The sequence below is a fragment of the Streptomyces sp. YKOK-I1 genome, assembly GCF_054660435.1.
Map to the genome: position 1 here is coordinate 1,773,172 of NZ_BAAGDR010000001.1, position 111,090 is coordinate 1,884,261.

102 protein-coding genes and 4 pseudogenes (2 of these 106 cut by a window edge) are annotated in these 111,090 nt (G+C 71.3%); 40 read left to right on the plus strand and 66 right to left on the minus strand.

Annotated features, from left to right (window positions below; genetic code table 11):
- The 3 genes from ACYQ8Q_RS07290 to ACYQ8Q_RS07300 all read right to left on the minus strand — a co-directional run.
- Positions 1 to 1,008 carry the 5' portion of an NAD(P)/FAD-dependent oxidoreductase gene (locus ACYQ8Q_RS07290; protein ID WP_460062903.1) on the minus strand. Its footprint begins 198 nt before the window's first position, so the window shows 1,008 of its 1,206 coding nt (coding positions 1–1,008); it begins with the start codon at positions 1,006 to 1,008; the stop codon falls past the left edge of the window.
- A 53-nt stretch (positions 1,009 to 1,061) separates the two neighbouring features.
- Positions 1,062 to 1,802: an SDR family NAD(P)-dependent oxidoreductase gene (locus ACYQ8Q_RS07295; RefSeq protein WP_460062904.1), complete on the minus strand. Its 741-nt coding sequence runs from the start codon at positions 1,800 to 1,802 to the stop codon at positions 1,062 to 1,064.
- Between the two features lie 66 nt (positions 1,803 to 1,868).
- Positions 1,869 to 2,261 carry a carboxymuconolactone decarboxylase family protein gene (locus tag ACYQ8Q_RS07300; RefSeq protein WP_460062905.1) on the minus strand — a complete coding sequence of 131 codons (393 nt, stop codon included), beginning with the start codon at positions 2,259 to 2,261 and terminating at the stop codon, positions 1,869 to 1,871.
- A 178-nt stretch (positions 2,262 to 2,439) separates the two neighbouring features.
- Between ACYQ8Q_RS07300 and ACYQ8Q_RS07305 the strand changes: the two genes are divergently transcribed.
- Positions 2,440 to 4,077: a flavin-containing monooxygenase gene (locus tag ACYQ8Q_RS07305; protein WP_460062906.1), complete on the plus strand. Its 1,638-nt coding sequence runs from the start codon at positions 2,440 to 2,442 to the stop codon at positions 4,075 to 4,077.
- Between the two features lie 64 nt (positions 4,078 to 4,141).
- On the opposite strand, the gene ACYQ8Q_RS07310 is transcribed toward ACYQ8Q_RS07305, so the two are convergent.
- Positions 4,142 to 4,537: a nuclear transport factor 2 family protein gene (locus ACYQ8Q_RS07310; protein ID WP_460062907.1), complete on the minus strand. Its 396-nt coding sequence runs from the start codon at positions 4,535 to 4,537 to the stop codon at positions 4,142 to 4,144.
- A 28-nt stretch (positions 4,538 to 4,565) separates the two neighbouring features.
- Complete coding sequence (locus ACYQ8Q_RS07315; RefSeq protein WP_460062908.1) at positions 4,566 to 4,964, minus strand: nuclear transport factor 2 family protein; 399 nt, start codon at positions 4,962 to 4,964, stop codon at positions 4,566 to 4,568.
- A 164-nt stretch (positions 4,965 to 5,128) separates the two neighbouring features.
- Between ACYQ8Q_RS07315 and ACYQ8Q_RS07320 the strand changes: the two genes are divergently transcribed.
- Entirely contained in the window at positions 5,129 to 6,175 is a 1,047-nt protein-coding gene (locus ACYQ8Q_RS07320) for a cyclase family protein (RefSeq protein ID WP_460062910.1), read from the plus strand.
- A gap of 162 nt (positions 6,176 to 6,337) precedes the next feature.
- Here the strand turns inward: ACYQ8Q_RS07320 and ACYQ8Q_RS07325 are convergent, their stop codons facing one another.
- Positions 6,338 to 8,332 (minus strand): alpha-ketoacid dehydrogenase subunit alpha/beta, encoded by a 1,995-nt coding sequence (locus tag ACYQ8Q_RS07325; protein ID WP_460062912.1) that lies wholly within the window; start codon positions 8,330 to 8,332, stop codon positions 6,338 to 6,340.
- A 205-nt stretch (positions 8,333 to 8,537) separates the two neighbouring features.
- Here ACYQ8Q_RS07325 and ACYQ8Q_RS07330 point away from each other — a divergent pair, with 205 nt between their 5' ends.
- Positions 8,538 to 9,245, plus strand: a complete 708-nt coding sequence (locus tag ACYQ8Q_RS07330) for a TetR family transcriptional regulator (RefSeq protein WP_460062913.1) — start codon at positions 8,538 to 8,540, stop codon at positions 9,243 to 9,245.
- Between the two features lie 39 nt (positions 9,246 to 9,284).
- On the opposite strand, the gene ACYQ8Q_RS07335 is transcribed toward ACYQ8Q_RS07330, so the two are convergent.
- Genes ACYQ8Q_RS07335 through ACYQ8Q_RS07345 form a run of 3 tightly spaced genes read right to left on the minus strand, consistent with a single transcriptional unit; the run spans position 9,285 to position 12,267 of the window.
- A complete protein-coding gene (locus ACYQ8Q_RS07335) occupies positions 9,285 to 10,439 on the minus strand; it encodes an acyl-CoA dehydrogenase family protein (RefSeq protein ID WP_460062914.1) in 1,155 nt (384 codons plus the stop codon).
- 5 nt (positions 10,440 to 10,444) lie between these two features.
- Positions 10,445 to 11,500, minus strand: coding sequence for an alcohol dehydrogenase catalytic domain-containing protein (locus tag ACYQ8Q_RS07340; protein ID WP_460062916.1), 1,056 nt, complete (start codon positions 11,498 to 11,500; stop codon positions 10,445 to 10,447).
- 14 nt (positions 11,501 to 11,514) lie between these two features.
- The gene (locus ACYQ8Q_RS07345) at positions 11,515 to 12,267 is read right to left on the minus strand and encodes an enoyl-CoA hydratase/isomerase family protein (RefSeq protein WP_460073207.1); all 753 of its coding nucleotides are present in this window, start codon (positions 12,265 to 12,267) and stop codon (positions 11,515 to 11,517) included.
- 278 nt (positions 12,268 to 12,545) lie between these two features.
- On the opposite strand from ACYQ8Q_RS07345, the gene ACYQ8Q_RS07350 reads away from it, so the two are divergent.
- Both ACYQ8Q_RS07350 and ACYQ8Q_RS07355 read left to right on the plus strand, forming a co-directional pair.
- Entirely contained in the window at positions 12,546 to 14,075 is a 1,530-nt protein-coding gene (locus ACYQ8Q_RS07350; RefSeq protein ID WP_460062918.1) for an acyl-CoA synthetase, read from the plus strand.
- A gap of 3 nt (positions 14,076 to 14,078) precedes the next feature.
- Positions 14,079 to 14,849, plus strand: a complete 771-nt coding sequence (locus ACYQ8Q_RS07355) for an SDR family NAD(P)-dependent oxidoreductase (RefSeq protein ID WP_460062919.1) — start codon at positions 14,079 to 14,081, stop codon at positions 14,847 to 14,849.
- A 97-nt stretch (positions 14,850 to 14,946) separates the two neighbouring features.
- Here the strand turns inward: ACYQ8Q_RS07355 and ACYQ8Q_RS07360 are convergent, their stop codons facing one another.
- The 4 genes from ACYQ8Q_RS07360 to ACYQ8Q_RS07375 form a co-directional block, all read right to left on the minus strand.
- A complete protein-coding gene (locus ACYQ8Q_RS07360) occupies positions 14,947 to 15,705 on the minus strand; it encodes an IclR family transcriptional regulator (protein ID WP_460062920.1) in 759 nt (252 codons plus the stop codon).
- Between the two features lie 256 nt (positions 15,706 to 15,961).
- On the minus strand, positions 15,962 to 16,975 hold the full coding sequence (dmpG, locus tag ACYQ8Q_RS07365) for a 4-hydroxy-2-oxovalerate aldolase (RefSeq protein WP_460062922.1): 1,014 nt from the start codon (positions 16,973 to 16,975) through the stop codon (positions 15,962 to 15,964).
- The gene (locus ACYQ8Q_RS07370) at positions 16,972 to 17,925 is read right to left on the minus strand and encodes an acetaldehyde dehydrogenase (acetylating) (RefSeq protein WP_460062923.1); all 954 of its coding nucleotides are present in this window, start codon (positions 17,923 to 17,925) and stop codon (positions 16,972 to 16,974) included. Before ACYQ8Q_RS07370 ends, dmpG begins: the two co-directional genes overlap by 4 nt.
- The gene (locus ACYQ8Q_RS07375; protein WP_460062924.1) at positions 17,922 to 18,755 is read right to left on the minus strand and encodes a 2-keto-4-pentenoate hydratase; all 834 of its coding nucleotides are present in this window, start codon (positions 18,753 to 18,755) and stop codon (positions 17,922 to 17,924) included. The genes ACYQ8Q_RS07370 and ACYQ8Q_RS07375 overlap by 4 nt, the downstream gene beginning before the upstream one ends.
- A 362-nt stretch (positions 18,756 to 19,117) precedes the next feature.
- Between ACYQ8Q_RS07375 and ACYQ8Q_RS07380 the strand changes: the two genes are divergently transcribed.
- Entirely contained in the window at positions 19,118 to 20,716 is a 1,599-nt protein-coding gene (locus ACYQ8Q_RS07380) for an FAD-binding protein (RefSeq protein WP_460062925.1), read from the plus strand.
- 55 nt (positions 20,717 to 20,771) lie between these two features.
- Here ACYQ8Q_RS07380 and ACYQ8Q_RS07385 read toward each other — a convergent pair whose 3' ends face one another.
- Positions 20,772 to 21,383: a TetR family transcriptional regulator gene (locus ACYQ8Q_RS07385; protein ID WP_460062926.1), complete on the minus strand. Its 612-nt coding sequence runs from the start codon at positions 21,381 to 21,383 to the stop codon at positions 20,772 to 20,774.
- Entirely contained in the window at positions 21,384 to 22,244 is an 861-nt protein-coding gene (locus tag ACYQ8Q_RS07390) for an alpha/beta fold hydrolase (protein WP_460062927.1), read from the minus strand.
- A 166-nt stretch (positions 22,245 to 22,410) separates the two neighbouring features.
- Between ACYQ8Q_RS07390 and ACYQ8Q_RS07395 the strand changes: the two genes are divergently transcribed.
- Positions 22,411 to 23,283 carry a VOC family protein gene (locus ACYQ8Q_RS07395; protein ID WP_460062928.1) on the plus strand — a complete coding sequence of 291 codons (873 nt, stop codon included), beginning with the start codon at positions 22,411 to 22,413 and terminating at the stop codon, positions 23,281 to 23,283.
- Between the two features lie 55 nt (positions 23,284 to 23,338).
- On the opposite strand, the gene ACYQ8Q_RS07400 is transcribed toward ACYQ8Q_RS07395, so the two are convergent.
- Genes ACYQ8Q_RS07400 through ACYQ8Q_RS07420 form a run of 5 tightly spaced genes read right to left on the minus strand, consistent with a single transcriptional unit; the run spans position 23,339 to position 26,546 of the window.
- Entirely contained in the window at positions 23,339 to 23,527 is a 189-nt protein-coding gene (locus ACYQ8Q_RS07400) for a ferredoxin (protein ID WP_460062929.1), read from the minus strand.
- On the minus strand, positions 23,511 to 24,353 hold the full coding sequence (locus ACYQ8Q_RS07405) for an NAD(P)-dependent oxidoreductase (RefSeq protein WP_460062930.1): 843 nt from the start codon (positions 24,351 to 24,353) through the stop codon (positions 23,511 to 23,513). Before ACYQ8Q_RS07405 ends, ACYQ8Q_RS07400 begins: the two co-directional genes overlap by 17 nt.
- Before the next feature lie 15 nt (positions 24,354 to 24,368).
- A complete protein-coding gene (locus ACYQ8Q_RS07410) occupies positions 24,369 to 25,181 on the minus strand; it encodes a mycofactocin-coupled SDR family oxidoreductase (protein ID WP_460062932.1) in 813 nt (270 codons plus the stop codon).
- Between the two features lies 1 nt (position 25,182).
- Complete coding sequence (locus ACYQ8Q_RS07415; RefSeq protein ID WP_460062934.1) at positions 25,183 to 25,404, minus strand: hypothetical protein; 222 nt, start codon at positions 25,402 to 25,404, stop codon at positions 25,183 to 25,185.
- A complete protein-coding gene (locus ACYQ8Q_RS07420; protein ID WP_460062936.1) occupies positions 25,401 to 26,546 on the minus strand; it encodes an amidohydrolase family protein in 1,146 nt (381 codons plus the stop codon). The genes ACYQ8Q_RS07415 and ACYQ8Q_RS07420 overlap by 4 nt, the downstream gene beginning before the upstream one ends.
- 177 nt (positions 26,547 to 26,723) lie before the next feature.
- Between ACYQ8Q_RS07420 and ACYQ8Q_RS07425 the strand changes: the two genes are divergently transcribed.
- A complete protein-coding gene (locus tag ACYQ8Q_RS07425; RefSeq protein WP_460062937.1) occupies positions 26,724 to 27,587 on the plus strand; it encodes a mycofactocin-coupled SDR family oxidoreductase in 864 nt (287 codons plus the stop codon).
- A gap of 7 nt (positions 27,588 to 27,594) precedes the next feature.
- Here ACYQ8Q_RS07425 and ACYQ8Q_RS07430 read toward each other — a convergent pair whose 3' ends face one another.
- The 5 genes from ACYQ8Q_RS07430 to ACYQ8Q_RS07450 all read right to left on the minus strand — a co-directional run bounded on the left by ACYQ8Q_RS07430 (position 27,595) and on the right by ACYQ8Q_RS07450 (position 33,274).
- Positions 27,595 to 28,578, minus strand: a complete 984-nt coding sequence (locus tag ACYQ8Q_RS07430) for an NADPH:quinone oxidoreductase family protein (RefSeq protein ID WP_460062939.1) — start codon at positions 28,576 to 28,578, stop codon at positions 27,595 to 27,597.
- Positions 28,575 to 29,753 carry an acyl-CoA dehydrogenase family protein gene (locus tag ACYQ8Q_RS07435; RefSeq protein WP_460062940.1) on the minus strand — a complete coding sequence of 393 codons (1,179 nt, stop codon included), beginning with the start codon at positions 29,751 to 29,753 and terminating at the stop codon, positions 28,575 to 28,577. The genes ACYQ8Q_RS07430 and ACYQ8Q_RS07435 overlap by 4 nt, the downstream gene beginning before the upstream one ends.
- Positions 29,750 to 30,517 (minus strand): SDR family NAD(P)-dependent oxidoreductase, encoded by a 768-nt coding sequence (locus tag ACYQ8Q_RS07440; RefSeq protein ID WP_460062941.1) that lies wholly within the window; start codon positions 30,515 to 30,517, stop codon positions 29,750 to 29,752. Before ACYQ8Q_RS07440 ends, ACYQ8Q_RS07435 begins: the two co-directional genes overlap by 4 nt.
- 10 nt (positions 30,518 to 30,527) lie before the next feature.
- On the minus strand, positions 30,528 to 31,676 hold the full coding sequence (locus ACYQ8Q_RS07445) for an acyl-CoA dehydrogenase family protein (protein ID WP_460062942.1): 1,149 nt from the start codon (positions 31,674 to 31,676) through the stop codon (positions 30,528 to 30,530).
- A 125-nt stretch (positions 31,677 to 31,801) separates the two neighbouring features.
- Entirely contained in the window at positions 31,802 to 33,274 is a 1,473-nt protein-coding gene (locus ACYQ8Q_RS07450) for a FadR/GntR family transcriptional regulator (RefSeq protein WP_460062943.1), read from the minus strand.
- Positions 33,275 to 33,426: 152 nt separating this feature from the next.
- Here ACYQ8Q_RS07450 and ACYQ8Q_RS07455 point away from each other — a divergent pair, with 152 nt between their 5' ends.
- Complete coding sequence (locus tag ACYQ8Q_RS07455; protein WP_460062945.1) at positions 33,427 to 34,602, plus strand: acyl-CoA dehydrogenase family protein; 1,176 nt, start codon at positions 33,427 to 33,429, stop codon at positions 34,600 to 34,602.
- A 96-nt stretch (positions 34,603 to 34,698) separates the two neighbouring features.
- Positions 34,699 to 35,928 (plus strand): cytochrome P450, encoded by a 1,230-nt coding sequence (locus ACYQ8Q_RS07460; protein WP_460062946.1) that lies wholly within the window; start codon positions 34,699 to 34,701, stop codon positions 35,926 to 35,928.
- A gap of 58 nt (positions 35,929 to 35,986) precedes the next feature.
- Here ACYQ8Q_RS07460 and ACYQ8Q_RS07465 read toward each other — a convergent pair whose 3' ends face one another.
- Genes ACYQ8Q_RS07465 through ACYQ8Q_RS07510 form a run of 10 tightly spaced genes read right to left on the minus strand, consistent with a single transcriptional unit; the run spans position 35,987 to position 47,555 of the window.
- On the minus strand, positions 35,987 to 37,630 hold the full coding sequence (locus tag ACYQ8Q_RS07465) for a thiolase C-terminal domain-containing protein (RefSeq protein ID WP_460062948.1): 1,644 nt from the start codon (positions 37,628 to 37,630) through the stop codon (positions 35,987 to 35,989).
- Entirely contained in the window at positions 37,627 to 38,769 is a 1,143-nt protein-coding gene (locus tag ACYQ8Q_RS07470) for a thiolase family protein (protein ID WP_460062950.1), read from the minus strand. Before ACYQ8Q_RS07470 ends, ACYQ8Q_RS07465 begins: the two co-directional genes overlap by 4 nt.
- Positions 38,770 to 38,784: 15 nt before the next feature.
- Positions 38,785 to 39,906, minus strand: a complete 1,122-nt coding sequence (locus ACYQ8Q_RS07475; protein WP_460062951.1) for a CaiB/BaiF CoA transferase family protein — start codon at positions 39,904 to 39,906, stop codon at positions 38,785 to 38,787.
- Positions 39,907 to 39,908: 2 nt separating this feature from the next.
- The gene (locus tag ACYQ8Q_RS07480) at positions 39,909 to 40,673 is read right to left on the minus strand and encodes a crotonase/enoyl-CoA hydratase family protein (protein ID WP_460062953.1); all 765 of its coding nucleotides are present in this window, start codon (positions 40,671 to 40,673) and stop codon (positions 39,909 to 39,911) included.
- A 2-nt stretch (positions 40,674 to 40,675) separates the two neighbouring features.
- Entirely contained in the window at positions 40,676 to 41,938 is a 1,263-nt protein-coding gene (locus ACYQ8Q_RS07485; RefSeq protein WP_460062954.1) for an FAS1-like dehydratase domain-containing protein, read from the minus strand.
- The gene (locus ACYQ8Q_RS07490; RefSeq protein ID WP_460062955.1) at positions 41,935 to 43,431 is read right to left on the minus strand and encodes a class I adenylate-forming enzyme family protein; all 1,497 of its coding nucleotides are present in this window, start codon (positions 43,429 to 43,431) and stop codon (positions 41,935 to 41,937) included. Before ACYQ8Q_RS07490 ends, ACYQ8Q_RS07485 begins: the two co-directional genes overlap by 4 nt.
- 1 nt (position 43,432) lies before the next feature.
- Positions 43,433 to 44,599, minus strand: coding sequence for an acyl-CoA dehydrogenase family protein (locus ACYQ8Q_RS07495; RefSeq protein ID WP_460062956.1), 1,167 nt, complete (start codon positions 44,597 to 44,599; stop codon positions 43,433 to 43,435).
- 20 nt (positions 44,600 to 44,619) lie between these two features.
- Positions 44,620 to 45,087 (minus strand): VOC family protein, encoded by a 468-nt coding sequence (locus ACYQ8Q_RS07500; RefSeq protein ID WP_460062958.1) that lies wholly within the window; start codon positions 45,085 to 45,087, stop codon positions 44,620 to 44,622.
- A gap of 10 nt (positions 45,088 to 45,097) precedes the next feature.
- On the minus strand, positions 45,098 to 46,297 hold the full coding sequence (locus tag ACYQ8Q_RS07505; RefSeq protein ID WP_460062959.1) for a cytochrome P450: 1,200 nt from the start codon (positions 46,295 to 46,297) through the stop codon (positions 45,098 to 45,100).
- A 25-nt stretch (positions 46,298 to 46,322) separates the two neighbouring features.
- Positions 46,323 to 47,555, minus strand: a complete 1,233-nt coding sequence (locus tag ACYQ8Q_RS07510; RefSeq protein ID WP_460062960.1) for a CaiB/BaiF CoA transferase family protein — start codon at positions 47,553 to 47,555, stop codon at positions 46,323 to 46,325.
- Between the two features lie 102 nt (positions 47,556 to 47,657).
- Here ACYQ8Q_RS07510 and ACYQ8Q_RS07515 point away from each other — a divergent pair, with 102 nt between their 5' ends.
- Both ACYQ8Q_RS07515 and ACYQ8Q_RS07520 read left to right on the plus strand, forming a co-directional pair.
- Positions 47,658 to 48,977, plus strand: a complete 1,320-nt coding sequence (locus tag ACYQ8Q_RS07515) for an acyl-CoA dehydrogenase family protein (RefSeq protein WP_460062962.1) — start codon at positions 47,658 to 47,660, stop codon at positions 48,975 to 48,977.
- Positions 48,974 to 49,765: an SDR family NAD(P)-dependent oxidoreductase gene (locus tag ACYQ8Q_RS07520; RefSeq protein ID WP_460062963.1), complete on the plus strand. Its 792-nt coding sequence runs from the start codon at positions 48,974 to 48,976 to the stop codon at positions 49,763 to 49,765. The genes ACYQ8Q_RS07515 and ACYQ8Q_RS07520 overlap by 4 nt, the downstream gene beginning before the upstream one ends.
- Positions 49,766 to 49,780: 15 nt before the next feature.
- Here the strand turns inward: ACYQ8Q_RS07520 and ACYQ8Q_RS07525 are convergent, their stop codons facing one another.
- From ACYQ8Q_RS07525 to ACYQ8Q_RS07535, 3 genes are read right to left on the minus strand one after another with little or no spacing between them, the layout of a single operon-like run.
- A complete protein-coding gene (locus tag ACYQ8Q_RS07525) occupies positions 49,781 to 50,815 on the minus strand; it encodes a phosphotransferase family protein (protein ID WP_460062964.1) in 1,035 nt (344 codons plus the stop codon).
- A 4-nt stretch (positions 50,816 to 50,819) separates the two neighbouring features.
- On the minus strand, positions 50,820 to 52,340 hold the full coding sequence (locus ACYQ8Q_RS07530) for a class I adenylate-forming enzyme family protein (protein WP_460062966.1): 1,521 nt from the start codon (positions 52,338 to 52,340) through the stop codon (positions 50,820 to 50,822).
- Positions 52,341 to 52,355: 15 nt separating this feature from the next.
- Entirely contained in the window at positions 52,356 to 52,664 is a 309-nt protein-coding gene (locus ACYQ8Q_RS07535) for a hypothetical protein (protein WP_460062967.1), read from the minus strand.
- Between the two features lie 102 nt (positions 52,665 to 52,766).
- Between ACYQ8Q_RS07535 and ACYQ8Q_RS07540 the strand changes: the two genes are divergently transcribed.
- Both ACYQ8Q_RS07540 and ACYQ8Q_RS07545 read left to right on the plus strand, forming a co-directional pair.
- Entirely contained in the window at positions 52,767 to 53,540 is a 774-nt protein-coding gene (locus ACYQ8Q_RS07540) for an enoyl-CoA hydratase/isomerase family protein (protein ID WP_460062968.1), read from the plus strand.
- A 79-nt stretch (positions 53,541 to 53,619) separates the two neighbouring features.
- The gene (locus ACYQ8Q_RS07545) at positions 53,620 to 54,636 is read left to right on the plus strand and encodes an LLM class flavin-dependent oxidoreductase (RefSeq protein WP_460062969.1); all 1,017 of its coding nucleotides are present in this window, start codon (positions 53,620 to 53,622) and stop codon (positions 54,634 to 54,636) included.
- A gap of 65 nt (positions 54,637 to 54,701) precedes the next feature.
- On the opposite strand, the gene ACYQ8Q_RS07550 is transcribed toward ACYQ8Q_RS07545, so the two are convergent.
- Positions 54,702 to 55,958, minus strand: coding sequence for an amidohydrolase family protein (locus ACYQ8Q_RS07550; RefSeq protein WP_460062971.1), 1,257 nt, complete (start codon positions 55,956 to 55,958; stop codon positions 54,702 to 54,704).
- A 252-nt stretch (positions 55,959 to 56,210) separates the two neighbouring features.
- On the opposite strand from ACYQ8Q_RS07550, the gene ACYQ8Q_RS07555 reads away from it, so the two are divergent.
- Together ACYQ8Q_RS07555 and ACYQ8Q_RS07560 are read left to right on the plus strand one after the other, a co-directional pair.
- A complete protein-coding gene (locus ACYQ8Q_RS07555) occupies positions 56,211 to 57,689 on the plus strand; it encodes an aldehyde dehydrogenase family protein (RefSeq protein WP_460062972.1) in 1,479 nt (492 codons plus the stop codon).
- A gap of 185 nt (positions 57,690 to 57,874) precedes the next feature.
- A complete protein-coding gene (locus ACYQ8Q_RS07560) occupies positions 57,875 to 58,216 on the plus strand; it encodes an ATP-binding cassette domain-containing protein (RefSeq protein WP_460073209.1) in 342 nt (113 codons plus the stop codon).
- A 488-nt stretch (positions 58,217 to 58,704) separates the two neighbouring features.
- Here ACYQ8Q_RS07560 and ACYQ8Q_RS07565 read toward each other — a convergent pair whose 3' ends face one another.
- Complete coding sequence (locus tag ACYQ8Q_RS07565; protein WP_460062974.1) at positions 58,705 to 59,877, minus strand: thiolase family protein; 1,173 nt, start codon at positions 59,875 to 59,877, stop codon at positions 58,705 to 58,707.
- A 99-nt stretch (positions 59,878 to 59,976) separates the two neighbouring features.
- Between ACYQ8Q_RS07565 and ACYQ8Q_RS07570 the strand changes: the two genes are divergently transcribed.
- The 3 genes from ACYQ8Q_RS07570 to ACYQ8Q_RS07580 are packed head-to-tail and all read left to right on the plus strand — an operon-like array spanning position 59,977 to position 62,696.
- Entirely contained in the window at positions 59,977 to 61,101 is a 1,125-nt protein-coding gene (locus tag ACYQ8Q_RS07570; protein WP_460062975.1) for an acyl-CoA dehydrogenase family protein, read from the plus strand.
- Between the two features lie 40 nt (positions 61,102 to 61,141).
- Positions 61,142 to 61,906, plus strand: coding sequence for an SDR family NAD(P)-dependent oxidoreductase (locus tag ACYQ8Q_RS07575; protein ID WP_460062977.1), 765 nt, complete (start codon positions 61,142 to 61,144; stop codon positions 61,904 to 61,906).
- 43 nt (positions 61,907 to 61,949) lie between these two features.
- Positions 61,950 to 62,696: an SDR family NAD(P)-dependent oxidoreductase gene (locus tag ACYQ8Q_RS07580; RefSeq protein WP_460062979.1), complete on the plus strand. Its 747-nt coding sequence runs from the start codon at positions 61,950 to 61,952 to the stop codon at positions 62,694 to 62,696.
- A gap of 71 nt (positions 62,697 to 62,767) precedes the next feature.
- Here ACYQ8Q_RS07580 and ACYQ8Q_RS07585 read toward each other — a convergent pair whose 3' ends face one another.
- The 9 genes from ACYQ8Q_RS07585 to mftA form a co-directional block, all read right to left on the minus strand.
- Positions 62,768 to 63,508 carry a hypothetical protein gene (locus ACYQ8Q_RS07585; RefSeq protein ID WP_460062981.1) on the minus strand — a complete coding sequence of 247 codons (741 nt, stop codon included), beginning with the start codon at positions 63,506 to 63,508 and terminating at the stop codon, positions 62,768 to 62,770.
- Between the two features lie 40 nt (positions 63,509 to 63,548).
- Positions 63,549 to 64,115: a flavin reductase family protein gene (locus ACYQ8Q_RS07590; protein ID WP_460062982.1), complete on the minus strand. Its 567-nt coding sequence runs from the start codon at positions 64,113 to 64,115 to the stop codon at positions 63,549 to 63,551.
- A complete protein-coding gene (locus ACYQ8Q_RS07595) occupies positions 64,112 to 65,293 on the minus strand; it encodes an acyl-CoA dehydrogenase family protein (protein WP_460073211.1) in 1,182 nt (393 codons plus the stop codon). The genes ACYQ8Q_RS07590 and ACYQ8Q_RS07595 overlap by 4 nt, the downstream gene beginning before the upstream one ends.
- A 63-nt stretch (positions 65,294 to 65,356) precedes the next feature.
- Positions 65,357 to 66,805: a mycofactocin biosynthesis glycosyltransferase MftF gene (gene mftF, locus ACYQ8Q_RS07600; RefSeq protein ID WP_460062983.1), complete on the minus strand. Its 1,449-nt coding sequence runs from the start codon at positions 66,803 to 66,805 to the stop codon at positions 65,357 to 65,359.
- A complete protein-coding gene (gene mftE / locus ACYQ8Q_RS07605) occupies positions 66,802 to 67,557 on the minus strand; it encodes a mycofactocin biosynthesis peptidyl-dipeptidase MftE (protein WP_460062985.1) in 756 nt (251 codons plus the stop codon). The genes mftF and mftE overlap by 4 nt, the downstream gene beginning before the upstream one ends.
- A 2-nt stretch (positions 67,558 to 67,559) precedes the next feature.
- Entirely contained in the window at positions 67,560 to 68,792 is a 1,233-nt protein-coding gene (gene mftD / locus ACYQ8Q_RS07610; protein ID WP_460062986.1) for a pre-mycofactocin synthase MftD, read from the minus strand.
- Positions 68,785 to 70,005, minus strand: coding sequence for a mycofactocin radical SAM maturase (gene mftC, locus ACYQ8Q_RS07615; RefSeq protein ID WP_460062987.1), 1,221 nt, complete (start codon positions 70,003 to 70,005; stop codon positions 68,785 to 68,787). Before mftC ends, mftD begins: the two co-directional genes overlap by 8 nt.
- A complete protein-coding gene (mftB, locus tag ACYQ8Q_RS07620) occupies positions 70,002 to 70,277 on the minus strand; it encodes a mycofactocin biosynthesis chaperone MftB (protein ID WP_460062988.1) in 276 nt (91 codons plus the stop codon). The genes mftC and mftB overlap by 4 nt, the downstream gene beginning before the upstream one ends.
- Positions 70,278 to 70,307: 30 nt before the next feature.
- Positions 70,308 to 70,478, minus strand: coding sequence for a mycofactocin precursor MftA (gene mftA / locus ACYQ8Q_RS07625; protein WP_460062990.1), 171 nt, complete (start codon positions 70,476 to 70,478; stop codon positions 70,308 to 70,310).
- A gap of 140 nt (positions 70,479 to 70,618) precedes the next feature.
- Here mftA and mftG point away from each other — a divergent pair, with 140 nt between their 5' ends.
- Entirely contained in the window at positions 70,619 to 72,190 is a 1,572-nt protein-coding gene (gene mftG / locus ACYQ8Q_RS07630; protein WP_460062991.1) for a mycofactocin dehydrogenase MftG, read from the plus strand.
- On the opposite strand, the gene ACYQ8Q_RS07635 is transcribed toward mftG, so the two are convergent.
- Positions 72,144 to 72,476 (minus strand): acyl-CoA-like ligand-binding transcription factor, encoded by a 333-nt coding sequence (locus ACYQ8Q_RS07635; protein WP_460062992.1) that lies wholly within the window; start codon positions 72,474 to 72,476, stop codon positions 72,144 to 72,146. The genes mftG and ACYQ8Q_RS07635 overlap by 47 nt on opposite strands.
- Positions 72,477 to 72,821: 345 nt before the next feature.
- A complete protein-coding gene (locus ACYQ8Q_RS07640; RefSeq protein WP_460062993.1) occupies positions 72,822 to 73,376 on the minus strand; it encodes a cysteine hydrolase family protein in 555 nt (184 codons plus the stop codon).
- A gap of 149 nt (positions 73,377 to 73,525) precedes the next feature.
- Between ACYQ8Q_RS07640 and ACYQ8Q_RS07645 the strand changes: the two genes are divergently transcribed.
- The 3 genes from ACYQ8Q_RS07645 (at position 73,526) to ACYQ8Q_RS07655 (ending at position 77,238) form a co-directional block, all read left to right on the plus strand.
- Positions 73,526 to 74,188 carry a TetR/AcrR family transcriptional regulator gene (locus ACYQ8Q_RS07645; RefSeq protein ID WP_460062996.1) on the plus strand — a complete coding sequence of 221 codons (663 nt, stop codon included), beginning with the start codon at positions 73,526 to 73,528 and terminating at the stop codon, positions 74,186 to 74,188.
- Positions 74,189 to 75,258: 1,070 nt separating this feature from the next.
- A complete protein-coding gene (locus ACYQ8Q_RS07650) occupies positions 75,259 to 75,966 on the plus strand; it encodes a TetR family transcriptional regulator (RefSeq protein WP_460062997.1) in 708 nt (235 codons plus the stop codon).
- A 447-nt stretch (positions 75,967 to 76,413) separates the two neighbouring features.
- A complete protein-coding gene (locus ACYQ8Q_RS07655; protein ID WP_460062999.1) occupies positions 76,414 to 77,238 on the plus strand; it encodes an SDR family oxidoreductase in 825 nt (274 codons plus the stop codon).
- Positions 77,239 to 77,385: 147 nt separating this feature from the next.
- On the opposite strand, the pseudogene ACYQ8Q_RS07660 reads toward ACYQ8Q_RS07655, so the two are convergent.
- The 9 genes and pseudogenes from ACYQ8Q_RS07660 to ACYQ8Q_RS07700 form a co-directional block, all read right to left on the minus strand.
- Positions 77,386 to 77,892, minus strand: a pseudogene (locus ACYQ8Q_RS07660) (SDR family NAD(P)-dependent oxidoreductase); the annotation flags it as partial.
- A 28-nt stretch (positions 77,893 to 77,920) separates the two neighbouring features.
- Positions 77,921 to 78,268, minus strand: a complete 348-nt coding sequence (locus ACYQ8Q_RS07665) for a cyclophilin-like fold protein (RefSeq protein ID WP_460063000.1) — start codon at positions 78,266 to 78,268, stop codon at positions 77,921 to 77,923.
- Positions 78,269 to 78,458: 190 nt separating this feature from the next.
- Positions 78,459 to 79,014 (minus strand): annotated as a pseudogene (locus ACYQ8Q_RS07670) (SDR family NAD(P)-dependent oxidoreductase).
- Positions 79,015 to 79,186: 172 nt separating this feature from the next.
- Entirely contained in the window at positions 79,187 to 80,053 is an 867-nt protein-coding gene (locus ACYQ8Q_RS07675) for a helix-turn-helix transcriptional regulator (protein ID WP_460063001.1), read from the minus strand.
- A 351-nt stretch (positions 80,054 to 80,404) separates the two neighbouring features.
- A complete protein-coding gene (locus ACYQ8Q_RS07680; protein ID WP_460063003.1) occupies positions 80,405 to 80,743 on the minus strand; it encodes a MoaF-related domain-containing protein in 339 nt (112 codons plus the stop codon).
- A gap of 34 nt (positions 80,744 to 80,777) precedes the next feature.
- On the minus strand, positions 80,778 to 81,479 hold the full coding sequence (locus ACYQ8Q_RS07685; protein ID WP_460063005.1) for a type 1 glutamine amidotransferase domain-containing protein: 702 nt from the start codon (positions 81,477 to 81,479) through the stop codon (positions 80,778 to 80,780).
- Positions 81,480 to 81,514: 35 nt separating this feature from the next.
- Complete coding sequence (locus ACYQ8Q_RS07690) at positions 81,515 to 81,907, minus strand: nuclear transport factor 2 family protein (protein ID WP_460063007.1); 393 nt, start codon at positions 81,905 to 81,907, stop codon at positions 81,515 to 81,517.
- Positions 81,908 to 81,945: 38 nt separating this feature from the next.
- Positions 81,946 to 82,545 (minus strand): flavodoxin family protein, encoded by a 600-nt coding sequence (locus tag ACYQ8Q_RS07695; protein WP_460063008.1) that lies wholly within the window; start codon positions 82,543 to 82,545, stop codon positions 81,946 to 81,948.
- Positions 82,546 to 82,736: 191 nt separating this feature from the next.
- Entirely contained in the window at positions 82,737 to 83,618 is an 882-nt protein-coding gene (locus ACYQ8Q_RS07700; RefSeq protein WP_460063009.1) for a helix-turn-helix domain-containing protein, read from the minus strand.
- Positions 83,619 to 83,968: 350 nt separating this feature from the next.
- On the opposite strand from ACYQ8Q_RS07700, the gene ACYQ8Q_RS07705 reads away from it, so the two are divergent.
- The 3 genes from ACYQ8Q_RS07705 to ACYQ8Q_RS07715 all read left to right on the plus strand — a co-directional run bounded on the left by ACYQ8Q_RS07705 (position 83,969) and on the right by ACYQ8Q_RS07715 (position 86,927).
- Entirely contained in the window at positions 83,969 to 84,985 is a 1,017-nt protein-coding gene (locus tag ACYQ8Q_RS07705; protein WP_460063011.1) for a zinc-dependent alcohol dehydrogenase family protein, read from the plus strand.
- Between the two features lie 97 nt (positions 84,986 to 85,082).
- A complete protein-coding gene (locus ACYQ8Q_RS07710; protein ID WP_460063013.1) occupies positions 85,083 to 85,307 on the plus strand; it encodes a DUF2255 family protein in 225 nt (74 codons plus the stop codon).
- A gap of 33 nt (positions 85,308 to 85,340) precedes the next feature.
- Positions 85,341 to 86,927, plus strand: a complete 1,587-nt coding sequence (locus ACYQ8Q_RS07715) for a Na+/H+ antiporter (RefSeq protein WP_460063015.1) — start codon at positions 85,341 to 85,343, stop codon at positions 86,925 to 86,927.
- Positions 86,928 to 87,317: 390 nt separating this feature from the next.
- Here the strand turns inward: ACYQ8Q_RS07715 and ACYQ8Q_RS07720 are convergent.
- A pseudogene (locus ACYQ8Q_RS07720) lies at positions 87,318 to 87,614 on the minus strand (MerR family transcriptional regulator); the annotation flags it as partial.
- 270 nt (positions 87,615 to 87,884) lie between these two features.
- On the opposite strand from ACYQ8Q_RS07720, the gene ACYQ8Q_RS07725 reads away from it, so the two are divergent.
- From ACYQ8Q_RS07725 to ACYQ8Q_RS07765, 9 genes are all read left to right on the plus strand, one after another.
- Positions 87,885 to 88,721 (plus strand): amidohydrolase family protein, encoded by an 837-nt coding sequence (locus tag ACYQ8Q_RS07725; RefSeq protein ID WP_460063016.1) that lies wholly within the window; start codon positions 87,885 to 87,887, stop codon positions 88,719 to 88,721.
- A gap of 67 nt (positions 88,722 to 88,788) precedes the next feature.
- A complete protein-coding gene (locus ACYQ8Q_RS07730; protein WP_460063017.1) occupies positions 88,789 to 89,052 on the plus strand; it encodes a hypothetical protein in 264 nt (87 codons plus the stop codon).
- Between the two features lie 38 nt (positions 89,053 to 89,090).
- Positions 89,091 to 90,170, plus strand: a complete 1,080-nt coding sequence (locus tag ACYQ8Q_RS07735) for an MBL fold metallo-hydrolase (RefSeq protein ID WP_460063018.1) — start codon at positions 89,091 to 89,093, stop codon at positions 90,168 to 90,170.
- A 91-nt stretch (positions 90,171 to 90,261) separates the two neighbouring features.
- Positions 90,262 to 91,071, plus strand: a complete 810-nt coding sequence (locus ACYQ8Q_RS07740) for an alpha/beta hydrolase (RefSeq protein WP_460063019.1) — start codon at positions 90,262 to 90,264, stop codon at positions 91,069 to 91,071.
- The gene (locus ACYQ8Q_RS07745) at positions 91,068 to 91,895 is read left to right on the plus strand and encodes an SDR family NAD(P)-dependent oxidoreductase (protein WP_460063021.1); all 828 of its coding nucleotides are present in this window, start codon (positions 91,068 to 91,070) and stop codon (positions 91,893 to 91,895) included. Before ACYQ8Q_RS07740 ends, ACYQ8Q_RS07745 begins: the two co-directional genes overlap by 4 nt.
- Positions 91,896 to 91,967: 72 nt before the next feature.
- On the plus strand, positions 91,968 to 92,957 hold the full coding sequence (locus ACYQ8Q_RS07750; protein WP_460063022.1) for an alpha/beta fold hydrolase: 990 nt from the start codon (positions 91,968 to 91,970) through the stop codon (positions 92,955 to 92,957).
- Positions 92,958 to 92,971: 14 nt separating this feature from the next.
- Positions 92,972 to 93,451: a cupin domain-containing protein gene (locus ACYQ8Q_RS07755; protein WP_460063023.1), complete on the plus strand. Its 480-nt coding sequence runs from the start codon at positions 92,972 to 92,974 to the stop codon at positions 93,449 to 93,451.
- A 39-nt stretch (positions 93,452 to 93,490) separates the two neighbouring features.
- Positions 93,491 to 94,363, plus strand: coding sequence for an alpha/beta fold hydrolase (locus tag ACYQ8Q_RS07760; RefSeq protein WP_460063024.1), 873 nt, complete (start codon positions 93,491 to 93,493; stop codon positions 94,361 to 94,363).
- A gap of 210 nt (positions 94,364 to 94,573) precedes the next feature.
- The gene (locus tag ACYQ8Q_RS07765; RefSeq protein ID WP_460063025.1) at positions 94,574 to 95,407 is read left to right on the plus strand and encodes an alpha/beta fold hydrolase; all 834 of its coding nucleotides are present in this window, start codon (positions 94,574 to 94,576) and stop codon (positions 95,405 to 95,407) included.
- Between the two features lie 84 nt (positions 95,408 to 95,491).
- Here ACYQ8Q_RS07765 and ACYQ8Q_RS07770 read toward each other — a convergent pair whose 3' ends face one another.
- Together ACYQ8Q_RS07770 and ACYQ8Q_RS07775 are read right to left on the minus strand one after the other, a co-directional pair.
- On the minus strand, positions 95,492 to 95,620 hold the full coding sequence (locus ACYQ8Q_RS07770; protein ID WP_460063026.1) for a hypothetical protein: 129 nt from the start codon (positions 95,618 to 95,620) through the stop codon (positions 95,492 to 95,494).
- A 175-nt stretch (positions 95,621 to 95,795) separates the two neighbouring features.
- Positions 95,796 to 96,770 carry an AraC-like ligand-binding domain-containing protein gene (locus ACYQ8Q_RS07775; RefSeq protein WP_460063027.1) on the minus strand — a complete coding sequence of 325 codons (975 nt, stop codon included), beginning with the start codon at positions 96,768 to 96,770 and terminating at the stop codon, positions 95,796 to 95,798.
- A gap of 237 nt (positions 96,771 to 97,007) precedes the next feature.
- On the opposite strand from ACYQ8Q_RS07775, the gene ACYQ8Q_RS07780 reads away from it, so the two are divergent.
- From ACYQ8Q_RS07780 to ACYQ8Q_RS07800, 5 genes are all read left to right on the plus strand, one after another.
- Positions 97,008 to 97,988 (plus strand): alpha/beta hydrolase, encoded by a 981-nt coding sequence (locus ACYQ8Q_RS07780; RefSeq protein ID WP_460063028.1) that lies wholly within the window; start codon positions 97,008 to 97,010, stop codon positions 97,986 to 97,988.
- Positions 97,989 to 98,317: 329 nt separating this feature from the next.
- Positions 98,318 to 101,086 carry a helix-turn-helix transcriptional regulator gene (locus ACYQ8Q_RS07785; RefSeq protein ID WP_460063029.1) on the plus strand — a complete coding sequence of 923 codons (2,769 nt, stop codon included), beginning with the start codon at positions 98,318 to 98,320 and terminating at the stop codon, positions 101,084 to 101,086.
- Between the two features lie 188 nt (positions 101,087 to 101,274).
- Positions 101,275 to 102,012 (plus strand): alpha/beta fold hydrolase, encoded by a 738-nt coding sequence (locus ACYQ8Q_RS07790; protein WP_460063030.1) that lies wholly within the window; start codon positions 101,275 to 101,277, stop codon positions 102,010 to 102,012.
- Positions 102,013 to 102,062: 50 nt separating this feature from the next.
- Positions 102,063 to 104,882: an AfsR/SARP family transcriptional regulator gene (locus ACYQ8Q_RS07795; RefSeq protein ID WP_460063031.1), complete on the plus strand. Its 2,820-nt coding sequence runs from the start codon at positions 102,063 to 102,065 to the stop codon at positions 104,880 to 104,882.
- A gap of 288 nt (positions 104,883 to 105,170) precedes the next feature.
- The gene (locus tag ACYQ8Q_RS07800) at positions 105,171 to 105,719 is read left to right on the plus strand and encodes a sigma-70 family RNA polymerase sigma factor (protein WP_460063032.1); all 549 of its coding nucleotides are present in this window, start codon (positions 105,171 to 105,173) and stop codon (positions 105,717 to 105,719) included.
- Positions 105,720 to 105,732: 13 nt separating this feature from the next.
- On the opposite strand, the gene ACYQ8Q_RS07805 is transcribed toward ACYQ8Q_RS07800, so the two are convergent.
- From ACYQ8Q_RS07805 to ACYQ8Q_RS07815, 3 genes and pseudogenes are all read right to left on the minus strand, one after another.
- The gene (locus tag ACYQ8Q_RS07805; protein ID WP_460063034.1) at positions 105,733 to 107,874 is read right to left on the minus strand and encodes a LuxR C-terminal-related transcriptional regulator; all 2,142 of its coding nucleotides are present in this window, start codon (positions 107,872 to 107,874) and stop codon (positions 105,733 to 105,735) included.
- Between the two features lie 199 nt (positions 107,875 to 108,073).
- Positions 108,074 to 108,592 (minus strand): annotated as a pseudogene (locus tag ACYQ8Q_RS07810) (ATP-binding protein); the annotation flags it as partial.
- 10 nt (positions 108,593 to 108,602) lie between these two features.
- Positions 108,603 to 111,090, minus strand: partial view of an ATP-binding protein gene (locus tag ACYQ8Q_RS07815; RefSeq protein WP_460063035.1) — the 3' portion only. Its footprint extends 227 nt past the window's final position; 2,488 of the gene's 2,715 nt are visible here — the last part of the coding sequence; its start codon lies off the right edge, out of view; it ends in the stop codon at positions 108,603 to 108,605.

Sequence of the window (111,090 nt, forward strand, 5' to 3'; positions counted from 1 at the left end):
CTTGGCGTCGAACTGGTCGGTCCAGAAGTAGGGCACCGGCGCGTACGCCTGGTCGGCGCCCAGGATGTTGGCCGCGACGACCGCCGCCTGCTCCGTGACGTTGGTCCGGTTCTCCAGGCGGAGGAGACGGCCGAGGTGCTCGTGGTGCCAGCGGGCCACGTCGCCCACGGCGTAGATCCCCTCCTCGGCACGGCAGCGGGAGTCGCAGACCACGCCGTTGTCGAGCTCCAGGCCGCTGTCCGCGAGCCACTCGGTGGCCGGGACGGCGCCGATGGCGACGACCACGACGTCGGCGGGCAGCTCCTCGCCGGTGGCCAGCCGCACGCCGGTGGCCCTCCCCCCGTCGGAGGTGAAGCCCTCGACGCCGGTGCCCAGCCGCAGCCGTACCCCGCGCTCGTTGTGCAGCTCCCCCAGCACACCGGAGACCAACGGGCCCACCTGGAGCGCCATCGGGGCCTGCAGCGGGCCGGTGAGGGTGACGTCCAGGCCCAGAGTGCGGGCGGTGGCGGCGATCTCGGAGCCGAGGACGCCCTCGCCGACGACCACGACGCGGGAGGCGTCGAGCAGTTCCTTGCGCAGGGCGAGGGAGTCGTCGAGGGTGCGCAGGACGTGCACCCCGGTCAGGTCCTGCCCGCCGGGCAGGGTACGTGGCCGCACACCGGTGGCGATCACGAGCGCGTCGGCCCGCAGCTCGCGCCCGGAGCCGGTCCGCACCGTCCGGGTCGCCGCGTCCAGGGAGACCGCCCGGTCACCGAGGACGAACTCGGCGTCCAGGCCGTCGAGCATGTCCTGGCTGCGCAGCGCGGCCCGCTCCGGCTCCCAAGCGCCGGAGAGCACCTGCTTGGACAGCGGCGGCCGGTCGTAGGGGGCGTGCGGCTCGTCGCCGAGCACGGTGATCCGGCCCTCGTAGCCCTTGCGGCGCAGGGCCTCCGCGGTGGTCAGTCCGGACGCGGAGGCGCCCACCACCAGGACGTGGGCAGGGGCCCTGACGTCGTCCTCGTTGCTCATTTCTCGGCTCCAGTACAGCGTTGGTGCGGTGGTCGGTGGGGAACGGGGACGGATCAGTAGACGTAGCGCCCGCCGTTGACGCCGAACGTCTGGCCGGTGACGTAGCCCGCCTCCTCCGAGGCGAGGTAGGCGACCGCGTGCGCCACGTCCTCGGGCGTGCCGGCCCGCTTCATCGGCATCGTGGCCGCGGCGGCCTCGACGTCGATGGGGCCCTGGCGCACCAGGGGCGTGTCGATGAACCCGGGCGGAACGTGGTTGACGGTGATCCCCTGCGCGATGTACTCGACGGCCAGCGCCCTGGTCAGGGCGATGACGCCGCCCTTGGAGGAGGCGTAGTGCGCCATGGCCGGCGCGCCGGTCTGGGCGGACGACGAGGAGATGTTGACGATGCGGCCCCAGCCCGCCTCGACCATGTCGGGGATCAGCGCCTGCGTGACCAGGAACGGGCCCTTGAGGTTGATCCCGATCATCCGGTCCCAGGCCGCCTCACTGATGCTCGTGAACGGCTCGTAGGCGGTGGTCCCCGCGTTGTTGACCAGGATGGCGACCGGACCGAGCTCCGCACGGGTGCGCGCCGCGGAGCGGGCGACGGCCTCGGCGTCGGCGGCGTCACCGCCCACCGCGACGGCCCTGCCGCCCGCGGCCTGGATCTCGGCGGCGGTCTTCTCGGCGCCCTCGGTGTTCAGGTCCCAGACCGCCACGGCGGCGCCCTTGGACGCGAGAACGGTCGCTATCCCGCGTCCGATTCCGCGCGCGCCGCCCGTGACGACCGCGACCTTTCCCTGCAGTGACATGTGTGCTCCTCTTGCGCTGTGGTGTGGAAGTGCCGGAGACTCTCGCCTCCCGGGCGGGTGGCGGTGTCAGCCCTCCAACGCCTCACGGGCGGCGGTGCGGGCGGCGACGGCCCGCGGGAAACCGGTGTAACCACTGGAGTGGTAGATGACCTCGGCGATCTCGTCCTCGGACAGACCGTTCGTCAGCGCGATGCGGACGTGGGTCCTGAGCTCGGTCTCCGCCCCGAGGGCGATGAGGATGCCGAGCGTGACCAGGCTGCGATCCCGGGGGGCGAGCCCCTCACGGCCCCACAGGGCTCCCCAGACGCTGGTCAGGCCGATGTCGACGAGTTCCTCCCCGAGGCGGCCGTCGCGCAGGTCGATGTCGCCCTCGGGGAACACGCCGGGCAGGGCGGCCCGCATGGCCTTCCAGCCGGCGGCTCGCAGGTCGGTGGTCTCTTCGACGTTCTTGTCACTCATGACTGACTCCCGTTGCGCTGCTTCGCGTCCCTGAGCGAAAGTTAGACCAGACGGTCGGTACAATCAATCTCCCAGGCGAGATTCACATCCATTGAACGAATCCGCCCCCTCCTCTAGTCTCACCTCAATATTCGACCGACCGGTCGCCATATGAATCAAGGCTCACGCGGGAGAGCACATGAGCGAAACGACGAAGACGAGCCCGGCGGACCTGGGCTTCGTGGACGTACTGGTCATCGGCGCCGGTGTCACCGGCATCTACCAGCTGTACCGGGCCCAGGACGCCGGATTCTCAGCGAAGCTGCTGGAGGCCGGCAGCGGTGTGGGCGGCACCTGGTACTGGAACCGCTACCCCGAGGCGCGGTTCGACTCCGAGAGCTACACCTACGGCTACCTCTTCTCGAAGGAGCTGTGGGAGGAGTGGGAGTGGTCGGAGCACTTCGCCGGCCAGCCGGAGATCGAGCGGTACTTCAACTACGTGGTCGACCGCTTCGACCTGCGCCGGCACATCTCCTTCGGCACGAAGGTGACCGCGGCCGTCTGGGACGAGACGTCCGGCACCTGGACGGTGCGTACCGACAACGGCGCCGAGCACCGGGCGCGCCACGTCGTCGCGGCGACCGGCATCCTGTCCGTGCCGTTCGTCCCCGGCATCGAGGGCCGCGAGGACTTCCGTGGTGAGCAGCACCACACCGGCCTCTGGCCCAAGACCCCGGTGGACTTCACCGGCAAGCGGGTGGCGCAGATCGGCACCGGCTCCAGCGGTGTGCAGATCGTGCCCGCGATCGCCGACGAGGTCGCACGGCTGACCGTGTACCAGAAGGTCGCCGACTGGCTCACCCCGCTGAACAACCGGCCGATCACAGCCGAGGAACAGGACGAGCTCAAGGGCGGCTTCGAGTCCATCCGGGACACCCTGAACACCTCGCCCAGCGGCTTCCTGCACCAGATCACCATGCGGTCGGGCCTGGAGGACACTCCGGAGCAACGCCAGGAGTTCTACGAGCAGAAGTGGAACAGCCCGGGCTTCACCAAGCTCTCCGAGCACTACTACGACATGACCACGAACGCCACGGTCAACGAGGAGTTCTGCGAGTTCATCGCAGACAAGATCCGCTCCATCGTCAAGGACCCGGCGACGGCCGAGAAGCTGATCCCCAAGGGGCACGGCTACGGCGGCCGCCGGCCCCCGTTCGGCACCGGCTACTACGAGGCGTACAACAAGCCGACCGTGGAGCTCGTCGACATCAACGAGACGCCGATCGTGCGCATCACCGAGACCGGGATCGAGACCTCCGAGGGGCACCAGGAGTTCGACATCATCATCTGGGCGACCGGCTACGACTTCGGCACCGGCGCCCTCAACCGCCTGGGCGTGGTCGGCCGAGCGGGCCTGCCGCTGAAGGAGTACTGGGCGGACGGTCCGTCCACCTACCTCGGCGTCACGACCGCCGGCTTCCCCAACTTCTACTTCCCCGGCGGCCCGCACGGCGCCCTCGGCAACAACCCGCGCTACTCCGGCGACCAGGTGGACTACGTGATGGACCTGCTCGTCCACGCGCGCGAGCACGGCCATGACGTCGTCGCGGTCACGGACGCCGCCGAGCAGGAGTGGACGGACCTGGTCAACGACAGCGCGGGCCAGTCGTCCTTCCTGAAGAGCAGCTACTTCTACGGCGCCAACATCCCCGGCAAGCCGGTCAAGCAGCTGCTGAACCCGACCGGACGCTGGAAGCTGCAGGAGCTGATCAGGGAGTCCGTCGCGGGCGACTTCCCGGCCTTCGCGTTCTCCAAGACGGCGGAATCGAAGGTCTGAACACGGGAAACGCCCGTGCCACCCGATCGGCAGGTGGCACGGGCGTCCGGGTTGCGGCGCAGCGCTAGGGCAGGAAGGTCGTGACCCGCTTGCTGAACTTCCACACACCGTCGACGTGGACCAGCGTGTCCTCGTAGCTGCCGACGAGCTGTACGGCCCAGCCCTCCTCGCCGCGCGCGAAGAACACCAGGTTGCTGCTGGCCGTCACCTTCTCGCCGGGCGGCGAGGTGAGGACGGTGTTGCCGACGAGGTGCAGCTGCGGCGCCTGCGGGACGAAGGCGCCGTAGGCCTTGGCGATCGCCTCCCGGCCCTCGAAGGTGCCCTGGCCGACGATCTCGGCGACGCCGTCCTCGGTGAACAGCTCGGGGATCACCTCGGTTCGGCCGGCGTCCAGTGCGTGGGTGTAGGCGGCGATGGTGTTCTGCACACCGGCCAGGGCTTCCGCGGCGGTTACGGTCATCGTTCCTTCTCCTTGGTGGGGGGGTGGATCAGGCCTGGTAGGTCGAAACGCGCCGCTGGAGCAGCCAGGCGCCGTCGACCCGGCGCAGCGTGTCGTCGTAGTGTCCGACGACCTGCACCGCCCAACCCGACTCACCGCGCTGCAGGAAGACCACGTCGCTCACCGCGGTCGCCTCGTCGGCTCCGGTGGAGGAGACGACCGTGTTGCTGACCAGGTGCAGCTGGGGCTGGGTCGGCTCCCAGCCCTTGAAGGCGGCGCGCAGCGCGTCGTGCCCCTGGAGGGGAGCCGTGCCGGGAAGCTCCAGGACGCCGTCGGGCGTGTACAGCGCGACGATCTCGTCGGTGCGGCCGGCGTCCTGGGCCTGCGTGTGCGCCCCGATCACGGCGCGCACACCCGCCGCGACCCACGCCTGTGTGGATTCGCTCATTACCCCTCCAAGGGATAGACGTTTCGACCAGTCAGTCTATTACTGCCACAGGAGCAATATGAACCCCCGGGAACAGGCAAATTCGCTTGTTGACCGAGCGGTCCAATGCAAATAGCATGCGGGTGGCTGTCAACGGGGACTGTCGCCTTGAGGAGGCATTTATCATGACGAAGCGCTGGAAGCAGCGGCCCCCCGGCTCGACGTGGGGCGACTTCGGCGACGACGACGAGCTGGGGCGTATCAACCTGCTCACCGCCGAGAAGGTCCTGCAGGGAGTCCGTGAGGTCGAGCACGGGGTCACGTTCAGTCTGAGCCTGCCGCTCGACTATCCCGGCGGCACGTCGCTGAACCAGCGCCGCTACCCGCCGATCCTGCGGCCCACGGAGGACCTCCAGCACAAGCAGGACGTCTTCTACAACATCAGGGCGAGCGAGCACTTCTCGCCCGACCTGATCGACGTGTGGTCGGACGACGTGGTCACCCTCTGGCTGCAGTACTCGACCCAGTGGGACGCCCTCGCCCACCAGGGTGCCGAGTTCGACGCCGACGGCGACGGGGTCGCCGAGCCGGTCTACTACAACGGCTACCGGCCGGACACCGACCTCGTCGGCCCCCGGGACGACGCCAAGGAGGACGGCAGCGGCAGCCTCAGCTTCGCGCGCCACCTCGGCCTGGAGCACATGGCGCGGCACGGCGTCCAGGGCCGCGGTGTCCTCGTCGACATCGCCCACCACCTGGGCACCGGATACCAGCCGGTCGGCTTCCAGCAGCTCCAGGAGATCATGGCGGCCGACAACGTCGTCGTCGAGCCCGGTGACATCCTGCTCCTGCACACGGGCTTCGCCACCCAGGTCCTGGCCTGGGAGAAGAACCCCGACCCGGTCGCCATCCACCGGACCGCGGCCTACCTCGACGCGGACGACCCCAAGCTGCTGGAGTGGGTCGCCGAGTCCCGGATCTCCGCGATCGCCTCGGACAACTACGCGATCGAAGGCGTGGGCGTCACCCAGGCCCAGGGTCCGCACACCCTGCTTCCGCTCCATCACCTGTGCCTGTTCAAGCTGGGCGTCCCGATGGGCGAGCTGTGGTACCTGCACGACCTCGCCGCCTGGCTGCGCGAGCACAACCGCAGCCGCTTCCTCCTCACCGCTCCCCCGCTCAACCTGCCCGGCACGCAGGGCAGCCCGCTGACTCCGGTCGCGACCGTCTGACACGGCCACGGCCGGATCCGCCGCCGGCCCTCGACCTGTCCTGCCGACTTGGCCGGGCCGGCGGCGGAGACAACGGACGAACGACGGACGGAACGCGACGACAAGGGGATGGCCCCGGGACCTCGTCCCGGGGCCATCCCCTTGTCGTCGCGTTCCCGCGGTTCACACCGCCGCGATGCGTCGCAGCGTGTCGGCGATGGTGTCCCGCGAGGGCAGCCACAGCCGCTCCAGCGACGGGGCGTACGGGGCCGGCAACGGAGGCGGCGCCACCCGGGTGACGGGCGCGTCCAGATGCCAGAAGCCCTCGTCCACCGCGAGCGCGGACAGTTCGGCACCGACCCCGAAGTCCCGTACCGCCTCGTGGGCGATGACCAGGCGGTTGGTCTTGGCCAGGGAGGCGAGGACCGTCCCACGGTCCAGCGGGGCGATGGTGCGCAGGTCGATGACCTCCACGCTCACGCCCTCCGCGGCCAGCGACTCCGCGGCGGCCAGGGCATCCTGGACCATGCGGGACCAGGAGACGAGCGTGATGTCGCTGCCCTCACGGACGACACGCGCCTTGCCCAACGGGATCAGGTGATCGGCCGGCGGCTTCGGGCCCTTGAGACCGTACTGGAGCCGGTTCTCGACGAACACCACCGGGTTGGGGTCCTGGATGGCCGCCCGCAGCAGGCCGTAGGTGTCGGCGGGATTGGACGGCATGACCACGGTCAGTCCGGGGATGTGCGCGAGCAGCGCCTCCAGGCTCTGCGAGTGCTGACTGCCGGAGGAGCGGCCGGCGCCGAACTGGGTGCGCACGACGAGGGGCATCGAGGCCCGGCCGCCGGTCATGAAGCGCAGCTTGGCGGCCTGGTTGAGCAGCATGTCCAGGCAGACCCCGATGAAGTCCATGTACATGATCTCCACGACCGGCTTCATGCCGGCCATGGCCGCGCCCACCGCCGTACCGAGGATCGCGCTCTCGCTGATCGGCGTGTCACGGACCCGGCCGGGGAACGCCTGGGCCAGTCCCCGGGTGAGCCCGAAGACGTTGCCGCCCGCGCCGACGTCGATACCGGCGACGAAGACGGCCGGATCGGCCGTCAGCTCGTGCTCCAGTGCCAGGCGTACGGCGTCCATGGACCGGAAGACCTCCCCCTGGGCCGGGGCGGGCTCCGGTATCGCCGTGCGGGGGGCCGAGACGAAGTCGTGCAGCGTCTCCGGAGCCGGCTGGGGCAGGCTCCTGGCCCACTCCACGGCCGCCTCGATCTCCTTGTCGATCTCCTCGTCGATGTCGTCCGCGAGGGCGGCCGGGACGCCCGCCGCGGCCAGATGCCGGCGGGCGATCAGCAGCGGGTCGCGCTCCCTGGCGGCGGCGACCTCCTCGGGGCTGCGGTACCGCTCGGGGTCGCCCTCGTAGTGGCCGTGCCAGCGGTAGGTCTCCGCCTCGACCAGGACCGGGCCGCCCCCGGCCCGCAGCCGTGCCACGACGTCGGTCATCATCCCGGCCACCGCGAGGACGTCGTTGCCGTCGACGTGCGCGTACCCGATCCCGTACCCCGCCGCGCGGGCGGAGAGCGGGGCGCGGTGCTGCTCGGCGGCCGGCGAGAACTCCGAGTAGTGGTTGTTCTCGCACAGGAAGACGACGGGCAGGTCCCATACGGCGGCCAGGTTGACGGCCTCGTGGAACATGCCCTGCGCGACCGCGCCGTCCCCGAAGAACGCCACCACCACGTCGCCGGACTCCCGCAGTTTGGCCGCGGTCGCCACCCCGGTGGCGATCGGGAGGCCCGCGCCGACGATGCCGTTGGCCCCGAAGATGCCGAGGCCGGGGTCGGCGATGTGCATCGAGCCGCCTCGGCCGCGGCAGGTGCCGGCGTCCTTGCCCATCAGCTCGGCCATCATCGACGCCGATTCCAGGCCCTTGGCCAGGACATGACCGTGGCCACGGTGCGTGGAGGTGATGCCGTCACTCGGGCGCAGCGGCCAGCAGGCCCCCACGGCGCCGGCCTCCTGGCCGATCGACAGATGCAGGAAGCCGGGAATCTCCGTCGCCTTGTACAGCTCGGACGCCCGTTCCTCGAAACGCCGGACACGGCGCATCCGGCGGTACATCTCCAGGAGCTGATCCGCGTGCGCGGATGTGGTCGAAGTCTGCTGCGGAGCCTCAGTCGTCATGCGCGTCCTCGCAATACTCGCCCCGGCGGCACGAGGCCGCACCGCCTGAGTCCTACTTTTAATGTACCGTCTGGTCTAGCAAACTACGTCAAGCGCATCAGATGCCCTGGGCCCCCTTCCCCCCGGATCCGCCGGAGGCCGTCCGGACGGGGGACCTGGGCATGTCGCACCGACACGTCGACCACATCAGGTGGGGAGAAGAGCAATGCCCAGACCACCGGGCCACGGACCGGGTTACGAGGTCAGACGACAGAAGATCATCGACACCGCCGCCGAGCTGTTCGCCCGGCAGGGCTACGCGGCGACCTCCGTCAACGACCTGGGCCGCGCGGTCGGGCTCGCCAAGGGCGCGCTGTACTACTACATCAACTCCAAGGAAAACCTGCTGATCGAGATCCAGTCCCGGGTGATGAACCCGCTGCTGGCCCGCGCCCGGCAGATCACGGGGCTCGACGCGGACCCGCTCGTGCGGCTGCGTCTGCTGTCCGAGTCGCTGCTCACGATCATCTTCCGCAGGCTCGACCACATCTGGGTCTACGAGCACGACTACCGATGCCTGACCGGCGACCATCTGGACACCCTGCTGAGCCAGCGCGCGGAGTTCGAGCGGCTGGTCGGAAGACTCCTCACGGAGGCCGTCGCGCAGGGGCGCTTCCGCGAGGTCGACCCGCGTCTGGCCACCCTGCAGTTCCTCAACCTGCACAACCACACCTACCAGTGGGCGAAGCCGGACGGCCGCTGGAACGCAGCGCGCCTGTCCGCCGAGTACTGCGACACCCTGCTGCGCGGGTTCGGCGCGCCCGGGGCCGCGCTGCCGGACGTGGAGGAGGCGGCGGAGGCGTTCAAACGCGACCGGCCCGATCTGCCGCTCGATCCCGAGGCCGAGTGGCAGACTCCCGCACTGGCGGGTTGATCCGGGGCCCGCGGCGCATACCGCGGGCCCCTTCGGTTCTCACGCCTGCTTCACCAGCGCCCGCGCGATGACATCGCGCTGGATCTCGTTCGTACCCTCGCCGATCTCGAGGATCTTGGCGTCGGCGTAGAAACGGGAGACCTCCGACTCCCGCACATAGCCGTACCCGCCGTGGATCTGTACCGCCTGCGACGCGGCCCGGTTGGCGACCTCGGAGGCGTACAGCTTCGCCATCGCGGCCTCCATGCTGTACGGCCGCCCCTGGTCGGCGAGCCAGGCGGCGCGGTAGACCATCCACCGGGCGGCCTCGAACTCGGTGCCGATGTCGGCGATCTTGTGCGCGACGGCCTGGAACGCGGACAGCGGCCGGCCGAACTGGTGCCGTTCCGTGGCGTGCCTGACCGCCAGCGCGAGCGCCGCCTTGGCCAGGGAGAGACCCAGCGCGGCGACGCTGATCCGGCCCTTGTCGAGGACGGAGAGGAACTGGCGCAGCCCGCCGCCCTCCTCACCGATGAGATGGCCGTCCGGGATCCAGCAGTCGTCGAAGACAAGTTCCCGGGTGTCCATGGCGTGCCAGCCGAGCTTCTTCAGCTTGGCGCCACAGGAGTAGCCCGGGGTGCCGGTCGGGACGTAGAAGGTGGCGAACCGTTTCCGACCGTCCTCGTCCCGGCCGGTGGTGGCCAGCAGGGTGACGCCCTGGCTGATGTCGGTGCCGGCGTTGGTGATGAACATCTTGGTGCCGTTGATCACCCAGCCGCCGTCCCTGCGCTGGGCGGTGGTGGTGATGCCGGCCGCGTCGGACCCGGCGCCGGGCTCGGTCAGGCCGAACGCGCCGATGGCCTCTCCCTTGGCCAGGGGGGCCAGCCAGCGCCGCTTCTGCTCCTCGGTGCCGTAGGCCAGCAGCGGCAGGGTGGCGATGGTGGAGTGCGCGTTCCAGGACGAGGCCACCGACTGGTCGGCGGCGCCGAGTTCCTCCATGACGGCGACATAGGAGACGGTGTCGGAGCCGGCGCCTCCGTACTCCTCCGGCACCAGCATGCCCATCAGGCCGAGTTCACCGAGCTTGGTGAAGACGTGCGTCGGGAACTGCTCGTTCTCCGACCACTCGGCCGCGTTCGGGGTGATCTCCTTGGCCGCGAACTCGCGCACCATGTCCTGAAGATCCCGCGTCTCCTCCGGCAGGTCGAAATCCATGTCACTCATCCCTTCGGGGTCAGCAGCACCTTCAGGTGCTGTGCACGGTCGGCGGCCAGGTCCGCGAAGACCCCGGCTCCTTCCGAGAGCGGGAAACGTCCGGTGATCAGGGGCGAGGCGTCCAGGCGCCCGGTGCTCATCAGGTCGATCACACGGGGGATGTCGAAGGCGTAGCCGAGCGTGCCGAGCACGGACCGTTCGTAGAAGACGAGTTGGCCCATGTCGAACTCGACGCTGCCGTGCCCGACGCCCGCGAGCACGACCTTGCCGCCGCGCCGCACGGTGGTCACGGCCTGCGCGGCGAGCGCGGGGACGCCGGTCGCGTCGATGACGACGTCCGGGCCGATGCGGCCGGTCTTCAGGAACAGCTCACGGCGTACGTCGGTCTCGCGCGGGTCGTAGGCCTCGGTGACCCCGAGGCCGAGCAGCTTCTCCCGGCGTTCCTTCAGCGGCTCGCTGACGTAGAGACCGGCGGCGCCCGCGAGCCGGGCTGCCAGGACGACGGCGAAGCCGATGGGGCCACCGCCGACGACCAGGACGTTGTCACCGGGCCGGACACCGGCCCGGGTGACGGCGTGCAGGCCCACCGCGAGCGGTTCGGCGACGGCCGCCATCTCGTCGCTCACGTTGTCGGGCAGCCGGGTGAGCCCGGCGATCGGGACGGTGACGCGATCGGCGAACGCGCCGGGCGAGGCGAGCCCGACCGAGCCGCTCCTGGGACAGATGTGGTATTCGCCGCGCACGCACCAGAAGCAGACCCCGCAGCGCCAGACGGGGTCGGCGGTCACCCGGTCACCGATCGCGATACCCGGCACCGCCCTGCCCAACGCGACCACGGTGCCGCTCAGTTCGTGACCGAGCGCGAGCGGCGGACTGGCCCCCGTGAAGGGGTGCGGACCATTGCGGATCATGTGCGGTCCTTCGAGGAACTCGTGCAGGTCGGTCCCGCACACTCCGCACCAGGCGACCTCCACCACGGCCTCGTGCGGCCCCGGTTCGGGCGGGGCCGGCACCTCTTCCAGCCGCAGATCGCGTGCGCCGTGCCAGCGCAGTGCCTTCATGCCCTCCACCCCTTTCATGTCGTACGACGCTCGCGGCGCGTCTGGTTGTCGCGCGCCGGCCCGTCGAAGTGCGCCTTGCCGGGACCGTGTTCCAGGAACGACTGGATGCCGGTGGCGGCGTCGGCCGTGCCGAACACGCTCGTGAACAGGGACCGTTCCAGGGCGAGGCCGGCGGACAGGCCGCTGTCGGCGCCGTGGTCCACCGCTTCCTTGACCGCCTCCAGGGCCGCGGCGGGGCCCTGGGCGAGCCGACGGGCGTAGTGCAGGGCGGTGCCGTACACCTCCGCCGCCGGGACGACCTCGTCCACGAGTCCGAGGCGCAGGGCCTCCTCCGCAGCGACGCGGCGGCCGGTCATCAGCAGGTTCTTGGCCCGTGACGGCCCGATCAGCCTGGTCAGCCGCTGGGTGCCGCCCGAGCCCGGAATGATCCCGAGCTGTACCTCCGGCTGGCCGAGGAGCGCGTCGTCGGCCGCCACCCGGTAGTCGGCGGCGAGGGCCAGTTCAAGGCCGCCACCGAGGGCGTATCCCGTGATCGCCGCGACGACGGGCACGGGCAGCCGGGCGACCTCGTCGAAGGTGCGCTGCAGGGCCCGGTTCCAGCCCCGCACCTCCTCGGGGTCCATCAGGGCCAGCGCCTTGACGTCCGCCCCGGCGGCGAACAGCCGCTCACCGCCGTAGAGCACCACGGCCCGCGCATCGCGGCTGTCGGCCAGCGCGCGCACATGGGCGGCCAGCTCCTCGCGCTGCGCGGTGTCGAAGGCGTTCATCGGCGGGTGGTCGAGACGGACCGTGACTACGGGTCCGTCGGTGTCGAGGCGGATGCATGGCGGCACGGGGGCCTCCTCGTCGGCGGAAGCGGCTCGAAACGCGGGCGCCGGGACGGTTGTCGCTGCGTACGCGTCGTCGTACAGTTCGGAGCACAAGTTTTATAGACCAAGAGGTACACTAAATCTTGGGAGCGGGCAACCGACCGGTCGGAATCCACCCCTCCCCCTGAGCCGTGGCGGGCCGCATTCGCCACACGGAAACAGAGCGAGAGAGAGCCGTGCACAATTTCTCGAGCATCCTCGATTACCACCTCACCCAGCGGCCCGACGCCGTGGCCGTGACGCAGGACGACGTCCGCCTGACGGTGCGCCGATTCCACGAGCGGGTCGAGCAGCTGGCCGTCGGTCTCACGGACCTGGGTGTCGGGCGCGGCGACGTCGTGGGCCTGCTCCTCTACAACCGGCCGGAATTCCTGGAACTGGTCTACGCGGCCAACCGGATCGGCGCGGTCTTCCTGCCGCTCAACTACCGCCTGTCCGAAGAGGAATGGGCCTACATCCTGGGCCACGCGCAGGCGAAGGTGATCGTGACCGAGGCGGAGTTCGTGCGCCCCGCGGAGCGCATCGCGGCGAAGGTCGCCGACCTGGAGCACCGCGTCCTGGTGGGCGACGGACCGGCGCCCGGGTGGACGGGCTACGAGTCACTGCTCGACGGGAACGAGGGGAAGCACTTCGCCCCCGTGGACGTCGGCCCGGACGACCTCCAGCGCCTGATGTACACCTCCGGGACCACCTCACGCCCCAAGGGCGTGCGCATCACCTACGGCAACCTCGAGGCCAAGAACCTGGCCCACATCGTCCACTTCGGCCTGACCGCGGCCGACATCACGCTGGTCTGCGGCCCGCTCTACCACGTGGGCGGACTGGACATGCCGGCCCTCGGAGTCCTGTACGCGGGCGGCGGCGTGGTCCTGCAGCGGAAGTTCGATCCCGAGGGCGCGCTGCGCGCGATCCAGGAACACGGGGTCACCAACGTGTGGCTGGCGCCGGCCATGGTCAACGCGGTCCTGGAGGTCCCGGACCGGGAGAAGTACGACACCAGCTCGGTCCGTTTCATCCTGGGCGGCGGTGAGAAGACCCCCGAGCCGGTGCTGCGGCGCATCATGAACGCCTTCCCCAACGCCTGGTTCGCCGACGCCTACGGACTGACCGAGACCGTCTCCGGCGACACCTTTCTCGACCGCGAGCACGCCCTGTCCAAACTGGGCTCGGTCGGCCGACCCGTGCCGCACACGCGCGTGCGGATCGTCGACGACTGCGGCGACGAGGTCCCGGCCGGCGAGCTGGGGGAGATCACCCTGCGCGGCCCGAAGGTCTTCGCCGGCTACTGGCGCGACGAGAAGGCCACGGCCGCGGCGCTCCGGGACGGCTGGTTCCACACCGGCGACATCGGGCACGTCGACGAGGACGGCTTCCTCTACATCGACGACCGCAAGAAGGACATGATCGTCTCCGGCGGCGAGAACATCGCCACCCCCGAGGTCGAACGCGTCCTGTACGAACACCCCGCCGTCCTGGAGGCCGCCGTGGTCGGCCTCACCCACCCCCGCTGGGGCGAGGTCCCCCGCGCCTTCGTGGTGTTCCGCCCCCACACGAACGCCGACGCGGAGGAACTGCGGGAGTTCTGCCGGGCCCGTCTGGCCAAGTTCAAGGTGCCGGTCCGCTTCGACGTCGTCGACGAGCTGCCGCGCACCCCTTCCGGCAAGGTCCTCAAGCGGACCCTGCGCGACCTCCCCACCAAGGACTGAGCCATGACCGACGTGAACACCGACCTGCGCCTCGACGGCAGGACCGCCTGGGTGACCGGCGCCGGAAAGGGCCTCGGCCGGGCCATGGCGATCGCCCTCTCGCAGGCGGGCGCCACGGTGGCGGTGACGGCGCGGACCGCCGCCGACCTGGAGAGCCTGGAGGCCGAACTCGCCCCGCACGGCGGCAAGGTGCTCGTGCTGCCGGCCTCCGTCGCAGACTCCGCCGCCGTGCGCACCACGGTCGAGCGGATCACCGGGACCACCGGACGGCTCGACGCCGTGGTCAACTGCGCGGGCATCAGCCCGCACTTCACCCGCAGCGAGTTCGTCACCGACGAGGACTGGCGGCGGGTGCTCGACATCAATCTCCAGGGCACTTTTTACTGTTGCCGCGAGGCCGGCAAGGTCATGCTGGACCAGGGCTCGGGCTCGATCGTCAACGTCTCCTCGGTGCACGCGAGCACCGGCTTCGAGCGGATCGCCGCCTATGCCGCGAGCAAGGGCGCCGTCGAGGCGCTCACCAAGGCGCTCGCCGTCGAGTGGGCACCCCGCGGTGTGCGCGTCAACGCCCTGGCGCCCGGTTACTTCCGCACCGACCTCAGCTCCGGCCTGCTGGACAGCAAGTGGGGGCAGCGGATCATCGGGGGCACGCCCCTGGGCCGGGTGGGCGACGCGGAGGAGCTGGGCGGCGCGGCGGTGTTCCTCGCCTCGGACGCGTCCCGCTTCGTCACGGGTACGACCGTCACGGTGGACGGAGGCTGGACGGCCTGGTGAGCAAGGCCGGGCCGGAAGGGGCCGTGCGCGGGTCGCCCGCACGCGGCCCCTCGCCGTTTCCCACGGCCGCCCTCGGAGAGCGGGTGCGGCGCGCCCCTCAGCCGACCGGGACCGGCACGTCCGGACGGTCCGCCCGGGGGATCCCGAAGAGTTCGTCCGAGACGGCCTGCACGGCGTTGACCACCAGGGGGGCCACCAGTTCCAGGGAGGAGCAGCCGTCGCCGACCACGGAGATCGCCGCCACCGGACCTTCCGGTCCGCGCAGCGCGAGGCCGACGCAGCCGAGGGCGGGGAAGCACTCCCCACGGTCGATCGCCAGTCCGCCCCGGCGGCGGACCAGGCCCAACTCGCGGTGCAGTTGGTCGAGACGGCCGATGCTGCAGTCGGTGCGGCGCTCGATGACCTGGGCGTACCGCGCGTCGATCTCCTCGGGGCTCAGCCAGGCGAGCATCGCCTTGCCGAGCCCGGTGCAGTGCGCGACCGCCCGGCCCCCGACTCTCGACGGGATGTGTGCCGCCGCCGAGCCGCCCACCTTGTCCAGGTAGTAGATCTCCGGCCCGTCCAGCACGGCGAGGTGGACGACCATCCTGGTCCGCACGGCCAGGTCCAGCAGGTGCGGCGCGGCGGCGGACCGCAGCGCGCCGTGTCCTGTCTCCCGTCCTCCCAGGCCGAGCGCCCGCCGCCCCAGTACATATCCGGCCACCGTGTGCCGCAGCCAGTCCAGCCGGACCAACTGGTCCAGTATCCGGTGGGTGGTCGAGCGGGGAAGACGGGTCCGGCGGGAGACCGTTTCAAGCGTCAGATGGGTCTGCGGTCGTTCGAACAGATCCATGATCAGCGTCACACGCTCCATCATCGACGGAGGCAACGCGTGCCCGTCGGCCTCGGAGGATCGCGAGCTCAGGCGAAGGACAGACGTCATCGTCGGTGCCTCTCTGATCAAACTGAAATCAATTCTAGTTCGGCGCCGGCGTCAAGGTACCAACGCCTCAGACGGAAAAGAAAGAGCCGTGCACCGGTTTATTGGGGCATACGGTCCATTCTTTTGGAACACAAAAGAGCGCACCGCTCCCCGGGAGATCCTTTCCGGAGAGCGGTACGTTGTGGCGGCGTCAGCCGCGGGTGAGATCCAGGGCGATGTCCACGATCATGTCCTCCTGCCCGCCGACCAGGCCACGTCTGCCGACCTCCTGCAGGATGGTGCGGGCGTCGAGGCCGTACTGCTCCGCCGCGGTCTCCGCATGGCGCAGGAAACTGGAGTAGGCGCCGGCGTAGCCGAGAGTGAGGGTCTCCCGGTCCACACGCACGGGCCGGTCCTGGAGCGGGCGGACCAGGTCCTCGGCGGCGTCCTGGAGCGCGAACAGGTCGCAGTCGTGCTTCCACCCGTACAGGTTGGCCACGGCGACGAACGGTTCGATCGGGCAGTTCCCGGCACCCGCGCCCTGCCCCGCGAGCGAGGCGTCCACCCGGGTCACGCCCTCCTCCACCGCCACCACCGAGTTGGCGACCGCGAGGGAGAGGTTCTCGTGTGCGTGGATGCCGATCTGGGTTTCCGGTTCGAGCACGTCCCGGTAGGCCCGGATGCGGTCGCGGACCCCGTCCATGGTCAGGCGGCCACCCGAGTCGGTGACGTAGACGCAGTGGGCGCCGTAGCTCTCCATCAGCCTGGCCTGCCGGGCGAGGGCCTCCGGGGGCGCCATGTGGGCCATCATCAGGAACCCGGAGACGTCCATGCCGAGTTCGCGGGCGATCGAGATGTGCTGGGCTGCGACATCGGCCTCGGTGCAGTGGGTGGCGATGCGCACCGAGCGGACACCGAGGGCGTAGGCCCGCTTGAGCTCCTCGACGGTGCCGATGCCCGGCAGGAGCAGGGAGGTCAGGACCGCGCGGTCGATGGCGTCCGCGGCCGCCTCGATCCACTCCCAGTCGGTGTTGCTGCCCGGCCCGTAGTTGAGGCTGCCGCCGGCCAGTCCGTCGCCGTGCGCGACCTCGATCGCGTCCACGCCGGCCTGGTCGAGCGCTGCGGAGATCCTGGACACGAACGCGGGGGTGATCCGGTGCCGGACGGCGTGCATGCCGTCCCGGAGGGTGACGTCCTGCACATAGAGCCTGGGAGTGGCGGTCACGTGGTCACCTCGGGGGAGATCCGCTGGGCGATGCGCTCGGCGACCCGCAGGGCGGCCGAGGTCATGATGTCGAGGTTGCCGGCGTAGGCGGGCAGGTAGTGCGCGGCGCCCTCCACTTCGAGGAAGACGGACACCTTGGTGGTCGCCGCGCAGGTGCCGCCGTCCGGCAGCAGGGTGTGGACCGGGTCGCCGGCGGGCACCGGGGTGAACTGGACGCGCTGCTTGAGCCGGTAGCCGGGCACGTACTCGGCGACCGCGGCCACCATCTCCTCCACGGAGGCCCGGATCGCGTCGTGGTCCGCGTCACCGATCAGGCAGTACACCGTGTCCCGCATGATCAGCGGCGGTTCGGCCGGGTTGAGGACGATGATCGCCTTGCCGCGCCGGGCGCCCCCCACCCTCTCGATGGCGCCGGAGGTGGTCTCCGTGAACTCGTCGATGTTGGCGCGGGTGCCCGGTCCCGCGGACTTCGAGGCGATCGAGGCGACGATCTCGGCGTAGGGCACCGGGGTGATCCGGCTGACCGCGTGGACGATCGGGATGGTCGCCTGGCCGCCGCAGGTGACCAGGTTGAGGTTGTCGGCGCCGCCCGCGAGGTGCTCGTCCAGGTTGACCGGGGGCACCACATACGGCCCGATGGCCGCGGGGGTGAGGTCGATCAGGCGCTTGCCGTGAGGGGCGAGCCGCCTGGCGTTCTCGACGTGGGCCTTCGCCGACGTGGCGTCGAAGACGACGGCGATGTCGTCGAAGCCGTCCATGCGGATCAGCCCCTCCACTCCCTCGTGGGTGGTGGGAACCTTCAGCCGGGCGGCGCGCGCCAGACCGTCGGAGTCCGGGTCGATGCCCACCATGGCGGCCATCTCCAGGGTGTCGGACAGGCGCAGAACCTTGATCATCAGGTCGGTGCCGATGTTGCCGGAGCCGATAACGGCCACTTTTGTCTTCTTCATCCTTCTTGTTCCTCGGGTGAGAAGGTCGCGGTCACCGATCCGAGGCCCGACATCTCGGCCCGAACGGTGATGCCTGGCGGGGTGGGGACGAGCGGACCCAGGGCGCCGGAGAGCACGACCTGCCCGGCGCGCAACGGATCGCCGAACTCCCGGGCCGTGCGCGCCAGCCACAGCAGCGCGGACAGCGGATCACCCAGGCAGGCGGCGCCGTCGCCCTCGGAGGCGAGCTCGCCGTCGGCGTACAGCCGCATGGTCACGTCGCGGGGGGTGAACTCCCCCAGCCCGACACGCTCCGGACCGAGTACGAACAGGCCGCTGGAGGCGTTGTCGGCGACCGTGTCCGTGATCGCGATGTCCCAGTCCGTGACCCGGCTGTCCACGATCTCCAGTGCGGCCACCGCATGTCCGACCGCCGACCGTACCCGTGCCAGATCGAGCGTCTCCTCGTCGAGGTCCTCGGCGAGCACGAACGCGATCTCCGCCTCCACCCTGGGCTGCAACAGGCGCCCGCTGGGCACGGCCGGCAGTCCGGTCACGTCCATGTCGTCCAACAGGACGCCGAAGTCGGGCCGGTCGACGCCCACTTGGCGCTGCACCGACTCGGACGTCAGCCCGATCTTGCGGCCGACGACGCGTGCTCCGGCGGCGATCCGCTCACCGATGACGCGTCGCTGGACGGCGTAGGCGAGGCTGACGTCCCGTGGCCCGAGCAGATCCCGTACGGGTGCGCAGGGCTGGTGGTCATGGGCGGCGCGGGTGAGCCGTGCCGTGGCCTCGGCCACGGCGGTCTCACGGTCCGCGACGACTGTCGGTTCCCAAACGTCCGTCATGCGCATCCTCTGCTCGTGCGTGTCCCCAAGCCTGAGCGGGTGCGAGGTACGGCGGCGTCGAGCGTTCCGCTCACCGGGACCGGAGCCGACCCGGGGCGGTCTCGCTGAGCGAGATGAACGGACGGCGCGGCGGGCGCCGCTCGTTACCTTCGTCGGGCGAACTGCTGAACGGCCGGTGGCGAGACGCCGTGGCCGGCGGGACCCGGGACGTCCCGACCGGCCAGTCACCGTGGCCGATGTGTGCCGCGCCGGAGCCGTGTCGGGCGAGCTCCGCGATGTCCGCCTCTGCCCGATGTCCCCCACCTGTGGCCGCGTCCCTCACACCCCCCACCCCATACGTCGGCACTCATGAGGAGGTTCGGATGGGCATCAACGAGGATGTCTACGACGTGATCGTCGTAGGGTCCGGCGGAGGTCTGGTCGGGGCGTACGTGGCGGCCTCGCGCGGCCTGCGCACGCTCGTCGTCGAGAAGACCGACCGGGTCGGCGGCACCGTGGCGTACTCCGGCGCGGGCCTGTGGTTCCCGGGCTCGGCCCCGCTGAGCCGGGCCGGTCTCGGGGACGACGTCGAGGACGCACGCGCGTATCTGCGCAGTGCCGTCGACGACCCGTCCCGGGAAGGGCTCCAGGACGCCTATCTGGCGGCCGGAATCCGGCTGATCGACGAGTTGGAGCAGAACCCCTGGTTCCAGTCCTTCGTCCACGGGCCGGTACCGGACTACTACCCGTCGTGCCCGGGCGCCTCGCCCACCGGGCACACCGTCTTTCCGCCCCCGCTGGAGGTCTCGGACCTCAAGGAGCGCCGGGCGCTGCTGCGGGACTCCCTTCCCACCGAACGGTTCGGCTTCGACGAGGGCCCGGTGCTGGTCGGCGGCCGTGCCCTCGTCGGCCGGGCGCTGTCGGCGTTCCTGGAGACGGGCAACGGCGAACTGCGGCTGAACACCGCGCTGGAGAGCCTGCTCGTCGAGGACGGCCGGGTCGTCGGCGTCGAGGTCGTCAGCGACGGCGAGCGGGTCCGGATCCGGGCCGCGCGGGGCGTGCTCCTCGCGGCCGGGGGCTTCGAACGCGACCGGGAGCTCCGGGAGGAGCACCAGGCCCCGCTGACCGGGGAGTGGTCCGAGGGAGCCCCGGCCAACACCGGTGACGCGCTGCGGGCGGGCATCGCGGTGGGCGCGGACACCGACCTGCTCGAGGAGGCCTGGTTCGTGCCGGGACTCGTCCACCCGGACGGGCTGCCGGTCTTCCACACCGGCACCCGGGGCGGGATCTGGGTCAACGGCGCGGGCGAACGCTTCGTCAACGAGACCCGGCCCTACGACCAGGCCGCGCACGAGATCGTGCGCCTGCACGCCACCACCGGCGTCAGCCACGTCCCGGCCCACTGGATCTTCGATCAGCGGCACCTGGACCGGGACGGCATCGGCTTCCCGCCGGCCACCCCGGGGCCCGAGGAGTGGCTGAAGTCCGGCGCGCTGCGCAAGGCCGACACCCTGGAGGAACTGGCGCGGCTGATCGACGTCCCGTTCGAGGCACTGAGGCGGACCGTGGAGGAGTTCAACGGGTACGCGCGAAGCGGCGTGGACGAGCGGTTCCACCGCGGTGAGACCCCGTGGGACCAGATGTTCCACCACTTCGTCCCGTTCCCGGCGGACCCCCGGCAGAACTTCCCGGCACAGCCGGAGACCGAGTACCCGAACCCGCTGCTCGCACCCATCGAGACCGGGCCGTTCTACGTGGCGACCATCGTCCCGTCCGACATCGGCACCAAGGGCGGGCTGCGCATCGACCCCCGGGCGCGTGTGCTGCGGGCGGACGGCCGGCCGATCGAGGGACTGTACGCGACCGGGAACACCGCGGCCGCCATGTCGGGCCGGGTGTATCCGGGTGCGGGCACCCCGATCGGGTCGAGCCTCGCGTTCGGGTACCTGGCGGTGCTGGACATGGCGGAGGCGAAGGACTGACCTGACGCGACGGTGCCCGGGACGGCGGTGGGTGTCCCGGGCACCGTGCCGTGCGCTACGACGCGGCGATCAGCCGCGCGGCCAGCCGCAGGTCCGCCTCGCCCTGCTCGGCCGGGATCTCCTCCGTCAGCACGGCCACGAACAGCCCCCACCAGCCGTAGACGAGCAGGCGCACCCTGCTGCGCTCGGTCTCCGCGTCCGCACGGCCCCCGAGCAGCCGCAGGAGCCTTTGTCCCAGGGCTGTCTCGACGATGTCGATCTCGGTCGGGACGGTGCTCGCGTACTCCGTGAACGACGACAGCGCGACGGCCGAGGCGAGCAGCGGACTGCCCAGCAGTTTCCCGCTCAGCGCGACGAGCGTCTCCGCCACCTCGGTCGCGGGGTCCGCCGTACCACCGTCGCGGCCGCCGAGGAACTGCTCGATGTGCCATTCCAGGACCGCGAGGAACAGGTAGGGCTTGGACGGGAAGTAGCGGTACAGGGTGGCGATCGCGACGTCGGCCTCCTTGGCCACGTCGAGCATCTGCACGTTCACCAGCCCTTCCCGCGCGCCGAGTTCGGATGCGGCACGCAGGATGCGGACCCGGCGGGCGGCCTGCCGGCTCGATGCCGGGGCGGCGGGGCGCCGGGGTTTCGCGGGCCCTGCCGCGGCGTGGCCCCTCGGCACTCAGCCGGTCTCAGGGCGGGTGAGGAAGGCCAGCACCGTGCTCTCCCAGGCCTCCTTCTGCTCGATCATCGCCCAGTGTCCGCAGTCGGGCAGCACATGCAGCTCGGCCCGGGGGATCGTCCGCAGGGGCAGCAGCGCGTTGTCCAGCGGGGTGACCCGGTCGTCCCGGCCCCAGGTGAGCAGCGTGGGCGCCGTGACCTTGTGGAGCGCGGCCCAGACGGGCTGGTCGGACTGGGACTGGGCGGCCTGGATCGCGGCCATCGCCTGTCGGCCGTAGATCCTGCGGGACGCCTGAAGCGTCTCCGGGTCGGTGGCGCTCGTCCAGCGGTCCTCGATCAGTTCCTCGGTGAGCAGGGCCGGGTCGTGGACCATCGAGCGCAGCCACTGGACGAGGTTGTCCCGGGTGGGGTTCTCGGCGAACTCCACGAGCAGGTTGAGGCCTTCGCTGGGCGCCGGGGAGAGGATGTTGCGGCCGACGCCGCCGATGGTCACGATCCGGCGGAACAGGTTCTGGTGGGCGACGGCGAGCCCGACGGCGACGAACCCGCCCATGGAGTTGCCGATGACGTCGACGCGGTCGAGGCCGAGGCCGTCGAGCAGGCGCAGGACGGCCTTGGGCGCCGCCGCCATCGGGCTCTCGGCGGTGGGGTCGCTCACCCCGAAGCCGGGGAACTCCAGGGCGAGGCAGCGGAAGTGCTTCGCGAACACGGGCAGGTTGCTCCGGTAGTTGCGCCAGCCGGTGACTCCCGGTCCCGATCCGTGCAGCAGGAGCAGTGGCGGTCCGTCGCCGGCCTCGTGGTAGCGCAGGGTGCCGTCGGGGGTGTCCAGTTCGCGCAGGGTGTCGTCGTGGCTGAGTGTCATGACGGTCACCGTGGCACCCGCGCGGGGGCCGTCGCCGCGCGTCTCCCGATCAGTGGGACGGTCCCGGCGGAGCGGGTGCGCGCCTGTCTACCGTCACGGACGTACCGATTGCCCGGGAGACCCGACGGTTCGCCCGGGACCTGACCAATTGTGAGGGGAGGGCCTGATGGGTGTTCGCTCACTCGGGTACCTGCGTCTGGAGTCCAACGACCTCGACAAGTGGAAGGCTTTCGGAGCCGACTTCCTCGGCCTGATGCCCGTCGGGGGCGACGACTCCGAGTCGTTGTCCTTCAGGATGGACGACTACCCGGCCCGGATCGTGGTCGCTCCGGGCGCCCAGCCCGCGATGACGGCGCTGGGCTTCGAGGTCCTCGACGAGCGGGAGCTGGCGCGGCTGGTCGCGGACGTCGAGAAGGCCGGCATCAAGGTGACCGCCGGCACCGAGGCCGAGGCCGCGGAGCGGAAGGTCACGGGCTTCGTCAAGTTCAACGACCCGGGCGGCAACCCGGTCGAGCTGTTCCACGGCACCGTCCTGGACCATGTGCCCGTGCACACCCCGCTGGTGTCCGGGTTCGTCACCGGCGACATGGGATTCGGGCACGCCATCATCTCCGCCGAGGACGCGCGGGCCACGTTCGACTTCTACGTCGACGTCCTCGGCTTCATCGAGCGGAACACCATGCGCTCGCCCGGCGGCACGACCTGGTTCATGGGCTGCAACCCCCGCCACCACACCCTCGGCGTCACGCCCATGCCGGGCCCCGGGCGGCTGCTGCACTTCATGGTCGAGGCGGCGACCCTGGACGACGTCGGCCGCGCCCTGGACCGGGCCGGCAGGTACGAGGTGCCGATGATGCACTCGCTCGGCAAGCACACCAACGACCACATGGTGTCGTTCTACGTGTGGTCGCCGGAGAACTACGCCGTGGAGTTCGGCTGGAACGGCCTGAAGGTGCCCGAGCCCGTCCCCGTCTACGAGATCACGGACGGCGCGTTCTGGGGCCACCACTTCACGCCGCCGCCGCAGCCGGCCGGCTGAACGAGTCCGACATGGCCGAGCCCCACGGCCCGATGCCGTGGGGCTCGGCCATGTGTCACTCGACGGTGATCGCCCGTTCAGGACAGGCCAGTTCCCCGTCGCGGGCCGCTCCTTCGAGGTCGTGCGGCACCTCTCCTTCGAAGGGCAGCGCGTAGCCGTCGTCGTCCAGCCGGAAGAGGTGCGGTGCCGCGGCCGCGCACCGTGCGTGGCCGGAGCAGGATGCCGTGTCAATGGTGATCTTCATGGAGAGGCTCCGTTTCCGAGGGTGACGGGCAATCGAGCCGTATCGGCCCGCCGCGGGCGACGGCCGGCAGCATCGACAGGTCGGCTCCGGCCTCCGCGGCGATGTCCTCGCAGGCCTGCACGTCCTTGCGCAGATACGGCGTGACCGTCGCCGTGAAGGAGTCGGCCCCGCCCCGGGCGGTGATGTACCGGCCGGCGGTCGAACCACCGCTGCTGACGGCGAGGACGTCCAGCAGGGCGCTCTCCTCGATGCCGAGCGCCCTGCCGGCTTCCACTGCGCCCAGGGTGAGCTGGGAGATCGCGGCGAACAGCAGGTTGTTGAGGAGCTTGACGCGCAGGGCGGATCCGCGCCCGCCCGTGGTGATCACGGGTGCGGCGTACGCGCCGACGACCCGGCGGGCCACGGCGACGTGCTCGGGTTCGCCTCCCAGGTAGACCACCAGCCGGCCGGCGCGCACCGCGTCGGCCGTTCCGCTGAAGGCCGCGTCCACGACGGCCGCCACGCCGCCGGGCGCGTGCGCGGCCAGGCGGTCGAGCGTGCCCGGTCTGCCGGTCGTGTGGGAGACGAGCACCGTGCCTGCGTCCATGGCCGCGACGACCCCGGGCAGTACGTCGAGCATCTGCGCGTCGTCGTAGAGGCAGCTGACGACCACGTCCGAGTCGGCCACCTCGACCGGATCCGCCACCAGGTGCGCGGCCGGGAGGCGCTCGCGCACCTGGGCCCGCCGTGCGTACAGGCGGACCGGGTGACCGGCCGCGAGCAGCCGCTCGACCATGGGAGCGCCGATCTGCCCGGCACCGATGAACCCGACCGTCGGCATCCTCATCCGGCCTCCTTGAGCCTACGGCTTGTTGGTCGATCCGGCGTCCACGGTGAACTGGAGTCCCGTGACGTACCGCGCCTCGTCGGAGGCGAGGAACAGAACCGCGTTCGACACGTCCCGCGGCTCGACGCAGGGGGCGAGCGGGTTCATCGCGGCGAGCGCGAACAGCGGCTCCCGCTCCGCCAGTTCCTCCACGGGCACGCCGACGGTGATGCCGGTGCCGCTCACTCCGGTCGGGTGGACGGTGTTGACCCGGATGCGGTGCGGGGCGAGTTCGTTGGACAGGGCCTTCATCAGCCCGACCACGCCGTGCTTGGCGGCCACGTAGTGGGCGTACGGCACATGCCCGCGGATGCCGGCGGCCGAGCTGGTGATGACGATCGAACCGCCCTCGCCCGCCTCGATCATCCAGGGGATCGCGGCCCGCGCCGTGTTCCAGGCGCCCTTGAGGTTGACGTCGACGACGACGTCCCATACCTCCTCGGACAGTTCCCAGGCGGCACCGGAGCTCATGACACCGGCGTTCGCCACGACCACGTCGAGGCGCCCGAACTCCGCTCGCGCCGCGTCCACCGCGGCCCGCATCTCGGCGACCGACCGCACGTCGGCCTGGACGGCGACACACCCCCGGCCCGTCGCCCGGACCAGTTCCGCTGTCTCCTGCAGCTGTTCCCCGGTCGCGAGCGAGTACGGCAGCTCGTCGCTGATGTCATGGCAGACGTCGGTGACGACCACGTCCGCGCCCTCCTCGGCCAGTCTCACCGCATGGGAGCGCCCCTGCCCGCGCGCCGCCCCCGTGATGAGCGCGACCTTGCCCTCCACACGCCCCATCTCAGTCCTTTCCCGAGTGATCGATCAGGTCCTCGGCGGCCTCACGGAGGGCGCGCAACCGGGACCGGAGGAGTTCACGCTCGGCCGCGTCGGCCTCACCGAGTCCGGCCAGGCGTACGTCCGTCTCGGCGATCTCCGTGAGAAGCCGGCCGTGGGCCTCCTCGCGGGTGAGCAGGTCCAGGTCGGTCCAGTCGGAGCGCTCGGACTCCGGGCGCCGGCTCATGCGGGGAGGTTGTAGAGGCGGCGGGTGTTCAGCTCGACGATCCGGTGGACCTCGTCGTCCGGCACGTCGGCCAGTACCTCCGCCGCGTAGGCGCGGGACTTGGGCCAGTAGGAGTCGGAGTGCGGGTAGTCGCACTCCCAGGTGATCTTGTCGATGCCGACGTGGTGGCGGACCTCGACGCCGAACCGGTCGTCGATGAAGCAGCCGTGGAAGTGCCTGTGGAACAGCTCCGAGGGCCGCACGCTCTGGTTGACGTTCTGGTAGAAGCGGTGCCGCTCCCAGGTGCCGTCGGCGCGTTCCAGCAGATACGGGATCCAGCCGATGCCGCCCTCGGACAGGCCGATCTTCAGCCCCGGGTGCTTGTGGAGCACCGGGGAGAAGAGCAGGTCGGCGGTGGCGAACATGGCGTTGCAGCCGAACAGGGTGATCGTCACGGCGAAGGGGGCTTCCTCTGCCGTTCTCGGCGGCTTGCCCGAGGTACCGAAGTGCAGGCACAGGGGCATGTCGGTTTCCTCGGCCGCCGAGAACATGGGGTCCCAGTAGTCGGTGTGGAAGGACGGCAGGCCACGCGGGGCCGGGTTCTCCGGGAAGGAGATCGCCTTGGCGCCCTTGGCGGCGGTCCGATGGATCTCGGCGACACAGGCGTCGACGTCCCACAGCGGCATGATGACCAGCGGGATGAGCCGGCCCGGCGCGGTGGCGCACCACTCGTCGAGGACGAAGTCGTTCCACGCCCGCACGCACAGCAGCGACAGTTCACGGTCCTTGCCGTCCAGGAAGACATGGCCGGAGAACCCGGGGAACGACGGGAAGCACAGCGCGCCCCAGACCCCGTCCAGGTCCATGTCGCGGATGCGGGCCTCGGGGTCGTAGCAGCCCGGGATCATCTCGTCGTAGCGCGTCGGTTCGAGGCCGAACTCCTCGGGCGACTTTCCCGCGACGGCGTTCAGGCCAATGTAGGGATGGACCCGGTCCTCGTAGACCCACACCTCGGCGGGCGCCCGTCCCTCGCCCCGGGGCCGTTCCACGATCCGCGGACCCGCCTCCCGGTACCTGGCGGGCAGACGGTCCGACCAGAGCCGGGGCGGCTCGATCAGATGGTCGTCGGTCGACAGCAACTTCATCCACGGCTGCAACGGCATCCTGGCGCTCCCTCGGTCTCGTGAACTCTCTACCAGCTGGCACATTGTGTGCACTGAACAGATCCCACTCAGCGGAAACCCTCATCAACAGTGCTTGTATTGCCGCGATCATTAGGAACCCGCCAGCTCCTGGCGTCAATATTCAGGCTACTCTTTTATCCGAGGGAAGGAGACCCCATGGGTCGAGTGCAGGACAAGGTCGTCTTCATCACCGGGGCCGCGCGCGGCCAGGGCCGGGCCCACGCGGTACGGCTCGCCGCGGAAGGGGCCGACATCATCGCCGTGGACCTGTGCGAGGACATCGCCACCAACGGCTACCCCCTGGCCACCGAGGCCGATCTCGACGAGACCGTCCGGGAGGTCGAGAAGTCCGGGCGGCGCATCGTCGCCCGCAAGGCCGACGTGCGTGATCCGGCCGCGCTCAAGGCCGCTGTCGCCGAGGGGGTCGCCGAGCTGGGGCGGCTCGACGCCGTCGTCGCCCAGGCCGGGATCTGCCCGCTGGGACCCGGGCAGACCGCGCAGGCCTTCCTCGACGCGATCACCGTCGACTTCAACGGCGTGGTGCACGCCGTCGACGCGGCCCTGCCCCACCTCCCCGACGGCGCCTCCATCGTGGCGACGGGATCGATCGCGGGGCTGATCCCGGCGACCGTCGACAACCCGGCCAACGGGCCCGGCGGGCTCGGCTATTCGTTCGCCAAACGTCAGGTGGCGTCCTTCGTGCACGACCTGGCGACCGTGCTGGCCCCACGGCAGATCAGGGTCAACGCCCTGCACCCCACGAACGTCAACACCGCCATGCTCAACAGCGACCTGATGTACCGGTCGTTCCGGCCCGACCTCAAGAACCCGACCCGCGAGGACGCGCTGCCCTCCTTCCCCGCGACCACCGGGTTCGGCGTCCCCTACGTCGAGCCGGAGAACATCGCCGACACGGTGCTGTTCCTGGTGTCGGACGAGTCCCGGTTCGTCACCGGCATGCAGATGCGGGTGGACGCCGGCGGCTACGTCAAGCGGCGTCCGCAACTGCCCACGTTCTGAACGGAGTTCACGCTCCGGCGGTCATGTCGATGACCACCTTGCCGGTGGTGCGCCGCTCCGCCACGTCGGTCAGGGCGGCCGCCACCCCGGCGAGGGGGTGGACACGGGAGACGAGCGGACGCATCCCGTCCCGGACCAACCCGGCGAGCGCCCGGTCACCCGCGGCCACCGCGTCCGGCGCGTACTGGCGGAGCATGCGGATCTCGAAGCCCCGTACGACCACGTCCTTGAGCAACACCAGGTTCAGCGGGATCCGGGGGATCTTCCCGTCGGCGTAGCCGACCGTGACGAACCGGCCGCCCCGCCGCAGGGCGCGCAGGGCCGCCTCCGCGTGGTCGCCGCCCACCGGGTCGACGACGAGGTGGACGCCGTCGCCGCCGGCCGCCGCACGGATCCGCGTCTTCAGGTCCTCGCGGACGTAGTCGACGCCTGCCGTCGCGCCGAGCTTGCGGGCGACGGCGAGCCGTTCCTCGCTCGACGCCGCCGCGACCACACGCAGCCCGAGCCGGGTCGCGATGTCCACGGCCGCCGAGCCGACCCCGCCCGCGGCACCGAGCACCGCCACCCACTCCCCCGCCGTGCCCTGCCCCACGGTGACCAGGGCGTGGTAGGCGGTCGCGTACGTGACGTGGAAGGCGGCCGCGTGGACCATGTCGAGCCCCTCGGGCACGGAACGCAGCCCCGCCACCGGCACCACGACCTGCTCGGCGAACGCGCCCGTCAGCACCGCCCCGGCCACGGGCGTGCCCACCGGCGGGCCGCACACCCCCGGGCCGAGCGCGGTCACGACGCCGGCGAACTCGCTGCCCGGTGTGAACGGCAGGGGCGCGGGCACCTGGTAGCGGTTCGCCACGAGCAGCACGTCCGGGAAGTTGACCGCAGCGGCGTACACCTGGACCAGGACCTCCCCCGGGCCGGGTTCGAGGTCGTCCAGCCGGACGACCTCCAGGCCGGCCGGTGGCCCGTACCGCGTACAGCGTGCGGCTCTCAAGGTGTCCTCCCGGTGGTCGGCATCGCCGGGTCCCGGGGCAGACCCAGGACCTGTTCGGCGATGGTGTTGCGCTGGATCTCGGCCGTGCCGGCCCCGATCGTGGAGGCCCGGGTGCGCAGGAAGCCCCACACCCAGCGGCCGCGCTGCACGGCGTGCGGATCGCGCCGGCCGAGGATGCCGTACGGTCCGAGCAACTCCAGCGCGAACTCGTGCAGTTCCTGCTCGAAGGTGACGATGAAGAGGCGCGAGGTCGAGGAGGCCGGGCCCGGCTCGCCCTTGGCCAGGATGTCGGCGATGGTCCGCATCCCGGTCAGGCGCATGATCGTCACCCGGATCTCGAAGTCCGCGAGCCGGTCGCGCACCAGCGGGTCGGCGGTCGCCCCGCGTTCGTGTGCCAGCTCGATCAGCTCGTCGAGGACGCGCCGGTACAGGGCCGCCTGGTTCATCGCCCCGGCGGCCCGCTCGTGGCCGAGGCTCGTGCGGACCAGCGGCCAGCCGCCGTTCTCCGGGCCGATCCGGTTCGCGACCGGCACGCGGACGTCGTCGAAGAAGATCTCGCAGAAGTGCGCGTCCCCGGTGAGGTCCCGCAGCGGGCGCACGGTCACGCCCGGGGCGTGGGCGTCGATCAGGAGGTAACTGATGCCGTCCTGGCGGGAGTCGGGGGGCCCGGTGCGGACGAGGGTGAAGAGGATGTCGGCGATGTCGGCCGCGCTGTTCCACACCTTCTGCCCGTTGACGACGTACTCCTCGCCCGCACGGCGTGCCGTCGTGCGCAGCGCGGGGAGGTCCGAGCCCGCCTCCGGTTCGGAGTAGCCCTGCGCCCAGACCCGGTCGCCGCGCAGCATGGGGCGCAGGAAGCGCTCCTTCTGCTCGGTCGTTCCGTACCTGATGAGGGTGGGCGCGGCGATGCCGGGTCCGGTGCCCAGCGGGCCGGGGACCCGGGCTCGCGCGTACTCCTCCTGGTAGACGACCTGGCGGGCGAAGGACAGCGCCATGCCGCCGTACTCGCGCGGCCAGCTCGGGCCGGCGTATCCGCCGTCGTACAGCGTGGCCAGCCACTTCTTCTGCCAGGCGAGGCGCTCGGCGGGGTCCTTGGGGCGACGGCCGGGGTGCCGCTCCGCCAGGAAGGCCCGCAGACGTGTGCGGAACTGCTCGTCGGTCTCCGCGTCCGTCATCGCGGTGCCATGCGGATGGCGCCGTCGAGACGGACGGTCTGGCCGTTGAGATAGGGGTTCTCCAGCATCTCCACGGCGAGGCGGCCGAAGTCGTCGGGTTCGCCGAGGCGCTTGGGGTGCGGCACGGTCGCGGCGAGGCCCTCACGGATGTCGGCGCGCAGCCGGCCGAGCATGGGGGTGTCCATGATGCCGGGGGCGATCGTGTTCACCCGGATCTGCCAGCTGGCCAGGTCCCGGGCGGCGACCAGGGTCATGCCGTGCACGCCCGCCTTGGCGGCGGTGTAGGAGGTCTGGCCGATCTGTCCGTCGAAGGCGGCGACCGAGGCGGTCAGGACGATGGCACCGCGGTCGCCGTCGACGACCTCGTTGCCGGAGAGGCGGGCGGCGGCCAGGCGCAGCACGTTGTAGGTGCCGACCAGGTTGACGCGTATCACCTCGGCGAAGGTGTCGAGTTCGCCGGGGCTGCGGTCGCGGTCGATGATGCGGGTGCGGTCGCCGCCGCGCCCGGCGCAGTGCACGACGAAGCGCAGCGGGCCGACTTGCCCGGCGGCGTCGAGAGCGGCCGTGACCGAGGCCTCGTCGGTGACGTCGGCGCGGACGAAGCGGGCCGCGTCGCCGAGGTCGGCGACCGCCTTGACGCCCTGCTCCTCGGAGACGTCGGCCAGGACGACCCGGCCGCCGCGGTCGACGATGCGGCGCGCGGTGGCGAGGCCCAGTCCGGAGGCGCCTCCCGTGACCAGTGCCGATGAACCGTCGATGTTCACTTCGGTCTCCTCACAGGCCCAGGGACTTGCCGATGATGGTCTTCAGGACCTCGCTGGTCCCGCCGTAGATGCGGGTCACCCGCGCGTCGGCGTACAGCCGGGCGATCGGGGACTCCGTGATGTAGCCGTAGCCGCCGTGCAGTTGCAGACAGCGGTCGACCACGCGGCCTTGCGTCTCGGTGCAGAACAGCTTGGTCTTCGCGGCGTCCGCCGGGCTCAGTCCGCCGTCGGCGAGCGCGATGACCGCCGTGTCCAGCAGGGTCTGGGCGGCCTCCAGTTCGGTGGCCATGGAAGCGAGTTCGAACTTCGTGTTCTGGAAGCCCGACAGGGGCTTGCCGAATATCCGGCGGTCACGGACGTGGGCGACGGTCAGGTCGATCGCCGCCCTGCTCTGGGCGACCGCGCCGACCGCGATGGCGAGCCGTTCCTGGGCCAGGTTGCGGCCGAGGTGCGTGAAGGCCGCACCCTCCTCGCCCAGGAGGTTGGCGGCCGGGACCCGCACGCCGTCGAAGGCGAGCTCCACCGTGTCCTGGACGGTGAGGCCGATCTTGTCCAGCGTGCGTCCCACGGTGAAGCCGGGCAGGTCCTTCTCCACCACGAGCAGGGACAGGCCGGCCCGCCGGTCGTCGGGGTCGGTTGCGGTGCGGGCCACGACGATCACCAGGTCGGCGTGGTGGCCGCCGGTGATGAAGGTCTTGGCACCGTCGAGGACGAAGTGGCCGCCGTCGCGCCGTGCCCGGGTGGTGACACCGGCCAGGTCGGAACCCGTACCCGGCTCGCTCATGGCGATCGCGGTGTACAGCTCACCCGAGGCCAGCCCCGGGAACCAGCGGGAGCGCTGCTCGGCGTTCGCCAGCCCGATGAAGTAGGGGACGACCACGTCCAGATGGGTCCGCAGACCCCCCAGGGTGACGCCCGCGCGGGCGCACTCCTCCTGGATGACGACGTTGAAACGGTAGTCGTCCTGGCCGCCCCCGCCGTACTCCTCGGGGACCGCCGTCCCAAGGATCCCGAGCTTGCCCATCGAGGTGAACAGTTCGCGGGGTACGAGTGCGGCGCGCCGCCAGTCCTCGTACACCGGGAGCACCTCGCGGGCGATGAAGTCACGGACCAGCAGACGGAAATCGTCATGGTCCTGTTCGAACAGGGTCCGGCGCATCGGATCTCCTTCGACTCGACGCTATTCAGTATACGTAATTACCACCTCCAAGACAGTAGTCACCACAGCAGAACGCCCCATAGTGCGGGAGCACCCATGGGGCGTCTGGAATGAGTGTCAGTAAATCAGTGCCACCAGGGGATGAGCGCGTCCAGGTGACGGCGCATCCGGTGACGGGCCACACCCGCGTCGCCCTGCACGACGGCGTCCAGGATGCGCTGGTGGACGTGCTGGACCTCGTCGGCCGCCGTGTCGCCGGGCAGCGGCCGGTCGTGCACGGAGGCGTGCCGCCGGAACAGCTCGGTGATGATGGAGAGGAACAGCGACAGCACCGGGTTGCCCGACAGGGCCGCCATCTCGGAGTGGAACAGGTCGGCCTTGCGCGCCTCGCCGGACGGACCCTCCGTCGTCCAGCGCACGGCCCTGGTGAGGCGTTCGGCGACCTCGGTGTCACCCGCGGTGTGCCGGGCGGTCACCCGGGCGACGACGCCGAGTTCAATGGCGTTGCGGACGATCCGCAGGTCGTCGGCCGTGACGCCCTGGTGCTCCAGGAACAGCGCCATCGTGTCGATGCTGGCCTGCGGTTCGGGCTCGGTGACGACCAGCCCGCCGCCGGGGCCACGCCGCATCCGGGCGACCGAGTGGTACTCCAGGAGCCGCACGGCCTCTCGCAGGACGGCCCGGCTGATCTCGTAGCGGGCCAGCAGGTCCGTCTCCGACCCGAGCACCATGCCGATCTGCCAGCCCCGTGCGGCGATGTCGTCGTGGATCCGGGCGGCCACCACCTCGGCGAGCTTGGCCCGCGGGCCTTCGACCAGCTCCGGCTCGACCACGCTCCCCGAGATCCGCTGCCCGCGGCGGACCCGGTGCTTCTCGATCCAGGCCGCCACCGACTCCAGATGAGCGGTCAGCTCGGTCTGCGCGCGGGCGCCGTCGTCGGCGATCACCGCCTCGACCACGGCGCGGTGCTCGCGGTGCGAGACCTCCTTCGCCGCGTGCATCTCCGCCCTGGAGATCCGGCGCGAGGTGTGCGCGTACCGGGCCGTGAGGCGGGTGAGGACGTCGATGAACAGGTGCAGCACCGGATTGCCGGACAACCGGCCGAGCACCGGGTGCAGCGGGTCCTGCGAGTGGACCGACGGGTCGTCCCAGTGACCGAGTTCGGATTCGAGCACGGCCCGGAGCGTGGCGATGCCCTCTTCGGTGATCCGCTCGGCGGCCAGGCCCGCCGCGATCGGTTCGAGGAGCTGACGGGCCTCCAGCAGGTCGGTGACGCTGGTTCCGACGTACTCCAGGTAGATCACCATGGCCCGGGTCGCCGGCCCGGCGTCGGGGGCGCAGACGATCAGGCCGCCGCCGGGGCCGCGCCGCATCCGGGCGACCTGGTGGTGCTCCACCAGCCGCACCGCCTCCCGCAGCACCGCACGGCTCACGCCCAGCCGCTCCCGCAGATCCGACTCGGAGCCCAGCGACTCGCCCACGGGCCAGCCCTGGCGGATCACGGACGTCTCGATGCGCTGCGCGGTCTGCGCGGCCAGCTTGCCGACCTGGGCGCCGGTCTCACCGTCGGCGGGCTCGCGGTCGACGGCAGTCGCCATGGTCCAACTCCTCTGAGGGGTCATTTCGGATCCCCAGTCTATTCATCGGGGATCCCTGGCACTGACGGACGGGCCAACCCCGAAGTTAAAGTATACTCATTTTCGCCACAGCCTTCTGCCCGCGGCCGTATGACGACAAGGAGCCGGCAGCGATGCGACTGGAGCCCGCACCCGAACTCGAAGCGTTCCGCAGGAAGGTGCGCGCCTTCGTCACGGAGCACGCGCCCGGCATCAGGACGCACTCCGGGGTACGCGCACCCGAGCCGGCACTGATGCCGGCGATCAGGGAATGGACGGCCAAACTGTACGAGGCCGGCCTCCTCGGCATCGACTGGCCGACCGAGTACGGCGGCCGGCCCGACGCCCATCCCCTGGAACCGTCCGTCGTCGCCGAGGAGATCGCCCGCGCCCGCACCTGGCCGCCCGTCGGCGCGGCCTCGCTGGCCGCGGGGGCCCTCCTCGACTTCGGCACCGACGAGCAGCGGGCCCGCTTCCTGCCCCGTATCCGCGGCTGCGCGGACGTGTGGTGCCAGCTGTTCAGCGAGCCGGAGGCGGGCAGTGACCTGGCGGCGCTGCGCACCCGGGCACGCCAGGAGGGCGAGGGGGACGACGCGGTGTTCGTCATCGACGGCCAGAAGGTGTGGACGACCAACGGCCAGCACGCCGACATGGGGTACCTCCTCGCACGCACCGACGCCGACGCCCCGAAGCACAGGGGCATCACGGCGTTCGCGCTGGACATGCGCAGCCCTGGGGTGGACGTGCGGCCACTGCGTGAGATCACCGGGACCGCCGACTTCAACGAGGTCTTCCTCGACGGCGTCCGCGTCCCCGCCGCGAACGTGATCGGCGAGGTGAACGGCGGATGGCGGGTGGCGATGAGCAGCCTCGGCCGGGAGCGTTCCGGCGTGGCCGCGCGCGGAGTGGAGCTTTTCGCCGTACTGGAGGATCTGCTGCGGCTGGCGGAGGAAACCCCGGGCACGCTCGAAGACTCCGCCGCCCGGCAGGCGATCGGCGAGCTGGCCGCACGGGTCCAGGTGAACGCCGCGATGATCGCCCTGGCCCAGTCCGGGATGCTGCACGGCTCGGAGCGGGCGGCCGACGCGCCCGTCGGCAAGATCTTCTTCAGTGAACTCAACCACGACCTGGTCGATTTCGGCCTGCGCCTGCAGGGCACGGACGGACTGTTCGTCGAGGAGGAGGCCACGGCGGGCGGCTGGTGGCAGGACGCCCATCTCTACTCGCGTGCCTACACGATCGCGGGCGGGGCGAACGAGGTGCTGCGCACACAGATCGCCGAGCGCGGTCTGGGGCTGCCGCGGGAGTGATCCCGACTCGCTCCTTCAGCGCCCACGCCCGGACCATTGATTGTACCGACCGGTCGGCGTAATCTTCCGCCGACGCTACGAGAAGGCGAGGAAGCCATGGCCGAGCACGTGTCTGCCCAGGAACTGCCGGAGTTCCCCTCCCCCCGGTCGAGCCAGTGCCCGTTCGCGCCGCCGCCGGGCCTGCTCGAACTGCACGCTGCGGACAAGCCGGTCATGCGGACCCGGACCTGGGACGGCACCACCCCGTGGCTCGTCACCTCCCATGCCGCCCAGCGTCAGCTGATGACCGACCCGCGGCTCAGCGCGAACATCGGCGCGCCCGGCTACCCGCACACCACCGAGGCCATGAAGGCCCACGCGGCCGGGATGAAGCCGATGATCAACAACACCGACGGGGCCGAGCACACCCGGTGGCGCCGGATGCTGACGAACTCCTTCACCCGGCGTCGGATGGAGTTGCTCCGCCCGGAGATCCAGCGGATCACCGACGACCTGATCGACCAGATGCTGGCGGGCCCCAACCCGGTCGACCTCAACGAGGCCTTCTCGCTGCCGCTGCCCTCGCTGATGATCTGCGCCCTGCTCGGGGTGCCGTACGAGGACCACGACTTCTTCCAGGAGCACGCGGGCGTCACCAACGCACGTTTCCACACGCCCGAGGAAGCCGCTCGGTCGAACGAGGAACTGCGCCGTTACATCACCGGTCTGATCGAGGCCAAGATGGCCGATCCCGGCGAGGACGTCCTCTCCGACCTCGGTGCCAAGATCCAGGAGGGCGTGCTCTCCATGCCCGACGCCGCCGCGCTCGGGCACATCCTGCTGGTGGCCGGCCACGACACCAGCGCCAACATGATCACGCTGGGCACCGCGCTGCTGCTGGAGAACCCCGCCCAGCTCGCGGAGCTGCGGACGCACGACGACGACCCGAAGTACGTGCAGAACTCTGTCGAGGAACTCCTGCGCTACCTCACCATCCCGCATCTGCTGGCCCGGCGGGCGGTGCTGGACGACATCGAGATCGAGGGGGAGACCATCCGCGCGGGCGAGGGGATCATCGCGTCGCTGCCGGCGGCCAACTGGGACCCGCAGGCCTTCCCCGAGCCCGAGAAGCTCGATCTGACCCGTGCCGCGGCGCACCACCACGCGTTCGGCTGGGGCCCGCACCAGTGCGTCGGACAGCAGCTGGCCCGCGTCGAACTGCACGTCGTCTTCAGCACCCTGTTCCGCCGGATACCGACCCTGCGGCTCGCGGCGGACCTCTCGGAGCTGAAGTTCAAGGAGGACTCACAGGCGTACGGCATCTACGAGCTGCCGGTCGCCTGGTAGCCGTCCCTCCAGGTCGCGGAGATCGAGCGCCCTCTTCGTCCGGTCTTCTGAGCGGCCGCTACCGCGCCCTTCTCAGCAGCATCGCCCCCGACGGCACTCCCCCGCCGGCGGTCACCACGGCCACCCGGGCGTCCCGCACCTGGCGCCCGGGGGCGTCGCCGCGCAGTTGCAGCATGGCCTCGCGGACGAACCCGTAGCCGTGCAGACGGCCCGCGGAGAGCTGGCCGCCGTGGGGGTTCAGGGGGAGGTCGCCGTCGAGGGCGATGGTCTTGCCGCCGGCGATGAAGTCGGTCGCCTCGCCCGGGCCGCAGAAGCCGAGGCCCTCGATCCAGGACAGGGCGTTGAAGGTGAACCCGTCGTAGAGGAGGGCCACGTCGACGTCCGAGGGGGTGAGGTCGGTGCGGGTCCACAGATGGGCGGAGGGGCCCTTCGACTGGGGTGTGTGGGTCAGGGTGTCCTGGTCCCAGCTGAGGCGTTCGAGGACGGCCGTGCCGACGGAGTCGACCAGGACGGGCGGGCGGGGGCGGTCGTACGCCGTCTCGATCGCCGACACCACCACGGCCACCGCTCCGTCGCAGGGGACGTCGCAGTCGTAGAGGCCGAACGGCGTCGAGATCATCCGGGCGCCGAAGTAGTCGTCGAGCGTCAGCGGGTCCCTGTGCACGGCCTCGGGGTTGCGGGCCGCGCCCGCCCGCGCGGTGACGGCGATCGCGCCGAGGGCCTCTCGGCCCACGCCGTAACGGTGCATGTAGTGCGAGGCGTTGCAGCCGATCCACTGGGCGGCCGACAGGGCTCCGAAGGGAGCGCGGAACTCGAACATGCCGGTGGCGCGGCCGCCGGACGGCTGCCATCGACCGGAGCGGACCAGGGCGGCGTGGGAGGACTCCCAGACCGTACGGAAGCACAGCACATGACGGCACAGGCCGGCCGCGACCGCCAGCATGCCGGCGGTGATCGAGCCGATCTGGCCCGGGACCTCAGCCGCCCCGTTGACCCACGTGGGACGTAGTTGCAGGGCCTCGGAGAGGGCGGTGACACCTCCCTCGCTCATGCCGTCGGGGCGTGGGCCGGGGTAGGTGGACAGGCCGTCGATGTCGTCGAGGTCGAGGCCCGCGTCCGATACGGCGGCCAGGCAGGCGTCGACGGTGAGGGAAAGGGGGTCGACCATCAGCCGGCGGCCCACGCGGGACTGTCCCACACCGGTCAGGGCGACCCGGTCCTCGTACTTCCGCGGGGAGGCCCCGGGGCGGGTACGCACCGCGCGTGGTTCGGGCAGGGGACCGTCCGCGGTCTCCGGGTCGGGTTCGAACAGAGGGACGTACACGTCCTCTTCGAGTTGCTCGAAGCGCACCCGGACGGACATGCCGACGCGCACCCCGTCCGGCGCGCAGCCCACGATGTTGGTGGTCAGGCGGGCCCGGTCGTCCTCGGCGAGGGCGACCACGGCGACGACGTACGGCGGCGGGAACCTCGGCAGCCAGGTCTGGTGGTTGACGCTGAAGCCCACGACGACCGCCCTGCCCGAGACGGGCGCGAGGGCCACCGCGCGGCTGCGGCAGGAGGGGCAGACGGGGAGCGGCGGGTGGAAGGAGCGATCGCACTCCGCGCAGTGCGGGATCCGCAGCACGCCGTCCGCCCCGGAGCGCCAGAACTCGGCGCTGGCGAGGGTGGGTTGGGGCAGCGGACGTTCGACGGCGGTCACAGCAGCTCGATGATCGTGGCGTTGGCGGTGCCGCCGCCCTCACACATGGTCTGCAGGCCGTAGCGCAGGTTCTCGCTCCGCATCCGGGCCAGCAGCCGGGTCATCAGGATGGCGCCGGAGCCGCCGAGCGGGTGGCCGACGGCGATCGCGCCGCCCAGCGGGTTGAGCCGCCCGGGATCGGCGCCGATGTCGGCCAGCCAGGCCAGCGGGACGGGCGCGAAGGCCTCGTTGACCTCGTAGGCCCCGATGTCGGCGATGGACAGCCCGGAGCGGCGCAGCACCTTCTCGGTCGCGGGGACCGGGCCGAGCAGCATGGTGATCGGGTCCGCGCCGCTGACCGCTCCGCAGTGGTAGCGGGCGATCGGGGTGAGGCCGAGTTCACGGGCGCGCTGCGGGGTGGTGACCAGCAGGGCGGCTGCGCCGTCGGAGATCTGGGAGGAGTTCCCGGCGTGGATCACGCCGTCCTCCTTGAACGACGGCTTGAGGCCGGCGAGTTTCCCGACCGAGGTGCCGCGCCGCAGCCCCTCGTCCACGGTGAACTTGGTGCCCTCGACCTCGATCGGCACGATGTGGTCGTCGAAGACGCCCGCGTCGATCGCCGCGGCCGCCCTCGCGTGCGACTCGGCGGCGAACTCGTCGAGGCGGGTGCGGCTCAGTCCGTAGCGTTCGGCGATCAGTTCGGCACCGATGCCCTGGCTGAACCCGACCCCGCCGTAGCGGGTCAGCGCGCCGGGTCCGTAGGGCTGTCCGGTGGTGCGGTGCGAGCCGAGCGGCACCCGGCTCATCGTCTCGACGCCGCCCGCGACGACGAGGTCGTACTGGCCGCACATCACGGCGTGCGCGGCCTGGTCGACCGCCTGCTGGCTGGAGCCGCAGGCCCGGTTGACGGTGACGGCCGGGACGTGTTCGGGCCAGCCGGCGGAGAGGACCGCGAAGCGGCCGACGTTGCTGGACTGGTCGCCGATCTGGGTCACACAGCCCCAGATCACGTCGTCGACGGTGCCGGGTTCCACGCCGGTGCGCTCGACGAGGGCGTTCAGCACCTTCGCCGAGAGATCCGCCGCGTGCACCGGGGCCAGCGTGCCGTTGCGCTTGCCGATGGGGGTGCGCACGGCGTCGACGATGACGGCGTCTGGCATGAAGGCTCCTTGGGTTCAGTCGGGGATCCGCACGGCCGGGTCGACGCCCCAGTCCCGGAACACCGCCCGGGTGTCGGCGCCGACGGGTGGTGCAGTGCGGCCGGGGCTCGACGGGGTGACGGAGAAGCGGGGGGCGGCGGCCGGCTGGACCACTCCGTCGCGGGTGAACAGGCTCGCGCGCGCGGCGAGATGAGGATGTGCGGCGGCCTCGGTGAGGCTCAGGACCGGTGCCACGCAGGCGTCGGTGCCCTCGAACAGCTCCGCCCACTCGTCCCTGGTGCGCTCGGCGAACCGCTCCGTCAGCAGCCGCCGCAGTTCGGGCCAGGTCGACCGGTCGTGCTGCCGGCCGGGGTCCACGGCCAGGCCGAGCAGGTCGACCAGGCTCCGGTAGAACGTGCGCTCCAGCGCGCCGACGGCCACATGGCGGCCGTCCTTCGTCTCGTAGACGGCGTAGAAGGGCCAGCCGCCGTCGAAGCGGTTGACGCCGCGCTCGTCGCTCCACTCGTCGCGGGCGAGTTTGGCGAAGGTGCTGGCGAGGAGGTGGGCGGTGCCGTCGACGACGGCCGCGTCGACGACCTGGCCTCGGCCGGTGCGGGCGGCGGCGTGCAGGGCTGCCAGCACACCGATCACCAGATAGCAGCCGCCGCCCCCGAAGTCGCCGACGAGGTTCAGCGGGATCTGCGGCGGACCCGCGGAATCCCCGATGGCACCGAGGGCGCCGGTCAGCGCGATGTAGGTGATGTCGTGTCCGGCGGCGCGGGCGAGCGGTCCGTCCTGGCCCCAGCCCGTCATGCGGCCGTAGACCAGGCGGGGGTTGCGGGCCAGGCAGTCGTGCGGTCCGATGCCGAGCCGTTCAGTGACGCCGGGACGGAAGCCCTCGATCAACACGTCGGCACGCTCGACGAGTTCGAGGAGGGCGGCGATGGCGGCCGGGTCCTTCAGATCGAGTACGACCGACCTCTTGCCCCGGTTCAGCACGTCCGCCGGTCCGCCCGCATCCGGTTCGTCCGCCCGGCCGGGCCGGTCCACGCGGACCACCTCCGCCCCAAGGTCGGCCAGGAGCATCCCGGCGAACGGCCCCGGCCCGATGCCGCCGAGTTCGACGACCCGGCACCCGGCGAGTGGTCCTTCTCCCATGGTCAGCGGCCCTTCCAGACCGGCGACCGCTTCTCGGCGAAGGCCGCCGCGCCTTCCCTCGCGTCCTGCGACCGGAACACCGGCTCGGCGATGTCGAACTGCTTGCCCCACGCCTCCTCGAGCGTCCAGTCGGCGGTGGAGCGGGCGATCTCCTTGGTCGCCGCGACCGCCAGCGGGCCGTTCGCGGCGATGATCTCGGCTAGTTCCAGGGCTCCTTCGAGCGCGCCGCCCTCGTCGGTGAGCCGGTTCACCAGGCCGTACGCGGCGGCCCGTTCGGCGTCGATCGCCTGGCCCGTGAGCAGCAGTTCCAGGGCGATCGCGTACGGGATCCGGCGGGGCAGGTGGAGGGCGGCGCCCGCGCGGGCGACCAGCGACCGGGTCACCTCGGGCACGCCGAACCGCGCGGTGCGGGCGGCGACGACGAGGTCGCAGGCCAGCAGCAGTTCGAAGCCACCGGCCAGGGCCCAGCCCTCGACCGCGCCGATCAGCGGCTTGCGCGGCGGCGTCAGGCTGATCCCGCACAGGCCTCGGCCCTCGATCGCGGGGGTCTCACCGCGCAGCCACGCCTTGAGGTCCATCCCCGCCGAGAAGGTCCCGCCCGCCCCGGTGAGGACGCCCACCCGCAGCTCGTCCGACGCGTCGAGTTCGTCGACCGCCGCCGCCACCTTGGCGGCCACCGCGGCGTTCAGCGCGTTCTTCTTCTCCGGGCGGTTGATCGTGATGACCTGGACCGCGCCACGGCGCTCCACCAGCACTTCGTCCGACACGCCTACCTCCTCGAATCGTGCGTGTGATCGCCGGTCACGGCGAACCGGGCCAGTTCATGGGCGACCATGCCGTCGAGGTCCGCGGCGGGCGGTGCCGGGAGCTCGACGGCGCGCTCCCGGGTCGGCAGCAGGACGACGGCCGTGCCAGGGGTGGTGATCTCACCGCGCTGGTTCTCGCAGCGCACCTCGATGTGCACCTCGGCCCGCCCGTCGGTGAGCTGTTTGCCGACGACGGTGCCGCGCACCCAGGTGACGTCACCGAGGTAGTTGAACCTGCGGTGCTCGCAGCGCAGCTTCCACAGCCAGCCGTCGTCGCCGATCCAGTCGGTGAGCAGATGGCACAGCCAGGTCTCGCGCATGCCGCCGTAGTCGTAGGGGTTCGGCAGGCCCAGTTCCCGGGCCCGCTCGGGCTCCCAGTGCAGTCGCTGCACGGTGTCGGGGACGTTCAGCGGGTTCGGCGGGTAGAGGCCAGGTGCCTTGCGGCGGACCTTCGCGGCGATCCCGAACACACCGGGCGGTGTGAGCTGCATGCCCCACCCGAGATGCCAGACGACCACGTCCGTGACGGTCAACGGCCCCTTCACCCGGGGCTGGAGCTCCTCGCCGATCTCGACGTCCTCCCAGTGGCGGGGGGTGGCGCCGCGCCGGGTCTCGGCCGCGTAGGCCGCGTCGATCCCGGCGAGCTGCCCGGCGCTGTAGGGCTCCTGGACGAGCTGTTCCTTGGCCCGCTTCCTCGACGTGTGCCGCTCTGCGTTGATCCACGTGCCGCGTCTGAGGGCGTGCGGCTCGCCGCGCCCGTTGGCGTAGAGGTAGTCGCGGACGACGTGTGCGGTGCGGCCGCCGAAGCTGCTGGGCTTCAGGTGGACGCCCACCTGGGTCTGCAGCACCCGGCAGCGGTCCCCGAGGCGCAGCGGGCGCCACCACTCGAACTCCATCACCGCCTGGTAGGAACCGAGGCCCGCGAAGGGGTCGCCCTTGAGCAGGGCCCTGGTCTCGGCGTCCGGCGTCGGCGCGGCGTCCTCCCCCATCGTGTACAGGAAGGTGGGAGGTGCGACGAGCGAGCCCCAGCGGCTGGCGGACGCGTGGTCCGGGTCGCAGTAGAGGGGGTTGTCGTCGCCGTAGCCGTACGCGAAGTGGCGTACGCCGTCCCAGGTCACCTCGTAGTTGTGCGGGGGGTTGCGCTGGGGCTGGGGAACGCCGAGGCGCAGACGGGATCGCTCGACCGCCTCGTCGGTGAGCACGCCGTACCGCTCGGTGGTGGTCAACTCCGGTCCTCCTGTGCGATCCGGGTGCGGACGAGGTCCAGCAACTCGATCCTGCTGACCTTGCTCGACGGGGTCCGGGGCAGGGCGTCGAGGACGACGATGTGCGCCGGGACCTCGTACGGGGTGAGCCGGGCACGGCACAGGGCGGCAAGGGCGACGGGGTCCGGCACGGCATGGCCGGGTCGGGGCTCGACCGCCGCGACCGGCACCTCGCCGAGCCGGGCGTCCGGCAGCCCCGCCACGGCGGCCTCCCGCACGGCCGGGTGGCTCTCCAGCACCCGTTTGACGGTCTCCGGCTGCACCTTGAAGCCTCCGCGGACGATGGCGTCGTCGACGCGTCCCTCGATCCACACGAACCGGTCGGCGTCGATCCGGGCGAGGTCGCTGGTGCGCACCCAGGTCCGGCCGCCCCGGGTGCTCTGCTCGGTGCGGACCTCCAGGCGACCGGTCCGGCCGACGGGGAGTTCGGCTCCGTCCTCGCCGGTCACCCGCAGTTCGACACCGTCGAAGGCGCGCCCGGCGCTGCCCGCCTTGTGCGGCCACCACCGCTCGTGCAGCGGCAGTGTCCAGCCGACGACCGCACCGGCGAACTCCGTGGCCCCGTAGGTCATCAGGACGGGGATGCCGTAGGTACGGAAGAACGCGTCGGCGAGTTCGGCCGGGCAGGGCGCGGTACCCGAGGTGACGACCTGCAGGCTGGCCAGCCGTTCCTTCGGTACGCCCGCGTCGAGCACGGCACGGAGGGCCGCCGGCACCAGGCTCACCGCCCGCAGCCGATGGCGCTCCACGGCGCTCGCCCAGGGTTCGACGGCGAACTTGGGCAGCAGCAGCATCCGGCGTCCGGTCGCGAGACAGGCGAGCGCCCGCCACAGTCCGCCGATGTGCACGAGTGGTGCGGCCACGAGCGCCGCCGACCGCGACAGGAGCCGGTCGGTCCTGGGGATCTGCCCGCCGGAGACGAGGGCCTGGTCGAGCTGGCCGATGCGCAGGTCGACGCGTTTGGGAGGGCCGGTGGTGCCGGAGGTGAGCATCTCCACGGCGACGCCGGGGCCGGCCGCCGCGTCGGCGGGGGCCCGACCGCCCACGGGCCGCAGAGTGCCGTCCGTGCCCAGCTCCAGGGCCGCGCCGTGCGCGGTCACCGCGTCCAGGACGCCCTCGCGGGCCAGGGGTTCGGCACCGGAGACGACGACGGGCGGCCTGCAGCCCGCGATGTCGGCCGCGAGCCGCGCGGCGGGCTGCAGCGGGCTGAGCATCACCAGGCAGCGCCCGGAGGCGATCACCGCGGCGATCACCGCGACATGCTCGGGCCGGTTCTCCAGGACGACGCCGACACGGGCGCCGGACCCCAGGCCTGCCGCGTCCAGTGCCTCGACGACACTGCGCGCGGTCTGCCGGACCTGCCCCCAGGTCCACCACCGGCCGTCGTGCTCGATCGCCTCGGCGTCGGCGGCGGCGTCGGCCAGCAGCCGGGACAGACGGTCGCGAATTCCCACGTCAGGAGCCTTTCGTCGGCCGGGGAGCGGAGATTCCGACCAGGTCGGCCAGCCGCCCCCGGTGGGTCGCCGGACTGCCGAAGAGCTGCTCGGACGACTTCGCGCGCTTGAGGTGGAGGTGTGCCTCGTGCTCCCACGTGCAGCCGATCCCGCCGTGGACCTGGATGTTGTCCTTGGCCGCGTGGGTGTAGGCCTCCGCGCAGTACGAGGCGGCGAGCGCGGCGGCCGTCGGCAGCGCGCCCGTGTCCGCTCCGGCGTTCTCGGCCGCCGTGGCCATCGCGTGGTACGCCGACGAGCGGGCGGCCTCGATCCGCAGCAGCATGTCGGCGAGGCGGTGCTTGACGGCCTGGAAGGACCCGATGGGCCGGCCGAACTGCACCCGGGCCTTGGCGTACTCCACCGCCGCGTCCAGGCAGGCCCGCGCGCCGCCCACCTGTTCGGCGGCGAGCGCCACCACGGCGAGGTCGAGCACGGCGCGCAGACGGCCGGTGGCGTCCCCTTCCGGGCCGACGCCGACCGCCTCGGCACGGTCGAGGTCGACGCGGGCCAGCCGACGGGTCGGGTCGAGGGTCTCCAGGCGGGTCCGGGTCACTCCGGCCGCGTCACCGGCCACGGCGAACAGCGCGGGGCCGGTGTCCGAGCGGGCCACGACCAGGAGCAGTTCGGCGCTGTGGCCGTCGATCACGAACATCTTCGTGCCCGACAGCCGCCAGCCGGTGCCGTCGCGTACGGCCGTGGCGGTCACGTCCTCGAGGCGCCAGGAGCCGCTCCGCTCGGCCAGGGCCAGCGTGCCGGTCAGGGTGCCGTCGGCGATCGCGGGCAGCCAGCGTGCCTGCGCCGTGGCGTCGCCGGACGCGGCGAGTGCCTGTCCGGCGAGTGCCACGGTGGCGAAGTACGGCGAGGGCAGCAGGACCCGGCCAAGCTCCTCCAGGACGATGCCCAGTTCGACGGGGCCGCCGCCGAAGCCGCCGTACTCCTGGGGCAACGCCATGCCGTGCAGGCCGAGTTGGTCCGCCATCTGCCGCCACAGCGCCGGGTCGTGGCCCTGTTCGGACTCCATGGAGCGACGGATCGCCTCACTCGGCGCCTTGTCCGCCAGGAAGCGGCGCAGCGTCGAACGGAGTGCCTCGTGCTCCTCGGTGAAGGTGAGGGTGAAGGTGGGTGCCACGTGTGTGTCGTCCTCGGCTGTCACTGGGGGGTCTTCGAGCGGAGGTAGGCGGCGAAGTCGGGCATCCGGGCACGGTCCACGATCTCGATCCGCACACCGGAGGGGGCCAGGTGGTAGGCGAAGACCGACGGGTTTCCGTCGACGAGCGCGCAGGCCTCCAGGGCGAAGCCGGCTTCTTCCAGTCGTTCGGAGGTCGTGGTGATGTCGTCGCAGAAGTAGCCGAGGTGGTGGGTGGCGATGCGGTCGGCACCCGTCCACGGGGTCCCGGGGATCTCCTGGACGAGTTCGATGTGCGGGGCGTCGAGCGAGTACGTGTAGCGCAGGTTCAGCACACGGTCGCCGTCGGCAAGCCGGACCGACAGGTCCGCGGACATGGTCGCGGTCCACCGGTGGCCGGCGACCTCGCTCATGCGGGCCTTCCAGGCGTCGACGTCGGGCACGACGATCCCGGTGTGATAGAGGTCCGCGGCGCTGAGGGGAGGTGCCATCGCCGTTCCCTCACCACTCCAGGCGCAGCGACGTGATGCCGTACATGTTGCCGTGTGCCCAGAGGTCCTGGCCGGGTGCGATCCGGTAGTCGGGGATGCGCTGGTGCCACTCCTCCATCGCCACGTTGAGTTCGAGGCGGGCCAGGTGGGAGCCGAGACAGCGGTGCGGGCCCGAGCCGAACGCGATGTGGTTGGTGGTCCTGCGGCGCAGGTCAACCTCCAGCGGCTCCTCGTAGCGTCCCGGGTCGCGGTTGGTGACCGCCAGGGGGAGCATCACCATCTCGCCCGCCCTGACCGGGCAGCCGCCGACCTCGACGTTCCTGGTCGCCTTGCGCGCCGGGACGACGAACGAGTAGACGCGGAGGATCTCCTCCACCCCGGTGGGGACGAGCGACGGATCGGCGAGGATCTCGCGGCGCTGCCCGGGGTGGGTGGCGAAGTGGTAGAGCGCCCAGCCGATCGAGATCGGGACGGTGTCGAAGCCGGCCTGGAACATCAGGACGCAGAAGGCGTGCATGTCGCGGTCGCTGATCGGCTCGCCCTCGATCGTCCACGCCAACGCGTGGGAGAGAAGGTCGTCTCGCGGGCTCTCGCGGCGCATCGCGATCTGTTCCTCGAAGTACGCCGACACCTCCCGCATGGCCGCCATCTGCCGGGCGCCGTCCGGGTCCTCCCCGTGGGAGAGGTGCAGCAGATCGTGGGTCCAGGCCAGGAAGGTGGCCAGGTCCTCCTCGGGCAGGCCCATCAGCCGCATGAAGATCAGGGTCGGAAAGCGGCGCGCGAACTTGTCGAGCACGTCGGCGCCGCCGCCCTCCTTCAGCTCGTCGATCATCTTTGCCGCGACCTGGCGGACCTCCGGCTCACGGGCGGCGACGCTGCCGGGAGAGAAGTAGCGGCCCAGCAGCCGGCGCCACACGTTGTGCACCGGCGGGTCGAGCATCTCGGGGATCCACAGGAACGTCGGGTCCGGTTCGAGCGCCGTCACCGACTTGTTGGAGAAGGTCCGCCAGTCCTGGAGTGCCTTCTGCACCTCCGGGCCGTCCGTGACGACCCAGTAGCCGCGGGCGACGGTGCTGCGGAACCCGGAGTGGGTGCCGGCGAGCTCGTCCCAGCGCTCCTGGTGGCTGAGGACCGGGCCGCCGAGGCGGTTGTCGAAGTGGTAGGCGGGCATCCCGTCGTGGGTTCCCTCGGGTTCGAGCGTGGTACTCATCACGGCTCCTCTCGTCGTACGGCCGTCAGGTCGCCGCGCCGTCGATCTTGAGCGCGATCAGCTCCTCGTCGCCCAGACCGAGTTCGCGCAGCACCTCGTCGGTGTGTTCCGCGAACTGGGGCGCCCGGGTGAGGCTGACCGGGGTCTCGTCGAACTGGACGGGGTTCGCGACCAGTTCGCGGTGGACGCCGTCGGCGTCCACGACGGGGGCGATGAGACCGTTGGCGCGCAGGGCGGGGTCCTGGCCCACCTCCCAGGCGTTCTGAACGGACGCCCACTGTCCCTCGCCGCGGGAGAGGATCTCGGTCCACTGCGCGAAGGGACGGGACGCGATCAGCCCGGCGACGATGTCGGCGGCCTCGGCGGCGTGCGCCATCAGCTTCTCGGTGCTGTCGAAGCGTTCGTCGGCACCCAGTTCCTCGCGGCCGGCCAGCTTGCAGAACTCCGCCCAGTAGCGGCCGGGTTGCAGCATCGCCAGTTCGATCCAGCGGCCGTCCGAGGTGCGGTAGGCGCCGATGAGCGGGTTGGTGGCCGAGCCGTGCCGGGGCGGGGTGTTCGACGGGAGCGGGCCGCCGGTCATCAGCGCGAGGTTGACCGTGAACTGTGTCGCCCAGGCGCCCACGCCGACCAGGGACACGTCCACGACGGACGGTTGCCCGGTCGCGGCCCGGGAGTACAGGGCCGCGGCGACGCCTCCGGCGATCGTCATGCCGCCCATCGAGTCTCCGTAGGCGCCGGCGGGCATCCGGGTCATACGGTCGGCGCCGGGCGGGGTGACACCGGCGGCGCTGCCGCCTCGCGCCCAGAAGGCCGTGCTGTCGAAGCCGCCCTTGCCCGCCTCCTCGCCACGGGCGCCGAAGCCGCTGCCGCGGACGTAGACGATGTCGGGGTTGACCGCCCGGACGTCCTCCACGTCGATCCGCAGTCTCGCCCGCGCCTCGGGCAGGAAGTTGGTGAGGAACACATCGCTGTTCCGGATCAGTTCCTCCAGCACCGGGCGTGCGGACGGCTTCTCCAGGGCGAGGCCCACACTGCGTTTGCCACGGTTGGGCCCCTCCATGATCGGGAGGAACGAGGACCCCGCGCTGGCGGCCTCGTAGCCGAGCACGCGGACCAGCCCGCGCTGGGCGTCGCCGTGTTCGGCGTGCTCGATCTTGATCACGTCGGCGCCCCAGTCGGCGAGCACGGCACCCGCCGCCGGCACGAAGGTGAACTGGGCGACCTCGAGTACCCGCACACCCTCCATCGGCCTCTGCATCGGACCAACCCCTCCGCAGCTCATCGCTATTGCGCATACCCAATGCGCCCATTCCGCCCTCGAGTATGGACCGAGGGCGCTAAAAAGTATACTGTTTTCGTCATGCTGGATTTCACGATCGATCCTGAGTTCCAGGCCGGACTGGACTGGGCGGCGGCCTTCGTGCGCGAGCAGGTCGAGCCGCTCGACCTGCTGTTCCCGCACGGCGGCGACCCGTATGACACCCGCAACGAGAAGGCCCGCGCGATCCTCGGGCCGCTTCAGGAGCAGGTCCGGGCGCAGGGTCTGTGGGCCTGTCATCTGGGCCCCGAACTGGGCGGACAGGGCTACGGGCAGGTGCGGCTCGCGCTGCTCAACGAGATCCTCGGCCGCTCCTACTGGGCCCCGACGGTGTTCGGCACCGCCGCCCCGGACACCGGCAACGCCGAGATCCTCGCGATGTTCGGCACCGAGCAGCAGAAGGCGCGCCACCTCCGGCCGCTGCTCGACGGGGAGATCGTCTCCACTTTCTCGATGACCGAGCCTCAGGCGGGCGCGGACCCCAAGGAGTTCGTGTGCAGGGCCTCGCGCGACGGCGACCACTGGGTGATCGACGGGGAGAAGTGGTTCTCCTCCAACGCCCGGTACGCGGCCTTCCTCATCGTCATGGCCGTCACCGACCCCGACGCGCCGCCGCACCGGCGGATGTCGATGTTCATCGTGCCGTCCGAGACACCCGGCATCGAGATCAAGCGCAACGTCGGCACCATGGACGAGCGCGAGAACCTCGACGAGGGCATCCACGCCTACATCCGTTACCACCAGGTCCGCGTCCCGCTCGACGCGATGCTCGGCGGCCCCGGTGAGGGGTTCGAGGTCGCCCAGGCCCGCCTCGGCGGCGGCCGCGTGCATCACGCGATGCGCACGGTCGGCAAGTGCGCCCGCGCCTTCGACATGATGTGCGAGCGGGCACTGTCCCGCCGTACGCAGGGCACCCTGCTGGCCGAGAAGCAGGCGGTGCAGCAGTTCATCGCCGACTCCTGGGTGGAGCTGCAGCAGTTCCGGCTGCTCGTGCTGCACACCGCCTGGATCATCGACACACAGCCGCACGGCGCCGCCCGCACCCAGATCGCCATGTGCAAGGTGCAGACGGCCAAGGTGCTGCACGACATCATCCAGCGGGCGGTCCATCTGCACGGCTCGCTCGGTACGACCGGCGAACTCCCGCTCGCCAGGTGGTGGATGGCCGCCCCCAACCTCGCCCTCGCCGACGGCCCCACCGAGGTGCACCGCGCCACGATCGCCAGGCAGCTGCTGAAGAACCACCGGCCGGCCGAGGGGATGTTCCCCAGCGAGCACATCCCGCCCAAGCTGGAAGCCGCCCGCAAGCGGTACGCGCACATCATCGACGACGACAGTCTCAGCGGCCGGGTGGACGCATGACCCACGGGCACGACACGCACGGTCGCGACACCGGGTCCATCGCCCCGGCCGACCTGTTCGACCTGTCCGGCAAGGTCGCCCTCGTCACCGGCGGCAGTCGGGGTCTGGGCCGGGAGATGGTACGCGCCTTCGCCACCGCGGGCGCCGACGTGGTGATCGCCAGCCGCAAGCTCGACGCGTGCGAGACGGCGGCGGCGGAGGTTCGGGACCTGGGCCGGCGCGCTCTGCCGGTCGCCGCGCACGTGGGTCACTGGGACGACCTGGCCCGGCTCACGGATGCCGCGTACGAGACGTTCGGCCACGTCGACGTGCTGGTCAACAACGCCGGGATGTCGCCGCTCGCACCGTCGTCGGCCGAGACCAGCGAGGAGCTCTTCGACAAGGTGATCGGGGTCAACTTCAAGGGCCCGTTCCGGCTCGCCTCGCTGATCGGGCAGCGGATGTCGCAGGGGGACGGCGGCTCGATCATCAACGTCTCCTCCTCGGGAGCGCTGTTCCCGCAGCCGCGGTTCGGCCCGTACGCCGGCGCCAAGGCGGCGCTCAACACGCTGACCACGGTCTTCGCCCTGGAGTACGGCCCCAGGGTGCGGGTCAACACCATCTCCGCCGGCCCGTTCCTCACCGACATCTCCAAGGCGTGGTCGCAGGAGAAGCGCCGGACCACCCGCAGCGCGGCCGGCCGGCCGGGGCGGCCGGAGGAGATCATCAGTACGGCGCTGTACCTCGCGAGCGACGCGTCCGGTTACACGACCGGATCCCTGATCCGGGTGGACGGCGGGCTGTACTGAGCTGCGGACGGACGCTCAACCACGGCGGCCGAGCAGCTCCATCGCCTCCCCCAGCAGCACCGGCAGCGCGGGCCGCATACGCCGGTGCATGTCGGTGAGACGGCCCGCCTTCCGGCCGCGCTTGACCAACAGGGCCGTGGCGGCGGACTCCTTGTACTTCGTCAGCGCCTCGAACCAGGGCAGGTCCGGCAGTGCTCCGCCCCGCTCCTCCTGGTAGGCGTCGATCAGTTCCGCCTTGGAGGGCATGCCGGTCGGTTCGTGGGACGGGGACGCCGGGTGGCGGGCCTCGTCGGTGAAGAAGGTCAGCCAGGTGATGTCGACCCGCGGATCGCCGAGTGACCAGATCTCCCAGTCGATGACAGCGCCGACCGAGCTCCCCTCGCACAGGGTGTTGCCGAGCCGGTAGTCGCCGTGCGTGATCACCGGCATCATCGCGGCGGGCATGGTCGCGCGCAGCCGTGCCTCGACCGCCTCGTATCCGGTGCGCAGATCCTCGGGCACGGTCGTGAACGCCCGGGTCCAGCGGTCGATCTCGGCGCCGGGCGTGACGACCGGCTCCACTGCCAGGGCGGTGCGCTTGGGGTCCACGCGGTGCAGGTGGGCGAGCATCCGGGCCGCGTCGAGCGCGCGGGCCCGTACCTGCCCGGCCGGCACGGTCCCCCGGGGCACGAGCACCGGCTCCACGCACTCTCCGGGCACGAGCTCCATGGCGACGAAGGGCTGGCGGGCCGTGGGCGCGCCCTTGTCGCTGAAAAGCACCTTGGGCACCCGCACGCCGGCCACGTCGCCGAGCAGGCGCATAAGACGGCCCTGCCGCAGCACATCGCGGTTGCGGACCGGTTCCAGGCCTGGCGGGGCCACTTTGAGCACCACCCGCTCGTAGCCGTCGGGGGCACCCGACAGCACGGCGACGTAGGTGAGGCTGGACGTGCCTCCGGCCAGCGGCTCGACCGACTCCACGGTGGCGTCCGGGGCCCAGCCGCGCAGCGCGGCGCCCGCCCGCTGCGCCAGCTCCGCCGTCGGATCGGCGCTGTCCGCGACGACGCTCATGTCCTCATCCCTGTCGGCCGGCGGCCTGCCGGCTTTCGCTGGTCAGTGCCTTGACGACGTCGCGGCGCAGGAGTTTGCCCGTGGGGGTGCGGGGCAGCTCGGGCCAGCGTGAGATGCGTTCCGGTGTCTTCGAGCCACGCAGTGTGCCCCGCACCTGCGCTCGCAGGTCGTCGCCGTCGACGGCCACCCCGTCGCGCAGGACGACCACCGCCTCGATCCGCTGGCCCCACTCCTCGTCCGGGACGCCCACGACGACCGCGTCGAGCACGTCCGGGTGGGCCATCAGGACGTCCTCGATCTCGGTCGGCGCTATGTTCTCGGCGCCTCGGATGATCGTGTCGTCGGCCCTGCCCTCGATGTACAGGTAACCGTCGGCGTCGAGATGCCCCTGGTCCCGGGTGTGGAAGAAGCCCCGTTCGTCGACCGAGGATCCCTGTCCCGCGTACTCGCCCGAGACCTGCTCGCCACGCACCCAGATCTGGCCGGTCTCCCCCGGGGCCATGAGCCCGCCGAGCGGGTCACGGACCTCCAGTTCGACCCCCGGTACCGGCAGCCCGGCGGAGCCGAGCCGGGCCCGCACCACGGGATCGTCGCTCGCGACGGCCGTCCGGTGTTCCCGCGGCCCGAGGACGGTGATCGTGGACGAGGTCTCCGTCAGCCCGTAGGCGTTCACGAAGTCCACGTGCGGCCACGCGCTCAGGGCGGCCTCGATGACCCGGACCGGCATCCGGGCCCCGCCGTAGGCGAGCGCGCGCAGCGAGGGCACCGACCGGTCCAGCCCCTCGGCGTGCATGATGCGGGCGAGCATCGTCGGCACCACCATCGCGTTGGTGATCCGCTGCTCCCGCACCAGGCCGAGCCAGCCGTCCGGAGTGAACTGCTCCAGGGTCAGGGCCCGGCGTCCGGCGTACAGATTCGTCAGCACGCCTGAGACGCCGGCGATGTGGTACGGCGGAACGCTCACCAGGGCCGCCTCGGCGGGGGCGGCGCCGGCGAACTCCACGGTGCCGAGCACGTACGACACCAGGTTGCGGTGGCGCAGGACCACGCCCTTGGGCGCCGAGGTCGTCCCGCTCGTGTAGATGAGGACGGCGGGCGCGTCGGGTGGGGCCGGATCGTCGGCGGCGGGGCGGGTGCGGTGCTCCGCGGTCCGCGCGAGCCACTCGTCCGGCGTACGGACCGACACCCCCACGCGGCGCAGCGCCTCGCCGTGCTCCCGGTCGGCGATGCCGATCGCGCGGGGATGGTTGGCCAGGATCGCGTCCAACTGCGCATCGCCCAGGCGATAGTTGACCGGCACCAGCGGTACTCCGGTGCGGGCCGCCGCGAACAGCGCGACGGGCAGGGCCGGGCCGTTCACCGCGAGGTACACGATCGCGTCGGCGTCGGCGGCCCGCACCAGGTCGGCCCCGCCCGCGGCCAGTTCACGCAGGCGTCCGGCGGTCAGCCCGCTCTCCGCGCGCCCGATGACGACCCGGTCGCCGAAACCCTCGGCGGCCATGTCCAGCAGCATCGATATGTTCATGGGCCGCCCCGCCCGTCAGTCCGAGGCGGGGAGCGGCTTGGCGCTCTTCATCGGCAGCCGCACGCCGTTGACCGCCAGCGAGCCCGGTCCCGGCTTGGTGCAGAGCAGCTCGACGCCGAGGTCCTCGTCGGCGTACCGCTTGCCGAGCAGTGAACCGCCCAGCGGATCGGGGGCGGGCGTACCGGTGAGGGCCGCTGGTCCGTTCCCCTCGACCATGGCGGCCCCGCCGCACGTGATCTCCAGCTCGTCGTCCGGGCACCGCACGACGATCACCGCCGTCGTGTCGACCGTACTGGCGAGCATCTGCCCCACGCGTGGCCTCATCGCAGTGTCCTCCGCGGCTCTCGTGGTGCCGATCCAACGACACCGAGTAACCAGAGAAAAGTATACTACTTTCGCTGATCTCGTCGAGAACGGAGCCGCTGAATGGAACTCGAGACCGTGCTGTACGAGGTGACCGACCACGTCGCCACGATCACGCTCAATCGACCTCAGGCCATGAACGGCTTCAACCAGCGGATGCTGGAGGAGTTCGCCGCCCTCTGGCGCACCGTCAGAACCGACGACGACGTGCGCGTCGTCGTGCTGCGTGGCGCCGGCGACCGGGCGTTCTGCACCGGCATGGACGTCAAGGAGGGGATCGACCGCCACCCCAACGTCTGGTCGCAGACCGATCCCGGCGAGTACCTCTCGCCGAAGCTGAACCAGGTGTGGAAACCCCTGGTGTGCGCGGTGCGCGGCATGGCCGCCGGCGGCGCCTTCTACTGGCTCAACGAAGCCGACATCATGATCTGCTCGGAGGACGCCACGTTCTTCGACCCCCATGTCAGCTATGGCCTCACCGCGGCCCTGGAGCCGATCGGCCTGGCCCGGCGCATTCCGCTCGGCGAGGCGCTGCGCATCGCCCTGCTCGGCCTGGACGAGCGCGTGTCGGCCGCGCGCGCCCTGCAGATCGGCCTGGTCAGCGAGGTTCTCCCGGGTGAGCGACTGTGGGACCGGGCCGACGAGATCGCCCGGATCATCGCCGCCAAACCCCCCGCCGCCGTCCAGGGCACCGTCCGCGCGATCTGGGAGTCGCTGGACTCGACGCGCAGCCAGGCGCTGCGCACCGGCCTGTCGTACACGCAGATCGGAAACCCCCTCGGCAAGGCCGAGGTCGACCGCTCCGCGGTACGCGGGGGACAGTGGAGGCTGCGCTGACCTTCCCCACCCTCCCCTGAAATAAGTGTACCTTTTTAGGGAAGGAATCCACCTTCAGGGTAATCACTGGGAGGCTCTCATGCGGTTCGGCATGCCCTGGCCCGGCCGGGACGTCGGACGGGAGGCGGAGCAGGCGGGTGTCGGCGTCTTCTGCGCCGGGGAGTTCGTCGATCACGACGCCTACCTCACGGTGGCCGACATCGTGGCGAACACAGAACGGGCCATGGCGGGACCTGCCATCGCCTACGCGTTCGCCCGCACCCCCTACGCACACGCCACCGCCCTGCGCCAGCTGCACGCCCGGGCTCCGGGCCGGCTGTTCCTCGGCCTGGGCAGCGCGGCGTTCCGCATCAACCGGGACTGGCTGGGTGTGCCCGCCGATCGCCCCGTGGGCCGGATCGCCGAGACCGTCGCCGCGGTGCGGGCCTGGCTGCACGCGGAGAACGGCGAGAAGGTCCACTACTCCGGCGAGTTCTACACACTCGACGCCGATGTCCGCGCTCCGGTGCTGGGCCGGCTGGACATCCCCGTCCTGCTCGCCGCGTTCAACACCCGCATGGCGACGACGGCGGGCAGGGTCGCCGACGGGGTGATCGGGCACGGTCTGTTCACCGGCGACTGGTGGAACAAGGTCGTACGGCCCTCGGCCGAGCGCGGCGCGGCCGAGGGCGAGGGTGGCCGAACCGGTGCACGTCCGATCGAACACGGCTGGATCATCACCGCGGTCGACGACTCGGCACCACAACGCGCCATCGCCGACGCCCGGCGCATGATCGCCTTCTACCTCACCGTCAAGACCTACGACCCCTACGTCGCCCACCACGGCTGGGAGGAACCCGTGGCGCGGATCCGTGCGGCGTTCCGGGCGGGCGACACCGACGGGATGGCGCGGGCGGTCACCGACGAGATGCTCACCGGGATCGCGGTCTGCGGATCGACCGCCGACGCGAAGGACGCCCTGGCCCGCCGTGCCGGATCACTGCCACGCGACGTCGGCTACCTGGCGCCTCCGAGCTTCATGGTGAGCCGTCGGCGACGGGCCGCGTACGCCTCGGCCGCCCTCGACCTGATCGGCGCCGTACCGGACCGCGACTGAGCGCCGGACACGGGTCGGCCCCGGAGCGAGAGCGCTCCGGGGCCGACCCGCAAATCGATCGCGGTTCAGGCGTTCTCAGGGGCGGGGGCGAGCTTCTGGCTCTTGTCGAAGTGCACGACGTCGGCCAGCGTGCCGCCCAGGATCGCCGCGCGGTCCTCGTCGGAGACCGTGTCGTCGAAGTTGAACGCGACGCAGTCCGCGCTGCTGCGGAAGGTGCCCTCGGCGTGCGGGTAGTCGTTGCCCCACATGATCGTGGACACACCGGTGATGTGGCGGGCCCTGACCGCCGTGGGGTCGTCCGCGAACTGGACGTGGATCTGACGCTGGATGTACTCGCTGGGCTTGAGCGGGTAGGGCCACTTCTCGTTGATGGTGAACAGCCGTCCCATGGCCGGCTGGTCCTTCGGCGAGCGGTCGTCGTCCCAGAAGCCGAGCCACCAGTCGGCGTCCTGGCCGATGCCGGTCCGGAAGGACTTGTCCATGAAGCCCATGTAGGAGACCAGCCAGCCGGCGCTGAACTCGATCAGGTTGAAGTGCAGGTTCGGGAACCGCTCGCAGACACCCCCGCCGACGAGGTCGGCGATGATGCGCTGCGGGCTGGAGAACCCCGCGGCCGAGTTCTGCAGCCGGCCCGACACCATGTCGTCGGTCAGCTGGCCCTTGCCCATGTTGACGGCCATCATCATCTGACGGACCGTCGTCGCCGTCTCCGAGGCGTGCTCCTTCGTCTTCACCCCGCCGGTGGCGACGTGGATGAACACCGGCATCCCGTGCGTCTGGGCGGCGGCCCACAGCGGGTCGTAGATCCGGGACGCGTACGGCACCGGCGGGGTCTCCGGGATCAGGATCGCGCCAAGCCCGAGGCGCGCGCACCGTCCGACCTCGGCGACGGCCTCCGGGATGTCCGTGACGGGGATGGCCGCGGTCGGACGCAGCCGGTCCTTGTGCTGGAGGAACCGCTCGGCGATGTAGTCGTTCCACACGCGCGCGTGCGCCATCGAGAGCTCATGGTCGTCGGTGAACAGCACGAACAGCGACAGGTTGGGGAACATCACCGAGGCGTCGACGCCGTCGAGGTTCATGTCCCGCAGGATGTGGTCCGGCTCCCCGTCCGGGGTGGCCCCGCCGAACTGGCGGTACTTGGAGATGGTCCAGCCGTCGTAGCCGATGGTGTGGAGCTTCTTGAACTCGGTGTGCCCGCCCTCGACGATCGGCTCGTCCAGCGTGAACTCCTCTTCCCACAGAGCCCGCTCCCGAAGCTGCCTGGGCAACCGGGTCTTGAAGAGATCGACCGGCTCGATGATGTGCGAGTCGCCGGACACGACAAATTCCTTGAACACAAACGGTACCTCTTTCGAACCTCGTCGTTCAGAGGGGAACCCAACCCGCAGTGGAGCCGAAGTTAGCTGTACCGACCGGTCCAGTCAATAATTCGGCATACGGAATGACGGAACCCTCCCAGGTCAGAGGCTGACATTTCCCTGACACGGAGCCGACAACCGCGCACCCCTTCCCTGGATGCATTAATTCAGTACACTCAAATTGCCCATCGAGAGGTGACCAGGAGACGGCATATGACGGCGGTGCACTCGTTCTCTTCGCGGCTCTACATCGACGGACGACGGACCGAGGGCCGGACGGACACCCGTCTCCTCGTCCGCAATCCGGCGACCGAGGAGACGGTCGCGGAGGTCCCCGACGCGTCACCGGCGGATGTGCGCCAGGCCGTCGAGGCGGCCCGGCGGGCCTTCGACGAGGGACCCTGGCCACGGATGCGGCCCGCCGAACGGGCCGCCGTCCTGCTGCGCATGGCCGAGGAGATGGAGCGCCGGCTACCGGAACTCGTGACGGTCAACATGGCCGAGGCCGGCTCGGTCCGCGCGCTGGCCGAGACCCTCCAGACCCGGGTCCCGGTCGCACATCTGCGGGACATGGCCGAGCGGGTGATGCCCTCCTTCGGGTGGGAGCACCCGATGGCCCCGACGATCGCGCCGGGCATCGGCATCTGCCAAGGGGTGCTGCGCCGCGAGGCGTTCGGCGTGTGCGCACTGATCTCCGCCTACAACTTCCCCTTCTTCCTCAGCATGATGAAGGTGATACCGGCCCTCGCCGCGGGCTGTACCGCCGTACTGAAGCCGGCGCCGGCCACCCCCCTGGAATCCCTGCTGATCGGCGACTTCGCCGACGCCGCCGGGCTGCCGCCGGGCGTGCTCAACATCGTGACCGGCGACATCGCGGCCGGCCGTGAGCTCACCACCCACCCGATGGTGGACCTGGTGAGCTTCACCGGCTCCGACACGGTGGGCCGTACGGTCCACACCCAGGCAGCCGCCTCGCTGAAGAAGGTCGTCCTCGAACTCGGCGGCAAGTCCGCCAACATCGTCCGCGCCGACGGCGACCTCGACGGCGCCGTCCGTTCCGCGCTCGCGGGCATCACCACCCATGCCGGACAGGGCTGCTCCCTGCTGACCCGCACACTCGTGCACGAGTCCGTCCACGACGAACTGGTCGACCGGCTGAGGGCCGCCCTCACCGCGGTCAGGGTCGGCGACCCCGCCGACCCCGCCACCACCATGGGCCCGCTGATCAGCGCGGCGCAGCGGGACAAGGTCGAGAAGCTCATCCGGAGCGGCGAGGAGGAGGGGGCGCGTCTCGTCCACGGCGGCAGGCGTCCCACCGGTCTGGACCGGGGCTACTTCGTGGAACCCACCCTCTTCACCGGCGTCGACAACGACATGACCATCGCGCGCACGGAGTTCTTCGGGCCGGTCGGGGTCGTCATCCCGTTCCGCACGGACGAGGAGGCGGTACGCATCGCGAACGACAGTCCCTACGGCCTCGCCGGCGCCGTCTGGAGCGCCGACACCACGACCGCGTACGAGATGGCCTCCCGCATCCGGGCCGGCGGTGTCACGATCAACGGGGGCAGCGCCGGGGTGAACCCGCGGGCCGCGTTCGGCGGCTACAAACAGAGCGGACTGGGGCGTGAGTGGGGCGAGTTCGGGCTGGACGAGTATCTGCAGACCAAGACGGTCAGCTGGGCCGCGCGCTGAGCGGCCCGGCCACCGCCCGCCCTGCTTGATGCTCACCTTCACACCGGCTATGCGCTCACCGCATGCGGGTGCGCTCCTGTCGGTGCGCAGCGCCGCCATCAGCTCCTCCCGGCTCGCGGCGCAGCCCGCCTTCTCCAGCCCGTGAAGGAGCAGGTCGGCACTGAGCCAGCCGGCCGCCTCCCGTCCTGCGGGAACGGCAGCGGCAGGCGGCGGGGACGCTGTCGGGCGGCGAGCAGCAGATGCTCTCCCTCGCCCGGGCCCTGATGGTCGACCCCCGGCTCGTGATCGCCGACGAGCTCTCGCTCGGACTCTCGCCGAAGATGGTCGACGTGGTCTTCGAGGGCCTGCGGCGGGCCAGGGCCGCCGGGGTGGCCGTGATCATGATCGAGCAGTTCGCGAGCCGGGCGCTCCACATCGCCGACCGCTGTCTGGTCCTGCGGCGCGGCTCGATCGCGTGGGCGGGCGACGCGGACCGGGCCGGGCCGGAACTGCTGCGCCGCTACCTCGGGCAGGCCACGGCGGCCTGACGGTCCCACGCTCCCGCGCTTCGGTCCCAGGCACCTCGCTGCGACGGTCCGCACCCGCTATGGCCCGTGCTCGTCCGGTCCGCGAACCGTCGCGCCACATCAGCCAGGTCAGGACGCCGGTGTGCTCGCCCGCACCTCCAGCGCCGGGGCGTGGATGAGACCGGCCCCTCACCATCGACAAGCAGGACGGACCACACCGCGACGGTTTCACCCCGCTACGACCCGCTCGTCCGCCCAGCGGCCTCGCCGCACCAGGACGCCGGCGCGGTTTCACCCGTCCCCTCCAGCGCGAGGGCGAGGGCGAGGCTGGTGTCCTCACCGTCCGCGAGAGTGCCGGCTCCAGTGCCCCGTGCAGCAGAGGCCGTTGTCACGCCGAGCACCGGTGTGCGGGACGCCCGCACCACCTCCGCAGGGTCTCTACGTGCCCCCGTGGAGAGCCGGTGCCAGTGGTGATCCAGGCCCTCGGCTCCGGCTTCGGCCACGGCCGTTCAGACCGTGACGACCATGGCCGAGCCCATGCCTCCGCCCGCGCACATGGCGGCGACGGCGGTACCACCGCCCCGGCGGCGCAACTCGTGTGCCAGGGTCACGACCATCCGCGTGCCCGTGGTGGCGATCGGGTGGCCGAGGCTGCACCCGCTGCCGAACGGGTTGACCCGCTCGGGGTCGAGCCCCAGTTCCCGGGTGGTGGCGACGGCCACCGCGGCGAAGGCCTCGTTGACCTCGAACAGGTCCACGTCGTCGATGCCGAGCCCGGCCCGGTCCAGGGCCTTGCGGATCGCGGCGACCGGCGCGAGCCCCGTCTCGACGGGGTCGACCCCCACACTCGCCCAGGACCGTACGGTCGCGATCGGGGTGAGGCCGTGCGCGGCGGCCAGGGCGGCGTCGGCGACGACGACCGCGGCCGCGCCGTCATTGACGCCGCTGGAGTTGCCGGCCGTGATGGAGAAGCCCTCGATCTCCGGGTGCAGCGCCTTGAGCGCGGCCAGTTTCTCGATGCTGGTGTCGCGCCGTGGATGCTCGTCGGTGTCGAACACCGAAGCCGTACCGTCCCGGTCGGTGACCTTCACGGGCACGATCTCGTCGGTGAACCGGCCTTCGTCGACGGCCCGTACGGCGCGCTCGTGGGATCTCAGGGCCCAGGCGTCCATCTCGGCACGGGTGAGCCCGGTCAGCCGGGCGGTGTTCCAGCCTACGAGGACCCCCATGTCGTCGTTGGGCGCCTCGGGCGTCGGGACATGGGTCGGGGCCATCCAGGGGTCCTGCCAGTCGTCGGTGCCGGGTTTGCGCCGCCGGGCGACCGGCGCGGTCGACGACGAATGGGTTCCGCCCGCGATCACCGCGCGGTCCATCCCGGCCCGCACACTCGCGGCGGCGGTCGCCACGCTCGCCAGACCGGAGGCACAGTGCCGGTTGTGCGCCAGGCCCGGGACATGGGTGAGCCCCGCCCGGAGCGCCGCGTAGCGGGCGATGTCGCCGCCGCCGGCGAGGGATTCGCCGAGGACGACGTCGTCGATCGCGCCGAGTGGCAGGCCACTGCGGTGCGCGGCCTCGCGGACGACGACGGTGGCGAGTTCGAAGGCGTCGGTGTCCCGCAGGGTTCCTCGGCGGGCGGTTCCGATCGCGGTGCGGCACGCGGAGAGAAGAACGGCATCAACCATGGAATTAAGAGTACTTAAATGTGAGAGCCACTAAGAGGTGGGGGGAGAAATCCGGCCGAGATCTCGACCACGCAGCCAATAAAGGATACCTTGCTGAGTGTGAACTTCGAGCTCAGTGCGGAACAGATCCTGCTCCGCGAGGCCTCGCGCGACCTGCTGTCGGACCGAGCCCCGATCGAGCGCGTACGGGCGTGGGCGGATCGAGAGGAGGACGTCGACCCGGAGGTGTGGCGGCTGACCGCCGACCTCGGCTGGCCCGGCCTGGCCCTGCCCGAGGAGTACGGCGGTTCCGGCCAGGGTCTGGTGGAACTCGCCCTCGTCGCCGAGGAGGTCGGACACGCCCTCGGGCGGGGCCCCTTCGCACCCACCGCGGTCGTCGGCAGGGCGCTGGCCGCCGCCGGGCCGCCCGAGCTGCGGGCCGAGGCGCTGCCGGCGCTGGCCGCGGGAGACGGCTGGGCCACCTGGGCCTTCGCCGAACCGCGGCTTCCCTGGTCCCTCGACGGTGTCCGCGCCACCGCCCGGACCGAGGGGGACGTCATCGTCCTCGACGGGGTCAAGACAGCGGTGCAGGACGCGGGCGGCGCCCGATGGCTGCTCGTGACCGCGCTCCACGACGGCGTTCCGGCATCGTTCCTGATCGACCGGACGGCCCCTGGCGTCAGCGTCCGCCGGCAGCGGGTCCTGGACCTGACCCGTTCGTTCCACGAGGTCCGGTTCGAGGGTGTACGCGTCGCGCGCGGGCGCCGCCTCACCGCCGGGCCCGACGAGATCCAGCGGCTGCTCGACGAGGCGTCGGTGCTGCGGTGCGCCGACGCGCTGGGGGTGATGGAGCGCATGCTGAAGCTCACCGTCGAACACGTCAGGTCCCGGGTTCAGTTCGGGCGGCCGATCGGAACGTTCCAGGCCGTCAAGCACGCGTGCGCCGACATGGCTCTCCTGGTGCACGGCGCCCGGGCCGCCACCTCGTACGCGGCGATGGCCGCCGACGCCGGTGCCGAGGGCGCCGGCCGGGCGGCCTGTGCCGCGGCCTCGTACGTCGCGGCCGGCTCCGGTGAGGTCTCGGCCCGGGCCCTGCAGCTGCACGGCGGCATCGGCTTCACCTGGGAGCACGACCTCCACCTCCACCTGCGCCGGGCCCGCGCCGACAGCGTGCTGTACGGGGACGCCGCGGTCCACCGGGACCGGCTGTGCACCCTCCTGCGACGGGCTTCCGTGCCGGCCTGAGCGCAGGCCCCCTCCGAGCGAACGATCCGAAAGGTTCCCGATGGAGATCAAGGGCAAGAAGGTCGTGGTGTTCGGCGGCGCCTCCGGCATGGGCCGGGCCACCGCCGAGCTGCTCGCGGCCCGCGGCGCGGACGTCGCCGTACTCGACCGCCCGGCGTCGGCGGGCGAGGAGGTGGCCGCCGCGTTCGGTGGGAGCTTCCACCCCGTCGACGTGACCGACTTCGAGGCCACCGCGAGCGCGCTGGACGCGGCCGTCGACGGACTGGGCGGCCTGCATGTGTCGGTGACCACGGCGGGCGGCGGCAGCGTGCGGCGCACCCTGGGCAGGGACGGTCCGCACGATCTGGAGAGCTTCCGCCGGGTGCTCGACCTGAACGCCGTCGCCACCTTCAACATCAGCAGGCTGGCCGCCGCGCACATAAGCCGCAATGAACCCGAGGAGCCCGACGGCGAGCGGGGCGTCATCGTCAACACGTCGTCGATCGCCGCCTTCGAGGGGCAGATCGGCCAGGTCGCCTACTCGGCCGCCAAGGCGGCGATCGCCGGGATGAGCCTCACCATGGCCCGCGACCTCGGCTCGCTCGGCATCCGCGTCGTCGCCATCGCGCCCAGCCTGTTCGAGACGGGCGCCACCGAGAAGATCCCCGCCGAGACCCGGGCGGCGCTGGTGAGGGACGCCGCGTTCCCCCGGCGCCTGGGCCGCCCCGAGGAGTACGCCAGGCTCGCGCTCGCCGTCGTCGACAACCCGATGCTCAACGGCCAGTGCCTGCGGCTGGACGCCGGCCAGCGGTTCGGCCCGAAGTGATCCCGAAGTGATCCCGAAGTGATCCCGACATGAGGACGTGCTGATGGAACACGACGGCAAAGTGGCACTGATCACCGGCGGCGGCCGCGGCTTCGGCAAGGCGTTCGGTGAGTCGCTGTCCGCCCTGGGCGCGCACGTCGTGCTCGCCGACATCGACGGCGGGGCGGCGGCCGGGGCCGCGGCGGAACTCACCGCGAAGGGCCTGGGCGCGACCGGAATCGCCTGTGACGTGGCCGACGAGGCCGAGGTCGGCGCGGTCGTGAGCCAGATCGTCGAACGCCACGGCGGACTCGACATCCTGGTCAACAACGCCGGTCTGCACGCCGCCTACAACAAGCCGTTCACCGAACTGGGCCTGGCCGGGGTACGGCGGGTGCTCGACGTCAACGTCATGGGCACCGTCATCTGCTCGCTCGCGGCCCACGAGGCCATGCGGGGACGGCCCGGCGCCTGCATCGTCAACATCTCCTCGTCGGCGGCCTACGCGAACCGCAGCGTCTACGGTGTCTCCAAGCTCGCCGTGCGGGGGCTGACGGTGTCCTTCGCGCGCGAATTCGCCGCCGACGGCATCCGGGTCAACGCCATCGCGCCGGGCCTGATCCTCACGGACGCCGTACGGGCCCAGCTGTCCCCGGCCGAGGCGGACCGCGTCCTCGGGGAGCAGATCCTGCGGCAGGAGGGCCGGGAGCAGGACATCGTCGACGCGCTGCTGTATCTGGTGTCGTCCAGGGCGTCCTTCGTCACCGGCGAAACCCTGCGTGTGACGGGCGGGTTCGCGCTCTCCGTCTAGAAGGTCCGTGGCTCCTCACACGTCTGTGGCCCCGCGAGGACTGTCGCGGGGCCACCACGGTCTCGGCTGTGCTACACGGTCACCGGTTCGTCAGCCGGCTTGTCGGCCAGCTCCTTCTCCTCGCGCGTGATCGCCTTCAACAGCACGTACGGCGTGGCGATCTTCCAGAAGACGTACGCGATCGAGGGGATCAGGTACGCCAGGAGTCCGTTCCAGGCGAGCGGTCCGGTCTGGTTCAGGAAGACGAAGGCGCCCGGGACGAGCAGCACTCCGAGCACCATGCTGAGCCAGCCGTACCAGCGCGGGAAGATCGGCTTCCGGCGGGTGTGGTCGATGAACGCGGCGTAGCCGATCGACCAGACCTGGAGGACGAAGATGCAGGCGTTGCCCACGAACATGAGCCAGAAGGTGTCGGTCATCGCGGACAGGACGTCGGCAGAGTGGTTCTGAGGCCGGTAGGCCGCCGCGGCGAGAATCGCCAGCGGGAAGAAGAACCCGAGCGGGGCCACCACACCCGTGGTGAGCTGGATCATGGAGAGCATGCCCCAGCCGCCCTCGACCCGGCGCAGCTGCAGGCTCGTCACGATGACGTACGGGTATTCGAACGGGACGAGCAGAACCATGAGGGCCACGCAGGTGAGGATCCCGGTGCGGTGGTCCTTGAGGAAGGTGACGATGTCCTCGGGGCTCTCGGTCGGACTCATCGGCGGGGTGAGGTGACCCACCGCGAAGGCGGCGAAGAACCCCACGAAGAGGATGACGCCGCACCACGCCGACACGCGCTGCAATCTTATGTACAGGTCTTTCTTCATCTGCGGCTCCCTTTGTGTGCCCACCGGTGTCCACCGGTGGCTACCGACCGATCTCGTCCCAGCCGACGAGCCTGTCCAGCAGCAGCGCCGCGTTCGACAGATAGTCGCCGTATCCGCCCCGGAAGAACAGCAACGGGGTCTTCATCGACTCGACGCGCAGGTCCCGTACCCGCCCGACGACCAGCAGGTGATCTCCGATCTCTACGACCTGCTCCACCGCGCAGTCGACCCACGCGACGATGCCGTCCAGCACCGGACTGCCGAGCGGTGACGCCCGCCAGGCCGTGTTGGCGAACCGCTCGGGCGCCGGGCCCGTCGCCATCCGTCGGGACAGCCGTTCCTGGTTGCCCGCGAGGGCGTTGGCGCAGAAGCGGCCCGCGGTTCTGATCGTCCGCAGGGTCGTGGAGGAGCGGTCCGCGAGAAAGGACACCAGCGGCGGGTCGAGCGACACGGACGTGAAGGTGCCGACGATCATGCCGTGCGGCCGTTCCCCGGCGTCCGTGGTGGTGATCGCGACCACGCTCGTGGGGAAGTTGCCGAGGACGTCGCGGAACCGCCGCCCGTCGATCGCGTCCTCCGTCCGGGAGGGTGTCACGCCCTCGCTCATATCAGGATGCGCATCGGCTCGGGCAGCTCGATGCCCATCGCGGCCAGCGCGTTCGCGTGGTACGCGGAGCCCGGCACATGGATCATGTGCTGGAGTCCGACGTGCGCGTCGCGCCAGTACCGCTGCATCGGGTTGCCCCTGCGGATGGCGTTGCCGCCGGAGCGGGCGAAGATCTCGTCCAGTGCGGCGACGGCCCGCCACGCACAACGCACCTGGTTGCGCCGGACGTTCGCCCGGTCCTCCACGGTGATCGGCTTACCGGCCTCCACCTGGTCGTACAACCTGCTGATGCCGTCCATGAGCTGGACCCGCGAGGCAGCGATCTCGGCAGCGGCCTCACCGGCGGCGTACAGGACGTACGGGTCGTCGCGCACCTGGACGCCGGTCACGGCGACCCGGTCCTTCTGCTGGGCCAGGTGGACGGCGAGGGCGCCCTCGCAGATGCCGATCACCGCGGCGGTGATCCCGAGCGGGAACATCGAGCTGAACGGCAGCTTGTACAGGGTGTCGGTCAGCCCGACCGCCTCGGCGGCCCTGCCCTCCTGGACGACTTCCTGCCTGATGGTGCGGTACTCGGGGATGAACGCCTTGTCGACGACGACGTCCTTGCTGCCGGTGCCGGACAGGCCGACCACGTCCCAGGTACCGTCGATGATCTCGTAGTCCGAGCGGGGCAGCACGACGTGCATCACGGTGATCGGCCCCGCGGGCCTGCCCTTGCCGTCGCCGAGGAGCGCGCCGAGGAAGTCCCACTCGCAGTGGTCGCTGCCCGAGGAGAAGGGCCAGCGGCCGCTGAGGACATAGCCGCCGTCCACCGGGTCGGCGATCCCGCCCGGCATGTAGGGCGAGGCGATCCAGGTGTCCGGGTTCTCGTCCCATACCTCGTGGGCGAGCCTGGGGTCCATCTGGGCCAGCTCCCACGGGTGCACTCCGACGACGCCGCACACCCAGCCGGCGGCCCCGTCGTGCCGGGCGACGGCCATCACGGCCTCCGCGAAGTCCCGGGGATGAGCGCCGAATCCGCCGAACTCCTTGGGCTGGAGCAGCCGGATGACCCCGGCGGAACGGAGCAGTTCGACAGTCCGTTCGCTCAGCTTGCCGAGTGACTCGTTCTCGTCGGCGAGTCCGGTCAGTTCGGCACCCAGTTCCTCGACACGGCCGACCACTTCATGCGTCACTCCGCCCACCTCCTGGTGACTGATCCATCGCATGCGCCGCACGTCCTTGGCGGCGGGATGGCCTCAGTGTCGGGGCGTGGAACCGGCTTTCGCCGGTCGCTTTCCGCTGACCGGGACTGAGCCGCCGCGGCGCGTGACACGGGGGCGCAGCGCGGCGGTGGAGCGGCCCTCGATCGCGGAGAACCACACCCCGGCGCCGTACGCGAGGTCGTCGAGACGGCGGGCGATGCCGTAGCGGAGGGGGTCGGGACTGGCCTGATCACGTCGGTACTCGAGCGCGATGTCGGCCAGGGCGGCGACCGCCGTGGCCCGGCGCATCCGGCGGGAGACCGCACAGCCGATCGCCGTGAGCGGCCACCAGTGGCGCGTCAGCAGCGCGGAGGTCTGGGTCAGGGTGCCCAGCGCGCCGTTGGCGGTGAGCCGCACGGCCGGCCGGTAGGGGTGCCGGACGCCGTCGAGCTTGCGGGCGACGCGTACGGTGACGATACCGAGGACGGCTCCCGCGACCGGAACCGACCAGCGGCGCTGGGCGAGCAGCGCGGCGGCGAACACCGCGCTCCACGGGGCGAACACGGCGGGTGCGATGTGCTCGGGGTGCCGACGGGCCAGGGGCTGGGCTCCGCTGCCGTACACCGCCTTGCGCAGCAGCCACTCCCCCGCCCGTACCCGATGTTCGTGGGCGGCCCGGACGGCGGGCTCGTACCGGACCCGTCGGCCGGCGTCGATCAGCCGCCAGCACAGGTCGACGTCCTCGCCGACCCGCATGCCCTCGTCGAAGCCCTCCGCCAGCCCGTCCACCCGGGCCACGACGCAGGCCGAGGACGCCCAGGAGACGGGGGTGCCGGGGCGTACCGAGGCCGGGTGGGCACCCAGGTCGAGGGAGGAGCGGGCGTTCTCGTACCGTTCGATCCAGGTCGTGGCATGGGTGGTCAGCCCGGTGATGCGGGGTACGGCCATGGCGACCCGCGGGTCGGCGAAGTGCCTCAGCAGGGTCGGGACCGTGTCCCGGTCGAGCACGATGTCGGAGTCGGCGAACACCACGTACGGGGTGGTGACCAGGCGCAGCCCGGCGTTGCGGGCGCCGGCGGGGCCGACGTTGGCGGGCAGGGCGAGCAGCCGGGCACCGTGCTCGGCGGCTACGGCGGCCACGGCCGCCGGGTGCCGTGAGGCATCGTCGACCACGATCACCTCGGTGCCCCCGCCGATGCTGCGCAGCAGTCGGCCGAGTTGGCGTGGGCGGTCACGGACGGGTACGACGACCGTGTACCGCGGGTCGGCGGGCGCCGGCAGCGCCGCGGCGACGGGGTGGGCCATGCCCGTGTCGAGCAGCCGGTCGGCGAGCAGCGCACTCGCCGCGTCCCGGACGGGGAGGGTCCTTCCGACGAGCAGCTTCCGCGCCCTCGGAGTCAGCCTCAGCAGCCGGGTGGGGAAGCCGCCGAGCAGAGCCCGGCCGCCGTCCACCACCCGGGTGTGCCGGTCGAGTTCGACGACGAAACCGAGGGGAAGGGTCATCGGCGCACGGCTCCCCGTCGGACAGGATCGATGAGGCGGCCCCGCGCGTCGCAGGTCCAGGCGCCGATCCGGCGGACTATGGCGGCCACCATCGCGTCCAGCGTCCGACGGCCCTCCTCGGCCGAGGCCCCGGCGGGGTCGCCGAGCACGCCGGAGGGTGAGACCGCGCGGACGCCGTGGGTGATCAGGTCCGGCAGGAGGGCGGCGAGCGGCCTTGTGTCGCCGGCGGTCGCGGCGTCGAACCGTACCCGCTCGGGTGCCAGGTGCAGCAGCAGCGAGGTCTCCGTGCGACCGGCGTGCGCGTCGCCGCCCGGCATCTCGCAACCGGCCCAGGCGACGTCGTGGCCCTCCGCGCGCAGCAGACACAGGGCCGTGTCGAGGGGGGCCGTGTTGCCGCCGTGGCCGTTGACGAACACGACCCGGCCCGCCCACAAAGTCAGCGAGCGGGTCAGTTCCACGAGCACCGCCCGCAGTGCCTCGTGCCCGATGGAGGCGGTCCCGGGGAAGTCGGCGTGTTCGCCGCTCGCGCCGTACGCGACCGGCGGTGCCACCAGCGGTGGCCCGTACGGTCCGGCGGCGAGGGAGTCCGCCGTGCGCCGGGCCACGGCGTGGGCGACGACGGTGTCGGTGTCGAGCGGCAGATGCGGGCCATGCTGCTCGGTGGAGCCGACCGGCACCAGGACGAGCGCGCCGGACGGCACGGCCGGCCAGACGGTGTCGGCCAGGACCGGCGACGTGGCGTCCCCCGGCATGGTCAGGCGACCGGTGACTCGACGTCGGCCGGCGGCCTCGCGGGCGCCATCGGTACGTCCGCGCCGCCGAGGGTCAGGGAGAAGCCCGGAGGTATCACCAGGTCCTCGGGCGCCAACTCGTGGACGCAGGAGTGCCCGAGGCCCAGGACGGCCGAGTCGAGCCCACCGCGCAGGATGTCCAGCACGTTCTCGACGCCGGCCTGTCCGTTCGCCGCGAGGCCCCAGAGGTGGGCACGGCCGATCAGGACCGCGCGGGCGCCCAGGGCCAATGCCTTCGCCACGTCGCCGCCGCGGCGCACGCCCCCGTCGAGGAGGACTTCCACCTGGTCGCCGACGGCCTCCGCGATGGCGGGGAGCACGCGGACGGTGGCCGGGGTGGTGTCCAGGTTGTTGCCTCCGTGGTTGGACACGGACAGCGCCGGCACACCGGCGTCGACGGCCCGCCTGGCGTCGTCCACCCGGGTCACGCCCTTGAGGAGGAAGGGGCCGCCCCACTCCTCACGCAGCCACTTCACGTCGTCCCAGGTGGGCGGCGCGGTCTGCATCCACTCGCCGTAGGCCCCGAAGAACGTGGGGGCCTCGCCGCCGGGGGCCCGCAGGTTGGGCACGGTCAGGTCGGGGAGGCGGCCGGACCGGGCGAACCTCCACAGCCAGCCGGGCCTGGGCAGCACGTCGGGGGCGAACCGCAGCATGGTCCTCAGGTCGAGCGTGTCGGGGATGGCGGGGCTGCCCCAGTCACGGCCGTGCGAGAAGGACCAGTCGAGGGTGACGACGAGCGCCTTGGCACCGGCGGCCCGGGCACGCTCCATCCGCTGCACCATGGTTTCGCGGGTACCGCTCCAGTACAGCTGGAAGAAGACGTCGGCCCCGGTGGCGGCCACGTCCTCGACACTGCGGCTCGCGAACGAGCTGAGGCCCATGATGACGCCCCGGCTCGCGGCGGCGCGGGCGACGGCGACCTCCCCCTCGGGGTCGACGGCCTGCACGCCGGTCGGCGAGATGAGCACAGGCAGGGCGGTGGGCACACCGAGCACGGTCGTGGACAGGTCCCGTGTCGCCTGGTGGCCCACGACCCGGGGGGCGAAGCCGAGATCGGCGAAGCCGGCCAGGTTGGCGCGGAGCGTCCGGCCGCGCTCCGAGCCGGCGACGAGCGCGCCGTACACGGAACCGGGCAGCCGTCGGCGAGCCCGGCGCTGGGCCTCGGCGACCGTCTCGAACCAGGGGTTCCTAGGCATGTGCCGTGTCCTTCGTTCCCGTAGGGATGAGGTCCGGTCCGGCCAGCGGGTTCTCGTCGCAGTCGCTCGTCGGGGGGCGCGGGGTGAGGACGAGATCCACGGGGCCGCGCCGGGAGTGGTCACCGGAGGGTCTGGGCAACCGGGTCCGGTCCCGGCGGGCCAGTTCCTGCTCGCCGTGGCCCTGGACGCACTCGGGGTCGGGGCCGTCCAGCGGGAGGCCGGTGAAGAACTTGGCGGCCATGCAGCCGCCCTTGCAGGTGTCGTAGAACGCGCAGGACGCGCAGGCGCCGCCGTGTTGCGGGGCGCGCAGCCGCTCGAACAGCTCGGAGCCGCGCCAGACGCCCTGGAAGCCGCCCGTCTCGCGGACGTTCCCGGCGAGGAACTCGTCGTGGAGGGCGAACGGACAGGCGTAGACGTCGCCGACGGGATCGATGAGGCAGACCACGCGCCCGGCGCCGCAGAGGTTGAGGCCGGGCAGGGACTGGCCGTAGGCGGAGAGGTGGAAGAAGGAATCACCGGTCAGCACGTTCTCTCCGTGCGCCAACAGCCAGTCGTACAGCTCGCGTTGCTGCGCGGCCGTCGGATGCAGATCGTCCCAGACGTCGGCCCCGCGTCCGGAGGGGCGCAGCCGGGTCAGGCGGAGCTGGGCGCCGTAGCGGTCGGCGAGGGCCTTGAAGGCGTCGAGCTGGGGGATGTTGTGGCGGGTGCAGACCACGGAGATCTTGAAGTTCTCCGTCCCGGAGGCGGCCAGGTTCTCCAGGGCTCGCAGCGCCGTAGCGTACGAACCGGCCCCGCGTACGGCGTCGTTGACCTCGGCGGTGGCGCCGTCGAGGGAGATCTGGACGTCGACGTAGTCGTTGCGGGCGAGGCGTTCGGCGTTCTCGGGGGTGATACGGACGCCGTTGGTGGAGAACTTGACGCCGACGTGGTGGTCGGTGGCGTGGTCGAGAAGTTCCCAGAAGTCGGCGCGGACGGTGGGCTCGCCGCCGCCGATGTTGACGTAGAAGACCTGCATGGCCTCCAGTTCGTCGATGACGGCCTTGGCCTCGGCGGTGCTGAGTTCGCGGGGGTCGCGGCGGCCGGAGCTGGACAGGCAGTGGGTGCAGGCGAGGTTGCAGGCGTAGGTGAGTTCCCAGGTGAGGCAGATCGGCGCGTCGAGTCCGTGCTCGAAGAGGTCGACCAGCCGGGGCGTGGTGGACATGCGGTCGCTCATGGGGTCCTTCCGACGACCATCGACGCCTGTTCCAGTGCGGCGAGGGCCCGGCCGTAGCGGGGGAGTTCGTCCTCTGCGACGCCCGCTGTCCGGCAGGCGGCGCGCGCGGTGGACTCGTGGGCGAGGGCCTGGACGACGGTCAGGAGCCGCCGGTCCTTGAGGAACGTGAGCCTGCGGGTACCGAAGTGGTAGAGCAGCGCGCCGAACGGTTCCGGCCGCACCGAGACCTGCGGATGCAGGTCCCAGGCGCGGTCGAGGTCCATCTCGGTCATACGGCGTCCCCGTCCGTCATACGGCGGCGCCTAGTAGACGCCGCACATGCCGTCGATGGAGATCTCCTCCAGGAGATCCTCGGCTTCGATCAGCGGGGCCGTGGCCGCGAACTGGTCGGCCTCGGTTCCGGTCTCGGTACCGGTACTGGTGCCGGTCGTGGTGACGGCCTCTTCGGACGGGGCTGAGCGGAGCTCGTTCATACGACTCTCCCTGGGCATCTGCGGCGCCGACTCGTCGGGGACCGAGGCTAGCCAGCAGCGACACCGAGTACGTGGGACAGTTCCGGTCACCGGGACAGGCCGTCGCACGGGCCGATCACCGCGTGTTGAATCCCTGGCCCATGAAGCGGACCGAGCACCGCCACGGGTGGGCCGCACCGGACGTCATCGTCGTGGGCGCCGGAGGCAGCGGTGCCGTCCTCGCGGCACGTCTCAGTGAGGACCCCGGCCGCACGGTGCTGGTCCTGGAGGCGGGCGCGGTGCCGCCTCACCCGTCGGCGTTCGCACCCGAGTTGCTGGACGCGCGGCTCGTCCCCGGCGCGTGGCCGGGACACCCGGCCGTGCGGCCGTACGACGTGAACCTCGCTCCGACGCGGCCGTACACGGTCGTCCGGGGGCACGGGCTCGGCGGTTCGACGACCGTCAACGGCGGGTACTTCGTCCGTGCGCGGCGCGACGACTTCGACCGCTGGTCGGCCGTGGGCGGCGCGGCCTGGTCGTACGAGCGGGTGCTGCCGTTCCTGCGCGCCATGGAGACCGACCTCGACCACGGGAGCGACCCGCTGCACGGTGATCGCGGGCCGATACGCGTGCGTCGCGCAGGGCTCCGTCATCCCGCCGCCGTCGCGTTCCGGGCGGCCGCCCGCAGGCTGGGCTTTCCGGAGGAACCGGACAAGAACGCCCAGGAGCCGCCCGGGTTCGGCCCGGTGCCGTGCAACGCCGTGGACGGCGTGCGCCTCAACACCGGGATCAGCTGTCTGCTGCCCGCCCTCGGCCGTCCCAACCTCCGGGTGGAAGGCGGCAGTACGGTCCTCAGGGTCGTCGTCGAGCAGGGCCGGGCCACCGGCGTGGAGGTCGGTCGGCACGGGCGCCGCCGGATCGTGCGCGGCGGCGAAGTCGTGCTCTGCGCGGGGGCGTTCCGCTCTCCGCACCTGCTGCATCTGTCGGGAATCGGCCCGCGCCGGGCGCTGGAGGCCGCGGGTGTCCCCGTCGTCCGGCACGCTCCCGCCGTCGGAGCCCGGTTCGGCGACCACCCTCAGGTGGTCCTGGAGTGGATGCCCCGGCATCCTCTGCCCGAGCCCTCCGGCTCGTGGCTGGGCGGCGCCCTGCACCTGTCCTCATCGGCCGGGGACCACCCGGGCGACCTGGAGATACTGCAGTCACTCGTCCCCATGGCCGGACTGACGGGCGGCAAGGTGTCCGTGCCCGGCGCACCCCTGGCGTTCCTCGTCTCCGTCCAGACGCCGCGGCTGAGCGGCCGGATGCGCACCCGCCGCGCCGATCCCGCCACGCCGCCGAGCCTCGACTACGGCTACCTGTCGACCGCCGAGGACCGGCGGCGCATACGCGAAGCGGTCCGTGTCACCGCCGCGTTGGTCGCCACGAGTGACTTCGGGGAGGTCTCCGCCGGGCTCGTGGAACCGATGGCGGAGGTACTGGACGACGACCGTCTGCTCGACCGGTGGATCCTCGGGCGTCTCGGCACGTCCCACCACACGTGTGGCACCGTACCCATGGGCCGGGCCGACGATCCCCGGGCTGCCGTCGACCACCGTGGAAGAGTGCACGGTGTCGAGGGTCTGCGGGTCGCGGACACGTCGATCCTGCCGACGCCCCCTTTGCGGGGTCCGGCGGCTACCGCCGTTCTCATCGGCGAACTCGTCGCCGACGCCATGCGGCGGGGCCCGGTGTGAGGCTGCCGGGGACGCACCACCCGCCGGGGGCCAGGTTCTCGTATCCCGCCGCCAACGGCCGAAGGCCGAGGTCGAGCAGGCCGCTCAGGTCGGCGTCCTCGTCCCTCAGCCATGGCTCGTGGGCGGTGACGGAGGCGGCCGGGACGGTACTGCCGATCCGCAGCAGCAGGTCGGAAACCGGCCGGTCCAGGCGCCGCGCGGCGAACTCCGTGACGAGGGCCCGCCAGGACGCGTGGCGCACGGCCGAGTCCGCCTGAAGCGTCGGCACCCGCAGGATGAGGGACATGCGCCGGCGGTGCCAGGCACCACAGCCGGGTCGAACCGGTTGACGTCGACGACCGCGTTGCGCCGGTCGTTCTTGGAGGCGAAGTACCGGTCGTTCTTGGAGGCGACGTAGCGGAAGAAGGTGCGCAGGCCGATACCCGCCGCGGCGGCGATGTCGCCGACCGCCGGGTCGTCGAACCCCTGCCGTGCGCACACCTCGAAGCCGAGGCGTTCGAGTACGGCACATGACGTCACACGGAGGCGGCCCGTTCGCGCCACGGCTCCCGTGCAGACCGCCCCCGGCCCCGGAGCGGCTCCCTCCGCGGTCCCCTCCTCACACGGGCGCCGGGGCCGGGGAGGAAGGGGGTCAGCGCGACGCCGCCCAGTCGGCCACGCTCGTCACGTCCGCCTGCTGGGGAAACACCTTCTCCGTGAGCACCCGGTGCACCTCCGGGTCGGCGTCCAGGCACCCGTCGGACAGGACGGTGAGGCCGAAGTCCAGATCGGCCGCCTGGCGCAGGGTGGACAGCACGACGCCACTCGTGGCGATGCCGGTGAGGACGAGGTGCTCGATGCCGCCGGCCCGCAGGATCATGTCGAGGTCACTGCCGGCGAAGGCGCTGACACGTCGCTTGGTGACCACGGTGTCGCCGGGATGAGGGGCCACATCAGGGTGGACCCGCGTGGCCCGGTCGTCGCCGGCCGCAGCGGCCGGGGTGCGCGCGAGCCCTCCGAACATCTTGTTGCGCGCGCTCACCTCCGGGTACCCGGGGCGGAACCCGACGACCACGTAGATCACGGGGACTCCGCCCGCACGGGCGGCCTCGATCGCCTTGCGCAGGCGCGGCAGATAGTCGGGGTCGGGATAACGGTCGACCACGACTTGCTGGACATCCATGACGAGAAGCGCTTGCTGGGGCACTGTCACTGTTCCTTCCGTGCCGCACCATAAGTCATCAAGTGATTACTTGATACCGTAGGCCCAGCGTCGCCATGTCAACGAGTGATTACTTCTCGGCCGGGTGGTTTGGGCGTTGCCGGCAGGACGACGTACGGGAAGGGTTCTTGGTGGTGACGACGACGACAGAAACCGGTGTCCCTCCGGACGACGTGGCCGCTTCGCCCGGCCAGGCCGATACCCGCCCCGCCGACGGACCTCGGCGACGGGACGCGGCGGCCACCCGGCAGGCGCTGCTCCGGGCCGCCCACGGCCGGTTCACCCGACTGGGGTACGACCGCACAACACTGCGGGACGTCGCCGCGGACGCGGGAGTGAACCTGGCGCTCATCAAGCGGTACTTCGGCTCCAAAGAGGGTCTGTTCAAAGCGGCCTTGGCCTCGACACCCCGGTTCCTGGGAGGCGAAGGGGAGCACCCTCGCGACCGGACCGCCCTGGCCGAGGCGCTCAGCCGCCAGTTGGCGGCCGGGGCCTGGGCGGAGTTCGGCGAGCATCCCGTGCTGATGCTGTTGCGCGACTCCGGCGACGAGCAGGTCGACGACCTGCGCCGGCACGCCCTCGAGGACTTCAGCCGACAGGTGCTCGAAGCCTCGGGAGCACGGTCGGCACCGGACGACGATCGCCTCCTGAGGGCGGAGCTCCTGGTCGCACTGGGCGTCGGGGTCGCCGTCCTACGGTCCGCCGTGGGCCTGCAGCCCTTGGGCGACGCGACGTCCGACGATCTCCTCGGCCCACTCCGTGACATCGTCGACGGCCTGCTCACACCTCCGCGGTGACCACCCCGGCGCCACCCCGGACCGCCCCACGGCCCCCACCTCCTACCGGCGGAGCCCGGCGCTCGACCTGCGGTTGGCCGTCGGCCGGCGGTCCCGGATCCCTGGGCCGTGGTGCAGCGCACCACACCGCCCCGCGACCGCTCCCCACCGTTCCCGGCCCGGCCCGGCCGGTTCCGGGCACCACCAGCCCCGTCGCCCCCACTCCGTGCCGACGGGCGGGTGGGAAACCCTGTGCGGAGTCTCGTGCTCGACGACTGGCACGACGCCGACGCGGGGCGGATCGGAGCCGAGGCCGCCCGGTTAACCGACTCCCTGCCCCTGACGGCGCCCTGAGTCAGTGCCGAGGCACGGGAACTGGTACCCGTCGACGATCCGTCGTCCTCGTTCGGCGAACTGGCACAGCTCGTCGAACGCCGACCCCGGGCAAGCCTGGCTCCGGGGCAGTCGCTGCGGCAGACGGGGAAGGGCCGTAGCCCTCGAAGTGCGCGGGGGTCCCGGTGCGGACCACCTCGGCCTGATGATGCAGGTAGAGCTCGTGGTCGATATCAGGGGCCCCTCGGTGACGTCCCGCCCCACCAGCTGTTCCTCGGCACGTCCCACCTCACGGCCGGCCGCGGCGTAGAAGCGCAGAATGCGGCCCTCGGTGTCGAAGGCCGACAGTGCTACCGACGCCTGCTGGTCGTCGCACCCCCGCCGTCTCGAAGAGGACAGGCTCGCAAGGCCGGCTCACAGATGTGCCCGTCGCTGTGCCGCACGCCGAGTCGACATGCACCACAAGGCACATGATGAGCCGCTTCCCCTACCGCATCAACCGGTGGGCGCAGTCGCGTACAGGCGCGTCGCGGCCTGCCTGACGAAGAACTCCGGCGATCTCCGTCACCTCGTGAGGCCCGCACGGGAGGCGCGAGAGACCCTGGGCGCTCCGGCTCCCCCGTTGACGTAGCGTTTGGTCCAGCGAACTCAACGATGTCCTGGACTCCGCTTCCCCCGGATCTGCCGAAAGCCGTCCGACGCGGTTCCGGACGTCGGTTTCAATCGACACGTCGTCACGTCAAGCGGGGAGAGAACCCATGCCACGACCGCCGGGCCACGGACCGGGCTTCGAGGTCAGACGCCAGAAGATCATCGACATCGCGGCGGGCCTGTTCGCCCAGCAGGGATACGCAGCGACGTCCATCAACGACCTGGGCCAGGCGGTCGGGCTTGCCAAGGGAGCGCTGTACTACTACATCGGCTCGAAGGAGAACCTGCTCCTGGAGATCCAGTCGCGGGTGATGGGGCCGTTGCTGTCCCGCACCCGGCAGATCACGGAGCTCGACGTCGATCCCCTGCTGCGACTGCGCCTGCTCTCGGAGTCGCTGCTGACGATCATCTTCCGCAGGCTCGATCACATCTGGGTCTACGAGCACGACTACCGCAGCCTCGGTGGCGCGGAGCTGAAGGCCCTCCTGGGGCAGCGTTCCGACTTCGAGCAATTGATCTCGGGGCTGCTCACGGAGGCCGTTGACCAGGGCACCTTCCGTGCGATGCCGCCGCGGCTGGCCACCCTGCAGTTCCTCAACCTGCACAACCACACCTACCAATGGGTCGATCCGGACGGTCAGTGGGACGCGACGTTCCTGGCCCGTGAGTACTGCGCGACCCTGTTCCGGGGATTCGGTGCGCCCGACCATGCCCTCCCGAGGGTCGAAGAGCAGGCCGCGGCCTTCAAGCGCGACCGGCCGGACCAGCCACTCGACCCCGAGGCGGAGTGGAGTCCCCTGACCGCCCGCGGCTGACGACCGCCGACGAGGCCCGCACGTCCCACCGGTCCCCGCACCGCTGCTCTCAGCCGGTCCCGGGCCGAAGGTGTGCTCCTCCGGTCCGGTCGCGGCCGCCCTCGACCGGACCGGGCGACACACGCGAGCCGATACTCCCCGCCGCTTCCACGCAGCTCCCCCCGTACATGCCCCTGCGGTCGTGGCCCTGATTCGCCTGCCACTCCGACGACGTATGGAGGGAAGCCGACACCCGTGGCCGCGACGGACGGCTCTCCGAGGCAGCCTGCCGACGCCGACACCGGGTCGCTATCCTCCCGCCCGGGAACCCGCGGACGATCCGGCCGCGCCCCGGCCGGCGCCTCACCTTCTCGACAGGTCGCAGACCGCGGCACCTTCGGGAGGGCCGGACGCCGCCGACCGCGAGAGACTCGTCCTGTGACGAGTGTCTCCAGTGAGGAGTGACGCATGACCACGGTAGGTATTGCCACCGGTGCCGGAACCGGGACAGGGCAGGCATGCGCTCGTCGCCTCGCCGACATGGTGGACGTGCTGTTGCTCGTCGACCGGGACGAAGCCGCGGTGGCCGCGGCCGCGAAGGACTTGTCCGGCCGTGGCACGAGGGCCGCCGCCGAGCCGTTCGCCGCGGATGCCACCGACCCGGAGGACCTCGCCCGGCTGGCCGTGCAGATCGGAGAGCTCGGCACGCTGCGGGCCCTCGCACATGCCGAGAGCGTCGCGCCCGAGGAGGCCGACTGGCGCAGGATCATGGAAGTCGACTTCGTCGAGACCGTGCTTCTGGCCGAGGCGCTCCGCCCGCTGGCCACCGCCGGGACGGCCTTCGTGTACTGCGCCTCGTTGTCCCCGTCGATCGCTCATATCGACCCCGCCCCGGCCGTCGCCGCCGTGCTGGACGACCCGGCGGAGGAGGGATTCCTCGACCGTCTCAGGGACGCGATCGGTCCGGCCCTGGAGGATCCCGCGTGGGCGTACCCGTGGGCCACGTACGGCGTGCGCCGCTTCGCCCGCGCCGAGGCGGTGCGGCTCGGGCCGGTGGGCGCACGCGTGTGCTCCCTGTCGCCCGGCGCGATCGACACCCCGCAGACGCGGATGGAGGTGGCACGGCACGAGTCGGTACGGCAGCTCATCGAACGTACGCCCTTGGGCCGCACCGGCCGGTGCGAGGAGGTCGCCGCCGTTGCCGCGTTCCTCCTCTCGGACGAGGCGAGCTTCGTGAACGGTGTCGACATCGTCGTCGACGGTGGTCTGTGGGCCGCCATACAGGACGAGTGACGTCGCAGGGCGGCGTCTTCAGCCGATACGGACGGCGGGTGCGCACGGTCCGCGTCGACCGCCCCGCGACCGCGCGGATCACACGGATGACGCCCCGGGCGCAGCCGCCGGTCGAGTTCCTTCCCGTTCGGGAACAGTCGCCCACCTCAGGCCGATCACCCCGTGCTTGGAGGCGTGGTACGACGCTCGACCGGGCAGGCCGACCAAGCCGCCGAGGGAGGAACCGTTGACGATGGCGCCGCTGCCCTGGGCGCGCATGTGCCGCAACTCGTGCTTCATACAGGCCCACACCCCGCGGAGGTTGACGGCGTTGACCCGGTCGAACCGCTCGGCGGGCTCGTCGGCGGCGTCACTCGACGGGATCTGGATGCCGGCGTTGTTGTAGGCCATGTCGAGGCGGCCGAAGGTCTCGTCCGTCCGGTCGACCGCGGCGGCGACCTGGTCCTCGTCGCTGACATCGCGGGTGAGGGCGAGCGCCTGGTGCCCGGCGCCGGTGAGTTCCTTGACGGCCGCGCCCGGGGCGGCCTCGTCGAGGTCGGTGAGGGCGACGGCGGCCCCTGCCTCGGCGAAGGCGCGGGCGGTCGCCAGACCCGTGCCGGAACCGGCGCCGCTGACGAAGGCGACCTGGCCTGTGAAGTCGTAGACGGGGTTCATGGTCTTCTCTGGTGGGTTGCGGGCCTGGTCAGGGCGCGGTGTCGAGGGTGACCTCGGTGGCGGTGACGAGGCGTTCGCTGACGCCGTTCACCCGGCCGAGGATGATCAGGCCGGTGTCGCTGGAGCCGCTGCCTCGGTAGAAGAGGGCGAGGTTGCCCCAGGGCGCGTAGTACGCAAGGTCACCGGGCTCGGCTTCGGCGGCGTCCGGCGCGCCGGAAGTGGAGAGCCGACGGGGCAGGTCGGCGATCCGTTCCTTCCCGTGGAAGTCGCTCAGGTTCAGGGTGAGCGGGAGCAGGGCGGCGAAGTCCGCCGCCGTGGGGCTGTCGTTCAGGGTGGCGTCGGCCTGGTGGCCGTCAATGGTGAGCCGAAGGTTCATGGCGGGTTTCTTGTCGTCGGACGGTGAAACGGGCGCTGTGGGAGTCGGTGTGCGTTCTGACGTGAAGGCGGAAGACGCGGCGGGTGGTGGCGCCTCACCCGTACAGGCGGTCGCCGCGAGGAGCAAGGCGGTCGGGAGTGCGCGGACAAGGCCGGAACGGGTGGTTGTGGTCACGGCATCTCCGGGGAGGTCAGTCGGGCAGGGGCTCGGCGTAATGGCGGAAGCCGTCCCGCTCGAGGTGGATGTCGTACGGACGCCGGGCCAGGACCTCGGGGCTGCTGTGCTCGGCGTCGGGCCGGATGGCCGGGGTGGAGGCGCACGGCGCTGCCGCCGTTGACGAACAGGAGCGTGCCGCGGCCGAGTGCGCGCATGCCGGGCAGCACGGCGTTGACCGCGGTGACCGGGCCCTTGACGGAGAAGGCGAGGGGCGCGTCGAGGTCGTCGGCGCTCGTGTCGAGGACCGGCTTCATGAAGTCGGCTCGGGGCACCGGGCTGTATCGAAGGATTTCCATCGGCCCCAGCGTCTTCGCCGCCGCGTACGGCGCCGCGTCCAGGGACTCGATGTCGAGCACGTCGGCGGTGAAGCCGTGTGCCTGGATGCCGTCGCGGGTGAGGTCGGCGATCAGGAATTCCAGCTTCCCCGCGTTGCGCGAGATCAGGGCGACGGTGTGGCCTGCGTTCCCGAAGCGGCGAGCGGTGGCGAGTCCCAGGCCGGCGCCGGCGCCGACAAGGGCGAAGGTCGTCATGATGAGTCCCAACAGGCGGGAGGGGGCCGGACCGGGGGCGGGTGCGCGCGGCGCGGTCGGCCTCGTGACGAGCGTGCCAGGTGCGTCGTACACGAAAAAGGGAGAGCCTCTTCCCAGGCGCGCGGCGCGTAGGAGGAAAGGCTCCCCCTTTGAAGGGAACACCCGGGGACGGTCAGGCGGAGCTGCTGGTCGAGCGGCTGGGGTCGGCCGCCCAGGAGGCCAGCAGGCGCAGGCTGTCGTGGGTCGGGGTGCCGGACTCCGCGGTCCAGACGATGATCTGGAGGTCGGGGTCGGCGGCCCAGGTGACGGCGTTCCAGTCGAGGTGCAGGTCCCCGACGACGGGGTGGCGCAGATGCTTGCTCCCGGTGTCCCGCACGGCGACGTGGTGGGCACCCCACCACTGCCGGAACTGCTCGTCGCGGACGGAGAGTTCGCCCACGATCGCGGCGAGCTGCGGGTCCCCCGGGTTGTTCGTGTTGTGCATGCGCATCTGGGCGATGGCCAGCCGGGTGACGCCCTCCCAGTCCGCGTACAGCTCGCGCATCGCGGGGTCGGTGATGAGCAGCCTGATGTAGTAGCGCTGCTTCTCGGGAATCTTTCCGAAGTCGGTGATCAGGGCGGCGCCCATGGCGTTCCAGGCGACGATCTCGGTGCGCGGCCCGATCACGAAGGCCGGGGTGTGCGCCATGTCGTCCAGCATGCGCTGCAGCTGCGGCTGCGTCCTGGGGCGCGGCCGGCGGCGGGGCGGCCGGAACTCCTCCTTGGCCGTGAGCTCGTACAGATAGGCGCGCTGGTCGTCGTCCAGGTGCAGGACCCGGGCCAGGGACTCCAGCACCGACGGCGAGGGCTGGATCCGGCCCTGTTCGAGCCGGGCGTAGTAGTCGGTGCTGATGGCCGCCAGTACGGCGACCTCCTCACGGCGCAGCCCCGCGACACGCCGAGAACCGCCGTCGGGCAAGCCGACGGCGGCCGGGTCCAGCTCGGCGCGGCGCGCCTTGAGGAAGTCCCCCAGATCATGGCGGTGAGGATCGCGGTTCATGCCCTCACCCTGGCACCGGAGAGCGGTCTTGTCAGGGGGAGAGATCTGTCCCTGGAAAGCACTCACCGTCGAGAGGACGCACACGGTCGGCCTCTCCCAGCCGTCGGTTCAGCGGATACGGGTCCACTTCCCCGCGAGCTGGACGAACTCGCCGCTCACGACGGAGCGGGCCAGGGATGTCCCGGCCTCGTAGTCCTGGACGTGGGTGACGATGTCGCCGGAGAGGGGTAGGTGATCTCCGCCGCGAAGGGGCCGAGCTCCGCCAGCCAGGTCTGGCCCACACTGGGGAGAGTCGCGTTGGTCTCCATCGGTGCTGCCTCTTTCTGTGCCGGTACTCGGCTTCCCCGAGGGTCAGCGGACGCGGGTCCACTTCCCGTGAAGCTGGACGAACTCGCCGCCGATGACGGAGCTGGCCATGCAGGTGCCCTCGGTGTAGTCCTCGATGTGGGTGACGTGGTCACCGGCGTCGGGCTCTGTCCAGCGCACGACGAACAGGCCGTCGCGGAGCTGGCTGGTGGTGTACTCCATCGTCTGCTTGCGGCCCTTGATGGCGCCGCCCGTCACCTCGAAGCTGACCTGGGTCGCCGAGTCGAAGGTGATCTCCACCGTGAAATGGCCGAGCGGGGTGTCCGGGCCGAGGTCGGCCTCCCAGGTCTGGCCCACGCTGGGGAGGGTGGCGTTGCCGTCCATGGGTACTACCTGCTTTCTGTGACGGCGGCGGGTGTCAGGCGAGGGCCTTGACGACTTCCCGGGCGAGCGGGACGGCCGAGGCGGGGTTCTGGCCGGTGAGGAGGGTGCGGTCCACCTCCAGGTGGGGGGCGAAGTTCTCCTCGCCCTTGCGGTAGTCCGCGCCCACATCTGAGACGAGACGGTCCTGAAGGAGCCACTTCGCACGGTCGGCGAGGCCGTTCTGGATCTCCTCGGCGTTGGACAGGCCCGTCAGGCGGTAGCCGGCGAACGGGGACCTGCCGTCGGCGTCCACCGTGGACAGCAGCGCGGCCGGACCGTGGCACACCAGTGAGACGATCTTGCCGGAGGCCAGCCAGTCGCTGAGCAGCCGGCCGGCCGCAGGGTCGTCGGAGAGGTCCTCCATCGGGCCCCAGCCGCCGGGCACGAACACCGCGTCGTAGTCGTCGATGTCCACGTCCTCGATGCGGATCGGGTCGGCCAGCTCGGTGGCCTCCTTCAGCGCCGTCCGCATCTGCTCCGCGCCCTCCTCGCCGCCGTTGAAGTCGGGGGTGAGGCTGAGCGGGTCGGCGGTCGGGGGGACACCGCCCGGGGTGGCCGCGGCGATCTCGTGGCCGGCCTCCTTGAAGACGCCGTACGGGCCGATGGCCTCCTCGGCCCAGAAACCGGCGGGCTGCTCGAACCCGTCGGCCAGGGCCCAGTGGTCCGCGGCGGTGATGAGGAAGAGGATCTTCGCCATGGGTCTTCTCTCTGAGAGGCGTTGGTCGAGGGTGTTCAGTTGTCGTTCGCGGCCAGCTGGACGACCTGGCTGTCGGCCGCCTGGATCAGGTGCGTGAGCTTGTCGCCGCTCACCGTCCACAGGTGGATGAAGCGGGCGTCGGACTCAACGCCGGACTTGGCCACCGCGTGGTAGTGGCCGCGGACGAAGACGTGGTCACCGGCGTCGTAGAACTCCTCGGCCACCGCGCCGAAGGAGGTGAAGCGAGGCGCGAGCCGGCCGAAGAAGTCGGCGCCCGCGCTCGCCCAGGTCCTGTAGACGCCGCCGTAGGGGAAGCCGGGGGTGATGTCCCAGACGATGTCGGGGTCGATGACCTCGGCGACCACGTCCGGGGCCATGCCGGAGTCGTAGAGGCGACGGACGAGAGCGAGGTTCGGGGAGTCGGACATGACGCTGCTCCTTGGATGTGTGTGAAGGGCGGTCCGACTCAGGCCGCGAGGGCGGTACGGCCGGCCAGGAAATACGCGGTCTGCCGCGCGACACGGGCACCGAGGCCCTCAGCCGTGGCGATGTCGGACTTGTGCACAGCCTCGGGGCCGGCATCGACCGGAGTCTGGGCGCCCGCACCGACGAAGTAGCCCAGACGGTTGACGTCGTCCTCGCTGCCCTCGGTGGAGGCCCAGCCCGGCTGCACGCCGAGGCTGATCCAGTGCATGCCGTGCTGGGCGGCCATCGTGAAGAAGTAGCCCAGGGTCGAGGACTTGTCGCCGTTCTTGGCACCCGAGTTGGTGAAACCGGCGGCGATCTTGTCGGCCCAGGTCTGGGTGTACCAGCGCTTGCTGCTGGCCTCGGCGAAGGTGTGGAAGGCGGCGGAGGCGGTGCCCATGTAGGTGGGCGCGCCGAAGACGATCGCGTCGGCGGCGTCCAGCCGCGCCCACTGCTCGTCGGTGATCGTGTCCACGGGGATGGAGACCACCTCGGCGCCTGCTTCCGCGGCGCCGCGCGCCACGGCCTCGGCTATGACAGCGGTGTGACCGTAGCCGGAATGGAAAGCGACGGCGACCGTGGGGCGGGGGGTGGAGGACATGAGGGTATTGCTCCTCTAAAAGGATTGCGTGAATCGTTCTCCGGAAGCATGACACGGAATTCAACGGCAAAGGTAGGAAGGATTTGTCCCTGGTCGGGAACTGTTCCCGGCCTGACGGAAGATATTGCGCAGGAAGGCGTGCCGGAAAGCACAGCACCTCAGTTACGCCGGCCCCTCTCGCCTTTTCCTTACTATGAGCTTTTCCCGCAACTGTCCGTCCCGGCGCCGTCCTGCCGGGCCGCCGACCAAGACGAAAGGAAGCGCAACGCTTCATAGCTGCGCGAGCCGGGTTCGGCGCTCCAGACGACCAGTCGCTGGTCGGGGTCGGACACACAGGTGAGGACATCCCAGGCGAGGGTGAGTTCACCGGCGACCGGATGGTCGAACACCTTGACACCTCCGCCGCGGGGCACCACTTGGCGGCCTCCCCACCACTTCCGGAAGTGGTCGTCGCTCACGGACAGATCACCGACGAGATCGGTCAGACCACGGTCGCCGGGGCAGGCTGTGGCCTGCTGCCGCAGCACAGCCACGGCGTTGCGGGCGGATTCCTCCCAGTCGGCGTACAGCGTTCTCATGGCCGGGTCGGTGAAGAGCTGCCGGATGTAGTTGGGGCGCGCTGTGGGGGCCGTGAAACCGGTGCCGAACAAGGCCGCGGCCATCGGGTTCCACGCCAGGATGTCCAGGTACCGGCCCATGATCACGCCGGGGGCCACGTTGAGCTCGTTCAGCACGGTGCGCAGCCGGGGGTGCGCCTTCTGCGGAGCCCGCCGCCGCGCCGCGCCGGCTTCCCGTCCGGCCAACTCGAACAGGCGGTCCCGCTGGTCGTCACTCAGGTGCAGGACCCGGACAAGCTCGGACAGCAGACACGCGGAGGGGGTCGTGCGCCCTTGCTCCAGGCGGGTGTAGTGGTGGGTGCTGATGGCGGCGAGCACGGCGACCTCGTCCCTGCGCAGGCCGGTCACACGCCTTCTCCGGTCGCTTTCGGGCAGGCCGACCGTGCGGGGGCTGAGTTCGGCCCGGCGGGCCTTCAGGAATTGGCCCAGCTCCTTACGGTGTGCACTGCTGTTCATACTGGTCAGTGTGCGCTGCCCGCCACTCGGCTGGGTAGGAGGGTTTTGTCCCTGGATGTGTCCCGCCTGGGGTGGAATTCTCCTCTGCACGGGCCCCGCGGGTGGTGACAGAGTCGAGGACGGGAATTTTTCATACGGGCCGCTGACGCTTCTGCATACCTGTTGGCCATCGTCGGGGAATCCGGCATGTCCGCGTGTCGCGGCTGTCCCGGCGCCGGCGCCTCAACAACGAACGATGAAAATCACGAGGGTATTCCTGAAGCGGCTGTCGGCCGGCAAGGGCCTCCAGCAGGAAGACCCCACCCGAGCCCGAGCCACCCCCACCCGAGAAACGCAGCAGGAGAAAAGACATGCGAGCGACCGTGATCCACGCCCCCGGTGACATCCGGGTGGAGAACGTCCCCGAGCCGGAGATCGTCAAGCCGACGGACGCGATCATCCGCACGGTGGCCACCTGTGTGTGCGGCTCGGACCTGTGGCCGTACCGCGGTCTGGAGCCTGTCGGTGACCCGCACCCGATGGGCCACGAGTACGTCGGCATCGTCGAGGAGACCGGCAGCGAGGTCACCCATGTCAAGCCGGGCCAGTTCGTGGTCGGCTCCTTCGCGACCTCCGACAACACCTGCGCCAACTGCCGGAAGGGCTGGCAGTCGAGCTGCCTGAACCGCGAGTTCATGAGCACCTGCCAGGCCGAGTACGTACGTGTCCCCAACGCCCACGGCACGTTGGTCGCCACCGACGAACACCCCTCCGCCGAACTCGTGCCCGGCCTGCTCGCCGTCTCCGACGTGATGGGCACCGGCTGGTGGGCCGCGCTGGCCGCCGAGGTGAAGCCCGGTTCGACGGCCGTGGTGGTCGGTGACGGGGCGGTCGGCCTGTGCGGTGTCATCGCCGCGAAGGAACTCGGTGCCGAACGGATCATCGCGATGTCCCGGCACGCGTCGCGGCAGAAGCTCGCCCTGGAGTTCGGCGCCACCGACATCGTCGGCGAACGCGGCGAGGAAGGCATCGCCCGCATCAAGGAGCTGACCGGCGGCATCGGCGCCGACTCCGTCCTGGAGTGCGTCGGCACGGCCCAGTCCATGAGCCAGGCCCTGCACTCCGCACGCCCCGGCGGCAACGTCGGCTTCGTCGGCGTGCCGCACGAGGTGGCCGTCGACGGCCAGGAGCTGTTCTTCTCCCAGGTCGGCCTGCGCGGCGGCCCGGCCCCGGTGCGCCGCTACCTGCCCGACCTGATCGACCGCGTCCTGTCCGGCCACATCGACCCGGGCAAGGTCTTCGACCTCACCCTGCCCCTGGACCAGGTCGCCGAGGGCTACAAGGCGATGGACGAACGCCGCGCCATCAAGACCCTCCTCACCCCTTGACCCTGTCGCCTCGTGGGCGTGCGCTGCGTCGGCCGCGCGCACGCCCACGAGGGCACACCCCGCCACGCGGTCGCAGCCGCGTGAAGGAGGCAAGCCCGTGACGACCTGGACGAACGACGAGCTGAGCGGCCCGGGCCAGCTACCAAGGCCACATCCTCTCCGGCGGCGTCGCCAGGGACGTCACCCTCGCCGAGGTCACCGACCCCGCGTCAACGACCGAATCGACGCCGCCTACCACACCAAGTACGGCCGCTACGGCGCGCGTTACGTCGATCCGATGGTGGCCTCGCGTGACACCACCCTGCGGCTCCTCCCCCGCTGATCCACAGCCCTTTCCTGCTCCAGGAGAAACACCTTGCTCGGTCTCGAACTGGTCGTGGTCCTGGGCGTGGCCGTGCTGGTCGGCAACGTGCTGGGACAGCGGCTCGGCATCGCCCCGCCCGTCGTCCTGCTCGTGACCGGCGTACTCCTGGGGTTCGTCCCGGCGGTACGGGAAGCTCAACTTCCCCCGGAAGTCGTGCTGTTGCTGTTCCTCCCGGTCCTGCTGTACTGGGAGAGCCTGACCACCTCGCTACGGGAGATCCGCACCAACCTGCGCGGCATCCTGCAGCTGAGCACCGTCCTCGTCATCCTGACCGCCTGGGCCGTGGCCGCAACGGGGCATGCCCTCGGGCTGCCGTGGGGGCCGGCGTGGGTGCTCGGCGCTGCCCTGGCGCCCACCGACGCGACGGCGGTCGGTGTCCTGGCCCGGGCGCTGCCGCGCCGCCAGGTCACCGTCCTGCGCGCGGAGAGTCTGGTCAACGACGGCACGGCCCTGGTCGTCTACGGCCTCGCCGTCGGCATCACGGTCGGTGAGGAACACCTGAGCGTCCCGCACGTCGGTGGACTGTTCCTGCTCGCCTACGGCGGCGGCGCGGCCGTGGGCGTGGCGGTCGCGTGGGTCAACATGAACCTGCGGCGCCGTCTGGCCGATCCCCTGCTGGGCAACCTGGTCATGATCCTGGCGCCTTTCACGGCGTATCTGCTCGCGGAACTGGTGGAGGCCTCCGGTGTCCTCGCGGTGGTCGTCAGCGGCCTGATCATGTCCCAGGTGGCCCCGCGCATCATCCAGGCCGAGCACCGCACACAGGCGCTGGCGTTCTGGCCACTGGCCACCTTCATCATCAACGGCGCGCTGTTCGTCCTCGTGGGCGTGGAACTTCAGTACGCCGTCCGTGACCTCGGCCACGCCGACCTCCAGGACGCGCTGATCGCGGTCGGCGTCATCTGCGTGGTGCTCGTCGCCGTGCGTTTCGCGTTCCTGTACGCCTCCACCTACCTGGTCCGCGCACTCGACCGCCGTCCCCGACAGCGCACGCTTCGGGTCGGTCACCGAACCCGGGTGGTCAGCGGCCTGGCCGGGTTCCGGGGCGCGGTCTCCCTCGCCATGGTGCTCTCGGTACCGCAGACCCTCGACTCGGGCGAGCCGTTCCCCGACCGCAGCTTCATCGTCTTCGTCACCTCCGGCGTCATCCTCGTGACCCTGGTCGTACAGGGGCTGCTGCTGCCGTTGGCGGTGCGCTGGGCGAACCTGCCACCCGATACCTCGGTCGACGAGGAGCACCACCTGGCCGAGACCGCCGCCATCGAGGAGGCCATCAAGGCGATGCCCCGACTCGCCACCGATCTGCGGTCTGAACCGAAGATCGTCGAATGGCTGCGCCAGGAGTACGAAGCTCACCTGGCGTCCGTGCGGGCCATGAGCGCAGGCGCCCACGACGCCCCCGCGGTGCTCCAGCACCAGGACTACCTCGCACTGCGCCTCGCCCTCATCGCCAACAAGCGCGCCACCGTCGTCCGGCTCCGCGACGAACGCCGGATCGACGACACCGTACTGCGCCGCCTGCAAGCCGCCCTCGACAGCGAAGAGATGCGCCTGGCCGGAGGCACTGCGGCCGAATGACCCATGTCTCCGAGGAGCGGGGCGAGCCCCACGTCGTCCGGGGCCACACCGCGTCCGTCCTCCGCTGTCCGGTTGGTGGGCGGGGCCGGAGGTCGAGCGCTTCCACGCGGTAGGGGTCGCCCCGGTAGGAGAACGGCTGGTCCGACCAGGCGCCGCGCAGCGGGGGGATCGAAAGGCGGTCCGGTCCGGTCGTAGTCGGAGCGCGTCCAGCCAGACCCGGACCTGCCACGCGAACTGCTGCCCGCACGCCGGCACCTGCCGTCCGCCTTCGCCTGCCCGACAGCCGGGACGACCGCCAGCCTCCTTCGTGAGGTGATCTCGACGGCCATCGGAGCACAGCACGGCACCACCAGGCATGCGGGTCCAGATGGTCTCCAGGCCGTTGTCCGGTCAGCCGGCCGTCTCTGTCCGCAGGACCTCACGATGGGCCCGGGCCGTGATGATCGCCGCGTCGAGCGAGTCCCGCGTGCGGACGAGGTCGTCGATGTGCCGGCTCAGCCGGTCTCGCTCCTGTTCCCACCGTTCCGGCGCGGCCTCCGAGTTCCTCTCACTCGGCGCTTCGACGCAGGGCAGCAGTTCCACTATGGTCCGGCTGGACAGTCCGGCACCGAACAGACGCTGGACGAACGCGACCCGCTCCGCGTCGGTGTCCGTGTAGTGCCGCTGCCCACTGGCGCGAACAGTAGCACCGGGAGGCTGTAGGCGACCTGCGCTCCCCTCCGTTTCAGCGCCCTCCTTCCGAAGCCCGTTTCCCAGGTGACCGGTGTTCTGACGCGGCTCCCACCGGGGTCCACCCCAGTCCGTGGCGGCCGTCGGTGGGTGCGTCCCGCTGGGGTGACGCCCCGGTGCGAACGCTGCTCACGCGGTGCTGTCCTGACGTGGTCGGCGATCACGGTGTGCGCGGCCAGGAGCACTGGGGCCGTCGGCAGCCATCCCGAGGGAGGGACCATGACATTGATGCCGGTGGCCGGTATCCGCACAGGTGCTCCGGCGCAGCCCGCGGATCTTGTCCTGCGCCATGCGAAGATCTTCACGGGCGACCCGAAGCGGCCGGCCGCGACCGCGCTCGCCGTGCGGAACGGTTCGGTGACCGTCGTCGGCGGGGACCGGGCGGTCGCCGCGCTGGTCGGTCCGCGGACTCGGGTGATCGATGCCTTGGGGCACCGCGTTGTGCCGGGCCTGAACGACTCGCGCCACCACGTCGTCCGCGGCGGCCCGCATGTCGTCCTCGAACTCCGGTGGGACGGCGTGCGGACTCTGCGGCAGGGGCTGGCGACGGTGCGGGAGCAGGCCGCGCGGACTCCGCCCGGCCGGTGGCTCCGGGTCACGGGCGGCTGGAGCGTCGCATCGGTGGCGGAGCACCGCATGCCGACGCCGACGGAACTCAACGCCGCCGCGCCTGACACCCCGGTCGTCATCACCCACCTCTCTCAGGCCGCGCTCTTGAATCGCGCCGCGCTGCACGCCGCCGGGATCACCCGTGACAGCCCCGACCCCGTGGGCGGCCAGCTCGTCAACCGGTTCGGGTCGACGTCGCTGATCGACGCCGCCGACGGATTCCAGGACTTCCCGTCCGGCTACCGAGCGGTCACCGACCTCCAACGACGAGTGGCTACGGCTCAACGGCGCGAGGGAGAACCTGACGTGGGCCGCGGCGGACTTGGAGAACTTCGCACAGCCTTGTCCGGAACTGGGCCCGTACGAGCCGGAGTTCGAGAAGGAGGAGAGCCTGGCACAGCCGCATGGACCGGGCCGAAGCCCTCGCCTCGTACACCACCGGCGGTGCCCGGCTGACGGGCGAACAGGACGTCAAGGGCATCCTCAAGATCGGATCCCCGGGATCGATGCGCTGCTCACGGTCGTGGGCGGTCGGGTCGTCCACGCCGTCGACTTCTTCGAAGGCCTGACGCCGCCCGTGCCCCCCGTCCAGCCGGACTGGAGTCCGATCGCGCACCTGGGCGGCCATCAGGCGGGCCACAGCTCCGATCGTTCCGGGCTGCGCCGGGCCGAGTGCGTCCAGGACGCCGCCGCCGAATCCGCCGAACACCTCCGTCGGCGACAGCGGACCGGCCGGGCCGGCGACGGTCACCGGCCACTCGACACCTTCGATCCCTGCTTCAGCTGAACATCCCTGTTCCCGAACCGAAAGGCGACCAGATTCCCATGCCTCCCGAACTCCTGCCTCCGACCGGCCGCCGCGGATTCCTCAAGGGCGCTGCCGGCGCCCTCGCCGTCCCTGCCGCCGCCACGCTCGTCGGCGCGCTGGCCGAGCCCGCCCACGCCGACGAGGGCGGGCTGCCCGACTACGCGCCGATCCCGGCTGGCTCGGTCGGACCCACGCCGAACGCGGACGGCTACCACGTGGGCCGGATCGCCGGAAACCTCTACTGGGTCACGGACTCCTACTACCAGTCCATGTTCCTGACGACCACGCGGGGCGTCGTCCTCGTCGACGCACCGCCGACCATCGGGCGCAATCTGCTCCGCGCGATCGACGACGTCACCCGGGCCAACGGCCGGCCGAGCAAGGTCACACATCTGGTGTACTCGCACTCGCACGCCGACCACATCGGCGCCGCCGGTCTGTTCGGAAAGGACGTCGTCCGGATCTCGCACGCCGCGACGGCCGGACTGCTGGCCCGTGCGGCGGACCCCAACCGTCCGCTGCCGACGGTCACGTTCCAGGACAAGTACCAGCTCAACGTCGGCGGAGAATGCCTGCGCCTGGCGTACCACGGGCCCAACCACTCCCCCGACAACATCTTCATCCACGCGCCCGAGTACGCCACCCTGATGCTGGTCGACGTCCTGTACCCGGGCTGGGTGCCGTTCAAGAACCTCGCGGTCTCCCAGGACATCCCCGCCTGGATCAAGGCGCAGGGCATCGCGATGGACTACCCGTGGCAGACGTTCGTCGGCGGCCATCTCGGGCGGCTCGGAGTCCGCGCGGACGGCGCCCTGCAGATCCGGTACATGGACGATCTGGAGGCCAGCACCCGGTCCGCGGTCGCCTCCGTCGACCCGAGCCCGTTCTTCGCCAAGTACGGCGCGCAGGGCAACTCGTGGGCGATCTTCAAGACCTTCCTCGACGCGGTCGCGGACGCCGCCGCCGCTCCCGTGGCCGCGAAGTACACCGGAGTCCTCGCCGCCGCCGACGTCTTCACACGGGACAACGCGTGGACGCTGCTGGAGTCCCTGCGGATCGACGCGGGTGTCCTCGGGCCGTTCGGCGTCCACCCGTGAACCACTGGGGTGCCTCCCCGGTGCGAGGGCACCGGGTTCCCGGTTTCGTGTGTATGCCGGGTCAGGACACCCACTCAAGAGAGGCCCCGCCATGACCGTCCCCCTTCCCGTGGTCTTCATCCACGGGCTCTGGCTGCACAGCACCTCCTGGCAGCCGTGGATCGACCTGTTCCGCGACGAGGGCTACGCCCCGTCCGCGCCCGGGTGGCCCGGTGACCCCGACACCGTCGAGGAAGCGCGCCAGAACCCCGAGAGCGTCGCCGGTTACGGCATCGACGACGTCGTCGAGCACTACGCGGCCCTGATCGCGGCCCTGCCCGTGCGGCCCATCGTGATCGGTCACTCGTTCGGCGGGATGATCGCGCAGAAGCTGCTCGGCCAGGACCGCGCCGCCGCGGCGGTCGCGATCGACGCCGCACAGATCAAGGGCGTTCTGCCCCTGCCGCTGTCCGCGCTGAAGGCGACGTTCCCGGTCTTCAAGAACCCGACCAACAAGCGCCGGTCGGTCTCCCTGACCGCGGAGCAGTTCCGGTTCGCGTTCGGCAACGCCGTTGCCGAGGAGGAATCGGCAGCCCTGTACGAGCGCTGGACCGTCCCCGCGCCGGGCAAGCCGCTGTACGAGGCCGCCTCCGCCAACTTCAACCCCCACTCGCCGGCGAAGGTCGACACGGACAACAGCGGACGCGGGCCGCTGCTGCTCATCTCCGGCGGCAAGGATCACACGGTGCCCGAGGTCGTCACCCGGGCCACCCTCAAGCAGTACCGGCACTCCGAGGCCGTCACCGACATCACCAACTTCCCCGACCGCGGGCACTCCCTGACGATCGACAGCGGCTGGCGCGAGGTCGCGGACACCGTTCTCACCTGGCTGCGGCAGCAGAGTCTGGAGGCCGGGCGATGAACTCCCCTCCCCAGACCGCCGGAACGTCCGGTGCCGACGCGGGCCTGGCCGGACGGACCGTCGTGGTCACCGGCGCCGGGCGCGGCATCGGGCTGGCCGTCGTCGAGGCCTTCCTCGCGGCCGGCTCCCGCGTCGTCGCGGGATCGAGGGAACGCACCGAAGCCCTCGACGAGCACGTGAAACAGGGCGCCGAACTCACCGTCGTGGAGGTCGACCTCGCGACGCCCGACGGTCCGGCCGCGCTGGTCGCCGAGGCCGTCGCGGTCCATGGCGGTGTCGATGTCCTGGTGAACAACGTCGGGGCGGTGCGGCCGCGGGTGGACGGCTTCCTGGGCGTGACGGACGAGGACTGGGACTGGACTTTCACGGTCAACTTCATGGCCGCCGTCCGCGCCACCCGGGCCGCCCTGCCGCACCTGCTCGCCACCGGCGAGGGACGGATCGTCACCGTCTCCTCGGTCAACGCCCGGCTGCCGGACCCGCTGGTCATCGACTACGGCGCGGCGAAGGCGGCGCTGACCAACTTCTGCAAGGCCCTGTCCAAGGAGGTGGGGCCACGCGGCGTGCGCGTGAACACCATCGGTCCCGGCCCGGTGGAGACGGCGCTGTGGCAGGGTGCCGGCGGTGTCGCCGCCACGGTCGGCCAGTCCCGGGGCGTCGACCCCGGAGAGGTGGCCCGCGGCGCGGCGGACCAGTCGGTGACCGGCCGCTTCACCCGCCCGTCCGAGGTCGCCGATCTCGTGCTCTACCTCGCCGGTCCCCGGGCGGCGAACATCACCGGCGCCGACTTCGTCATCGACGGCGGCCTCGTCGAATCCCTCTGACCGGCCGTCACGGCACGGCGGGCACCGAGCCCGCCGCGCCTCGCTTCCCCCTCACATCCCTTGGAGAGATCAGTGAGATTCCGCCTGCCCGGATCCCGCCGCCTGGTGGCCGCGGTCTTCGCCCTGGCCCTCGGCCTCGGCTCGGCCACCCTGACGGCCTCGGCCTCCGACAAGCCGGCATCGCCGGCCGGCGAGCAGATGCCCGCCGGCTTCAGCGAACACAAGACCCAGGTCGCCGGGATCGGCATCAACTACGTGATCGGCGGCCACGGCCCGACCCTGGTCCTGATCCACGGCTACCCCCAGACCTGGTACGAGTGGCGCGGCATCATGCCCGAGCTCGCCAAGCACTACACCGTCATCGCGCCGGACCTGCCCGGCGCGGGCCGGAGCGACGCCCCGGCGTCCGGCTACGACAAGAAGACCATGGCCGCCAAGCTGCACGCACTCCTGGTGTCGCTCGGCAAGGACCAGGACGTGAATGTCGTCGGCCACGACATCGGCACGATGGTCGCCTACTCCTACGCCGCGCAGTACCCGCGCAGCGTCAAGAAGCTCGTGCTCAGCGAGGCCCCGATCCCGGACCAGAGCGTCTACGCGTTCCCGGCGCTGACGGACAAGGGGCCCGGGGTGTGGAACTTCGGCTTCTTCTCCTTGCAGACCGGCCTCCCGGAGAGCCTGATCCGCGGCCGCGAGGAGACCTGGACGTCGGGCTTCATGCGGGGCATCGCGGTGCACAAGGACGCCCTGAGCACGGAGGACCTCGCGGTCTTCGCCTCCTACCTGCGCGACTACGCGCACCTGGAGGCGAGCTTCGAGTGGTTCCGGACGTTCCCGCAGGACATCGCCGACAACGCGCGGTTCCAGAAGAAGCCCCTGACCATGCCGGTCCTGGCGATCGGCGCCTCCGGCAGCCTCGCGGAGTCGGTCCCGAACCAGGTGCGCCAGTACGCCACCCACGTCACCCCGGCCGTCGTCCCCGACTCCGGCCACTGGATCTACGAGGAGCACCCGAAAGAGATGACCGACCTGCTGCTGAAGTTCCTGGGCGGCCGACGATGACGTCAGGAGCGGACATGACCCGGTTCTTCCCGACCTTCGGCCCGACGGCCGAACGCGAACCCTTCTGGTTCCTCGGCGGCCAGGCCAGGATTCTGCTTCCCGGCACCGCGACCGACAACCGGCTCAGTCTGATGGAGTTCGCCGACCCGGCGGGCCACGCACCCCCGCACCACGTCCACGAGGACGAGGAGGAGGTCTGGTTCGTCCTCGACGGCGAGGTGACGTTCTTCGTCGGCGACCAGCGCCACGACCTGGTGCCCGGGCAGGTCGCGTACGGGCCGCGCGGGGTTCCGCACAGCTATCTGGTGCGCTCGCCCGAGGGTGCGCGGATAGCGGCGCTGTTCAGCCCGGCCTGCATCGAGGAGTACTTCAGGGCCAACGGCACCCCGGTGGCCGAGGCCGGGGACCTGCCACCGGAGTTCGATCTCGCGGCGGTCGTGGCCTCCGCCGAGGCCTTCCACCTGCGCGTCACCAGACCGCCGCCGTCCTTGTGAGCCCACCCCGAAAGAGCAGGTAAGACGAGGAGAACAGAGATGGCTAGCATCGAACCCGTGCGATTCCGCGAGGGTGGGAAACGCCGCAGAAAGCTCATGCTCACGGCGCTGGCGATCGGGACGCTGCTCACGGTCCCGGCGCTGTCCGCCGCCACGCCCGCCGGGTCGGCGTCCGCCGCGAACGCCACGACGGCGTCGGCCACACCGAGCACACCGAGGCCGACCGTGGTCCTGGTCCACGGTGCGTTCGCGGACTCGTCGAGCTGGGACGCGGTGACATCGCGGCTCCAGCGCCGGGGGTACCCCGTGATCGGCGTCGCGAACCCGCTCCGTGGCCTGGCCGGCGACTCGGCCTACGTGTCCAGTGTCCTGGACACCATTCCCGGGCCGGTCATCCTGGTCGGCCACTCCTACGGCGGCGCCGTCATCACCGACGCCGCGGTGGGCCACGCCAACGTCAAGGCCTTGGTGTACATCGCCGCGTTCGCTCCCGACCAGGGCGAGTCCGGTCTGGCGATCCTCGGAGAATACCCGGGCAGCCGGCTCCCGCCGGCGCTGACGGTCCGGCCGTTCCCGGGCGGGCAGGACGCCTACGTCAACCCCGCGGATTTCCGGCAGGTCTTCGCCGCCGACGTGCCGGCCGGCAAGGCCCGGCTGATGGCGGCCGGGCAACGGCCGGTGGCGCTGGCCGCGTTCGCCGAACCCAGCAGCACACCGGCGTGGAAGACCATTCCCTCCTGGTTCCTGGTCGCAGGCGCCGACCGCGCCATCCCACCGGCTGCCGAGCAGGCCATGGCGCTTCGTGCGGGTTCCCACACCGAGGTGATCCGAGGCGCCTCGCACGCGATCCTCGTCTCGCATCCCGACGCCACCGCACGCGTCATCGAGGCCGCCGCCCGCGCCACCTCCTGACCCGGCATCATCCGCGACGGCTGTGGCTCCAGTTGAGTGATACCCCGTGACCAGGGCGAACAGCGATGACTTCGGCCCACGTCAGCCGGAGTGGATCAAGGGCCCACCGGCAGAACGCCTGAGCGTCACTCATCTCGAGCCACACCCGTCCGCGGCACCCCGGCGCCGCCGCCGCGCGCCGATCCACCAAGCCCACGAAGGGAAACCGACATGCCGTACATCACCGTCGGCCAGGAGAACTCCGCCGACATCGAGCTGTACTACGAGGACCACGGGAGCGGGCAGCCCGTCGTGCTGATCCACGGCTACCCGCTGGACGGCCATTCGTGGGAGAAACAGCTCCCGGCCCTGCTCGACGCGGGCCACCGGGTCATCACCTACGACCGGCGCGGCTTCGGCCGGTCGTCGCAGCCGACCACGGGCTACGACTACGACAGTTTCGCCGCCGATCTCGACACGGTACTGACCGAGCTGGACCTCACCGACGCGGTACTCGTCGGGTTCTCGATGGGCACGGGGGAAGTCGGCCGCTACCTGGGTACGTACGGCTCGCGGCGCGTCGCCAAGGCCGCCTTCCTGGCCTCCCTCGAACCCTTTCTGCTCAAGACCGACGACAACCCGGGCGGCGTCGACCAGTCCGTCTTCGACGGCATCCTGGATGCGGTCACGAAGGACCGCTACGCCTACTTCACCGGCTTCTACGAGGCGTTCTACAACCTCGACGAGACGCTCGGCAGCCGGATCAGCGAAGAGGCCGTGCGGGCCAGTTGGAACGTGGCGGCGGGCGCGTCGGCGTACGCGTCGGTGGCCTGCGTGCCCACCTGGATCACCGACTTCCGCGCCGACGTCGCCAAGATCGACGTGCCGACACTGATCCTGCACGGCACGGCCGACCGGATCCTGCCCGTCGACGCCACCGGGCGGCCCTTCCACGCGCTGCTGCCCTCGGCCGAGTACGTCGAGATCGAGGGCGCCCCGCACGGCCTGCTGTGGACGCACGCCGAGGAGGTCAACGCCGCGCTGCTGGCCTTCCTGGCCAAGTAATCGCTCAGCTCGGCCACGCACCGAGTGCCTGGTCCGTGGCCCGGTGCAGGTACTCGCGACTCGCCCCGCCGATGGCCTGTGCAGCTACGCCTCCTTGTTGCCGTGGGTGGCGTAGCTGCCGCGCATCCTGATGCCCACGGCCTCGGACAGCTCCACGACAGAGGCGCCCTCGCGACTCCCGGCGCGGAACAGACGCACAGAGGACCACGCCATGCCCAGCGGAATCACCGCGGCCGGGGCCAACGGAACCGCTCTGTCCCAGCGCCACGCCGCCGTCGGCGAACCGGTACTCGGCACTGACAGCCGCGGCCCCGAAACGGTACGGCGGCCGGTAGCCGTCACCGGCCCCGGCCTGACCCCGGCGGGAACCTGCTCCCACCACGCCCCGTCACCCCTCCGAGCCGGCTCTCCACTCACTCGGTGAGGTGCCGTACGCCGCCCGAAACGCCCGGCTGAAATGGGCGGCGTTCGTGAAGCCCCAGCGGCGTGCCACCGCGGCGACGGTGGGGGTGACCGGGGAACGGCGGGACAGTTCGCCACGGCATGCGTCCAGGCGGCGGCGCTGGATCCAGCGGGCGGCTGTGGTGGACTCGCTCTCGAAGAGCCTGTGGAGGTAGCGGACCGAGATGCGGTGTTCGCGGGCGATGAGGGCGAGGGTCAGATCGGGGTTCGCGAGGTGACGGTCGATGAACGCCTTGATACGGAGCAGGAGTGCGAGGCTACCGCCGGGGGTGTCCTGGGTATCGCGGCCGAGCCGCTCGGCGAGGAGCGTTCCGACGAGGTCCACGGCACTGGCCGCCAGCCGTTCGGCTGCCGTGGGGGCGATGTCGGGGGCGTGGTCGGCCAGGCCCTGCAGGAAGGGCAGGACCACCTGGCCCAGCCCGTCGTCGTGGGGCAGCGCTGTCGCCGTGACACGCTGAAGGTCTCCCTCGGACTGCGGCAGCAGGGGGCGTGGCACCTGCAGCGCCTGCATCCGGAATCGCTGCGGGAAGCGCAGGGAGTAGGGCCGGGTCGTGTCGTACAACGCCACGTTGCCCGGGCGTAGTTCGGCGCTCCGGGCATCCTGGTCCACGTGGGCGAGGCCGTTGCGTTGCAGGCCGACGTACACGTAGTCGGCGCTGTCCCGGGCGATCAGCTGCGGCGTGCGGTCGACCCGGCCACGATCGCAGTCGATGGTGGTCGCCAGGAGCGGACCGAGCAGGTCGGTGCTGATCGTCCCGTTGAAGGGCTCGCCCTTGGGGAGGGTGATCCGCAGCGGGACGAAGGTACGGAAAACCTCTTCCTGCCAGTGCTCCAGAGGCTCACTGCCGGGCGTCGACCGCACCGAGAACACCACGCTCATGTCCACTTCCCCAGGCTTCACGACGCAAGCATCGACAAGCGACGCCCAGCACCAGGACGTCCGGAGCCCCACGAAGCCCTGGCATGAAGTATCACCTTTCCTGAAGCGCGAACGCTGAAGTTCCGGTGCGGTCACCCGAGGCGAGTGCACGATGCGCACAGCACCGGTGCACGTTGGGCAAAGGCCGCCGCCGCCCGGCCTCCTACAGTGCGATGCGTCGCAGCCCGACGCGCGGGCCCCGAACCGGGAGAATCGCCCATGCCGTCGTACACCGCATCGCAAGGGATCGTGCTGGAGCCGGTGGTCGAGGCGTTCGCCCAGTCCGCCTCCCCCGTCGAACGGGACGTGCTCGGTGGCCGCAGAGCCGTCGAGCGGGCGCAGTCCGGCAAGGTCGCCCTACCGGAGACCGACGAGGAGTGGGTGACGGTCCCGGGCGGCCCGACCGGTGGCGTGCCGGTGCGGATCGTCCGCCCGCGCGGCACCACCGCCGTACTGCCCGTCGTCCTGTATCTGCACGGGCCCGGCTGGGTGTTCGGCGGCGCCGGCACGCACGACCGGCTGGTGCGTGAACTGGCGGTGGGTGCCGACGCCGCCGTGGTCTTCCCCGAGTACACGCGCTCGCCCGAGGCCCGCTACCCGGTCGCCATCGAGCAGGCCTACGCGGTTGCCCGGTGGCTGGCCGGCGAGGACGGACCGCGCGGGCTCGACGGTACCCGGATGGCCGTCGCGGGGGACTCGGCCGGGGGAAACCTGGCCGCGGCGCTGACTCTGCTGGCCAAGGAACGCGGCGACGTCCACTTCGCTTGCCAGGTGCTCTTCTGCCCGGTCACCGACACGGGCTGCGACAGCGGTTCGTACGACCAGTTCGCCTCCGGCTACCACGTGCACCGCGACACCATGCGGTGGTGCTGGGAGCAGTACGCACCCGACGCGGTCGAGCGTGCGCACAGCACGGTCTCGCCGCTGCGTGCCCGACTCGACGAGTTGGCCGGACTGCCGCCGGGCCTCGTCATCACCGCCGAGGCGGACGTGGTGCGCGACGAGGGCGAGGCGTACGCGGCCAGACTCCGGGCGGCCGGTGTGCCGGTCACCGCCGTCCGTTACCTCGGAGTCATCCACGACTTCGTCATGCTCGACGCCCTGCGCGGCTCCCAGGCCGCCGCGTCGGCCATCGCCCTGGCCGCCGACACCCTCCACAGCGCCCTGCACGACGCCCTGCCGACGGCTTCCCCTTCGTAGGCCCCTGCACCGGGCCTCGCCCTGATGGACCACACCTCGCCGTAGGAGCCAGACGTGCTCACCCCACTCGTCCTCGTCACCCTCGACCACGGCTCACGGATACCACCGTCCCGTCGGCAGAGGCGGATCGAACTGCTCGAAGAGGCCGGTCACGCGGCGTCGACGGGCGCCGCCGTGATGCGGCGCCCGGTTCTGCCTTGCGCACCGGGCTGTCGGCTCCCGCCTCTCCCCGATCTTCTCCGGACTCGGCGTCGTCTCCTGTGACGCCCGCTTGCCTATGGGGGCGCGCCTGCGTCTGAGCTGGTCGGAACATTGCGAAGGGGAATCTCATGGTGTGGTCTGGCGCTCATGAGGCGGCCGGGCCGCCGATGGTCGGTCGGCAGGCGGAGCGCGCGGCGATCGGACATCTGCTCGAATCGGTCCGTGGCGGCTTCAGCGGAGTCCTGGTGCTCACCGGCGACGCGGGGGTCGGCAAATCCCGGCTTCTGGAGTACGCCGCCGAGGCCGCCCAGGACCTGACAGTCGTCAGGCTGGTCGGTGTGGAGGCCGAGACCCGACTGGGCTACAGCGCTCTGCACCGGCTCCTGCGGCCCTACCTCGGCCGGCTGTCGGCTCTGCCGCAGCGCCAGCGTGAGGCCCTGAGCGCCGCGTTCGGGCTGACCGATGCCGCGCCGTCCGACCGCCATCTGGTCGGGTTGGCCGCGCTGACGTTGCTCTCGGACGCGGCCACGGCGGCGCCGATGCTCTGCCTGGTCGACGATGTGCAGTGGCTGGACCGCGAGTCGGCGGAGACCCTGGCGTTCGTGGGCCGACGCCTGTACGCGGACTGCCTCGGGCTGCTGTTCGCCGCCCGTGACGGGACCGGCGACCACGATGTCTTCGGCGCCCTGCCCGCACTCCGGCTGGAGGGACTCGCGGACGTGGAGGCCAGGGCCCTGCTGACCGCCGGCGTGACCGGACACCTGGACCAGGCGGTCGCCGAGCAGCTCGTCGTCGGCACCGGAGGCAACCCGCTCGCGCTCCTGGAACTGGCGGTGAACCTGGGCTCGGAACAGTTGGCCGGGGTCACACCACTGCCCGAGCCGTTGCCGGTGAACCAGCAGTTGGAAGAACACTTCCGGCGGGCGGCGGCACTGCTGCCCGCCGACACCCAGACCCTGCTGCTGCTCATGGCCATGACACCGACGGACGACCAGGCGACGCTGTGGCGCGCCGCCCGTGCCCTGGGGCTGTCCGTCCGGTCTGCCACACCCGCGGTCGCCGCGGGGATACTGACCCGCGGGACCACCGCCGGATTCCGTCACCCGCTGATCCGGTCGGCGGTCCATTCGGCCGCGTCCGCCGAGGAGCGACGCGGTGTCCAGGCGGCGCTCGCCGCCACGAGCGCCCCCGAGCGCCGGGCCTGGCATCTCGCCGAGGCGACCGACGGTCCGGACGACAGTGTGGCCGCGGAGCTGGAAGCAGCCTCCGAACGAGCGCAGGCGCGTGGCGGATACTCCGAACAGGCTCTGGTCCTCACCCGGGCTGCGGAGATGACCACGCATCCGGGCAAGCGGGCCGAGCGGTATCTCCACGCGGCGGCGGCACACCTCGCCTCCGGCAATCTGCCGGCGGCCCAAGCGCTGCTCGATCTCGCCACTCCCGACCTGACCGGGCCGGCCGCCCGAGCCCACGCGACTCGGCTGAGGGCGTCTGTCGAGATACTCTACGCCCGCCCCCGCGAGGTGCCCGCGATACTGCTGGACGCGGTGGCCGACCTCGGCACCGCCGATCCCGTGGCGAGCTGGGAACTGCTGCGCGAGGCGATGTACGCCACGATCAACGGCGGCCGGATGATCACGGGGACGACGCCCCACGAGGTGGCCAAGGCGGCCGCCGACGCCTGGTGTGAACCGGCGTTGCCGGCCTGGAGCCCCGATCCGCTGATGGCGGCACTGGCGCGCTCGATCGCCCATGGCTACGCCGCGGGAGCCCCGGCCCTGACCGCGGCCCTGGCCCGGTTGCGCACCGCCGACGACATCCAGGGGCAGAACGCGTTCAGCGTCATGGTCAGCCTCGCGGGCGACGAGCTGTGGGACATCGAGGCCAAGCGGGAGATCCTCGGGAAACTGGTGACGGCGGAACGGGGCCGTGGAGCGCTGCTCGGACTGAGCATTGCGCTGCTGGCTCTCACCACCGTGGAGATCTGGGACGGCCGGTTCGCCGCCGCCGAGAGCCTTTTCGCCGAAGCGGACGACTACATGACCGCGACCGGATTCCACGGGTCTGGAGACTTCAACAGGGTCCTGCTGTACGCCTGGACCGGTCGGGAGGCCGAGCTGCGGGCCGCCGTCGCGACTCTGAACGCCATGGCCGAGAACCTGGGAATCGGACTGACGTACCGGTGGACCGGCCAGGCCCTGAGCGTCTTCGAGCTCGGTCGCGGGCGGTACCGGGAGGCGCTCGACGCGCTGCTCGTGGTGTTCGGCGAGCGCTCGGTGGTCCTCGGTGACCTCAATCTCGCCGGAATGGTCGAGGCCGGGCTGCGGGCCGGGGACCGGAAGGCCGCCGCCATGGCCATGGAGCGCCTGGAAGAACACGCTCCGCTGGCGGGAACCCCATACGCGTTGGGGCTGCTCGCACGCTGCCGGGCCCTGATGACCGACGACGACGGAGCAGAACAGCTGTACCTGGAATCGATCGCGCAGCTCGGGAAGGTCCCGGTGGCCGTGGAGCTGGCATGGTCGCGCCTGCTGTTCGGCGAGTGGCTCCGCCGGCGCAGGCGTCGTGCCGATGCCAGGGTCCAGCTGCGGGCCGCGTACGAGTCCTTCGAGTCCTGGGGAGCCGCGCCCTTCGCCGAGCGGGCCAGGGTGGAGCTGCTGGCCACCGGCGAGACGGCACGCAAACGAACCGTCGACACCCAGTTCGACCTCACCCCGCAGGAACGTCATGTGGCCACACTGGCCGCGTCGGGGCTGACCAACCCGGAGATCGCCACCCAGCTGTTCGTCACCACCTCGACCATCGAGTTCCATTTGAGCAGGGTGTTCCGCAAGCTCGGTATCACGTCGCGCAAGCAGATCGGGCGCAGGCTGCGTGAAACCGAGAGCGGCGACTGACAGCGGGTCGTCGACCGGCGTGCCCCGCCCGGCTCAGTCGGGTTGCCCGGCTGGGCCGGGCTGCTCGGTGGCGGTCGGCGCGCCCTGGAACCGGGGTGACTCCCCAGTGCGAGCGGAACGTCGACCGGTGTGGAATACGACCGATCGGCCCCTTGGTGCCGGCGGGAACCGGTGACGAGGAGGCGGCGATGACGGGATCCGGAGCACTGAGGATGACGGATCACACCGGCGTCCCGCTCACCCACGGCCGGCCACGGGTCAACGGGGTTGAGCTGCACTGTGCGACGGGCGGCACTGGCGACCCGGTCGTCCTGATCCACGGTGTGCCGAAGACCGTGTTCTTCTGGCGCCACGTCATCCCACTGCTCACACCGCACTACACGGTCGTCGCGGTGGATCTGCGCGGATTCGGCGGCTCCGGACGTCCGACGACCGGGTACGACACGCAGACCCTGGCCGCCGACATCGCCGCGCTCATGGCAACGCTGGGACACGACCGGTACCGCGTGGTGGGCGAGGACCGGGGTGCGGCCGTCGCCTACGCCGTGGCGGCCTTCCACCGCCCGAAGGTCGTCCAACTCGTCTTCCAGGAGACGAGACTGCCCGGCCTCCCGGTCCCCGACCCCGGGCCGCTCGCCGCCGAGGATCCCCGCACCGGCTGGCATCGCTCATTGTTCGGCCTGCCGCACTACCCCGAACTGCTGATCGCCGGCCGGGAGCGAGCCTTCTGGACGTACTTCATGCGGCGGATCATGTGGAACCCGAGCGCGTACACGGATGTCGACGAGGACGAATACACCCGAGGGCTCGAAGAACCGGGCGGCAACCACGCGGTGTTCGAGCGGGCGGGGCACAACATCCCGTTGGAGGCACCCGTCGAACTCGGGCGCTGCTACCTCGATTTCTTCGCGACGTCGAAAGAATGACAGCGCCGGATCCGTGCCCGGTGCCCGAAGACCAATGGAATCAGCCGGTTATGCGTTTTCAGATCCTTGGACCCGTCCGGGTCTGGCAGGGCACCACCGACGTGAAGCCGGGCCCGCCCAAACAGCGGGCTCTGCTGGCCCTGCTCCTGGCGCACGCGGGCCAGCCCGTCCCCCTGCACGGGATCGTGGACGCGCTGTGGCACGATGATCCACCGTCCACCGCGGTGAACGTGATCCACCGCCACGTCGCAGCGCTGCGCCGGCTGCTCGAACCCGGCCTGCTCTCCGGCACCGCCTCGCGCCGCCTGGTCCGCGATTCCGGTGGCTACCGCGTCGACGTGGCACCGCACGAACTGGACCTGCTGCGCTTCAGAACGCTGCGCCAGGACGCGCGCCGTTCGGCACAGCGGGGCGACCGGGCGAAGGCCGTGGAGTTGCTGGTCGAAGCACTGGATCTGTGGCGGGGTCCGGCGGGATCCGGCATTCCGCCCGAGGTCCGGGCTCTCCCGGTCTTCACCGCCGTGGACGACGAGCATGTCGCCGCCGTCAAGGAGGCGGCCGGATACGTGCCCACCGCGGGTGCCGTCCTCACCGAGCACGTCCTTGTCACTCTCCGCCAAGCCGCCTCCCACCACCCGCTCGACGAAAGTCTGCAGGCCCGGCTCATCGAGGTGCTCGCCGCCGCGGGCCGTCAGGCCGAGGCCCTGGAGACCTACCAGGTCGTACGGGCGCGGATCGCCGACGAGATCGGCCTCGACCCCGGTCCCGAGCTGCGGGAGGCACAACTCACCGCGCTGAACCAGCCCCGGCAGCCCCCTGCGCAGGCACCCGCGGAGCCCGGCCCTGACCCGGCGGCCACCGGCGCCCCGAGTCCCGCGCAACTGCCACGGGACCTGGGCGCCTTCACCGGCCGCAGCAGCGAACTCGGCCTCTTGGACACGCTGGTGCCCGAACCCGAGGATCCTGCCCAGGCCGTCGTCATCAGCGGTATGGCCGGGGTCGGCAAGACCACCCTGGCCGTGCACTGGGCGAACCGGCTCGCCGACCGCTTCCCCGACGGACAGCTCTACGTCGACCTTCGGGGCTTCCACCTGACAGGGCCTGCCCTGAGCGGCCCCGAGGCGATGCGTGCGCTGCTCGACGCCTTCGGCGTGCCGGTGAGCCGCATCCCGGCGGGGCCGCAGGCACAGACCGCGCTGTATCGCAGCCTCCTGGCCGGCCGCCGGGTCATGGTCGTCCTGGACAACGCCCGCGACTCCGAACAGGTGCGTCCCCTGCTTCCCGCCGCGCCCGGCTGTCTCGCCATCGTCACCAGCCGCCACCAGTTGCAGGGGCTCATGACCGTCGAGGATGCGCATGCGGTCACCTTGAGTCCGCTCGGCGACGACGAGGCCCTCGCCCTCCTCTCCCGTCGGCTCGGCAGCGCGAGGGTCACCCGGGAGGCCTCAACGGCAGCCGACATCGTCGCCCTGTGCGGGCGGCTTCCGCTGGCACTGGCCATCGTCAGTGCGCGGGCCGCACTCAACCCCGGCTACCCGCTGGCCGCCATCGCCGACGAACTGCGGGCGAGCCACGGCAGCCTCGACGCCTTCATGGGCGAGCCTCCCTTCGCCGACGCACGCTGCGTCTTCTCCTGGTCCTACCGGGCACTGACACCACGGGCGGCCGAGCTGTTCCGGCTGCTCGCCCTGCACCCGGGCCCCCACTGCTCCTCGGCCGCCGCGGCAAGCCTGGCGGCCATCAGCACCAGGGAGATCCGGTCCTGCCTCGCGGAGCTGGTCAGGGCTCATCTGCTCTTCGAGAACGAGCCCGGCCGCTTCACCTCGCACAGTCTGCTCCGGGCCTACGCAGCGGAGCTGGTCGGCGAGTTCGAGACCACGCACGATGTGGAGGCGGCCACCACTCGCGTACTCGACCACTACCTGCACAGCGCCCACGCCGCGGAAGCCGTCCTCGCCCCCCACCGCGAACGGATCGCCCTGCGCCGCCCGGCCGCACACACCCTGCCCGAGCGGTTTTCCGACCAGCGCGGCGCGGCCGACTGGTTCGAGCGTGAACGGCCCGTGCTGCTGGCCGCCGTCGCGCAGGACGGCCGGCACGGTGCCGGCGCCTTCAGCTGGCAGCTGGCCTCCGTGCTCGAGCTGTACCTGGACCGCAACGGGCGCTGGCAGCAACAGCAGACGGTGCAGAGCACAGCCATCACTGCGGCGCAGCGGGAAGGCGACCTCCTCGGGCAGGCGCACGGGCACCGCGCCCTGGGCTTCGCCCTGAGCCGGCTCGGGCAGTGGGAAGGCGCCCACGAACACCTCGAGCGCGCCCTGCGGTTGTTCGGGGAACTCGGCGACCTGCGCGGCCAGGCGCGCGTCCGTCGCTACGAAGCCTTCGTCGCCAACCGGCACGGCCGCCATACCGAGGCGTTGGAGCACTACCGCCTCGCCGGTGAACTGTACCGAGCGGCCGGACACCTCAACGGCGAGGCGAGCGTGCACAACGAAGTGGGGTGGACGTACCTGCTGCTCGGCGCGTACGACAAGGCCGTCGACGAGTGCAGCCGCTCCCTCGCGATCCACCGGGAGACCGGTGACCGCAACGGCGAGGCCGCGGCGTGGGACAGCCTGGGGGTCGCCTACCGGCAACTGGGCCGTCACGACCAGGCTCTCGACAGCTTCCGCCGCGCTCTCGGCATGTATCGGCAGCTCCGCGACTCCTATCTGGTGGCGGACACCCTGATCCACATCGCGGACACACACCTCGCCGCGGACCGGACGGACACAGCGGCAGAGGCGCTGCGGCAGGCGCTGGACATTCTTGACGACATCGGTCACCCCGACGCCGAGGGTGTCCGCGCGAGACTTCTCAGGACCGACTGAACCCCGGAGCGGCGCAGGACCGTGTATCGCGCAGGGGCCGACCGCCGCTGTGGCATGCCCTCCGTCAGAATCTCGTCAGATTTTGGGCTTCGGTGCCTGCCTACGATCCCCGAACGCGTTGCTTCCGACGGGAACTTCGCGAAGCAGGCACGAAATGCGTCGTGCCCGTCGGCCGTCGGCTGAACACCCGGCCCGGCCGGCGTACCGCCTTGCCCGTCCTTCGGCGATCACGCGAACCGTCCGTGCGAGCAGCGTCGACGGGCACAACCCGGCCTGAATGGGATCGAGATGACTTGCGCAGCTGTACCGAGTGAGTCTGTGGCCGCACGCTGCGGGCACCTTCTGCGGATACTGGCAACCGACCACGCCAGACCACTCCTCGCCTACGTCGAACGCATACTGGGCGACCGCCACATGGCAGAGGACATCGTGCAGGAGACCCTGATACGCGCCTGGCACCACTCCGACCGGCTCTGCGCCAACGACGGCTCCGTACGCGGCTGGCTGCTCACCGTCGCCCGCAACCTCGCCATCGACCGCATACGCAGCGCCTACTCCCGCCACGAGTCCCCAGGCACCGACCACCCGGGCACGCTCCAGAACGACCACGCCGACCCCGTGGCAACCTCGGTCGACACCATGGCCCTGCTGCGGCACCTGTCACCGGAGCACCAGGAAGTCCTCGTGCACACCTACCTGCACGACAGAACCGTGCAGGAAACCGCCCGGATCCTCGGCATCCCCCCAGGCACCGTCAAATCCCGGCAGCACTACGCACTGCGCCAGCTCCGCAACCGCATCCACACCCGCACGACAGCCGAGACGGCAACCGCCTGAACCAGTTGCCTGTTCAGTCCTCGTTCACCGGGCCCGGTTCGCCGATCGCGGGAGGGATCTGCTTCCGGGAGGTGACGCCGAGCTTGCGGAACACCTTGTTCAGATGGAACTCGACGGTCGAGGCGGTGACGAACAACCGCGTCGCGATCTCCCCGTTGGTCAGCCCCGAGACGGCCATGGAGGCCACCTGGCGTTCCCGCGGTGTGAGATCGGACCTGGTCTCCTCGGTCCGCCTGCGGGCTTTCTCGCCGGTGGCCAGCAGCTCGATCCGGGCCCGCTCGGCGTACGGCACCGCGCCGAAGGCGTCGAAGCTCTCGTACGCGGCGCGCAACTGCTTCCTGGCATCGGAACGCCGCTTGCGGCGGCGCAGCCACTCGCCGAACAGCAACCGGGACCGGGCCTGTTCCAGGGCCAGCGGCCCCTGCCCCAGCAGGTCGGCCGACTCCTGGTAGAACTTTTCCGCGTCGTCGCCGTCGGCCGTCAGCGCCCGGCCCAGGGCCAGGGTGCCCAGGGCCCAGGGGGTACCGGCGAGCGGCGCGCGCTCCTCCAGCCGGGACAGGGCCCGGTCCACGCCGTCGCGGTCACCGGTGCGGACACCGGCCTCGATGAGCAGCGGCAGAACGAGGTTGCCGCAGGTCGGAGGGTCTTCCTCGAAAACCGCCCGTGCGTGCTTCATCGCCTGCCGATAGTGGCCCTGCCCCAGCTCGAACGAGGCCAGCGCATGCTGCGCCATCAGGTGGTGCAAGCCCAGGCCTATGCTCCTCATCTCCGCGGTCCGCCCCACCGCCGTTCGCAGCTCGGCCTCCCGGCCGGTCAGGGCGAACAGGTGGAGCCTGTTGATGTCTCCGCCGCCGGGGAACCCGGTGGCAGTCACGATGTCGTCGAACTCGGCGTAGCGGACCTCCGCCTCCGTGAACCGTCCGTCCAGGAGTTCGTACCGCGCCTCGACGAGCAGCGTGATGCTCAGCGCGTGCAGCGCGCCGGCGTCGCGCTCCGCCGCCGTCAGGCGGCTGGTGAGTTCACGCGCGGCGTGGACGTCCCACAGATCATCGCAGGCCATCAACAGCAACACCGCGAACGGACTGTTCGAGTCCCCGATCCCACCGCCGCCCAGCAACTCGTCCAGGGCGGTACGGACCACGGGCACGCCGTGCTCGTAGCCCTCGGCCACGCGACGGGCCAGACCCTCCATCAGCAGCTCCCGGCCGCGTACTGGGGAGTCCGGGGCGTGCTGCGCGGCGACGACGGCCGCCGCGACCTCGGTCAGCGACGTGCCCCGCGTACAGTCGTGGGCGACCAGTGCGGCGTGCAGCGCCTCGCAGAGCAGCTCCCAGGTCAGCCGCGGGTCCTGTGGGCCGAGCCTGGTCACGGCGTCCATCAGCATCGCCGGGACGTCGCCGATGACGATCTTGAACATCTGCGCGGTCGCCCGCATCCGCAGCTCGCGCGCGCGCATCACCGGGCCACGGATGTCGGCGCCGGCCAGGTCCAGCGCGGTCCCTGCCGCCGGCGCGTCACCGGACATCAGATGCGCCTGGGCCGCGTCGATCAGCCGCTCGGCCCGTTTGTCCGGGTTGCCGGTGAAATCGGCGGCGCGCGACAGGAACAGGGCCTGCTGGGAGTAGCCGCCGCGGGAGCGGGCTCGCTCGGAGGCGGCCTCCAGGTCGTCGGCGACGCCTTCGTCCACGCCCTCGGCGGCCTCGGCCCGGTGCCAGGCGCGGCGGTCAGCATCGCGTACGGGGTCGCAGACGGCGGCCAGTGCCGCGTGCGCCCGGCGGCGCTCGCCGGGTTCGGCTCCGGCGTAGACCGTCGAGCGGATCAGGGGATGCCGGAACGCCGTCGGCGTGTCTCGGTCGAGGATGCCCGCGGCAACCGCCGGCTGGACGGCGCGGGCGGACAGGCCCAGCCGCCCGGCGGCCCGCCACATCATTCCCGTGTCGTCCGTGGGGGCCGCCGCGAGCAGCAGCAACAGGGTTCCGGTCTCCGGCGGCAGGGCTCTGACCAAGCGCTGGAAGTGGCCCTCGAGCAGCCGGCTCACCGGCAGCGGATCGGGCAACGGCGCGATACCGGACAGTTGTTCGGCGGCCAGGGCGTCGGCCAGCTCCAGCAGCGCGAGCGGATTGCCGCCGGTGCCGACGACGATCCGGTCGGCCACGTCCGGGTCCATTCGCCGGGGGGGCGGAGGAGAGCAGGGCCTTGGCCTCCGGCTCGGGCAGCCCGGTCACGGTGTGCACGGTCAGTGCGTCGAACAGGCCGCTGTCCCCGAGCCCGTCGCGGACAGCGATGATCAGGCCCAGGGAGTCGGCATGCAGTCGGCGGGCGGTGAACGCGAGCGCCTCCGCCGATTCCCGGTCCAGCCACTGCGCGTCGTCCAGCAGGAACAGCAGCGGCTGATCGGCGGCGGCCTCGGACAGCAGTGTCAGCGTCGCAAGGCCGACCAGATAGCGGTCCGCGGGCAGCCCCGGCACGAGGCCCAGGGCCGCGTCCAGCGCGGCCCGCTGCGGGCCGGGCAACCGGCCCGTCCGGTTGAGGAACGGCCGCAGCAACCGGTGCAGGGCGCCGAAGCCGAGACCGGTCTCGGGCTCGACCGCGGTCAGCCGGACCACGCGCAGTTCCGCGGCCCGGGCCGCGGCGTACTCCAGCAGTCGGGTCTTGCCGATCCCGGGTTCGCCGGTCAGGACGAGTGCTCCGCCGAGGCCGTCGCGCACCGCCTCGAGCAGTCGTCCGATGGCTTCGCGTTCGGCGTGGCGGCCGACCATCGGCGGCCCGGATGCGTGCTGGACGCCGTTCCACACCATGGGACCGCTCCCCTCTTGTCGATGTCCTGACATGGGGAACGCTAGGAGCGCCGTGCGGGCGGAAGCGAGCGTCATGTGACGGTGGTCAACGCAGTGCGCCGACCACCGTGCGCAGCTCGGCGCGCGAGACCACGCCCAGCTTGGGGAAGATCCGGTGAAGATGCGAGCTGACGGTACGGTGCGACAGGTAGAGCCGCTGGCCTATCTCGCGGTTGGTCAGCCCGTCGGCGGCGAGGGCCACGATCTGGAGTTCGTGGGCCGTCAGCTGGTCCCGGGCGTCCGGGGCCCGGCGGCGGCTGGTCTCGCCCGCGGCGCGCAGTTCCCGGCGGGCCCTCTCGCCCCAGGGGATCGCACCGAGCGCGTCGAACATGTCGCGGGCGGCACGCAGGTGGTCGCGGGACTCGACACTGCGCCGCCGACGCCGGAGCCATTCGCCGTAGGCCAGGTGGGTACGGGCCCGGATCAGCGGCCAGGCGCTGAGGTCGGCGCCCAACGCGAGCGCGAAGAGCGGGTCGGCGTCCTCGTCGGCGGCCAGCAGCGCCCGGACCAGACGCAGTTCGGCGTGCAGCACCGGCGCGGAGGTCACCGTGGCGACCTCCTCCAGCTCCGTCACGACCGGGAGCGCGGCCTCCGGCCGCCCGCAGTGCGTCGCCGCGTCGACGAGGTCACCGACGGCCGTGAGCCGCAGGGCGACCTGGAACGCGGGATCCGCCGGATCGTGCAGCCGGCGGAAATGGCCGAGGGCCTCCTCGAACCGCCCCGCGCCCGACGCGGCCAGTCCGCGTGCCATCGACGCGGTGGCCAGCACCGGACGTGCCCCGGCCGGCAGCCCGATCTCCTCCGCCTCCTCGGCCAGCTCCAGAACGGAGTCCGTCTCACCGCGCAACGCGGCCAGCTTGGCCGCGGTGGCGGTCATCAACGCGTACATCATCGTCTGGCTGGTCTCGCGCGCCAGCCTTCGTGACTCCTCGGTCGCGGCGATCGCCGCGCCGAGGTCGCCGACCACGAGAGCGCTCCACGCGTCCGCGCCGACCGTCCGGGCCAGCAGCCCCAAGCGTCCCTGGGCACGCAGCGGCGCGCCACCGGCCGCCGAGAACGCCCGCGCCAGGTCGAATCCGCCGACGAGGAGCGAGGCGGTGCTGAGCATGCGGTAGGCACGGCCGTCGTCGCCCTCCTTCAGGGCGACGTGCCGGGCACGCTCCAGGACGAAGGTGCCACGGTCGACCGGTGCGACGTAGGCACAGATGGCCAGCCGCCACGGATCGAGTTCGTCCAGCTCCATCCGCTCCACGGCCTGCAGGACCCTGCGCCGGCCCTCCGGGCCCGGTTCGGACCAGAAGCACAACTGCGCGGCGCTCCACAGGATCCGCAACGCCAGCCCACGGTCCTCCGCGGCCATCTCCTCGGCGAGTGCCGTCAGGGAGTTGGCTCCTGACGAGTGGCTGTGCAGTCCCTCGTCGAAGCGGCCGCGCAGCCAGACGACCGTGGCATGCTGCCGCCGCGACAGCGGCCCGGTGAGCGCCTGGTCCAGCAGCCGGGTCACGGTCTCGGGCCGGCCGAGCTCGACGGCGAAGTCGGCGGCACGCAACAGCCGTTCCGCTCGTCGGTCGGCGTCCTCGCTGAGCGCGGCGGCCTGTTCGAGGGCTGTGACGGCCGCCGCGATGCCGCCGCGGCGGGCGGCCCGGTGAGCGGCGTCCTCCAACGCGGTGGCGACCGACTCCTCCGGGTCGTCGGCCGCGGCGGCCCGGTGACGCAGCTGCCGGTCCGGATGTTCGTCGAGCACGGCCGCGAGTGCGGCGTGCGCGGCGTGGCGGACGCCGGTGGGCATGGTCTGGTGGATCGCCGACCGCATCAGCGGATGCCCGAACCGTAGTTCGCTGCCGACGACTTGGACGAGCCGGGCGCGCACCGCCGGATCGAGTTCCGCGGTTCCGGCCGTCGCGCCGGTGAGCTGCCGGGTCGCGCGGTAGATCTCGGTGAGCGACGAGCTGTCGTCGAGGGCCGCGATCCGCAGCAGACTGCGGGTGATGTCGGGCAGGGTCTCCAGACGGTCGGTGAAGGCCCGTTCGAGCCGCTCGGTGAGGGGCAGTCGGGCGATGTGCGGATCGGCCGACGCGCCGAGCGTGCGGGAGAGCTCGGTCAGGGCCAGGGGGTTCCCGGCAGCCTCGGCCAGCAGTCGGCGATGCGCGGTCGGCCGCAGATCCGGGGCGTGGTCCGCCAGGAGTTCCGCGGCCTGGCCGTCCGTGAGCGGGCCCAGAGGCAGGGAGGTGAGTTCGTCGGAGTTCAGACGCGACCGGTAGCCGTCGCGTGCGGCTCCCACGATGACCACCGGCTCGGTGTCGACCCTGCGCGCCACGAAGGCCAGGACACTGGCGGTGGCGTCGTCCAGCCACTGGGCGTCGTCGACCAGGACCAGCACCGGCGCGACCGCGGCCGCGTCGGCCAGGAGGTTGAGCACCGCCAGACCGACCAGGAAGACGTCGGGGACGCCGGCGTCGGCGAGTCCGAGAGCGGTGTCCAGGGCCTGCCGGTGCGGGGCGGCGAGCTCAGCGGCCCCTGCGGCCAAAGGGCGG

Excerpts from the sequence above, each read along its gene's own strand:
- ACYQ8Q_RS07295 (WP_460062904.1), bottom strand. The coding sequence starts at position 1,802 with ATGTCACTGCAGGGAAAGGTCGCGGTCGTCACGGGCGGCGCGCGCGGA.
- ACYQ8Q_RS07300 (WP_460062905.1), bottom strand. The coding sequence starts at position 2,261 with ATGAGTGACAAGAACGTCGAAGAGACCACCGACCTGCGAGCCGCCGGC.
- ACYQ8Q_RS07305 (WP_460062906.1), top strand. The coding sequence starts at position 2,440 with ATGAGCGAAACGACGAAGACGAGCCCGGCGGACCTGGGCTTCGTGGAC.
- ACYQ8Q_RS07310 (WP_460062907.1), bottom strand. The coding sequence starts at position 4,537 with ATGACCGTAACCGCCGCGGAAGCCCTGGCCGGTGTGCAGAACACCATC.
- ACYQ8Q_RS07315 (WP_460062908.1), bottom strand. The coding sequence starts at position 4,964 with ATGAGCGAATCCACACAGGCGTGGGTCGCGGCGGGTGTGCGCGCCGTG.
- ACYQ8Q_RS07320 (WP_460062910.1), top strand. The coding sequence starts at position 5,129 with ATGACGAAGCGCTGGAAGCAGCGGCCCCCCGGCTCGACGTGGGGCGAC.
- ACYQ8Q_RS07325 (WP_460062912.1), bottom strand. The coding sequence starts at position 8,332 with ATGACGACTGAGGCTCCGCAGCAGACTTCGACCACATCCGCGCACGCG.
- ACYQ8Q_RS07330 (WP_460062913.1), top strand. The coding sequence starts at position 8,538 with ATGCCCAGACCACCGGGCCACGGACCGGGTTACGAGGTCAGACGACAG.
- ACYQ8Q_RS07335 (WP_460062914.1), bottom strand. The coding sequence starts at position 10,439 with ATGGATTTCGACCTGCCGGAGGAGACGCGGGATCTTCAGGACATGGTG.
- ACYQ8Q_RS07340 (WP_460062916.1), bottom strand. The coding sequence starts at position 11,500 with ATGAAGGCACTGCGCTGGCACGGCGCACGCGATCTGCGGCTGGAAGAG.
- ACYQ8Q_RS07345 (WP_460073207.1), bottom strand. The coding sequence starts at position 12,267 with ATGAACGCCTTCGACACCGCGCAGCGCGAGGAGCTGGCCGCCCATGTG.
- ACYQ8Q_RS07355 (WP_460062919.1), top strand. The coding sequence starts at position 14,079 with ATGACCGACGTGAACACCGACCTGCGCCTCGACGGCAGGACCGCCTGG.
- ACYQ8Q_RS07360 (WP_460062920.1), bottom strand. The coding sequence starts at position 15,705 with ATGATGGAGCGTGTGACGCTGATCATGGATCTGTTCGAACGACCGCAG.
- ACYQ8Q_RS07370 (WP_460062923.1), bottom strand. The coding sequence starts at position 17,925 with ATGAAGAAGACAAAAGTGGCCGTTATCGGCTCCGGCAACATCGGCACC.
- ACYQ8Q_RS07375 (WP_460062924.1), bottom strand. The coding sequence starts at position 18,755 with ATGACGGACGTTTGGGAACCGACAGTCGTCGCGGACCGTGAGACCGCC.
- ACYQ8Q_RS07380 (WP_460062925.1), top strand. The coding sequence starts at position 19,118 with ATGGGCATCAACGAGGATGTCTACGACGTGATCGTCGTAGGGTCCGGC.
- ACYQ8Q_RS07390 (WP_460062927.1), bottom strand. The coding sequence starts at position 22,244 with ATGACACTCAGCCACGACGACACCCTGCGCGAACTGGACACCCCCGAC.
- ACYQ8Q_RS07395 (WP_460062928.1), top strand. The coding sequence starts at position 22,411 with ATGGGTGTTCGCTCACTCGGGTACCTGCGTCTGGAGTCCAACGACCTC.
- ACYQ8Q_RS07400 (WP_460062929.1), bottom strand. The coding sequence starts at position 23,527 with ATGAAGATCACCATTGACACGGCATCCTGCTCCGGCCACGCACGGTGC.
- ACYQ8Q_RS07405 (WP_460062930.1), bottom strand. The coding sequence starts at position 24,353 with ATGAGGATGCCGACGGTCGGGTTCATCGGTGCCGGGCAGATCGGCGCT.
- ACYQ8Q_RS07410 (WP_460062932.1), bottom strand. The coding sequence starts at position 25,181 with ATGGGGCGTGTGGAGGGCAAGGTCGCGCTCATCACGGGGGCGGCGCGC.
- ACYQ8Q_RS07415 (WP_460062934.1), bottom strand. The coding sequence starts at position 25,404 with ATGAGCCGGCGCCCGGAGTCCGAGCGCTCCGACTGGACCGACCTGGAC.
- ACYQ8Q_RS07420 (WP_460062936.1), bottom strand. The coding sequence starts at position 26,546 with ATGCCGTTGCAGCCGTGGATGAAGTTGCTGTCGACCGACGACCATCTG.
- ACYQ8Q_RS07425 (WP_460062937.1), top strand. The coding sequence starts at position 26,724 with ATGGGTCGAGTGCAGGACAAGGTCGTCTTCATCACCGGGGCCGCGCGC.
- ACYQ8Q_RS07435 (WP_460062940.1), bottom strand. The coding sequence starts at position 29,753 with ATGACGGACGCGGAGACCGACGAGCAGTTCCGCACACGTCTGCGGGCC.
- ACYQ8Q_RS07445 (WP_460062942.1), bottom strand. The coding sequence starts at position 31,676 with ATGCGCCGGACCCTGTTCGAACAGGACCATGACGATTTCCGTCTGCTG.
- ACYQ8Q_RS07450 (WP_460062943.1), bottom strand. The coding sequence starts at position 33,274 with ATGGCGACTGCCGTCGACCGCGAGCCCGCCGACGGTGAGACCGGCGCC.
- ACYQ8Q_RS07455 (WP_460062945.1), top strand. The coding sequence starts at position 33,427 with ATGCGACTGGAGCCCGCACCCGAACTCGAAGCGTTCCGCAGGAAGGTG.
- ACYQ8Q_RS07460 (WP_460062946.1), top strand. The coding sequence starts at position 34,699 with ATGGCCGAGCACGTGTCTGCCCAGGAACTGCCGGAGTTCCCCTCCCCC.
- ACYQ8Q_RS07470 (WP_460062950.1), bottom strand. The coding sequence starts at position 38,769 with ATGCCAGACGCCGTCATCGTCGACGCCGTGCGCACCCCCATCGGCAAG.
- ACYQ8Q_RS07475 (WP_460062951.1), bottom strand. The coding sequence starts at position 39,906 with ATGGGAGAAGGACCACTCGCCGGGTGCCGGGTCGTCGAACTCGGCGGC.
- ACYQ8Q_RS07500 (WP_460062958.1), bottom strand. The coding sequence starts at position 45,087 with ATGGCACCTCCCCTCAGCGCCGCGGACCTCTATCACACCGGGATCGTC.
- ACYQ8Q_RS07505 (WP_460062959.1), bottom strand. The coding sequence starts at position 46,297 with ATGAGTACCACGCTCGAACCCGAGGGAACCCACGACGGGATGCCCGCC.
- ACYQ8Q_RS07510 (WP_460062960.1), bottom strand. The coding sequence starts at position 47,555 with ATGCAGAGGCCGATGGAGGGTGTGCGGGTACTCGAGGTCGCCCAGTTC.
- ACYQ8Q_RS07515 (WP_460062962.1), top strand. The coding sequence starts at position 47,658 with ATGCTGGATTTCACGATCGATCCTGAGTTCCAGGCCGGACTGGACTGG.
- ACYQ8Q_RS07520 (WP_460062963.1), top strand. The coding sequence starts at position 48,974 with ATGACCCACGGGCACGACACGCACGGTCGCGACACCGGGTCCATCGCC.
- ACYQ8Q_RS07525 (WP_460062964.1), bottom strand. The coding sequence starts at position 50,815 with ATGAGCGTCGTCGCGGACAGCGCCGATCCGACGGCGGAGCTGGCGCAG.
- ACYQ8Q_RS07530 (WP_460062966.1), bottom strand. The coding sequence starts at position 52,340 with ATGAACATATCGATGCTGCTGGACATGGCCGCCGAGGGTTTCGGCGAC.
- ACYQ8Q_RS07535 (WP_460062967.1), bottom strand. The coding sequence starts at position 52,664 with ATGAGGCCACGCGTGGGGCAGATGCTCGCCAGTACGGTCGACACGACG.
- ACYQ8Q_RS07540 (WP_460062968.1), top strand. The coding sequence starts at position 52,767 with ATGGAACTCGAGACCGTGCTGTACGAGGTGACCGACCACGTCGCCACG.
- ACYQ8Q_RS07545 (WP_460062969.1), top strand. The coding sequence starts at position 53,620 with ATGCGGTTCGGCATGCCCTGGCCCGGCCGGGACGTCGGACGGGAGGCG.
- ACYQ8Q_RS07555 (WP_460062972.1), top strand. The coding sequence starts at position 56,211 with ATGACGGCGGTGCACTCGTTCTCTTCGCGGCTCTACATCGACGGACGA.
- ACYQ8Q_RS07565 (WP_460062974.1), bottom strand. The coding sequence starts at position 59,877 with ATGGTTGATGCCGTTCTTCTCTCCGCGTGCCGCACCGCGATCGGAACC.
- ACYQ8Q_RS07575 (WP_460062977.1), top strand. The coding sequence starts at position 61,142 with ATGGAGATCAAGGGCAAGAAGGTCGTGGTGTTCGGCGGCGCCTCCGGC.
- ACYQ8Q_RS07580 (WP_460062979.1), top strand. The coding sequence starts at position 61,950 with ATGGAACACGACGGCAAAGTGGCACTGATCACCGGCGGCGGCCGCGGC.
- ACYQ8Q_RS07585 (WP_460062981.1), bottom strand. The coding sequence starts at position 63,508 with ATGAAGAAAGACCTGTACATAAGATTGCAGCGCGTGTCGGCGTGGTGC.
- ACYQ8Q_RS07590 (WP_460062982.1), bottom strand. The coding sequence starts at position 64,115 with ATGAGCGAGGGCGTGACACCCTCCCGGACGGAGGACGCGATCGACGGG.
- mftF (WP_460062983.1), bottom strand. The coding sequence starts at position 66,805 with ATGACCCTTCCCCTCGGTTTCGTCGTCGAACTCGACCGGCACACCCGG.
- mftE (WP_460062985.1), bottom strand. The coding sequence starts at position 67,557 with ATGCCGGGGGACGCCACGTCGCCGGTCCTGGCCGACACCGTCTGGCCG.
- mftD (WP_460062986.1), bottom strand. The coding sequence starts at position 68,792 with ATGCCTAGGAACCCCTGGTTCGAGACGGTCGCCGAGGCCCAGCGCCGG.
- mftC (WP_460062987.1), bottom strand. The coding sequence starts at position 70,005 with ATGAGCGACCGCATGTCCACCACGCCCCGGCTGGTCGACCTCTTCGAG.
- mftB (WP_460062988.1), bottom strand. The coding sequence starts at position 70,277 with ATGACCGAGATGGACCTCGACCGCGCCTGGGACCTGCATCCGCAGGTC.
- mftA (WP_460062990.1), bottom strand. The coding sequence starts at position 70,478 with ATGAACGAGCTCCGCTCAGCCCCGTCCGAAGAGGCCGTCACCACGACC.
- mftG (WP_460062991.1), top strand. The coding sequence starts at position 70,619 with ATGAAGCGGACCGAGCACCGCCACGGGTGGGCCGCACCGGACGTCATC.
- ACYQ8Q_RS07635 (WP_460062992.1), bottom strand. The coding sequence starts at position 72,476 with ATGTCCCTCATCCTGCGGGTGCCGACGCTTCAGGCGGACTCGGCCGTG.
- ACYQ8Q_RS07650 (WP_460062997.1), top strand. The coding sequence starts at position 75,259 with ATGCCACGACCGCCGGGCCACGGACCGGGCTTCGAGGTCAGACGCCAG.
- ACYQ8Q_RS07655 (WP_460062999.1), top strand. The coding sequence starts at position 76,414 with ATGACCACGGTAGGTATTGCCACCGGTGCCGGAACCGGGACAGGGCAG.
- ACYQ8Q_RS07665 (WP_460063000.1), bottom strand. The coding sequence starts at position 78,268 with ATGAACCTTCGGCTCACCATTGACGGCCACCAGGCCGACGCCACCCTG.
- ACYQ8Q_RS07675 (WP_460063001.1), bottom strand. The coding sequence starts at position 80,053 with ATGAACCGCGATCCTCACCGCCATGATCTGGGGGACTTCCTCAAGGCG.
- ACYQ8Q_RS07680 (WP_460063003.1), bottom strand. The coding sequence starts at position 80,743 with ATGGACGGCAACGCCACCCTCCCCAGCGTGGGCCAGACCTGGGAGGCC.
- ACYQ8Q_RS07685 (WP_460063005.1), bottom strand. The coding sequence starts at position 81,479 with ATGGCGAAGATCCTCTTCCTCATCACCGCCGCGGACCACTGGGCCCTG.
- ACYQ8Q_RS07690 (WP_460063007.1), bottom strand. The coding sequence starts at position 81,907 with ATGTCCGACTCCCCGAACCTCGCTCTCGTCCGTCGCCTCTACGACTCC.
- ACYQ8Q_RS07695 (WP_460063008.1), bottom strand. The coding sequence starts at position 82,545 with ATGTCCTCCACCCCCCGCCCCACGGTCGCCGTCGCTTTCCATTCCGGC.
- ACYQ8Q_RS07700 (WP_460063009.1), bottom strand. The coding sequence starts at position 83,618 with ATGAACAGCAGTGCACACCGTAAGGAGCTGGGCCAATTCCTGAAGGCC.
- ACYQ8Q_RS07705 (WP_460063011.1), top strand. The coding sequence starts at position 83,969 with ATGCGAGCGACCGTGATCCACGCCCCCGGTGACATCCGGGTGGAGAAC.
- ACYQ8Q_RS07725 (WP_460063016.1), top strand. The coding sequence starts at position 87,885 with ATGCCGGTGGCCGGTATCCGCACAGGTGCTCCGGCGCAGCCCGCGGAT.
- ACYQ8Q_RS07735 (WP_460063018.1), top strand. The coding sequence starts at position 89,091 with ATGCCTCCCGAACTCCTGCCTCCGACCGGCCGCCGCGGATTCCTCAAG.
- ACYQ8Q_RS07740 (WP_460063019.1), top strand. The coding sequence starts at position 90,262 with ATGACCGTCCCCCTTCCCGTGGTCTTCATCCACGGGCTCTGGCTGCAC.
- ACYQ8Q_RS07745 (WP_460063021.1), top strand. The coding sequence starts at position 91,068 with ATGAACTCCCCTCCCCAGACCGCCGGAACGTCCGGTGCCGACGCGGGC.
- ACYQ8Q_RS07755 (WP_460063023.1), top strand. The coding sequence starts at position 92,972 with ATGACCCGGTTCTTCCCGACCTTCGGCCCGACGGCCGAACGCGAACCC.
- ACYQ8Q_RS07760 (WP_460063024.1), top strand. The coding sequence starts at position 93,491 with ATGGCTAGCATCGAACCCGTGCGATTCCGCGAGGGTGGGAAACGCCGC.
- ACYQ8Q_RS07765 (WP_460063025.1), top strand. The coding sequence starts at position 94,574 with ATGCCGTACATCACCGTCGGCCAGGAGAACTCCGCCGACATCGAGCTG.
- ACYQ8Q_RS07770 (WP_460063026.1), bottom strand. The coding sequence starts at position 95,620 with ATGGCGTGGTCCTCTGTGCGTCTGTTCCGCGCCGGGAGTCGCGAGGGC.
- ACYQ8Q_RS07780 (WP_460063028.1), top strand. The coding sequence starts at position 97,008 with ATGCCGTCGTACACCGCATCGCAAGGGATCGTGCTGGAGCCGGTGGTC.
- ACYQ8Q_RS07785 (WP_460063029.1), top strand. The coding sequence starts at position 98,318 with ATGGTGTGGTCTGGCGCTCATGAGGCGGCCGGGCCGCCGATGGTCGGT.
- ACYQ8Q_RS07790 (WP_460063030.1), top strand. The coding sequence starts at position 101,275 with ATGACGGGATCCGGAGCACTGAGGATGACGGATCACACCGGCGTCCCG.
- ACYQ8Q_RS07795 (WP_460063031.1), top strand. The coding sequence starts at position 102,063 with ATGCGTTTTCAGATCCTTGGACCCGTCCGGGTCTGGCAGGGCACCACC.
- ACYQ8Q_RS07800 (WP_460063032.1), top strand. The coding sequence starts at position 105,171 with ATGACTTGCGCAGCTGTACCGAGTGAGTCTGTGGCCGCACGCTGCGGG.